Genomic DNA, 96752 nt, shown 5'->3' on the forward strand with positions numbered 1-96752 from the left:
AAGACTCTAGACTCGCCCGAAGGCCAATCAAAAGTATCTCGAACCAGAGTCCGAAAACCTAACTAAAACGCCAGCCGGAAAATAGCTGACAAAAAATCCGACACCCACACGGGGGTGTAAGCGCCGGAACCAAAAACAATTTGGCACTGACATTCATCGACACACTATTGAGTTCTCAAAGAACACACGCACCAACAATCTCATGGGATCATCCCGGTCGATCGGCTGGGCAACTTCAACAGCTTAGCTCGCCCTTGGACGCGGAACCAAATCCGTGCCTCGGTTCGAACCAGTGTGATCGTCAGGCGCTCATCGTCCCACCTCGTGTCCCTGGCCTCTCGGCCCGGGTCGGCGTCCGTGTCGCTCTGACCTGGAATAAGTTACGTGGCACCAGAATCGATGTCAAATCGCCTGGTCAAGGCCGGTTCGATGATCAGCTGACGCGCTGCACATCGGCGCCGAGGGAGCGCAGGTTCTCGACGAACTCCGGATACCCGCGATCGATGTGGAACACGTCGTGGACCTCGGTGACGCCGTCGGCGACGAGACCGGCCAGTACGAGACCCGCGCCCGCCCGAATATCGGACGACCACACCGGTGCGCTCGACAGTCGCGGTATGCCGCGCACCACCGCGTGATGCCCGTCGGTCCGGGCGTCGGCACCGAGCCGGATCATCTCCTCCACGAAGCGAAACCGCGCCTCGAAGACGTTCTCGGTAATCATCGACGTGCCGTCCGCGATAGCCGCCAGCCCGATCGCCATCGGCTGCAGATCGGTCGGGAACCCGGGGAAGGGCAGTGTCGAGAAGTTCACGGCGCGCGGACGCTCGGCCTGCAAGACCCGAAACCCGTCCGGCTCGAACGAGATTCGCGCGCCCGAGGAGCGCAGCTTGTCCAGTACCAGGGACAGGTGCTTGGGATTGATGCCGGTGACCCGAACCTCGCCGAGCGTCATGGCGGCCGCGATACCCCAGGTCGCGGCGACGATGCGATCGCCGATCACCTGATGGTCGGTGGGCGAGAGCTTGCGCACGCCGTCGATGGTCAGCACCGAGGTGCCCGCGCCGCTGATCCGCGCGCCCATCCTGGTCAGCATCGTGCAGAGGTCGACGATCTCCGGCTCCCGCGCGGCATTGTCGATGACCGTCTCCCCCTCGGCCAGCACCGCGGCCATCAGGATGTTCTCGGTCGCGCCGACCGACGGGAAGTCCAGCCGGATGCGGGCGCCCTGCAGTTCGTCGGCGCGGGCGACCAGGCAGCCGTGCTCTATTTCGCTGGTCGCCCCCAGCAGCCGCAGGCCCGTCTGGTGCATGTCCAGCGGGCGCGAGCCGATCGCGTCGCCGCCGGGCAGCGCCACCACCGCGCGCTTGCACCGGGCCATCAGCGGCCCGAGCACGCAGACCGAGGCCCGGAACTGCGTCACCGCCGGAAAATCCGCGTGGTACTTCGGCTCCGTCGGCGTGGCGATGGTCACCACGGAGCCGTCGACCACGACATCGCAGCCCAGGCCCCGCAGGACGTCGGCCATCAGCGGCACGTCGAGGATGTCCGGACAGTTCGTGATCGTCGTCGTACCCTCGGCGAGCAGCGCGGCGGCCATCAGCTTGAGCACGCTGTTCTTGGCACCGCCGACCGCCACCTCGCCGACGAGCCGACTGCCCCCGGTCACCAGAAACCGTTCACTCACGGGGGTCAGCCTAGTGGGCCCGACTCCCGATGGTGGCCAGTCCGTCCGGGCGTCGCAGTCGAGCCACCGGCGGACCCACGCGGCGCGAACCGGTGAATGCGGTGCGACCACACGGAAATTCCTTGAGTGGCAAGGGTATTGACGGACCGGCCACACCGTGAGTTCCGGAGCCTGAACTAGGACTCCGGGCCGTCGGCGGAGGCGCCGGGGCGCCAGAGCACGTCACCGTCCGGGTTGGCCACCCTGCCCAGGATGAACAGCAGATCCGACAGCCGGTTGAGGTACTTCGCGGGCAGCGCCGAGGTGTCGTCGGGATACGCCGCGACCGCCGCCCACGCCGAGCGCTCGGTGCGGCGGGCCACCGTCCGGGCGGTGTGCAGGAGCGCGGCCAGCGGCGTGCCGCCGGGCAGGATGAACGAATTCAGCGGAGCCAGCTCGGCATTGAATTCGTCGCACCATTTCTCTAGGCGGTCGATATAGGGCTGGGTGATGCGCAGCGGCGGGTGTTTCGGCTCCGCCACCACCGGGGTCGACAGGTCGGCGCCCGCATCGAACAGGTCGTTCTGCACCTGCCGCAGCACCTGCGCGATCTCCTGGCTCGGCGCCCCCAATGCGATCGCGACGCCGATCGCCGCGTTCGTCTCGTCGCAGTCGGCGTAGGCCACCAGCCGCGGGTCGGTCTTGGCCACCCGGGAGAAATCGCTCAGACCGGTGCTGCCGTCGTCGCCGGTGCGGGTATAGATCCGAGTCAGGTGCACGCTCACACATTCACCCTAGCGCCCCGACGCCTGTGGTCCCGTGGCAAGACCGGCCCCCTATTCCGGCATGCTGTTGGCCGGAATCGGGCGTCTGCGAGGTGGATTCCGGCCAAAAGCATGCCGGAAATAGGGAGGCCGCAGACGCCGGAATAACCGGGGTGGCGCAGGGTCTGAGAATACGAGTAGCGGGGTGGCTCAGGCACTAGGAACACGCGTAGCGGATGGCTCAGGCACCAAAAACACGCGTAGCAGGTGGCTCAGGCACTAAGGACACGAGAGGGGGTGGCGCGGGGCTAGGAGCCTGAGAGGCGGGGGGGTCTGCGGCGGATGCGCTCGGACGGGCGGGACTCTACCCAGGAGAGGAAGGCGGCCAAGGCGCCGCGATCCAGCGCCAGTTCGTAGCTGCCGTCGCCGTCGGACACCGCGATCACGATGATGTCGTCGGTCATGATGTCGAATTCGTCGCCGACCGGGCCGCGCCGATCCACGACCTCGATCCCCAGGCGGCGAATGGACGCGTCGGCTCCGAGTTTCAGGCTGGTCAGCTTGAAGAAAACCAGGCGGTCCTCGTCGTAGCGAATCAGGCCGTGCCGCCAGCCCTGACCGCCCTTGGCGGGCAATATGCGCAGGATCGCGGCGGTTCCGCCGCGGCGCAACATGACGAACCGATAGATGGAAATCAGCGCCAGGGCGACGAGCAGCAGCACCAGAATGAGAAGAAGCACCATCCCGGTCTGCAATCCAGGTCCGTCCCTTCACCTTTGCCCCTGTGCTGTTGCGGGTGCCGTGTCATCCCGAACAAGGTCACCGTTGGGGCGAGTCTACAAACCGTCCCGAAGCGCGGTGCGCCGGGTACACCCCGACAGCGGGCGTGGCACACAGCGTAATCGGGGGCGGGTGCGCGGGACCCGTATTCGCCGCATCCGACGGGTCGAATCCCGCTGCCCCGTGGGGTCATCCGATGCTGAACGGCGCGCCCCACACGGTGATCATGCTTTCCCCTGCCTCGGTGGCGACATCGGCCATCGTGAACGCCCGGGCCTGCGCGTATCCGCCGCAGCCGTTCACCGCGAAGGTCTCGTCGGTCCAGCGGACGCTCGCGTGCGAGCCCTTCACGGTCGGATGCCGCTTGTGGTCCTCGTTGCCGTAATCGTCCGGCTGCTCGATATCGAGCACGTACCGTGCGACGGCCTGGCCCGGCCCCAGGGTCAGCGTCTCCGTGGCGCCGATGACCGGCGGTTGCGGCGTCAGCCCACCGTTCGCACCGGCCGTGGTGCCCTGGGTATCGGTCCCTTCCGAATTCAGCGAGGCGATATCGACCTGGCATCCGACCACATATCCGGGATTCAACTGGATGCTGGCGCTGCTCGCGCCCGGTCCGGACACATCCGCCACGACGCGGCCGCTCGTCCAGACATTGCGATGCAGCGGCGTGGCGCCCATCGAGCCGCTTATCTTCGCCGACTCGTCCACGATGGACAGGGTGACCTCTGTCCCGTCGCCGAGCGTGGTGGTGATCGAACCGCCGGGCAAGGGAACGAAGGTATCGGCGTTCGCGGCGCCCGAGGAACACAGTCCTATGGCGACGGCGATCGCGGCCGCCAGTCCGGTCATCCGGCCACATCGCAAAGCAGTATCGCGGGTCATGCGTTTTCCTTTCGCATTCCGTGGCCGATGTCAGCCGATGCTGAACGGCTGTCCGTAAAGGGTGAGTTTCTGGTAGTCGGGGCCGATGACCTCGACCACCGCGAAGCTGCGGGCCTGCGCATAGCCGGCGCAGCCCTGCACATCCATCGGGACGTCCCGGTAATTCAGGTAGTACTGCCCGGACTTCTTCATATCCTTGTTGTTGATCTGCACCCACTTCACCTCGCCGGGGCTGATCGGGAACGACAGCCCGGCGGCGGCCGACGGAGTCTGCGACAGTGTCACGGCCAGCGACGGACCGAAATTCCCCAGCGCCACTTGGCATCCGACGATATAGCCGACGGTGAGTCCGGAGGAGCCGTGCGTCGACGAGTTGTTCGTCCCCGGCTCGTTCAGCGCGCCGTTGTTGGGCCCTACTTCCCCCTCCGGGGTTTCGATGTCCACCGTGACATTGCCGCTGACCCATGCCGTACGCCCGGCGCCGTTGGCTGCCAGCGACGGCGAGATAACCGCGCGCTCACCGACATTGGTGATTTTCACCCCGGGGCCCTCGATGTGCCCGTCCGGCAGCGGCACGAATGTGTCGGCACGGGCCGCACCGGGCGACCACAATCCGACCGCGGTCACGAGAATTGCCGCGGCCGCGCCGATTCGCGCGATCCAGCGCAGCCCTGCTACCTGGTACTTGTTCATCCACCCCTCGCTCATCGTGGCGAGGCCGCCCGTACTATCCGTGGCAACCACGCGTGCGCCAACCAATCGGTGCTGAGGTAATGCTGGGTACTTCAGGTGAAGCTGAAAAAGCCGAGAAAGCCGAGGAGACAAATCGGCGAGTTCGGTCACGATCGGACCGTTGCCAGATGTTAACAGCAAAGGCCCCCGGGGCAATTCCCCGGGGGCCTTCGTGAGATAATTCGGCGCGTTATCGGGCGCCCGCGGCCTCCGCCGCGCGCACCTGTCCGCGCGCCATATTCTGATCCTGCTCGGAGGCGTTCGGGTCGGCGAGCACCGACCGCGCGGCAGCGACGTCCACATCGGCGGCGAATTCCGCCGATTCGGCGAGAATCCGCACCGACGACGCGGTCACCGAAAAGAAGCCGCCGTGCACGGCGGCGACAATGCGCTCGCCCTCGGTGCTGACGATGGTCACGGTGCCGCCCTCGACCAACTGGCCGAGCAGCGGCTCGTGGCCGTGCAGAATACCGATCTGACCCTCGGTGGTCTCGGCGATGACGAGACTCGCCCGCCCCGACCACAGCCGCCGTTCGATGGCGACCAGATCAACTGACATATCGGCCATGGTGGACTACTTCCCGGCGATCTTCTTCGCGGCCGCCTCGACGTCGTCCAGGCCACCGCAGGAGTTGAACGCTTGCTCCGGCAGGTGGTCGAACTCGCCCTTGCAGACCCGGTCGAAGTCGTCGATGGTCTGCTCCAGCGGCACCACCGAACCCGGCTGACCGGTGAACTTCTCGGCCACGATGAAGTTCTGGCCGAGGAACTTCTCCAGGCGACGGGCGCGGCCGACGAGGACCTTGTCCTCCTCGGAGAGCTCGTCCATGCCGAGGATGGCGATGATGTCCTGCAGCTCCTTGTACTTCTGCAGGATCCGCTTCACCTCGTCGGCCACCGCGAAGTGCCGGTCGCCGACGATCGAGGCCTCGAGGATGCGCGAGGTCGAGGTCAGCGGGTCGACGGCGGGGTAGATGCCCTTCTGCGAAATCGGGCGCGACAGCTCGGTGGTCGCGTCCAGGTGGGCGAAGGTGGTCGCCGGCGCCGGGTCGGTGTAGTCGTCGGCGGGCACGTAGATCGCCTGCATCGAGGTGATCGAGCGGCCGCGGGTCGAGGTGATGCGCTCCTGCAGCTGACCCATCTCGTCGGCCAGGGTCGGCTGGTAACCGACGGCCGAGGGCATGCGGCCCAGCAGCGTCGACACCTCGGAACCGGCCTGGGTGAAACGGAAGATGTTGTCGATGAACAGCAGCACGTCCTGGCCCTGCACATCGCGGAAGTACTCCGCCATGGTCAGTGCGGACAGCGCCACCCGCATACGGGTGCCCGGCGGCTCGTCCATCTGGCCGAAGACGAGGGCGGTGTCCTGCAGGACGCCCATCTCTTCCATTTCCAGGTGCAGGTCGGTACCCTCACGGGTGCGCTCGCCGACGCCCGCGAAGACCGAGGTACCGGCGAACTCGCGCGCGATACGGGTGATCATCTCCTGGATCAACACGGTCTTGCCGACACCGGCACCACCGAACAGGCCGATCTTGCCGCCCTTCACGTACGGGGTGAGCAGGTCGATGACCTTGACGCCCGTCTCCAGGATCTCGGTCTTGCCCTCGAGCTGGTCGAAGGCCGGCGGCTCGCGGTGGATGCCCCACTGCTCGCCGTCGCGGCCGGTGCCCGGGGAGTCCAGGCAGTCGCCGAGGGCGTTGAAGACGTGGCCCTTGACGACGTCGCCGACCGGCACCGAGATCGGCTTGCCGGTGTCGCGCACTTCGGCGCCGCGGACCAGGCCGTCGGTCGGCTGCATCGAGATGGTGCGGACGATGTTGTCGCCCAGGTGCTGCGCCACCTCGAGGGTCAGGGTCTTGGCCACCGACGGCAGCGTGACCTCGGCGTGCAGGGCGTTGTACAGCTCGGGGATGGCGCCGCGCGGGAACTCGACGTCCACGACGGGGCCGATGACTCGGGCGACGCGGCCAGTGCCAGCGCCCGCCCGGCTAGTGTTTTCTGCAGTAACTGCTGCGGTCATTGTTTCTCTTCCTGGGCTCGGGCTTAGTCGCTAGGACTTGCTGCCAGCGCGTTTGCGCCGCCGACGATTTCGCTGATTTCCTGCGTGATGTTGGCCTGCCGGATCGAGTTCGCCTGGCGGGTCAGGGTGTTCACCAGATCCGTGGCGTTGTCGGTGGCTGCCTTCATCGCGGTGCGGCGCGCGGCCGACTCCGAGGCCGCGGCCTCCAGCAACGACGAGTAGATGCGGGTGTTCACATACTTCGGCAGCAGCGCGCCGAGCAGCGTGTCCGCATCGGGCTCGAACTCGTACTGCGCGGTCACGACCGCGTTGGGGCTATCGGACACGAAGTCCTCGCCCAGCTCGTAGTTCTCGTCGACGAAGCTGACCTGGATCGGCGCCAGCCGGCGCACCTCCGGCACCTGCGACAGCATCGACACGAACCGCGTGTAGACGATGTGGATCTCGTCCACACCCGCCATCGTGTCCGCGCCGTCGGGTGTCGGTACCTCGCCCTCGGCGCCGGCCATGAAGGCCTCCACCAGGTGGTTGCAGGCGGCCGACGCGTCGGTGTAGTGCGGCCGCTGCGAGAAACCGGCCCACGACCCGGTCGGGCGACGGTTGCGGAAGGTGTAGTACGTCAGGCCCTTGGCGCCCATCACATACAGCACCGGCTCCTTGCCCTTGGAGCGCAACGTCGTGAACAGTTCCTCGGCGCGCTTGAGCACGTTCGAGTTGTAGCCGCCGCACTGGCCGCTGTCGCTGGTGATGACCAGCACCGCGGCCCGGCTCGGATTGGGCCGCTCGGTCAGCAGCGGATGCGCGAGATTGGCCGAGGCGGCGGCCAACTCGCCGAGCACCTTGGTGATCTCCTCCGCGAACGGCTTCGCGGCGGCGACACGAGCCTGCGCTTTCGTGATGCGCGAAGTGGCGATCAGCTCCTGGGCCTTGGTGATCTTCTTGATCGAATTGACACTACGAATGCGGGAGCGCAGTTCGCGGGTGCTGGCCATACGTCACACTCCCTTCATTCTGTAGTCGACTGCGGCGCTCATCGAGTCGTTACTTCTCGACGTGCTTACGGGTGACCGACAGCGACTCGACCTCTTCGTGGTCCAGATCGCCCGCGGCGGCCTCGTTCACGACACGGCTGCCGTCGGAGGCCAGGAAGCCCTGCTTGAACTTGTCGGTCGCGGCCTTGAACTGGTCGGCCGCCTCACCCTCGACCCGCTTGCCGCCCTCGATCGCCTTGAACGCGTCGGCGGCGCTGCGGTGCAGGTCCTCCAGCAGTTCGGCGTTGAAGCGGCGCACGTCGCCGACCGGCACGGAGTCGAAGTAGCCGCCGTCGACCAGGAAGATCGACACGATCTGGTCCTCGACGGCGACCGGGCTGTACTGGGACTGCTTGAGCAGCTCCACCCAGCGGGCGCCGCGCTCCAGCTGAGCCAGCGACGCGGCGTCCAGGTCGGAGGCGAAGGCGGAGAACGCCTCCAGCTCGCGGTACTGCGCCAGCTCCAGACGCAGCGAACCGGCGACCTGCTTCATGCCCTTGGTCTGCGCGGCGCCACCGACGCGGGAGACGGAGGTACCGACGTTGATCGCCGGGCGCACACCCTTGTTGAACAGGTCGGACTCGAGGAAGACCTGGCCGTCGGTGATGGAGATGACGTTGGTCGGAATGAACGCCGAGATGTCACCGGCCTTGGTCTCGATGATCGGCAGACCGGTCATCGAGCCCGCGCCCAGCTCGTCGGACAGCTTCGCGCAGCGCTCCAGCAGGCGGGAGTGCAGGTAGAAGACGTCGCCCGGGTACGCCTCGCGGCCCGGCGGGCGGCGCAGCAGCAGCGAGATGGAGCGGTAGGCCTCGGCCTGCTTGGACAGGTCGTCGAACACGATCAGCACGTGCTTGCCCTGGTACATCCAGTGCTGGCCCAGCGCCGAACCGGTGTAGGGCGCCAGCCACTTGAAACCGGCGGAGTCCGACGCGGGCGCCGCGACGATGGTGGTGTACTCCATCGCGCCGCGCGCCTCGAGCGCGGCCTTGACGCCGGCGATGGTCGAGCCCTTCTGGCCGATGGCGACGTAGATGCAGCGCATCTGCTTGGTCGGGTCGCCCGACTCCCAGTTCGCCTTCTGGTTCAGGATGGCGTCGATGCAGACGGCGGTCTTGCCGGTCTTGCGGTCGCCGATGATCAGCTGGCGCTGGCCGCGGCCGATCGCGGTCAGCGCGTCGATGGCGGTGATGCCGGTGGCCATCGGCTCGCCGACCGGCTGGCGCTCCAGCACGGACGCGGCCTGCAGCTCCAGCGCGCGACGCTCGTCGGACTCGATCTCGCCGAGGCCGTCGATCGGCGCGCCGAGCGGGTCGATGACGCGGCCGAGGAAGTTGTCGCCGACCGGCACCGAGAGCACGTCACCGGTGCGGCGGACCTGCTGGCCCTCCTCGATGGTGTCGAACTCACCCAGGATGACCGCGCCGATCTCGGTGTCCTCGAGGTTCAGCGCGACGCCCAGCACGCCGCCCGGGAACTCGAGCAGTTCGTTGGCCATCGCCGAGGGCAGACCGCTGATGTGGGCGATGCCATCGCCGGTGTCGGTGACCACACCGACTTCCTCGATGGAGGTCTCGGGGGTGTAGCTCTGGGTGTAGCTCTCGATCGCGCTACGGATCTCATCGGGGGAGATCGTCAGCTCCGCCATGGTTCTTCCTGCTCTCGCTGTCTGGTCTGGAATGTCGGGGGTGGCGCGCCGGATTTATCCGAGGGACTGGCGCAGCCGCTGCAGTCGGCCGACGGCGCTGCCGTCGATCACGTCGTCACCGACGCGCACGACGACACCGGCCAGCAGGCTCGGGTCGATCTGCACGTGCACGGTGACCGGCTTGTCGTAGATGCGCTGCAGCGAGGCCGCCAGGTGTTCCCGCTGCTGCGGAGTCAGTTCCGACGCGGCACGCACGTGTGCCACGATCTGCTTGCGCAGCGACGCCGCCAGATCCGACAGGTGGTCGAAGACGACGCCGACGTCGCCGTGCGAGCGGCTGACCGCCTGCTCGGCCAGCTGGATCGTGATGTCCTCGACCTTGCCGGTCAGCAGTCGCCCGATCAGGCCACGCTTGTCCGCCGCAGACTTGCCGCGAGCGGCCAGAGCCTGCTCGAGGTCCGGATTGTCCTCCACGATGCGGCCGAGCCGGAACAGCTCGTCCTCGACGGCGTCGATCCGCTCGCGATCGGCCGCGGCGCGCAACAGCGCCTCCCGGCCGAGCAGAACCAGCGTGTCGACCATGTCCCGGGTGCGGGACCAGTCCTCGGCGACGGCCGTGGTCAGCACGGCCTGGGTGGCCGCGCTGATCTTGCCGCCGAATACACGTTCGGCCAGTTCGGCGCGGGCCGAACTCGACACCGACTTATCCGCGAGCGCTACACGCAGCGAACGCTGGTCGTCGAGTACGGCGACAACGGCGAACAGTTCGGAGCCCGTCGTGGCGGCGACGGAGTCGCTCCCGGTGAGAGCGGCCGAAAGAGCTTCCCGGGCACGGGAACTCGCCTCGCGGCTCGCTGCGTACATGCTTCCCACTTTCTGGTCGCTACCTTCCGACCCCGATGCCGGCCTTCTCGTCCAGCTCGGCGAGGAACCGGTCGATCGACGCGGCCTGCTTGGCCTCGTCCGACACCGACTGTCCGATAACCTTCTCGGCCAGGTCGACGGCGGTGTGGCCCAGTTCCGCCCGCAGTTCGGTCACGATCTGCTGACGCTGCGCCTCCAGCTGCGCATTGCCCGAAGCCACGATGCGGTCCGCCTCGGCCTGCGCGTCCGCGCGCATCTGCGCGAGGATCTGCTGGCCCTGGGTGCGCGCGTCTTCACGAATGCGCGCGGCCTCGAGCCGGGCCTCGGCCAGCTGCTGCTGGTACTGCTCCAGGGTCGCCTGCGCCTCGGCCTGCGCGGCCTCCGCCCTGGCGATGCCGCCCTCGATCTTGTCCGAGCGCTCGTCGAGCACCTTCATCAGGCGCGGGATGACGTACTTGTAGAAGACGAACCCGATGATGATGATGCAGACAGCCGACCAGACAATGTCGTACGGCTCCGGGATGAGAGGGTTTTTGTCCTCCGCCGCCTCTTCGGCGAGCAAATGAATCCCGTTCATGGCAATCAGAAGATGAAGCCGGCGACGAGACCGATCAGTGCCAGCGCCTCGGTGAACGCGATGCCCAGGAACATGTTGGTCCGGATGGTGCCCTGCAGCTCGGGCTGGCGGGCGAGGCCCTCGATCGCCTTACCGACGACGATGCCGACGCCGATGCCGGGGCCGATGGCGGCCAGACCGTAGCCGATCGCGCCGTAGCCCTTGACCTTCTCGGAGGTCTGGGCGAGTTCGGCGGCCACGTAGGAGAGGCTCATGAGATTTCTTTCCCTTTCTGTTGCCCACCCGCCGGGCGACGAGGTGGGGCAGTCTTGTGCGGTTGTGCGGTCAGTGCGAGTCGGCGTGCTGCGCCAGTCCGATGTACACGGCGGTGAGCAGCGCGAATACGTAGGCCTGCAGGAAGATCACCAGGATCTCGAAGAGCGTGAAGGCGAATCCACCGAGCAGCGCGAACGGGGACAGGCCCTTCATCCAGGCGGCGCCGTCGAACAGGAAGTATTGGGTCGCGCTGAAGAACAGCACCAGCATGATGTGTCCGGCCAGCATATTGGCCATGAGTCGGACGGTCAGCGTGAACGGGCGCAGGATGAACGTCGAGATGAACTCGATCGGAATCAGCAGGCCGTGCATCGCGATCGGCACATTCGGCACCACGATGCTCGAACGCATGTACTTCCAGAAGCCGTACTTCTTGATGCCCACGTAGTTGAAGGCCACGTACGCGATCGCGGCCAGCACAATCGGCATGCCGATTCGCGCGTTCGAGGAGATGTTCAGGAAGGGGATGATGCCCGAGAAGTTCAGGAACAGCACCGTGAAGAAGATCGTCGCGATGAGCGGGAAGAACTTCCGGCCGGATTCTTTACCGAGCACCTCGTCGCAGATCTGCTCCTTGACGAAGACCAGGCCCGACTCGGCGATGTTCTGCAGTCCGCGCGGCACGATCTTGGGGCTGCGGAATGCCAGCAGCATCACCGCCACCAGGACCGCCGTCATCAGGACGCGGATGAGCATCAAACGGTCGAGCTCGAAAGGCGTCCCCTCGAACAGCACAGCTGGAGGGAAGAAATCTGACAGCGACGGCGCGTGAAACTCGGCCGCCAAAGTGGTGACGCTCAGCGTTCTCTCCCGTGTTCGGGCCGCAGGACATGCTTCCGCCTGCGGTTCGATCGGACATTGACGATCTTGTGGTCGACTCAGGTCGGCTCGAGTTCGTCAGCAGCTGCGCGGGTCGGCATACCCCGCCTTGGCGTCTGTACGTCGGCGACATCGTCGACGGTGCAGAGCCGAACCCCCTCAGGTCCGGCACGGCTGTAAGCATAGCCACCCTGGCTCGATCCTTGTGAACGCCCCTGGTTTGGCTGCCTACGGTAAAGAGTTTACCAAGCTATCTACGACAACGTGTAGGGGGTGGGTTCAAACGTTGGAACGATCTTGGTCCGCGTGGTCGTCCGGCAGGTCGACCACCGGAACCCGTTGCCGCAGAAGACCGTACGTTTCCGCACCCAGCACGATCAGCAGCGCGCCCACCACGGTGAGGAACAGCGTGGTGGGGCTGTAGAAGTCGAATCGCTGCAGCACCGCGACCACGACCATCACCACCAGCAGCTTGCCCACCCAGCTCCCCAGCATCACCATGCCCTGGATGCCGGTTTCCAATTTCCCACTGAACAGCACCAGTGCCGCGGTGGTGAGAATGAAGAAACCGCCGATGGCCGACCCGATCAGCGCGCCCCACAGGCCCGGCAGCCCGGCGAAGATCGACCCCAGCACGGCGGACAGCACCACCAGCACGATCAATCCGGCGATGCCGTAGCGCAGCGCCGCGCGCAGCGGGGCGTCGGGATGGTACTCGGATGCCGTGCTCACGCGGGCCACTCTACTCGGCGCCGCCCTCGCCCCCGCGCGGTGCCCGGCGCCGTATTCCGACGGCCTCGCGCAGCGACGGCACCGCGGTCAGCACCAGCGCGCAGATCAGCCCGGCCGCGAACATCAGCACCACCGCCTGGCGATTCTCGATCAGCGAGGTCCCGACCGCACCGAAGGCCAGCACGCCGACCCACAGATAGATCGTCAGCACCACCCGGCGCTGCGAATGGCCGATCTGCAGCAGCCGGTGATGCAGATGCATTTTGTCCGGAGTGGAGAAACTCACGCCCGCCCGCACCCGGCGCACGATCGCCAATACCAGGTCCAGTACCGGAATGAACATCACGGCCCCGACCAGCAGAAGCGGCGAAAGCAGACCGACGATATCGCGCGGCCCGTACCCGTTGAGCGGAATTCGGCCCGAGGCGCCAGTGGAGATGGCCGCCAGCATCAGCCCGATCAGCATGGATCCGGAATCGCCCATGAATATGCGGGCGGGCTGGAAATTGTGCGGCAGGAATCCCAGGCAGGCGCCGGCGAGCGCGGCGGCGAGCAATGCGGGCGGATAGGTGCTGACGTCACCGCCCTGCGCGTAGAGCAGGCCCATCGAAAAGACGAATACCGCCCCGGCGCAGATCAGGCCCAGCCCGGCGGCCAGACCGTCCATGCCGTCGACGAAGTTCATCGCGTTGATCATGGTGATGGTGACGACGACCGTCACCAGGCCGCCCTGCAGCGTGTCCAGCACCACCGTGGTCTGGTTGAACGGGTTGTAGATGACGACCCAGCTCAGCCCGATCACCGCCATGACTCCGGCGGCGGTGATCTGGCCGACGAATTTGGTCAGGGCGTCCAGCCCCCACCGGTCGTCGACGATGCCGACCAGCACGATCAGCGTGGCCGCCACCAATACCGCGGGGATATCCGGCACGAAATCGAATCCCCGTCGCAGCGCGGGCAACTGGTGCGCGAACAGCACCGCGGCGAGCACGCCGATGTACATGCCGACGCCGCCCATCCGCGGGGTCGGCTTGGAGTGCACGTCCCGCTCACGGGGCACGGCCACCGCGCCGAAGGCGATGGCCAGCACCCGGATGCCACCGGTGGACAGCAGCGTCACCACCGCCGACACGAGCAGCACCAGCAGCAGCTCGCGCAGCGGAACGACCGCGCTCTGACTGAAACCCATCTAGCAGGCCGTCACCGCGCGGTCTCGGGCGTGAGCTCGTCCGGCGACAGGCCCAGCACCTCCGCCACCCGGGCCGTCGTCACCGCGCCCTCGCGCAGGATGCGCGGCGTATCGGCGGTGAGGTCGACGATGGTGGACGGCAGGCCGTGCTCGGCACTGCCCCCGTCCAGATACACCCCGACCTGATCGGCCAGCTGCGCGCGAGCCTCGTCGACCGTCGTGGCGGGCGGCTGCCCGGAGACATTGGCGCTGGAGACCGCCAGCGGGCCCACCTCGCGCAGCAACTCCAGCGCGACCGGGTGCAGCGGCATGCGCAGCATAACGGTGCCGCGGGCGTCGCCGAGATCCCACGCCAGCGAGGGCGCCTGCCGCACAACCAGACTCAGCCCGCCGGGCCAGAACGCCCGGATCAGGTCGCGCGCCTGCGACTGCACGGAGAACACGAGCCCGTCGATGGTGTTCCAGGACCCCACCAGCACCGGCACCGGCATATCGCGCCCGCGCCGCTTGGCGGCGAGCAGCGATGCGACGGCCGCCGAATCGAACGCGTCGGCGGCGAGGCCGTACACCGTATCGGTCGGAATCACGGCCAGCCGCCCGGATTTCAGGGTCGTCCGCGCGGCGGTCAGACCGGCGGCCCGCGAGTCGGGGTCGGAGCAGTCGTAGACGGTACTCACGGCAGGGAGTCTATTGAATGTGTCTCACCGCACGCCCCCCGGCGGGGTACGCACCCGCCCGAACCATCCCGGCCAGCACGAATACCGCTCCCGCACGCGCCGGAAAGCGGGGGCGGAATTCCGCCAGCGGAGGTCGGCGTCCCACTCGATAGTGGTTGCCATGACCACTTCTTCTGCGTCGACTGCCGTTGCTGTTCTCGAAGGTATGTACCGGGCCGAGGCGGAGTACCTCGCGGCCGGAGGGCCGGGTTCGGCGTCGTTCGCGACGCTGGCGCCGTACTTCGCGCCGGATGTCACGCTGTATCAGGCCGCGGCGCTGCCCTACGGCGGGATCTGGCGCGGGCATGCGGGGATGGAGCAGTTCTTCCGTGCGATGAGCGGGGTATGGGAGCGCTTCGACATGGTGGAGCAGACGTTCCTGAGCAAGGCCAGCCCGCTCGTCGTGCTGACCCACGTGCGCGCTCGCGCGCGGGCGACGGGCCGCGAGTTGGCATTCCCGATCCTGCAGACCGTCGAGATCACCGATGGTCGGATCAGCGAGGTGCGCCCGTTCTACTGGGATACCGCCGCGATCGCCGAGATCTGCCGCCTCGAAATCGCGTAGGGGCTCACTCCGCACGCCCGTGGCGGGCGGCGACGAAGCGGGGCTTGCCTGCCAGGTCGGGATGCTCGACCACGGCGATGAGTCCCGCGAGTCGGAAAAGCTCCGCGACCTGGGAACCATGGGAGTCGTCGTGTTCGACCGCCGTCACGCCGTCGGCGCGGAGCAGGCGGGCGATGGTGTCCACCATCGGGCCGATCACGTCCAGGCCGTCGCTGCCGCCGAACAGTGCGAGGTGCGGATCATGGTCGCGCACTTCGGGATCCAGCTCGGCGGAGACGGGGATGTACGGCGGGTTGGCGACCACGACGTCGACCCGACCGTCGAGTTCGGACAGGATCCGCGAATCGGTGACGTCACCGGCGTGCAGGGTGATCGGGGTGTCGCCGTCCGCGGCGCAGCGGTCGGCATTGCGCCGCGCCCAGCTCAACGCGGCCGGATCGAGTTCGACCGCGTGCACCTCGGCATCGGGGCGGGCGTGCGCGATGGCCAGCGCCAGCGCCCCCGAGCCGGTGCACAGATCGACCACGACCGGACGGTGTTCATGCCCGGCCGCCTCCAGCTGCGCCAGCGTCCAGGCGAACACCAGCTCGGTCTCGGGCCGCGGCACGAACACCCCGGGCCCGACCGCGAGGTCGATCTCCCCCATCGCCGCGCTGCCCGTGAGGTGTTGCAGCGGAACGCGTTCCGCGCGCCGCGCGACCAGCTCGCGGAACTCCCCGAGTTGCTCGGGTGTCACCATCGGGATCAACGCCAACCGCGAACGCTCGACACCGAGCACGTGCGCGGCCAGGAATTCGGCATCCACGCGCGGACTGTGCACTCCCGCTGCCCGCAGGGTCTCCGCGGCCTCGAGGATCGCGGGCCGCAACGGAACTCGGTTCACGGTCACTCGGCGGCGAGGCGGGCCGCACGGTCTGCTTCACCCAGGGCGTCCAAGAGGGCGTCCAGGTCACCATCCAGCACCGAATCCAAATTGTGAGCTTTGAAACCGATGCGATGATCGGTGATCCGGTTCTCGGGGAAGTTATAGGTGCGAATGCGTTCGGACCGATCGACCGTGCGAATCTGGCTGGCCCGCCCCGCGGCGGCCTCCGCGTCGGCCTGCTCCTCCGCCAGCGCCTGCAGCCGGGCAGCGAGCACCTGCATGGCGCGAATCTTGTTCTGCAGCTGCGAGCGTTCGTTCTGGCACGTCACCACGATGCCGGTGGGCAGATGGGTGAGGCGCACCGCCGAGTCGGTCGTGTTGACGCCCTGGCCGCCCTTGCCGGAGGACCGGTACACGTCCACGCGCAGATCGGACTCATCGATCTGCACCTGCTCGACCTCGTCCGGCTCCGGGTAGATGAGCACACCGGCCGCGGAAGTATGGATGCGCCCCTGCGATTCGGTGACCGGTACCCGCTGCACCCGGTGTACACCGCCCTCGAACTTCAGCCGCGACCACACCCCGTCGCGGGTGGGTTCGCGGCTCTTGATCGACAGCGTCGCCTCTTTGTAACCGCCGAGATCGGAGACGTTGGCGTCGAGCACCTCGACCTTCCAGCCGTGCCGCTCGGCATAGCGGAGGTACATGCGGGCCAGGTCGGAGGCGAACAGCGCCGATTCCTCGCCGCCCTCGCCGGACTTCACCTCGAGCACCACGTCGTCGGCGTCGTGCGCATCGCGCGGCGCGAGCAGGTCGGTGAGCGCCTGCTCCAGCTCGGACACCAGCTGCTCCAGATTCGGCACCTCGGCGGCGAACGAGGCGTCGTCGGCCGCCAGCTCCTGGGCGGCGGCCAGGTCGTCGCGCGCGGCCTGCAGCTTGGTGTAGGTGGACATGATGGGAGCGAGTTCGGCGAACCGCTTACCGACGCGACGGGCCTCGCCCGGACTGTTGTGCAGCGCCGGATCCGACAGCTGCATCTCCAGCCCGGCGTGCTCGGCCAAGATGTCGTCGATCGCGGACGGAGCCGTCTTATCGGCCATCGCTACTACTCCTCGCAGTTCCAAGGTCCCCAAACACGTCGACGCCCGACCTGCGGAGCAGGACGGGCGTCGGCGGGACAGTTATTTGGCGTCTTCGGATTTCTTGGCGCGCTTGCCGTAGCGGGCCTCGAAGCGGGCGACGCGGCCGCCGGTGTCCAAGATCTTCTGCTTGCCCGTGTAGAACGGGTGGCACTGGGAGCAGACCTCGACGTTGATGTGGCCCGACTCCTTGGTGCTGCGAGTCTGGAAGGTGTTGCCACAACCGCAGACGACGGTCGTGTCCACATACGTGGGGTGGATTCCTGCCTTCATGGGTGTCCTTTCGATGTGGTCGCCGGGTCGCCGTCGAAGCTCGAGGGCGTGAACCGGAACCGACTAGGCGGGATGGTCTGCCTTCTACCAGCAGACGCACCAGCGATCCAGTATGCCAGAACCGCTGACACGCTCCCAAAACGCACCCCGGGTCGGGTTTGTTCCCCCCTTGCCCCCAACTCCTTCCCCCCTGAAATTCCGGGCACGCGCCTTCGCAGCTCTCGAGCCAGGCTGAAGTCGAGTAGTCGACTACGCAGGAACACGAACACCGTTGTTCATAGAGTATCGCCAGGTGAGAAACCGTGCGATCACATGAGAGGACAGCAGTGAATCTCTACGCCGCTCGGGGGGCGACGAGGTCCGGGTCCCTGACTTCCGGGAGAGACCCGACGCGCTCGAGGCGCCGCGCGCTGCCGGGGGGTAGGCACGCGGCCCGCATTGCGGCAGGTACGGTGCTGGCCGCACTGGCACTGACAGCCGGAATCGGATGGCTGGCGGCGCCGGGCGAGCGACCACACCCCGCCGCCGCCCCACAACCCGGTACACCCGAACTCGAGTACACCGCCCACACCGTTCCGACGGGCGGCATCACCTCGGCGACCGCGCTGATCCTGGTGCTCCTGATCCTCGGCGCGACACTGATCGGGTTCGTGTTCTTCTCCCCGACAACACCGCGGCGGCCCCGCCGAAACGGAGCCGCCGTGAGGTCCCGGCCAAAAGCGTGCCGGGAATGCGATGCCTGGGCATGCCGGGAATGGGATACCTCGGCGTGCCGGGAATGCGATGCCTGGGGCGCTAGTCCTCCAGCTGGCCCGGGGCGGTCTTGGAGACCGTCATCAGGAACTCGAGGTTGTTCTTGGTCTTCTTCAACCGGTCGATCAGTAGATCGATGGCCTGATGCGAGTCCAGGCCGGACAGCACCCGGCGCAGCTTGTGAATGACCGCCGCCTCGTCCGGGTTCATCAGTAGATCGTCGCGACGCGTACCGGACGGGTTGACATCCACCGCCGGGAACACGCGCCGCTCCGCGATCTTGCGGTCCAGCTTCAGCTCGGCGTTGCCGGTGCCCTTGAACTCCTCGAAGATCACCGTGTCACCGGTCGAACCGGTCTCCACCATGGCGGTGGCGATGATCGTCAGCGAGCCGCCGTTCTCGATATTGCGCGCCGCGCCGAGGAACCGCTTGGGCGGGTACAGCGCGGTCGAGTCGATACCGCCGGAGAGGATGCGGCCCGACGCCGGGGACGAGTTGTTGTAGGCACGGCCCAGTCGGGTGATCGAGTCGAGCAGCACGACCACGTCCTGCCCCATCTCCACCAGTCGCTTGGCGCGCTCGATCGCGAGCTCGGCGACGGAGGTGTGGTCGCCCGGCGGGCGGTCGAAGGTGGAGGCGATCACCTCGCCGCGCACGGTGCGCTGCATGTCGGTGACCTCTTCCGGACGCTCGTCGACCAGCACCACCATGAGGTAGACCTCGGGGTTGTTGACCGCGATCGCGTTCGCGATGTCCTGCATGATCGTGGTCTTACCAGCCTTCGGCGGCGAGACGATCAGCGCGCGCTGGCCCTTGCCGATCGGCATGATCAGGTCGATCACGCGCGTGGTCAGCTTGTTCGGCTGGGTTTCCAGCCGCAGCCGCTGATTCGGGTACAGCGGGGTCAGCTTGTTGAAGTCCGGGCGGCGCTTGGCGCTGTCGATATCGGCGCCGTTGACGGTGTCCAGCCGCACCAGCGGATCGAACTTCTGCCGCTGATTGCTCGAATCGCCCTCGCGGGGCGCACGCACCGCACCGGTGATGGCGTCGCCGCGGCGCAGGCCGTTCTTGCGGACCAGGTTCATCGAGACGTACACGTCGTTCGGCCCGGCCAGGTAGCCGGAGGTGCGCACGAACGCGTAGTTGTCGAGCACGTCCAGGATCCCGGCCACCGGCTGCAGGACGTCGTCCTCGCGGATCTCGACATCGCGGCTCTCGCCGCCACCGCCGCCACCCTCGCGGTCGCGGCCGCGACGGCGCTCGCGGAAGCGGCGACCCCGCCGCCCGCGGCCCGACTCCTCGTCGTCGCCGCGGTTGTCACCGCGGTTGCCGTTCTGGCTGTTCTGGTTCTGGCCGCCCTGATTGCGGTCGCGGCGGCGGTCGCCCTGCTCCTGCTCCGGCTTCGCCTCGCTGTCGGGCTTCGAATCGGCGGCCTTGGCCTCGGACCCCTTGGTCTCCGCTTTGGCGTCGCCGCCCTTGGCCTCGGCCTCGGCATTCGCTGCGCCGGAACGCTGTTCGCGCCCCCGGCGCTGCCGACCCCGGCCCCGCTGGCCGCCCTCGCGGCCGCCGTCCTCGCCGGAATCCGACGCGGCGCTCTTCGATTCGGCGGGCTTGTCCGCGCCGACGCCGTCCAGCGTCTGCTGCTCGGCCGATCCCGACTTACCGCCGGATTCGGTCTTGGTGGCCTCGGCCTTCGTCGAGCCGGACTCCCCACCGGCCTTCGGCGCCTCTCCAGCCGCGGACTTCGCCTCGTCCCGGGCGTCCGCGGTCTTGGTCTCACGCGTCGGCTTTCCCGACCCGGAGGCCTGATTTTCCTTGATGGCGGCGATCAGATCGCCTTTACGCATCCCGGAAGTCCCTCGGATACCGAGTTCTCCGGCAAGCGCACGCAACTGCGGCAACAACATTCCAGTCAGCCCCGATCGTGCGACGTCGGTTTGTTCGCTCATCTTCGAAATCTGTCCGGAGTCACTTTCGCGGCCCGAGGTGCGCGCATCGGTATCCACCCCGGGGGTCGCGAGCAGGTCCGTATCTGTCACGGAGATCCTTTCCTTCCCTCGATTGCCGTGTGCTTATTCGAGGGTTCCGTACCGAAGTCCGGTCATTGCGCCGAACTCGGATGCCGTATCGCCTGCCCCGCCGGACCGGCGGCCATCAACCACCTGGTCACAGCCACCGGTTCACAAAGGTGGGAGTGATCATTCCAGTTGCTGTCCCCGACGTCCGAGACCCGGGTTCCGAGCCTGAGCAAGGAGCCTGCTGGAGCGATTGCCCTGATGAAGCACCGGCGACTGACGCGCACGATGTACGGACTCGCTCAGGATAGCTCCCACTGGTCAGCTCAGCAAGGCAGGCACGCCGTCAAACCACCCGCACGCCGTCGGAGATGGCGGGCTGCACCACGCGCAGGCCGTCCGCGGCGGCCTGTTGACGCAGCTCACCAGGGAATTCTCCGGTGTGCAGGGCCAGCACCGTCGGCCCGGCGCCCGAGACGGTGGCGGCGATTCCGGCCTCCCGCAGCCGGGCGATCCACGCCGTCGTCAGCGGCAGCGCCGACGACCGGTAACCCTGGTGCAGGCGGTCCGCCGTGGCCGGTAGCAGCAGGTCAGGACGCTGCGTCAAGGCAACTACCGCCAGCGCCGCACGGCTGGCGTTGAACGCCGCGTCACCGTGTGGAACCAGCTCGGGCAGCAGGCCGCGGGTGTGCGCGGTCGAGGAACGCTCCTCGGGAACCAGCACGGTCGCCCGCAGCGCGGTATGCGGATCCAGCCGCACCGCGCGGTAAAGGCGATGGTGGTGGTCGGACTGTCCGTTCACGCCGGTGTCCGCCGGACTACCGGTTTCGGTCCACGACACCACGATGCCGCCCAGCACGCTCGCGGCCGCGTTGTCCGGATGACCCTCGAATTCCGAAGCGAGCTGCACCAATTCGGCATCGTCACCGGCCAGCTCGGGATCGAACTCGCGGGCCAGGCCGCGGCCCGCGGCCAACCCGCCCACCACTGCCGACGCGGAGGACCCCAATCCCCGCGAATGTGGAATCACGTTGCGGCACAACACATCCAGGCCGTCGGCCCAGACGCCCGCCGATTCCAACCCCCTTTCGATCGCTCGCACCACGAGATGTGAAGGGCCCCAAGGTACATCGTTGGCACCCTCGCCCTCCACCCGGATCGTAAGCCCGGAGTCGGTCGTGCGCACCACGATCTCGTCATAAAGACCCAGGGCGATTCCGAGCGAATCGAAACCCGGGCCCAGATTCGCGCTCGACGCGGGCACCCGCGCCGTCACCGAAATACCGGCGGGCAGGGTCCGCGCCATGACCTGGCCTTCGCGCGAACTCAACTCAGGCCAGCTCGAGCTCGTGGGCGACCGCGACCGGATCGACCTGGATCGCCTGGACTTCCGGCATCCCCGACAGTGCGGTGTCGGGGTCCTTGAGGCCGTTGCCGGTCACCGTGCACACCACGGTGAGCCCGGCGTCCAGCCAGCCCTCCGCGCGGGCGGCCAGCAGACCGGCCACGCTCGCGGCCGAGGCGGGCTCGACGAACACGCCCTCGGTGCTCGCGATCAGCCGGTACGCGGCGAGGATCTCCTCGTCGGTGGCGGCCCGGAAGGCGCCGCCGGATTCCTGTTGCGCGGCCACCGCGCTGTTCCACGAGGCCGGGGCGCCGATCCGGATGGCGGTCGCGATGGTCTCCGGATTCTTCACCGGGGAGCCGCTGACCAGCGGCGCCGCCCCGGCGGCCTGCACGCCCAGCATGCGCGGGCGCACAGCGGTGACCCCGTCGGCGTGGTACTCGCTGTAGCCCTTCCAGTACGCGGTGATGTTCCCCGCGTTGCCGACCGGCAGCGCGTGCACGTCGGGGGCCCGGCCGAGGGCGTCGCAGATCTCGAACGCCGCGGTCTTCTGTCCCTCGATGCGGGCCGGGTTGACCGAGTTGACCAGGCCGACCTCGGGGAATTCCGCGGTCACCTTGCGCGCCAGCTCCAGGCAATCGTCGAAGTTGCCCTGCACCTGAATGATCTTGGCGCCCAGCATGACCGCCTGGGCCAGCTTGCCCATCGCGATCTTGCCCTGCGGGATGAGCACCGCGCAGTGCATGCCCGCTCGGGTGGCGTAGGCTGCGGCCGAGGCCGAGGTATTGCCGGTGGAGGCGCACAGCACGGCCTTCTGGCCGCGAGCCTTGGCGTCGGTCATCGCCATGGTCATGCCGCGGTCCTTGAAGGAACCGGTCGGGTTGAGTCCCTCGACCTTGAGATGGACCTCACAGCCGGTCAGCTCCGACAGGTGATGCGCGGGTACCAGCGGGGTGCCGCCCTCGAACAGCGTCACCGGCTCCCAGTCGGCGCCGACCGCGAGCCGGTCGCGATAGGCGGCGATCAATCCGGGCCAGGGAGTGTGCACAGCCGCCGGCTGCACTCCTGTACTCATTCTTCGGTGCCTTCCAATCTCAAGACGCTGGTCACGGACGTGACGGACTCCAATTCGGCGAGCGCTGCCACGGTATCGGCCAGCGCCGACTCCTCCGCGTGGTGGGTGACCACGACGAGCCGGGCGCCCTCGTCTTGTCCCTCCTGGCGGACCGTCGAGATGCTGACGCCGTGCTTCGCGAATTCGCCCGCCACCGCTTGGAGCACCCCGGTGCGGTCGGCGACTTTCAGGTTCACGTGGTAACGGGTGGGGGTGTCCCCGATCGGCGCGATCGGTAGCTCAGCATAAACCGATTCGCCCGGTGCGCGACCACCGTAGAACTTGTTCCGTGCCGCCATCACCAGATCGCCCATGACCGCGGAGGCGGTCGGCGCGCCGCCGGCGCCCTGGCCGTAGAACATCAGGCGGCCCGCGTTCTCGGCCTCCACGACCACGGCGTTGAAGGCCCCGTCGACCGCCGAGAGCGGATGCTTGCGCGGGATCAGGGCGGGGTACACCCGGACCGACACCCGCTCCTTGCCGCCCTTGTCGGGGGACGGGTCGCCGGCGATCCGCTCGCAGATTGCCAGCAGTTTGACGGTGCAACCGACAGCATCGGCGGTCTCGAGATCCTCACCGGTGATCCGGGAGATGCCCTCCCGGTAGACGTCGGCGGCGGTGACGCGGGTGTGGAAGGCCAGCGAGGCCAGGATCGCGGCCTTCGCGGCGGCGTCGTAGCCCTCCACGTCGGCGGTCGGATCGGCCTCGGCGTAGCCGAGGCGGGTGGCCTCCTTCAGCGTGAGGTCGTAGTCCGCGCCGGTCTCGTCCATCGCCGACAGGATGAAATTCGTTGTGCCGTTGACGATTCCGATGATCCGATTGACCCTGTCGCCGGACAGCGACTGGATCAGCGGGCGCACCACCGGGATCGCTCCCGCGACCGCGGCCTCGAAGTACAGGTCGGCGCGGCTGCGCTCGGCGGCCGCGGCGAGTTCGCCGGTGTAGTCGGCCAGCAGCGCCTTGTTCGCGGTGATCACGGACTTACCGGCGTTGAGCGCGGCGAGAATGAGTTTGCGGGCCGGATCGATGCCGCCCATCACCTCGACCACGAGGTCCACGTCGTCGCGGGCGACAAGGGCCTCGGCGTCGGTGGTCAGCAGTTCCTCGGGAATGCCGCGGTCGACGCCGACGCGGCGCACGGACACCCCGCGCAGCACGACCGGCGCACCCGCCCGTTCGCGCAGGTCGTCGGCGTGGTTACGCAGCATCCGGACCACCTCGGTGCCGACGTTGCCCATGCCGAGCACCGCGACGCCGATCGGATGGTCGGGTCCGAAACCTCCGGCTCGCGCCTGCCCCAGAACCTCGGTCATGCTTCCACCTCCAAGCTCAACAAGTCGCCTACCGTCTCCCGACGCAGAATCAGCCGCGCCTGCCCGTCGCGCACGGCCACCACGGCCGGACGCGTCAGCATGTTGTAGCGGCTGGACATCGAGTAGCAGTAGGCGCCCGTGGCCGCCACCGCCACCAGATCGCCCGGGCCCACGTCCGCCGGGATCCAGGTGTCGCGGATGACGATATCGCCACTCTCGCAATGCTTTCCGACGACGCGTGCGACGACCGGCGCGGCGTCGGTGGACCGCGACACCAGACGGCAGTCGTAGTCCGCCTGATACAGCGCGGGCCGGATGTTGTCGCTCATGCCGCCGTCGACGCTGACGTAGCGGCGCTGGGCCCCCGCGTCGAGGGTCACATCCTTCGTCGTGCCGACCTCGTACAGCGTTACGGTGCCCGGCCCGGCGATGGCCCGTCCCGGTTCCACCGCGATCTCCGGTGTGGCCAGTCCGATCTGGGCGGCCTCGCTCGCCACCAGATCGCGCACCTTGTCGGCGAAGTCGTCCAGCGGCGGCGGATCATCGCTGGGCAGATACGAAATACCAAGCCCGCCACCGAGATCCAGCGTGTGGATCTGCTCGGTGCGCTCGACGCCGAACTTGTCGATGGCGTCGCGCAGCAGCCGCAGCATGCGCCGGGCGGAGATCTCGAAGCCGTCGATCTCGAAGATCTGAGAGCCGATGTGGCTGTGCAGGCCGACCAGCCGCAGGTGCTGCGCCTCGAATACCCGCGTCAGTGCCTCCATGGCATCGCCGCCCGCGATCGAGAAACCGAACTTCTGATCCTCGTGCGCGGTCGAAATGTATTCGTGCGTATGGGCTTCCACGCCCACGGTGACCCGCACCAGGACATCCTGGACGATGCCCGCGCGACCGGCCACCGCCTCCAGCCGATCGATCTCGAACAGCGAGTCGACAACAACGTGACCGACCCCGGCCGCGACCGCCTCCTCCAGCTCGGGAACCGACTTGTTGTTGCCGTGCAACGCGATTCGTCGAGCCGGGAATCCGGCGTGCAGCGCCACGGCCAGCTCGCCGCCGGAGCAGACATCCAGGTACAGCCCCTCGTCGCGCACCCAGCGCGCGACCTCACCACACAGGAACGCCTTGGAGGCGTAGTGCACTCGCGCGGTGTCGCCGAAGGCACGCAGCATGTCCCGGCACCGGGACCGGAAGTCGTCCTCGTCCACCACGAACAGCGGCGTGCCGTACTGTCGCGCCAACTCGGTGACCGGCACCCCGGCCAGCCGCACCACTCCGTCGGCATCGCGAGAAGCGTTGCGCGGCCATACGTTCGCGGGCAGGTCGATCAGCTGCTTCGGATCCGCGGGGCGTTCCGGCAGATTCGGGGCGTGCGGAATCTCGGCATGCCGGGGACCGGCGGGATGCGCGCTCACGGTAGTTCCTTCCTGTCGGCTCCCCAGGCGTCCCGGCGCAGGCCGGGATCGAGTGGCGACGTCGTGCATGTAGGTGGGGCCACGGTTCTCACATGCGCTCCGGAGCCGAAACACCCAGCAGGGAAAGGCCGTTCGACAAGACCTGACGTGTCGCCCGGACCAGTTCGAGGCGCGCGGCGTGCAGCGGCGTCACCGGGTCGTCGCCCTTGGGCAGCACGCGCATATCGTCGTCGGACTGGAAGGGGTGGTACACGCCCGCCAGTTCGTCCAGGTAGCGCACGACACGGTGCGGTTCACGCATCTCGGCCGCCGTCGCCACCACCCGCGGGTACTCGCCGAGGGTCCGGATGAGATCACCCTCCCGTTCGGAGGTCATGAGGCCGAGATCCGGTGTCACCGAATCGAATCCGAACGCGGCCGAGTTCTCGATGATGCGGCAGGTGCGCGCGTGCGCGTACTGCACGTAGTAGACCGGGTTCTCGCTGCCCTGCGTCGTCCACAGGTCGAGGTCGATGTCGATGCCGGAGTTCACCGACGACCGCACCAGCGAGTACCGGGCGGCGTCGACGCCGATCGCGTCGACCAGGTCGTCCAGCGTGATCACGGTCCCGGCGCGCTTCGACATCCGGACGGCCACACCGTCTTTCACCAGATTCACCATCTGGCCGATGAGCACCTCGACGGTGTCGGGATCGTTGCCGGAGGTGGCGGCGATCGCCTTCAACCGGCCGATGTAACCGTGATGGTCGGCGCCGAGCATGTAGATGCACAGGTCGAAGCCGCGGTCGCGCTTGTTCTGGTAGTAGGCGATGTCACCGCCGACATAGGCCGCCTTGCCGTCGCTCTTGATGACGACGCGATCCTTGTCGTCGCCGTACTCGGAGCTGGCGATCCACCAGGCGCCGTCCTTCTCGTACAGGTCGCCGGAGGCCTTGAGGGCATCGACCGCCCGCTCCACCGCGCCCGACTCGAACAGCGAGCTCTCGTTGAAGTAGACGTCGAAGTCGGTGCCGAAGTCGTGCAACGTCTGCTTGATGTGCGCGAACATCAGGTCGACGCCCTGGCGCCGGAACAGTTCGTGCCGTTCGGCTTCCGGCAGTTCGGTCGCGCCGGGGTGCTCGGCGACGATCCGGGCGGCGATCTCGCCGATATAGGCGCCCGCGTACCCGTCATCGGGCGTCGGCGCGCCCGTGGCCGCGGCCACCAGCGAGTTGGCGAACCGGTCGATCTGCGCGCCGTGGTCGTTGAAGTAGTACTCGCGCGTGACGTCGCCGCCCTGCGCGGCCAGGATGCGGCCCAGGGCGTCGCCGACCGCGGCCCAGCGGGTGCCGCCGAGGTGGACCGGCCCGGTCGGGTTGGCGGACACGAACTCCAGGTTGATCTTCCGGCCCGCCAGCGTGGTAGCCGTGCCGTACGTCGCGCCCGCGGCCAGCACCTGTTCGACGATCGCGCCCTGTGCGGCGGCGGCCAGGCGGATGTTCAGAAAGCCCGGGCCCGCGACCTCCGCCGAGTCGATCCCCTCGGTCGCCGACAGCGCCTCGGCGAGCAGCCCGGCCAATTCCCGCGGGTTCAATCCCGCCTTCTTGGCCACCTGCATGGCCACGTTCGTGGCATAGTCACCGTGTTCCGGGTTGCGGGGACGCTCCACCTTGACCTCGTCGGGCAGGACCGCAGGGTCCGATCCACGTTCGACGAGCACCTTCGCCGCGGTAGCACGAAGGAGGTCCGCAAGGTCAGCTGGAGTCACGAGTCTCTATCCTATGGTCCGAGCAGGTGGGCGGCGTCAGCGGGCACCTGCCCGGCCCGGGCAGCGGGTGGCCTACGACCAGAGCCCGCCGATGGGCGGCCCGCACGACGCCTCGTGGGCGAACTGCACCGGCGTGGTCTACGCCAAGCCCATCCGCGCCGAGAACGCGGTGCACTCGCTCGAGCACGGCGCGGTGTGGATCGCCTACGACCCGGACCGGATCGACGGCGCCGCGGCCGACACGCTGAAGCGGAAGGTGCAGGGGCAGCCCGCCATGTTGATGTCGCCCTGTCCGGGCCTCGACGCGCCGATCGCCCTGCAGGCGTGGGGGCATCAGCTGAAGGTCTCGACACGGGGTTCTGCCAGGACATGTCCGTGCACCACGCCCAAGCGGTGCAGATGGCCGGGCTGGAGCTGTTCGGCGGCAGCGACGCCGACGTGCGGCGACTGGCCTACGACATCCTCACCACGCAGCAGAACCAGGCCGGTCGGATGCAGGGCTGGCTGCAGCTGTGGGACAAGCCGACGGTGAACCCGGACGGCTACATGGGCCGGATGACCGAGTCGACCGGCGGGCACGACCACGGCACGCGGCACGCGGGACCGACGCCGTCGATGCCGGGCATGGCGAGCGCACCGGAGGTGGAGCAGCTGCGCCGCTCCACCGGCCCCGCGCTCGACACACTGTTCGTCCAACTCATGCTGCGGCACCACCGGGGCGGCATCCCGATGACCGACTACGCCGCGACCCGCGCGGACACCGACGCGGTACGCTCGCTGGCCACCAGCATGGCCGCCACCCAACAGGGCGAGATACAGCTCATAACCCAAATGCTGGCCGCTCGCGGCGCCATCCCCCTCCCCCTCCGCTGACACCCCGCTCAGCCCACTTTTTGGCGCACGCGGCCGGATGCGATACGCTTTCCCGGCCCGATCGGACACGAAACCGAGAGGGTCCACCCCGCCCTCGTAGCTCAGGGGATAGAGCGTCTGCCTCCGGAGCAGAAGGCCGCAGGTTCGATTCCTGCCGAGGGCACACACTGAGAGAGCCCTGACCAGCGCAGCATCGGTCAGGGCTCCTTGCGTTTCAAGGCTCGAGCGCTTGCCCGGCGCATTCGGGGCAGAATGTCGGAGTCGCGGGAGTCCGTCGGCTCGTCCGCGAGCAATCCATCGATGAGGAGACTTCGATGCCCGCTGTGCGCCGCCGTGTGCTCGGCTCGGTAACCGCGATGCTGGCCCTGTCGCTCACCGCCGGGCCCGCGGAGGCGGCGCCCGCCTACGGAAAGTATGTCGCCCTGGGGGATTCGGCGGCAGCCGTGGGGACGCTGGACCGGCTGCGGCCGGGTAGCTCTCCGGGGTGCCTGCGGTCGCGGACAACTATCCCTCGGTGCTCGCCCGCACCCTGGGCGTCGCCGACTTCGTCGACGTCAGCTGTGCGGGTGCGCAGACCGCGCACATGGCCGCGCCGCAGCCGGTGCGGGTCGGGCCGCCCAATCCGGCCCAGTTCGAGGCACTCACCGCCGACACCGATCTGGTCACGATCACCATCGGAGCCAACGACGTCGGCGCCACGAATATCAACACCCTCACCGCGGAGCAGCTCGACACCGTACGCGGCAATGTCGGCGCGGTGCTCGACGGCATTCACGCGCGCGCACCTCGAGCCACCGTCGTCGTCACCACCTACCTGCGCTACCTGCCGCCCGGTGGCGGCTGCTACGGCCTCACCGATCACGGTGGCATACAACGGATCACCGACACCCTGCGCACGGTGGCGACGACGCACGCGGCCCGATTCGCCGACAACTTCGCCCTCACCGGGCACGACATGTGCCAGCCACCGGGCACCAACTGGGTCGAGGGCCCGTTCCCCTACACGCCCTCGGTTCCCTTGCACGCCAACACGACCGGACAGACGCACATCGCCACGGTGGTCGCCGCCGCACTGAACGGATAACCCCTGGGGGCGATGCACGCCGGGAACCGGTCATCGTCTCCGGGACGGATGACGCCGGGCCGCACGGGATCTCACGCCGGGCCGCCCGGTGCGAGCATGCGCTCGGCAAGACCGTCCACGGCGCGAACGGCGGCATCGGGGGGCGAAGCGGGTGGCCAGCTCGATGAGGGTGCCGGGGCCAGGAATCGCGCCGCCAGCCGAGAAAGCGACATCGGTATGAAGACGGCCACCTGCGGCAAGGGTCACGGAGCCGACCGGAATGCGCGGATCGGCGGGGTGCGCATTCCGGTCGAGCAGGCACTGCGCCACTCGGCGGCACGACCGGGTCCGCGCCTGCGACGCCTGCGCTCCTACCTGTTCGCGGAGCTGCGCCGCATCGGTCTGGCCGCTGTCTTGCTCGGATTCGCCCTCGTGGCAACGGTTTACGGGTCGGTGTACCTGACCGCGGGTCTCGCCGAGCTATCGGACCGCTGGATGCCGCACTGGACGTCGCCGCTGATCGCTCCTCGGCGATGCTGATGCCCGCCGGTATCGCGGCGCTCCTCGGCATGTGGCAACTGAGCCGCACGCGCCTGGCACGCACGGTGGCCGCGAAGGTCGGCACGCATCGGTAGCCGACCACGACCGCCCCCGCACCGGCTCGGACGCGGTGCGTCGTAGGCTCACCTCACCATGGATGCCTACTACCTACCCGACCCGGCGAATCCGAACCGCTTCGAATCCACGGAACTGACACGGGGGCCGTGGTCGCCCCACGCCCAGCACGCGGGCCCGCCGTCCGCGCTGCTCGCGCACGTCATCGAGCGGTGCGAGCCGCGGAACGGTTTCCGGATCGGCAGGCTGGCGGTGGAGATCCTGGGGCCGGTGCCGATCGCCGCGCTGACCGTCGACGCGAGCGTCGTGCGCTCCGGGCGCAGCGTCGAATTGATCGAAGCCACGCTGAGTTCCGAGCAAGGGCCGGTGATGAAGGCGACCGCCTGGCGGCTCCGGCAGGCGGAACCGGAACTGGACCTTCCCCAGGAGGTGTTGCCCACCGGCAACCACCCCGGACCGGAAACCGGCAGCGGCAATACGCGCTTCCCCTCCGAGCAGCCGGTCGGCTACCACACCAGCATCGACTTTCGCTTCGTCACAGGCAGTTTCACCGCGCCGGGGCCCGCGGTGTGCTGGTTTCGCCTGCGCCAGCCCGTCGTCGCCGGAACCACCCCCGGCCCGTGGGAGCGCACGCTCGCCGCGGCCGATGCGGCCAGCGGCGTGAGCGCCACATTGGACTGGGACCGTTACCTTTTCATCAACACCGACCTGACCGTCACCCTGCACCGCGAACCGGTCGGCGAATGGATCTGCCTCGACGCGATCACCTACCCCGACCGCGGTGGCATCGGGCTGGCGGAGTCGCGCATCTACGACGAGAAGGGCGCGGTCGGCCGCAGCGTCCAGACCCTGCTGCTCGCCGACCGGTAGATTCCCGAACTCGTCACTGGCCTACTCGGGCCTGGTCAAGCCCGGGACCACCAGTGATTCGTCAGTGGGTGGGAACTCCAAAGCCGGTGCGCCCGGACGGAATCCGGCCAATTGCAGCGCGAGGTGGCGGCGCCAGGCGTCCGGGGCGCGGTCGGCGGTGGCGTTGATCAGACCGCGCACCGACAGGACACAGAGGAAGAGGTCGGTGAAGGTCAGGTCTTCGCGGACCTGACCTGCCTCTCGAGCCTCGTACAACAGCGATCGGATCATCGCCCAGAATTGCGGCCTGCCGGGATCTTCATCCAAAGGATAAGTCTGCCAGAGCAATTCGCGGTCACGGTGATGCGACTGAATCTCGGCGCAGATGCTCCACAGGCAGGCCTCCAGCCCGAGCCCGGGTGGCTGCTCGGCCGCCGCGGCGGAGCCGTGGCTCGCGATATCGGCGAGGATCTCCTGCCGCAGTGTCAGCAGGAGATCCTTCTTCGTGGGGAAATGCCGATACAGGGTGCCCATGCCCAGCCCAGCCCGGCGCGCGATCTCCTCGACCCCGGCGTCGAGCCCCTGCTCCGCGTAGACCTCCCGGGCCGCCTCCAGCAGCAGCTGCCGATTGCGCAGGACGTCGCGGCGCACCGGGCGGCCACCGGGGCGCTCCGACGGTTCGGGTGGCGTCATCGTGGGCCGACTCCTTTCCTGCGGGATGGTGAGTCAACCTACGGCACCCGGGTCACCGCACGGGCAGCCGCATCGCCTCGTCGTAGCCGAGTTCCACGTCGTGGGTGATCTCGCTGCCGGACACCGCCACGCTGCTGGTCACCGAGGGGTACCCGCGTGCGACCACGACATACTCACCGGCGGGCAGATCGGGCACCAGGTAGCGCCCACCGTCGTCGGTGTGCGCGGTGGCGACCAGGGCGCCGGTCTCGTCCAGCACCGTCACCTGCGCGTTCGGCACCACGCGCCCCTCGGCCTGCACCGCTCCGGCCAGGGTCGCCATCGGATCCAGTTCCGCGTCGTAGCGCAGCGATCCACTCTCGGGCACGGTCAGGGTCGCAGCGTGCGGACGCTGGTGTTTGGCGACGACGACCACGGTGTGCGTGCCCGAGGGCACGCCGCGGCAGACATAGCCACCATCCTCGCCGGCGACCGCCGCCCCGACGACCTCCCCACGCGCGTCGGTCACAGTGACGGTCGCACCCGCCACCGGTGCCCCGCCTACCCGGCGCACCGAGCCCGACAGCTGACCGGAACTCGACAGCGTCAGGTCCACGTACCGCGGTCGCGATCCGGCACCGACATTGACCGCCACCGGCCGATGGCCGTGTGCCGACGCGATCAGCACATAGCCACCCGCAGCCGGTGCCTCGATGCGGTAACCACCGTCGGCGTCACCGGTCGCCCGCGAAACCTGATGTCCGCGTTGGTCGATCAGCGTGAGCGCCACGCCGGACACGGGCAGGCCGTTCTCGCGCCGGATGCAACCGGTGATCGACAGGACCCCGAGGTCCGACATAATGTCGTCATCGCCACCGGCACCCGGCACGGCGCGGTCATCGCCCCGCACGACAGTGGCAGCGTGGCCGGATGTCGTTGCGGCGCCCCATATCTCGGCCCCGGCCGGCGCCGCGCTCCCGGCTCGGCCGTTCGCCGGAGGCGCACCCACTCCCGCCGGGACCAGGGCGGGGCTTTCGACCTCCGTCGTAGCCTGCGGGTCGTGCGCCCGGACGGTCGGGACGATCACGGCCGCGGCCGCCGACAGGACGGCGATACCGCCCAGGAACCAGAAGACGTTCGAATACCCGGAGTCCGCGGGCAATCCGTGGTCGGTGTGCGTACCCGAAGTCAGGATGACAGAGGAGATCGCGCTGCCGATCGCGCCGCCGACCGTGCGGACGTTCGCGTTCATGCCGGTGGCCGCGCCGGTCTGGGCGGGCGGCACGGCCGCGACGATGATGGCGGGCATCGATGAGAACGCCATGCCGATCCCTACCCCGAGCAGGGCGCCCGCCACATACACCTGCCAGCTCTGGTTGTGCCCGAGCGCCAGCATCGCGAAGGCCGGGACCGTGAGAGCGGTGCCGATCAGCACGATGAACTTGGGACTGATCCGCGCGGACAGCGGCCCGATGGTGAGGCCGATGACGAACATGGCGACCGACAGCGGCAGCATGTACAGCCCGGACTGTGTGATGCTGGCGCTCAGGCCGTAGCCCGCGAGGTCTTTCGGTGTCTGCAGCAGTTGCGGCAGGAAGGTCATCATCGCGTACATGCCCGCGCCGGTCAGCACGGCCACCAGATTGGTGGTCCACACCGCCCGGACGCGCATCGTCCGCATATCGATCAGCGGTGTGCGCGATTTCACCTCGACCAGGATCCACGCGACGAGGCAGACCACCGCGAGAGCGAACAGGCCGAGCGTGATTCCCGAACCCCAGCCCCACGCGGGCCCCTTGCTCACCGCGAGCAGCAGTGCGACCAGCCAGGCCGACAGCAACAGCGCCGCGCCCCAATTGATCCGGCCCTCACTGCGCATCGGAGATTCGGGGACGAACACCACCGCGGCGACGGCGGCGATCGTCGTGATGATCATCGGCACCCAGAACAGCCAGTGATAGTCCAGGTGGTCGACGATCGGACCGGCCAGCACCAAGCCCACGCCGGAACCCACCGCGATCAGCGACGAGGCGATGCCCACCGCGCCGTGCAGCTTCCGCGCCGGGAACTCGTCGCGAATGATGCCGAACGCCAACGGGATCACGCCGCCACCCAGGCCCTGGATGACGCGCGCGACGATCATCACGCCCACCGAGTCGGTCAGCGCGGCGAGCAGCGAGCCGGCCGCCAGCGCGACCAGCGTGACGACGAGCATGCGCTCCTTACCGACCTTGTCGCCGATCCGCCCGAGGATCGGGGTGGCGACCGAGGCGGACAGCAGGTAGCCGGTCATCAACCAGGTCGCGGTGTTCTGGTCGGTGTGCAGCGCCGGTATCAGGATCGACAGGACCGGCACCACCATCGACTGCAGCAGTGCGTATGCGGATATTCCGAGCAGTAGCACCGCGAAGACGACGTTGTAGTGCGGGCGCGTTTTGACCAGTGCCATGGGTAACGGTTCCTAGCCACGAGATGAACCGGAGCAATCCTCCGGTTCAAGACCCTAACAGGAAACGGAGAAGCTTCTCCGGATCGCTACTGTGATCTCACCCTCGTCGCCGAACTCGCCAACCGTTGATGCCGCCCGATCTGCCAGCCGCTCGACGGCCGGACCGTGAACCACCACGGTGGGCCTCGAGGCACGGCGTACCAACCGGGCCTCGGCGCTCCTGTAGCCCAGAGCCGCGCCGCATCGACCACTGCCCGACATCTGCCGCTCGAGCCGCCACCGACCGAGGACGGCGTGCGCTGCGACGCGCTGGCCAATATCGCGCTGCTGCGGATTCCGCCGTCCATCGAGCGCGCGGACTGGCTGCGCCACTGGCGGGACACGCACACGGCCGTCGCCATCGAGACCCAGGCGACGTTCGGCTATGTGCAGAACACCGTCGTCGCCGCGATCACCCCGGGCCGCCGCGTCGACGCGGTGGTCGAGGAGTTGCTCCCCATGACCGCCATGACCGACCAGCACGCGTTCTGGGGCAGCGGTGGCGACGATGCGGAACTACGGCGCCGCGCGGGCCGAATGTTGGACAGCGTCAACGCCTTCGGGGCCGGCCAGGATCTCGACGTGATCCCGACCAGCCGTTATCACTACCGCCTCGGCGTCAGCCCGGTGCGCCGGTAGGGATTTCGAGCACGGCCTTGCCTGCGATCCGGCGGTCGACGAGCGCGCGGCGGGCCTCGAGCAACCGGTCCCACGTGCCGCGCCAGTCCACCTCGGCCGAAAGCCGCCCCGCCGCAGCGAAGTTCAGCAACGTAGCCAGGTCGGGCCCCACTTCGCGGACGTCACCGAAAGTACTCATCGTCTTGGCGGGGCCGACGAAGAACAGGGAGTAGGGCTCGAAGACGGCGGGATCGCCGGAGGCCCAGCCGATGTTCTGGACCGCACCCCCGGGCGCCAGCAGCTCCCAGGCGGCGGCCAGTTGCGCACCGCCCACATTGTCGAGAATCAGGTCGACCGGCCGATCGATACCGTCCAGGCCGACCACGACCTGCGCCGCACCCAGATCGGGCAGGCCCGCGCCCCGGGCGGCCGACCCCACCGACGCGATCACCTCCGCGCCGCCCAGCGCCGCCAGCTGTATCGCGTAGCGGCCGACACCGCCCGCGGCGCCCGTGATCAGCACCCGGCGGCCCAGGATGTCGCGGGACCGCAGCGTCCGCAGCGCGGTGACGCCCGCCATCGGAATCGCCGCGGCGTCACCGAGATCCACGCCGTCCGGCACGGGGGCCACCGCGGTGGTGTCCACCGCCATCCGCTCCGCCCAAGCGCCCGCACCGAACGCGGCGACCCGCGCTCCGGCCGCCGGTCCCGATCCGTCAGCGGCTGCCTGCACTACGACACCCGAGGCGTCGTAACCGTGAACGGTCCCCTCCGGTCTGCGCCCGGCGAACAGCACCTCGCCGCGATTGAGCGAAAAGTGCCGGACCTCGACCACGACCTGCCCGGGCGACGGTTCGGGCTCGGGCGCGGAGCCCAGCCGCAACGATCCCGGCGCATTCGGCTCGACTACGAGTGCACGCATGACAATGAGACCTCCTCGAACCTAAGCGGACCAATAGTCCGATTCAGCGAGAGTAGCATGATTCGGACCATCAGTCCGTTTCAGCGGAGGTGTGCATGACCGAGCAGCGCGAACGCGCCGACGCGGCCCGCAACCGGCGGTCGGTGCTGCGCGCCACCGAGCAGCTCTTGGCCGAGGGCGGCGGGGATCGGGTGTCACTGGACCGCGTCGCGGCGCTCGCCGGCGTCGGCAAGGGCACCGTGTTCCGGCGGTTCGGCAGCCGCGCCGGACTGCTACAGGCTCTGCTCGAGGAGCGGTCCCGGGAACTGCGAGAGGCGGTCACCTCGGGCCCGCCACCGCTGGGCCCGGGCGCCCCGGCCCGGGCGCGGCTACTGGCCTTTCTCGACGCCCTCGGCGCCATCGCGGAGGGCAATGCCGTCCTGCTGACGGCACACGAACAAGCCTGTGCCGCAGATAAATTCGATGACCCCAGCTACCAGTTCTGGCATCGGCACATACAGACCCTGTACACGGCGGAGCAGCCCGGGACCGATTCGGATTTCCTGGCCCACGCCCTGCTCGCCGCGTTCGACGGCGACCTGGTCCGCCACGTGACCACGCCGGAGGACCCGCGGCGGTTCACCAGGTCCATGCAGGATATGGCGGTGCGGCTGCTCGAGGCCTAGTCACCGGCACCGCGAGGCTCCTACCGCAAGCCCGCCTCGGTCGTCAGCCGGATCACCCGCTCGGCATCCAAGGTGCTCGGATCGATGCGCGGCGCCGCCAGGCTGTCCAGCGGCGGCAGCGCCGGGTTCGCGGGCACGCCGGCTCCGACCGGATATGCCCAAGAATCGCTCCGCTGCAGCACTTCCTGACCGATCCGACCGGTGACGAAGTGGACGAACCGCTGCGCGGCCGCGGACCTCTTGCTCGACTTCAGCACTCCCGCACCGGAAATCGACACGAAGGCGCCCGGATCCTGGTTCCGGAAGTAGTGCAGTGCGGTATTGCCGCTGTTCTCCCTGACCGCGGCCTGATCGCGATACCAGTCGTCGTGGGAGATGACGCCGCCGTCGACCTGACCGTTGTCGACCCGCTTCATCGCCGCGACGGCGATCCCCGATGGCACCGCGTTGTCCTTCAACCCCCGCAGCCACGCCGCGGTATCCTGCTCGCCCCGCAGCGCCAGCAGGCCGGCCACGAGCGCCTGGAAGTCCGCGCCCGAGGTCGCGATGGTCCAGCGTCCCTTCCACTGGGGTTGCTGCAGATCCAGCAGCGAGGCGGGCAGTCGGTCGGCGGGCAGCTCGGCGACGCTGTAGTCGAAAACCGTTGCGTGAGCGCCTGTTCCGATCCACCTCCCCGTCGACGAACGGTACTGTTCGGGCACCTGGGCCAGGGTGGGCGGCTCGAGATCGGCGAACAGACCGGACCTGTCGACCAGCGCCATGACCGGAGCGTTCCCGGTGAGTAGCACGTCGGCCGGGGACTCCGCGTCCTCGGCCACCACTTGGCGCGCCAGATCGATGTCGTCGCCGTTACGCAACGTGACCCTGATACCGGTCTCCCGCATGAAAGCGTCCACCCACTGCCTGGTCAGCGGCTCGTACTGAGCGTTGTAGACGAGGATCTCGTTGTCGTCGGCGGGCTCGCTCGAGCACGCGGTGGTCGCCGCCAACACTCCGAGCGCCGCGATCGCACCGGTGAGCAGTTTTCGACGGGCCGACATCATGACGGATCCTTCCGAACCACAATTCGCTGCTGTGAGGTCGGCCAACCGTACTCGGTGCGCAGTCGATCGTGGTGTGGCGCCCCGGAGGTTCGAGCCCGATTTGCCGTAATGTTCCGGCGAGACCGGCGGGTATATGACGGGAGCGCCATGACCTATCCACCCGGTGAGGAGCCGTACGAGCCACGGCCCCAGCCACAGCAATCTCACGGCTATTCGGAACAGCAGCCGCCGAGTTACTACCCGCCGGAGGGTTATCCATCGGACGAGGACGGCTGTGCGGCGCGGGTGCATGCCGCGCCACACCGCAAGCGTCACACCGCCGTGATCGTGGCCGCGGTGCTGCTGGCGATGATCGTGGCGGGCGGGGGTGCCGCGACGGCCGTGGTGCTGACCAGCCAGGGCATCGGCCCCCTCGCCTCGGACGAGAAAAAGATCGAGGTAGCGATCCGCGACTTCTACCGCACGCTGGATGCCGAAGGCGCCGATGCCGCGATGGCCAAGTCGTGCCGCCAGGACCGCGCCGAGTACGCGGAGCTGCCCGACGAGGAGCGCGCGGCGATCGGCGGCACCGCGTTCTCCGCGCACGTCGACACGATCGAGGACATCACGGTGACCGGCGACCGCGCCACCGCGCGGGTGCGCGGCACGCTGGACGTGTCGATGTCCGGCGACCAGCTCGATGGCGCCGATACCACCACCGAGCAGCTGCGCAAGGAAGACGGCGACTGGAAGGTGTGCACGGCGAAAGGCGGGTAGCGGCCCTGATACGGTCGCCGGGACAGGGTGTACCAACGGCGAGATCGCGGATGAGGGCTGGCGATGACGTGCTGCGGACCGAACCGGCGTCGCGCGCTGCGGGCCCTCGGCCTAGCCGCCGCGGTCCCGCTGCTACCGGCCCCCCGGCCGGGAACTGCTCGCGCACAGACGAATTCGATGATCGCCACCGATCTCGAGGTGGTCACGATCACCGACACGTCCGTCGTGCTGACCTGGACTACGCTGGCAGCCGATGCGGGTGGTGCCCCGGCCCCTGTGACAGCGGGCACGGAGGTCCGGCTCGCGCCGGCGGATTCGCGGGCGCCCGCGACCGCGCACTTCCCCGCCGGTTCGGAACGCACACCCTTTCACTACGCGGAGATCGACGGCCTGGAGCCGGGCCGCACCTATCGGTTCGAGGCCTGGTCGGACGGCGTGCGCGCCGTGCCCGCGCCGAACGTCGTGACCCGGATGCCCACCAGCGCCGAAAGTACCGGGGAATTCACGACTCTGGTGCCGCCGCCCGGTCGTCCGCTGCGCACCGTCGCGCTCTGCAACGACGTGCATTTCGGCGAGGAGGTGAGCGGTTTGATCGCGGCCGACCTGCCGCCGGGGGCACGGCAGGAGCCCGGGCTGGCGCCGTATCCGGAGGTGATGCTGGCCGCGCTGCTCGACGATCTGCGCCGCCCCGACCGCGGTGCCGACCAGCTGATCCTGGCCGGTGACCTGACCTCGGAGGCGACGGCCGACCAAACCCGCGGTGTCCGAACCTATTTGGACAAGTGGGGTGTTTCGGGCCGTGACTGGTTCGCCGCCCGCGGCAATCACGACCGGCCGCACACCGGCGCCGAGTACGCCGGGTGCCCGGCGGTGGCCGACGCCGACCACCACGACTGCTGGGGCGAAACCTTCACCGCCCGAGGCGATGTGATCGACCATCGGGTGGGCGGCCTGCGCCTGCTGGGCCTGGACACCACCGAGCTGGACGCCGCGGGCGGCAGGATCGACCCCGTCCAGTTCGACCGAGTGCGCGAGCTGCTGCGCTCGGATCCGGACCGCCCGACGCTGGTATTCGGCCACCATCCCGTTACCCAGGATGCGGCCGTATCCAATATCGCCGGACCGAGTTTCGTGCTGAACCGCCCCGACGCCACCCGGCTGCAGACGCTGTACCAGTCGGCTCCCGGCGTCTTCCTGCACCACAGCGGCCACACCCACCGCAACCGCCGCAGCCCCGCCGACCTCCCGCTGCACGTGGAGTTCCTGGAGGTCGCCGCGATCAAGGAATACCCCGGCGGCTACACCCTGATCCGCCTCTACGAGGGCGGATACATGGCCACCTTCTACAAGACCCGTACGGAGCCGTCCCGCCGCTGGAGCACCCGCACCCGCTCCGAATACCTGGGTCTACTCCCCGAATACACCCTGGGAACAACGTCCGACCGCAACCACGTTGTCCTACGCGACTTCTCGGGCCTGTCATAGCGAATTCCGCCCCGACCCACTCCAGACAATGCGACGCAGGAGCGGGCCGAGATCCCGTCGTCGCGGCCCTAGGGGCCGCGACGACGGGAAATTAGGGGGTGGAGCGTCTGTGTCGACGGGAAAATCAGGGGGCAGAGCGTCTGTGTCGACGAGAAATCAGGAGGCTGAGCGTCTGTGTCGACGAGAAATCAGGGGGCAGAGCGTCTGTGTCGACGAGAAATCAGGAGGCTGAGCGTCTGTGTCGACGAGAAATCAGGAGGCTGAGCGTCTGTGTCGACGAGAAATCAGGAGGCTGAGCGTCTGTGTCGACGAGAAATCAGGAGGCAGAACGTCTCTGACGACGGGAAATCAGGGGGCAGAGCGTCTCTGTTCCCTCGCAGGTCTACACGCTCCCAACCCCGGCCGCGAAGCGAGAGCCTCAGGACTACACCTGGGAGGTTTTCGGCGCGTCTCGAGTTTCGAGGGCCGCTGCGCATGCGACGAAGGAGCGAGCAGCGGCCCTCGAAACTCGAGACTCCGGGCGCCGAAAACCCGCCGGAGCGAAGCGGAGGCCAAAGACACAGAGCGAGTGGCGGGAATCGAACCCGCGTACACGGTTTTGCAGACCGCCCCCTAACCACTCAGGCACACTCGCATCGTGACCGATATTCGCGGCTGGCTCGCCGTATGCCCACTGTTGGCCTCACCGTGATCCGAACGATCGTCCGGGACAGCACCTAAACTCACGAGTATGGCTGTACCCCGCCCGCTCCCCCTGGACCCCATCGAGGAGGCCCACCGCCAGTGGACCACCCACGGCTGGGGTGAGGTCGCGGACGGGATGGCCGCCGTGACCTCGCTGGTGCGCGCGCAGCAGATCGTGATGGCGCGGGTCGACGAGGCGCTGCGGCCCTCGGGACTGACGTTCTCCCGGTACGAACTGCTGATGCTGCTGAGTTTCAGCAAGACGGGGGCGCTGCCGATGGCGATGGCCAGCGCGCGGCTGCAGGTGCATCCGACCAGCGTCACCAATACGGTCGACCGATTGGAAGCGGCCCATCTCGTCAAGCGCGTACCGCATCCCAGCGATCGCCGAGCAACCTTGATCGAGATCACCGACGCCGGTCGCGAACTGGTGGCGGAGGCTACGCGGGAACTGAACGAACGGGTCTTCGCGCTCCCGGGTCTGCCACCGGACCGGCTGCAGCAGCTGCTGCAATTGCTCGCGGAGTTCCGGCGGTCGGCGGGCGACTTCGACACGGGCGACACGCCGACCCGCTGGGCATGATGCGATAACCGTTCAGCATCCTGCCAGCGACATTCCGGCCCCCGTCTTCACATCAGCGCGCAAAAGGTCCACCATGGAGGCCATGGTGCTGGTCTTGGGGGTGTCGGCGGGCGCTGGAGGCGCACGCGCGATGCTCACTCATTCCGATCAGCCGCATCTGCCGCCCATCGACCGCTGCACGGTGCCGCGCCGGGCGGGCGGCGGCGTCGAGGAGCCGGTGTTCCAGGCGATCGCCCTGATGCGCGAGTCGGCGGCCCGCCGCGACGAGTTCATCACCGGCATCGCGGTGACCTCACGCAGCACCGTGCATGCCGACGCGATCCGCGCCACGGCCGGGCGCAGCCGCCTCACCATCGTCGACGAGCCGGTGGCACAGCTGCGCTACCTGAGATTCAGCGGGCAGTTGCCGGACGAGGGCGCCGTGGTCCTCTACGACCTGGGCGCCTCGGGCCTTACCGTCACCGGCGCCGACTGTCGCACCGACGCGATTCTAGCGGCCCGGCGCAGCACGGTGCTCGGCGGCGACAGCCACGACGCGTTGTTGCGCTGGCGGCTGGCGCACGGCGGCGTGATGATCGACAAGCCGACCAGCCGCGCGTACAAGGAGGCGCTGACCACCACCCCGGTGCTGACCACGACCGACCCATTGACGGGTACCCGAATGGTGTTCACCCGCAGCGATTTCAGCGAACTCGTGGCGGCGGGAGTCCACCATTCGGTCTCGTTCGTGCGGCAGCAGATGGAGGAGACGGGCGTTCGGGCGCAGGCGCTGGCGCTGCTGGGCGGCTGCACCCGTAATCCGGGCATCCGCGAATCGCTGGAGCAACTGCTGGGCCTGCCGGTGATCTACGACCCTGAGCCCGAATATGTTTCGGCCCGCGGTGCCGTCCTGATGGCCACTCAGATGCCCTCGGCCCGGCGCGTGCGCGGCGTCCGCTTGACCGCCCGGACACTGCGCCCGGACGGCTCGATCCCGGTCTCCCGCCGCAAGGTCGTCGCGGCCCTGGCGGTCACGGCGACACTCGGCGCAACCGTCGCAGGCCTGCTCGCCGCCGACCGCCAAACCCCACAGCCCACCACCCACGGCGTCGCCCCGTCCCCGGTAGAAGTAGCGGTCACCCCCGCAAAACCGGCCCAGCCCAGGTAATCTCACGCCCTCCGACTTCCGGCGCCCCCACGCCTCCCACTATTTTCCAGCACGCCCCGCGCCGCCCAACATTGCCAGCACGCCCCACGCACCCCAATATTTCCAGCACGCCCGCGCCCGCGATATTTCCAGCACGCCCCGCGCCCCTTATTACTTTCCGGCGTGCTTTTGGCCGGAATCAGTGATTGGTGAAGTTGGCGGCGCGCTTTTCTATGAAGGCGTTCATGCCCTCGGTTTGGTCGTCGGTGGCGAAGAGGGAGTGGAAGACTCGGCGTTCGAAGCGGAGTCCCTCGGTGAGAGTGGATTCGTAGGAGCGGTTGACCGCCTCCTTGGCGATCATCACCGAGGGCAGCGACATGGATGCGATGGTTTCGGCCACCTCGAGGGCGGTCGAGACCAGGTCGGCGGCGGGGACGATCCGGGCTACCAGGCCCGCGCGCTCGGCCTCCTCGGCATCCATACTGCGGCCGGTCAGAATCAGGTCCATCGCCTTGGCTTTGCCGACGGCGCGGGTGAGCCGCTGCGAACCGCCCATTCCCGGAATGACACCCAGCTTGATCTCGGGTTGACCGAATTTGGCGGTATCCGCGGCGATCAGGATGTCGCACATCATCGCCAGCTCGCAGCCGCCGCCGAGAGCATAACCGGAGACCGCGGCGATGATCGGCTTACGGAAGGCGGTGAGGCGATCCCACCCGGCGAAGTGGTCGGCCAGGAACATGTCCATGTAGGACTTGCTCTGCATTTCCTTGATGTCGGCCCCGGCCGCGAACGCCTTCTCCGACCCGGTGAGCACGACGGCGCCGATGTTCTCGTCGGCCTCGAGCTCGTCGAGGGCGGCGGTGATATCGGTGAGCACCTGTGAGTTCAGCGCGTTGAGGGCCTTGGGCCGGTTCAGCGTGAGGAGTGCCACGCGGCCCTTGCGCTCCAGCAAAATGGTCTCGAAGTCGGTCACAGGGTTTCCTCTCCGGATCGCTTGCGAATATCGGTCACGATAGCGGAGAAGTCCTTGTCCGCCTCGGCCTGGTTGAACCGGCTGTACAGCTCGGCGGCCAGCATGCCGATCCGCCCGTCGACGCCGTTGTCGCGCAACGCATTCGCGGCCAGGCCCAGATCCTTGGTCATCAGCGCGGTGGCGAATCCGGGCCGGTAGTCGTTGTTGGCCGGGCTGGTCGACACGGGCCCGGGGACCGGGCAGTAGGAGGTCAGTGCCCAGCACTGCCCCGAGGCCGTCGAGACGACATCGAAGAACTTCTCGTGGGTCAGGCCCAGCTTCTCGCCGAGCACGATGGCCTCGGACAGGCCGATCATGGAGATGCCCAGCATCATGTTGTTGCAGACCTTGGCGGCCTGGCCGACGCCCGCACCGCCGCAGTGCACGACCTTGCCGCCCATCACCTCGAGCAGCGGCAGGGCCGCGGCGAAGTCCTCGACCTCCCCGCCGACCATGAAGGTGAGCGTGCCCGCCGCCGCGCCCGCGACGCCGCCGGAGACCGGGGCATCCAGGGCCCGATGTCCCGCTGCCACAGCCAGTTCCGCGGCCCGCTTGGCATCGCCGACGTCGATGGTGGAGCAGTCGACGAACAGCGTGCCGGGCTTGGCGGCGGCCAGCAGGTCCGGATAGGCGTCGAGCACGATGCGGCCGTTGGGCAGCATGGTGATGACGATCTCGGCCTCGGTGGCGGCCGCGACACCGGTGTCGACGACGGTGGCGCCGTCGGCGCGAGCCTGCTCCTGCGCGGCGGGGACCGGATCGAAGGCCAGGACCTCGTACCCGGCCTTCACCAGGTTCGCGGCCATCGGCCCGCCCATGTGGCCGAGGCCGAGGAATGCGACCTTGATGCTCATCGGTTTCCTTCCGGGGCAACGAGGTTCAGTTCGTCGTCACCCAGCTCGGCGAAGTAGGCATCGACCTGTCCGGCCGATACGTCGGCGAGGGCGGCGGGTTGCCATTGCGGGTTGCGGTCCTTGTCCACCACCTGCGCGCGAATGCCCTCCACCAAGTCGTGGCTGGACAGCGAGGCCACCGAGACCCGGTACTCCTCGTTCAGCGCCTCCTCTAGATTCGCGACGGCTCCGGCGTTGCGCAGCGAGCGCAACGTAACCTTCAGCGCCACGGGAGATTTCGACAGCACCTCCGCGGCCGCCTTATTCGCCTCGGGCTCCGGGCGCGCCCGCAGCCGTGCGACGATCTCCTCGACGGTATCGGCGCTGTAGCAGGCGTCGATCCACTCCTGTTGTGCGACAAGCTCGGAGGCCGGGGCCTGTTGAGCGAACTTGGCGATCGCGACATCCGGTTCCGCGGTGCGCAGCGCCTCCAGCAAGGCCGGAATCTGATCGGAGGGCACGAAGTAGTCGGCGAATCCGGCGGCGATGGCATCGCCCGCGCTCATGCGCGCGGTGGTGAGCGCGACATGCGCGCCTATCTCGCCCGGCGTGCGCGAAAGCAGGTAGGTGCCACCGACATCCGGGATGAAGCCGATGCCGGTCTCCGGCATGCCGACCTTGGACCGCTCGGTGACGATGCGGTGACTGCCGTGCCCGGACAGCCCGACGCCCCCGCCCATCACGATGCCGTCCATCACCACCACGTAAGGCTTCGGGTAGCGGCTGATGTAGGCGTTGAGAATGTACTCGTCACGCCAGAACCGCCCGGTGGCGGAGTCCGCCGCGCGATGTGAGCCCGACTCCTCCTGCGCCGCATTGTCTTTCGCATCGTTGTAGATGGCGACGATGTCGCCGCCCGCGCACAGGCCGCGCTCGCCCGCGCCGGTCACGACCACCGCGCGCACCTCGTCGTCGTCGGCCCATTCTCGCAGGGCGGTCAGGATCGCCAGCGCCATCGGATGATTCAGCGCATTGATCGCCTTGGGCCGGTTCAGCGTGATCAGGCCGAGCCCATCGCGCTTGTCGATCAAAACCTCGTCGCTCATGCTGCTCCTACCACTGAGCGGGCCACAACCACCCGCATGATTTCGTTGGTCCCCTCGAGGATCTGGTGCACCCGCAGATCCCGGACGATCTTCTCCAGGCCGTATTCGGCCAGATAGCCGTAGCCGCCGTGCAATTGCAGCGCCTTGTTGGCGACCTCGAATCCGGCGTCGGTGGTGAAGCGCTTGGCCATCGCGCACAGCTCCACCTTGTCCTCGGCATCGGCGTCCAGCGCTGCCGCGGCCCGCCACAGCAGCGTCCGGGCGGCCTCCACCGATGTCCGCATATCCGCCAGGTCGAACTGCAGGGCCGGATTGTCCAGCAGCCGCGCGCCGAAGGCCCTGCGCTGCGCCAGATATGCCACCGACTTGTCCAGCGCGGACTGCGCGCCGCCCAGCGAACAGGCCGCGATATTGAGCCGACCGCCGTTGAGCCCGTTCATGGCGATGCGGAAGCCGTTGCCCTCGGCGCCGAGCAGGTTCGCCGCGGGCACCCGGACGTCATCGAGGATCACCTGCCGCGTGGGCTGGGCGTTCCAGCCCATCTTCTTCTCGTTGGCGCCGAAGGAGATTCCCGGAGCGTCCGCCGGGACGATGAAGGCGGAGATCCCCCGCGCCCTGTCGGCGCCGCTGCGCGCCATCACCACATAGACGTCGGTGCTGCCCGCGCCGGAGATGAATTGCTTGACGCCCGTGAGCAAGTAGTCGTCGCCGTCGCGAACGGCCTTGGTGCTCAAGGCCGCCGCGTCGGAGCCGACACCCGGTTCGGTCAGGGCGTAGCTGCCGAGCAGATCCATCGACGTCAACCCCGGCAGCCACCGATGACGCTGGGCCTCGGTGCCGTAGCTGTCGATCATCCACGCCACCATGTTGTGGATGGAGATGTACGCGGCGATGGCCGGACATCCGGTGGCCAGCTGTTCGAAGATGCGCACCGCATCCAACCGGCGCAGTCCGGACCCGCCCACGTCATCCCCGACGTAGATGCCGCCCATGCCCAGCGATCCGGCCTTGCGGACCACATCGACCGGAAAGTGCTTGTGCTCATCCCATTCCAGCGCGTTGGGGGCGAGCAGTTCGTCGGCGAAACCGCGGGCGGTCTCCGTGATCGCCTTCTCGTCATCGTCGAGTGCAAACACGGTCAGTCCATCGTCGGGATGACGAAAGCGTTGGATTTCCCGAGCCCTTTGGGCCAGCGCTGCGTCACCGTCTTGGTCTTGGTGTAGAAGCGGATGGAGTCCGGACCGTGCTGGTTGAGATCGCCGAAGCCGGAACGCTTCCAGCCGCCGAACGTGTGGTACGCGATCGGCACCGGAATCGGCACATTGATGCCGACCATGCCTACCTCGACGCGCGCCGCGAAGTCGCGGGCGGTATCGCCGTCCCGTGTGAAAATCGCTACGCCATTACCGAATTCGTGCTCGTTCGGCAGGCGCAGCGCCTCCTCGTAGTCCTTCGCGCGCACGATGGACAGCACCGGCCCGAAGATCTCCTCGCGATAGATCCGCATATCCGCGGTGACGTTGTCGAACAGCGTTGCCCCGGCGAAGAATCCGTCCTCCGCACCCTCGACGGTGACGCCCCGGCCGTCGATCACCAGTTCCGCGCCCTCATCGACGCCGACCTGGACGTAGCTGTTCACCCGGTCCACACCGTCGCGCCCGACCAGCGGGCCGAAATCGGCGCCCGGGTCGTCGGAACGACCGACATTGAGCTTGTTCACGCGCTCGACCAGCTTGGCCCGCAGTCGATCCGCGGTCTCCTCACCGACCGGGACGGCAACCGAGATGGCCATGCAGCGCTCACCGGCCGAACCGTATCCGGCGCCGATCAGCTGGTCGGCCACGTCGTCGAGATCGGCATCGGGCATGACGATCGCGTGGTTCTTGGCGCCGCCGAAGCACTGGGCGCGTTTGCCGTGCGCGGTCGCGGTCTCGTATATGTACTGCGCGATCGGCGTCGAGCCGACGAAGCCGACGGCCTTGATCCGCGGATCGGTCAGCAGCGCGTCCACGGCCACCTTGTCGCCGTTGACCACATTGAACACGCCCGCGGGCAGACCGGCCTCCAGGAACAGTTCCGCCAGCCGCAGCGGCACCGAGGGGTCGCGCTCGGAAGGCTTGAGCACGAACGCGTTTCCGCACGCCAGCGCCGGACCGGCCTTCCACAGCGGGATCATGGCCGGGAAGTTGAACGGGGTGATCCCCGCGACCACGCCGAGCGGCTGCCGCATCGAGTACACGTCGATGCCCGTGCCCGCGCTTTCTGTGTACTCGCCCTTGAGCAGATGCGGTATGCCGGTGGCGAATTCGACGACCTCGAGACCGCGCTGAATATCGCCCTTGGCGTCGGCGACGGTCTTGCCGTGCTCCGAGGACAGCAGCGCCGCAAGGGAATCCATTTCGTCCTGGACCAGGGTCAGGAACTTCATCAGGACCCGTGCCCGGCGCTGCGGGTTGAACGCCGCCCATTCCCGCTGCGCCTCGGCCGCATTCGCGACGACCGCCTCGACCTCGGCGGCGCTCGCCAGCGGCACCCGCGCCTGCACCTGCCCGGCGCTCGGGTCATAGACGTCGCCGAAGTTGCCGGAGGCGCCCGACACGTGCCGCCCGCCGATGAAGTGGGTGAGTTCCCGAACCATGCCAGTCCTGTTCTCGATGCCGTCGATGACCTGCCGCCGCACGCCGCCGAACCGGGACGTTGATACGAGGTCATCCTATAGTTGGGCGTCCAAGTATTGGTAGGCAGCCACGCCGGATGTGATTCATCCCACCACTGCCGCAGGGCTGGATATCCGGCGAACGGCGACCCGGCAGCGCATCCGTGCGGCTAGCATGAAAGATCATTTGCCAGGTAGTTTCCTGATACTCGTGGTGAGCGCGAGGAGGAACGGGAGCCATGAAGCGAACCGCACTGAAGATCGTCGCAGCACCGATCCTGCCGATGCTGGCGTTGGTGATTCCGGCCGGTCCGGCCGCGGCGGACCCGCTGCATTTCGAAACCGCCCAGGTCAATGAGGCGGGATGCTCGGGCAAGGTCGGCGCCGAGGTCTCGGCCAGCCAGGGCCAGCAGGCGGGAGAGTTCGCGAACTTCATCGACAGCTCGGCCCGCGTCACGGTGAACTTCACCCCGGACCCCGGTCCCGGCTCGATGTCCGCGGCTCCGGGCGGGAATTGCGAAATCTCCACCACCGTGACGATGCGAAACCTGGACACGGGCGCGAGCAAGACCGAGACCCGCAGCACCGAATACGACGGCCACTACGGCTGGCACGCCGCCTTCTTCACCCTCGACGGCTCAGGCCGAGTCACCGTCCAGGTCAGCACGAACCCCAACCCCTCCGAACTGACCATCGACGTACCCGCCCCACGCTGATCGAAGAGGAATCCCCTTTATCGGGATGTCAGAAGCCTGGTCAGCAGAACGGCTGCGGGCGAGGGTGAACCCCGAGCGGTGTGCGACCCTCAGCCCCGAACCGCACCGACCGGCCAAATGATCTCGACCGGTAGTCCTCTGTCGCTCGCCAGCGCGACGACGCTGCCTGTGCCGCTTCGTTCTCCGGCCTTGCCGTCCCACACTGCGATCAGCTGGTCACATGACCCTAGGACCGCTTCGTTCGCCGCCTCGTAGGCGTCCGCTCCGGCGTCGTCGAAGTCCATCACGCGCACAGTGTCGGCGCGCCGCAGCAACTCGTTGAACTGTTCGGCGTGGTCCGGCTTGACCTTGCGTTCGCGGTAGTTCCGAGAGGGCAGCACAACCTCCAGCCGTCCTCCGACATCGAGAACCGCCCGAGCGAACACCGAATCCGCGCCCCGGGCAATGCAACTCACGCCAACCAAATCAGCGGGATCGCCAGCCTCCGCCAGTTGACGGACAATCTCACCGTAGATGAGCGGCACTGTGTCAGTGGTGATGTTTCATGTGCCCGGTGACACCGATGCGCACTGTCAAACTCCTCTACGTCGCTACGACCATCGGCCGAATACGGTCGCGCAGCTCGGCAACCGCACCGACCCTCACCAACTGCTCGGTGCGGTTGTACACCTTCACCAGCTTCTTGCGCCCTCTGTCGGATCCGGTTCGCTCGACCGTATCGAGCGCGTCCAGCCCGAGACGGCGGGCCTCCTCGTACTCGCCTTCGATCATGCGGGCTTCAACGATGCCGAGCTGGTCGAGCGCCGAGCTACGCAAGCGATTCGGTCTACGCAGGGCGATCGCACGACCGATCGATTCGGCTGCCTGGCCAGCAAACGAGGGATCCCGGCGGGCGATGTCGAGCAGTCGACCGCCGATCGTCCCGGACAATTCCGCGGCATCGAAGTAGTTGATCCAGTAGGGATCTGCGTTCGGGTCTGTATCGGCGAATGCATCGAAAGCCTTGTCGCAGGCTCGGCGGAATGCCGACGGCCGCCCGAGCTTGCCGTACGCCCACGCTTCTCGCGTATGCAGCATCGCCCGCACAGTGGGGGTGGCACGGGGCCCGAACCTGTCCTGAGCCAGCCTGATCAGCTCCAGCGCGTCAACGGCACGTTCCCGTTCACCGTCGGTCTGCACCGCGGTGCCGTAATGGTCCAGCGACAGCAGTTGCCGGGCCATCCCGAGGCCGACGCCAGGCGTCGAACCACCGACCCGCGACGAGATAGAGGCAGCTCGGACGCGCGCCGGTCGAGAAGAACCCGGCAGGGAGCGCGAGAAGGGCCCGCGAACCAGATAGTGGAAGCAGCAGGTTATGTGGCTCGAGGCCGGGCGGAAGTCGCGGGTGCGGTCAGACTGAACCGGAATGCGTGCTCAAACTTCCGGCCAGCGAACGTCGCCAGAGCACCGACTCCCTGGCGGTGTGACTGTCCTCACCCTAGACTTAGTTTGACGTCCTAGTATCGGGCGCCCAAATGGACTTGCCGGAGGACACCATGGCCGATCGCACCGACCTGCACACGCCTGTTCACCCCGTGCGCTTCGTAACCTCGGCGGCGCTGTTCGACGGGCACGACGCGGCGATCAACATCATGCGGCGGATCCTGCAGTCGCAGGGTGCGGAGGTGATTCACCTAGGGCACAACCGGGCCGTGCACGAGGTGGTGGACGCGGTGCTCACCGAGGATGCCCAGGGGGTGGCGGTCAGCTCGTATCAGGGCGGGCATGTCGAATACTTCGAATATCTGGCGGCGGCGCTGCGCGAGGCAGGGGCCGAGCATGTGCGGATCTTCGGGGGCGGCGGCGGGGTGATCGTCGCCGACGAGATCGCCCGGCTCGCCGACGCCGGGGTGCGCATCTTCTCCCCCGAGGACGGGCAGCGGCTGGGGCTGCCGGGCATGATCAACGAGTTGGTCCGCGACTGTGATGTGGACCTGTCGCGGGCCCCGGCGCCGATCGAGGCGGTGCTGTCCGGCGAGCGAAAAGCCTTGGCGCGCACGCTGACCTGCCTGCAGCAGGACGCGCTGCCCGCCGCCTATCTGGACGCGATCACCGCCGCCGCGGCGGACCGGACGGTGCCCGTGCTGGGCATCACCGGCACCGGCGGATCCGGAAAGTCCTCGCTCACCGACGAACTCGTGCGCCGACTGCGCTCGGATCAACAGGACAAGCTGCGGGTGGCCATCTTGGCGGTTGATCCGACGCGGCGGCGCGGAGGTGGCGCGCTGCTGGGTGACCGGATCCGGATGAACGCCCTGGACGGCGACCACGTCTACTTCCGCTCGCTGGCGACCCGCGGCGGCCGGGAGCTGCCGACCAATATCGACGCGATGATCCTGGCGTGCAAGGCTTCCGGCTACGACCTGGTGATCCTGGAGACGCCCGGCATCGGCCAGGGCGACGCGGCCATCATCGACCATGTCGACGTGTCGCTGTACGTGATGACGCCGGAGTTCGGCGCGGCCTCGCAGCTCGAGAAGATCGACATGCTCGATTACGCGGATGTGGTGGCCATCAACAAGTTCGAGCGTCGCGGGGCGGCAGACGCGCTGCGGGACGTGTCGCGGCAGTTGGTCCGCAACCGCGAGGCCTTCGGCGCCTCGCCCGACGAGATGCCCGTCTTCGGTACCAGCGCAGCCACATTCAACGACGACGGTGTCACCGCGCTCTACCAGCAGTTGGCCGGATTGCTGGCGCGGAAGGGGTTGACGCTGGAGCCCGGCGCCCTGCCCAAGGTTGATACCAAGGTCTCGACGAGATTCGCGCAGATCATCCCGCCCGCCAGGGTGCGGTATCTGGCGGAGATCGCGGAGACGGTCCGGGACTACCACGCCGAGACCTCCGGGCAAGTCCTTGCCGCTCAACGTGTCCAACGCTTCCAGCAGGTGGTGGACGAACTCGCGGGGGTGGATTCCGGCCAAAAGCATGCCGGAAACAGGAAGGGAGCGCCTGCCGGACATAGGGAGGGAACGACCACCGGACATAGGGAGGGAACGACCACCGGAAATGGGGAGGGACCGCCCGCCGGAAATGCGGGAGGACCACTCGTGGAGGCGGCCGGAAGCGCGGGAGTGCCCGTGGAGGCGGCCGGGAAGACTGGAGGGGCGCATGCGGAAGTGAGGGCCGCTGTCACCGAGTTGCTGGAGCTGGCTCGTGCTGACCTGTCCGCCGAAAGTGCCGCGCTGCTGGAGGAGTGGCCGGGGGTGGCGGAGTCGTATCGGGGTGATGAGCAGGTCGTGAAGGTGCGGGATCGGGAAATTCGTACCAGCCTGCGGCGGACCTCGCTGTCGGGCAGCTCGATTCCGCGCGTCGCACTCCCCCGTTTCACCGATCACGGCGAGTTGCTGCGATTTCTGCGCTCGGAGAACCTTCCCGGCCGATTCCCTTTCACCGCAGGAGTATTCGCGTTCAAGCGCGACAACGAGGACCCGGCGCGCATGTTCGCCGGGGAAGGTGACCCGTTCCGCACGAACCGAAGGTTCAAGGTGCTGTCCGAGCACGCGGAGGCGAAAAGACTGTCCACCGCGTTCGATTCGGTGACCCTTTACGGTCACGACCCGGCCGAGCGTCCCGATATCTACGGCAAGGTCGGCACCTCCGGCGTCTCCATCGCCACGCTCGACGATATGAAGGCCCTCTACGACAGCTTCGATCTCGCCGCGCCCACCACCTCGGTGTCCATGACCATCAACGGACCCGCGCCGACGATTCTCGCCTTCTTCTTCAACGCCGCGATCGACCAAGCGCTGCAACGGTTCTCGGAGACCGAGGGCCGCGCGCCCACCGATGCGGAGGCCACCGAGATCCGTGCGCGGACGCTGTCCACCGTGCGCGGCACGGTACAGGCCGACATCCTCAAGGAGGACCAGGGTCAGAACACCTGCATCTTCTCCACCGAGTTCAGCCTGCGCATGATGTCGGATATCCAGGAATGGTTCGTGCGCAACGGTGTTCGCAACTTCTATTCCGTATCGATCTCCGGCTACCACATCGCCGAGGCCGGGGCCAACCCGATCAGCCAGCTGGCCTTCACCCTCGCCAACGGATTCACCTACGTGGAGGCGTATTCGGCGCGCGGCATGCACATCGACGAATTCGCGCCCAACCTCTCGTTCTTCTTCTCCAACGGCATGGATCCGGAGTACTCGGTGATCGGCCGGGTGGCCCGCCGCATCTGGGCGGTCGCCATGCGCGACAAGTACGGGGCGAGCGAGCGGTCACAGAAGCTGAAGTACCACATCCAGACCTCCGGGCGGTCGCTGCACGCACAGGAGATGAGCTTCAACGACATTCGCACCACGCTGCAGGCGCTGATCGCGCTCTACGACAACTGCAACAGCCTGCACACCAACGCCTACGACGAGGCAGTCACCACTCCCACCGAGGATTCGGTGCGCCGCGCCCTCGCCATCCAGCTGATCATCAACAAGGAGTGGGGGCTGGCGATGAACGAGAATCCGCTGCAGGGCAGCTTCATCATCGACGAACTCACCGACCTCGTGGAGGAGGCGGTGCTGAGCGAGTTCGAGCGGATCAGCGAGCGCGGCGGCGTGCTCGGCGCCATGGAGACCGGCTATCAGCGCGGGCGAATCCAGGACGAGTCGATGCTGTACGAGCAGCGCAAACACGACGGCAGTCTGCCGCTCATCGGCGTCAACACCTTCCGCAATCCGCACGAGGAGGAGAACCGGGTGCTGGAGCTGGCGCGCGGCACCGCACAGGAGAAGCGGTCGCAGTTGGAGCGCACCCGCGACTTCCAGGACCGTCACCGCGATGCGGCGCACGCCGCCCTCACCCGGCTGGAGGCGGCCGCCCGCGGCGACGACAACGTCTTCGAGGTGCTGATGGACGCCGCCCGCGTCTGCACGCTGCAGCAGATCACCGACGCCTTCTTCACCGTCGGCGGCCAGTACCGCCGCAACGTGTGAAATCCCGATCTCCCGCGACCGAGGTACGACGCATGTGACAATCGCCTGGTCGCACGGGCAGCCGAGGCGAAAGGACGGTCATGGACCTCGCGGGGATCAGCGTCGTGGATGCGCACGTCCATCAGTGGGACCCGCTGACTACGCCGCGAGACTTCAGTCTGCTCGCCAAGTTGTTCCGCTACCTCCCGGTGCCGATCGATCTCGCGGCGCGGCTGGCGCCGAGGCGCGACCGGGAGTTCGTCGGTGATCCCGAGATCTACATCCGGCCCTACCTGCCCGCCGACTACCGGGACGACCTCGGCGAGGTTCCGGTCGAGGCGCTGGTGCACGTGGAGGTCGAGTGGACGGGCAAGGCGCCGGAGGCCAAGGCCGACGAGACCCGGTGGGTGGCGAGCCTGCCGTTCGGCGTCGACACGCCCGCGCTGGGCGCGATCGTCGGCAGCGGCGACCCCGCGGCGCCCGGTTTCGCCGAACTGGTCGACGCGCATCAGTCGGCGTCGCCGCTGTTCCGGGGCATCCGGACGATGGTGGCGCACCACCCGGACCCGAGCGTGCGCTCGTTCTGCCCCATCCCCGACGCGCTGACCACGAAGGCGTTCCTGGACGGTTTCGCGGTGCTCGCCGAGCGCGGGCTGTCGTTCGAGGCGTGGGTATATTCGCAGCAGTTGCCGCAGGTCACCGCGCTGGCGCAGCGCTATCCCGAGGTCACCATCGTGCTGAACCATCTCGGAACCCCCGCCGGGATCTTCGGACCGGTCGGCAAGCACACCGGAACCCAGCCGGGCCGCCGTCGGGAGCTGTTCGTGCAGTGGCGTGACGATATCGCCACGCTCGCAACGCATCCCAATGTGGTCGCGAAGGTCACCGGGCTGGCCATGCCGGTCCTCGGACATCCGGTCCCGGTGCGCGGCACCCCGACTCCGGTGCCGACGCTGCTGGATCGCACCGGGCCGCTGCTGCACCACGCCTTCGACGTGTTCGGGGCGCAACGGTTGATCTGGGGATCGAATTTCCCTGTGGACAAACCGATTACGAGCATCTCCCACAGTGCGCGGGCGATCGCCGACGTGCTCGCGGACCGCGACGGCAGTGCCGCGGCGCTGCGGCAGGTCTTCCGCGACAATGCCCAGCGGGTGTACGGGATCGACGCCGAACCGCTCGCCTGATGAGCGCAGTCGGCGTAGCCGATCAGCCCCGCGCATGGCCGGAGCGAATGCGGGGGGTATGCCTCACTTCAGGCCCGTCGCAGGCCGAAGAACTCCAGCTCCGCGAAGACGGCGACGACGGCCGCACCGACGAGCATGAATGCGACACCCCACCCGGTCAGCGGGATCACGTCGATGAAGGCGAGCACGGTCATCGCCACGGCCGATGCCGCGTTCGCCATCGCGACCGTCGCCGCGAGCCGCCGCGGAATCTCCGCATAGCCCGCGATCAGCAGCAACGCCGCCGCCCCGCCGAGCATCGCCACTCCGAACGGGATCGACCAGGCCGTCGGCAGTCCCAGCGGATCGCGCAGCACCGGCGCCGCGGCGAGCATGACGACGCCGAACAGGCCCGTGCTCCAGCCATCGATCCGCAGCACGCTGCGCAGGTCGACGCGGGCGATGGTCGCGGTAGCTGTGGTCATATCCCTCTCCTGTCAGCCGGGCGACCCGATAGGTCGCGATACCGAGGCTGCCGCGCCCAAGGCCGATCCTCAATAACCTCCGACGTCATGGCGACCACGTTCCGGAAATGCTGCGAACCTCCCACATCATCGCGACGGCGGACGGATAGGCTGCGCGAATGACCGTGACCTTGCCGACTGCCCAGGTGGGCGCTCAGCTGCGGGAGTGGCGGCAGCGTCGGCGGCTGAGTCAGCTCGATCTGGCGTTGGCTGCGGGGACCTCGGCCCGACACGTGTCGTATGTCGAGACGGGGCGCTCGCGGCCCAGTCGCGAGATGGTGCTGCGGCTGTCGGAAACGCTGGATGTGCCACTGCGCGAACGCAATATGCTGCTGCTGGCCGGTGGGTACGCGCCCGAGTACCGGGAGAGCAGTCTGGATGACGCGCAGCTGAGTTCGGTGCGGGCGGCGCTGGACACCATGCTCGCCGCGCACGAACCGTATCCGGCGGTGGTGGTGGACCGATACTGGAATCTGGTCACCGGCAACCGCGCCATGGGCGTGCTGACGCACGGCATTCCGGGGCATCTGCTGCGGCCGGAGGCGAATGTCTATCGGCTGGTGCTGCATCCCGAAGGGCTGCTGCCCAACCTGGTGAATACGCGGCAGGTACGAAAGCTGTTCCTGGAGCGGTTGATTCGTCAGGTTCACACAACCGGCGACCCGAAACTGCGGCAGCTGTACGACGAGGTGAACGGCTACCCCGAACCTCCGGACGACACCGACGGTGAAGTGCCCCAGCCGAGTCCGTTCCAGGTCTCGCTGCGCATCCGCACCCCGATGGGCGAGCTGTCCATGTTCAGCACCATGGCCACCTTCGGCGCCCCGGCCGATGTCACCCTGTCCGAACTCGCCATCGAATTGTTCTATCCCCTGGACGATTTCACCAAGACCACATTCCACACCCTGGCCGAATCCAGGTAGTCCCCCAACATTTCCGGCACGCTTTCGGCCGGAATATCCCGGTGCGCGGTGGATCCCGGCCAAAAGCACGCCGGGAAACAAGAAATGGGGAGTGCCGCCCCCGGAAATACGAGATCAGTACCGCACCGAGTATCAGATCAGGCCACCGAGGTACGGAACCAGCACCGCACCGGTACCGAATCAAGCCGCCCAAGGTGACGGGACCAGCACCGCACCGGGTATCAGATCAAGCCGATGCCCATGAGTGTGCTTGCAAGCTGGTGACCTGGCCGATCGCGCGACTGGCGCCGCTGAGCGACACGCATCACGAGGTGATCATCGTCGGCGCCGGTTTCTCCGGCCTCGGCGCGGCGATCAGGCTGCGGGAGAACGGTTTCGAGGATTTCCTGATCGTCGACGAGGCCGACCGCGTCGGCGGGACCTGGCACTGAAACACCTATCCCGGTATCGCGGTGGATATTCCATCGTTCAGCTAACTCAAACCCATGAGCACCGCCGAGGCCGCCTGGCGCGCCGGACATTTCGATCTCGGCGACTATTCCTTCGAACGGGTGCCGGTTCAGGCCAGGAAGGAACGTGCCAGCTGATCGGACAGTTCGGCGCGCGCGGTGACCAGCGACGGGCCGTACCAGGTGAGACTGCGGCCCGACACCAGCGCCACCGCGACGCCCGGGAATGCCTCGGGCCCCTCTGTTTCGGTGAAGACGTACGGCTCGTCCGGTAGCACCGCCACGTCGATGCCGTCGCGCAACTCCTGTTCGGAGACCTTGGGATAGCGCTCGGCGCGGTCGGAGTGGACCAAGCGCAGCCCGAGCCGACGCGCGACATCGCCGGTGAACGTATCGCGGCCGACCACCATCCACGGATTGCGCCACACCGGAATCACGGCATTGCGCGCCCGCCCCGGCACAGGCTCGGCCCAGGCGTCCTCGGCAGCGGTCAGCCATTCCGGCCTGCCGGTATCGAGCGCGATATCGAACAGACGCGACATGGATTCGAATGCCTCGTCCACGGTCCGAATCCTGGTGACCCACACCGGAATCCCCGCACCACGTAGCCGGTCGACATCGATGCGCCGGTTCTCCTCCTGATTGCACACCACCAGATCCGGCGCCAGCTCGGCGATTCGCCGCACATCGGGATTCTTCGTCCCCCGCACGCGCCGCACATCCAGGTTCGGTGGATGCGTACACCACTCGGTCGCGGCCACCAGCTTCTCGGGGCAGGTCGCGGCGATCGCCTCGGTCAGCGAAGGCACCAGCGAGACCACCCGGCGCACCGGGTATTTCATCGACACCTCGGCGCCGAGATCATCCAGCGTCCGCGTCATTCCAGCACCCTCCGGCACAGGTCCCGCAATTCCTCCGGCGGCACCGTCGGGCGCATGCTCGCCGAGCCGAGTACGAGCAGATACAGGATGCGCGCTGTCGCCCGCGCGTCGGCGTCGGCGCGACCGCCCTCGATCAGCAGCGTGCGCAGGAAATCGAGGCGCGCCTTGTCGACCCGCTCCTTGGCCGCCGCGGCCAGCGGCTCATTCAGGGCCCACGCGCTGACCGCCAGTTCGATATTGGCGGGCTCGTCGCTGTCGAGCACCAGATCTACCAGGCGCTCGAGCCGGGCTCGCGGGTCGAGCCCCGCCGCGTCCGCCGCCCGGATGTAGTGCGTGGTGTGCACCGTCTCGAAGTAGTCGAGCAGCGCGGTCTTGTAGCCCTGCATGCCGTGGAAATGGTGATAGAAGGAGCCGGTGCTCAGGCCGGTGGCCGCCACCAGCCGATCGAGGGTCAGGGCCGTCGGTCCGGCCGTCCCGAGGATCGCCAGGCCCGATTCCAGCCATGAGGTCTTGCCCGCCACATCCACCAGCCTATAACATAACTTTTATTATGTTCCGGAGCATCAGCGCTCCCCTCGCTCTTCCGGAGGCAGCGATGACCACTGCGACGTCTTCTGCATCGATCACAGTCCCGCGCTGGCCGGTGGTCGCCCACACCACCGGCGCCGCGCTGATCGGCGCCATCGGGCTGGCGCACCTGCTGTTCATTCATGTCTTCGGTGGCGAGGACGGGCCCGACGAGGAGCTCATCAACGACCTGTCGGCGCGAACACCTACCCCGATGTTCGAAAATGGCAGGCAGATAACGGTTTTCGACCTGAATACCGGCTACAGCGTCGGCATGGGCATGCTGGGCGCGATGTTCGCGATTCTGACCCTCGTCGCCGCGCGCAATGCCCCGCACCTGATCGCCCGCTGGTCGCTGTTCAACTGGGCCTGCACCGCGACGGCCGCGTGCACGTGCTGGATCGCCGTGCTCTACTTCCCCGAACCCGTGATCGCCTTCTCGGCTATCGGCACGCTGTGCTTCGCGGCGGTGCTGCTCGGCGGGCCACGGTCGGCGGACTACTGGTCGAACGCGCGGTAGACGGCCCGCAACTCCCGCAGCCCGGCCTCGGCGATCGGCTCGTCCTCGGAAGTCATGCGCAACGCCCGCCGCAGCGGCATCGGGTCCAGATCGTCCACGGCGGGCCGGAATTCGGGCTCGGGCAGTCTCGGCAGCACGATATTCTCGCCGTACAGATCGTCGGAAACCGTTGTGCCGCTGTCGTTCTGCACGCCGCTGATCAAGGTGTCCAGATCGAGCCCGCGCAAGGTGAGCATGATCGAGGGCTCGGAGTCGAGCCGGTCGGCGATGATGTAACAGACCGCGGCGACGTGTTTGCACGGCCAGCCGGAATCGGGGCAGCTGCAGCCGAAGTCCAGTTCCGAGGCGGTGGTGGGCAGCAGCAGCGGGCCCAGGTCCCGCGACAGGGCGCCGGAGGCCAATTGAGCGAGCATACCCGGGGTGTCGCGAACCAGGTCGACCAACTCATCGAGGCGCTCGTCGCGAAGCTTCCGCAGCGTCAGCACCGACGTGAAGGGGCGCGGCTGGCTGCCCTGTACCTCGGCCGTCACCGTGCCGGGTTCGATCGCGTAGTTGACCACCTGGCCGGAACGCGCGTACGAGCGCCCGCGGGCCAGCCGACCGGCGTCGGCGACCTGCTCCACCGCCTCGATGAACGACCGGCCCCACCACGTGCGCGCGAACGACCCACGGCGACTGCGGGGTTCGACGCCGCCGCGCACCGGTCGCCGCTCGCCGAACTGGCTGTAATCGGTGAACGGGCTCATTCGCCCACCGCCTCGGACCCGAGCGCGAACATCCGCTGGATCTCGTCGTCGCTCAGCTCGGTGATCCAGTTCTCGCCGGTGCCGACGGTCAGATTCGCCAATTCCTGTTTGCCGCTGATCATGTCGTCGATGCGCTCCTCAATGGTGTCGACGCATACCAGCTTGCGCACCTGGACGTCGCGGCGCTGCCCGATCCGGAAGGCGCGGTCGGTGGCCTGGTTCTCCACCGCCGGGTTCCACCAGCGGTCCAGGTGCACAACGTGATTGGCGGCGGTGAGGTTCAGTCCGGTGCCACCGGCCTTGAGCGACAGCAGCATCAGCGGCGGCCCACCCTCCTCCTGGAACCCGGTGACCATGGCGTCGCGCCGCTTCTTCGAGAGACCGCCGTGCAGGAACGGGACGGGGGTGCCGAACCGCTCGGTCAGATACGGCTCGATCAGCTCCCCGAACTCGCGGAACTGGGTGAACAGCAGCGCCTTCTCGTCGTCGGCCAGCACCGCCTCGAGCACGTCCTCGACCAGCGCCAGCTTGCCGGAGCGGTGTTGCCCGCGGCGCAGCGGCGCGGACCCGTCGCTCAGGTAGTGCGCGGGGTGGTTACACACCTGCTTGAGCCGGGTCAGCGCCCCGAGCACCACGCCCTTGCGCTGAATATCCTTGGACTGCTTCAGGTTTGCCACCATATCGTCGACCACGGCCTGGTACAGCGCCGCCTGCTCCACGGTCAGGTTGGCGCGGACCGTCATCTCGATCTTCTCGGGCAGGTCCGAGATCACCGCCGGATCGGTCTTGACCCGGCGCAGCACGAACGGGGCCGTGACGGTGCGCAACCGGGTGATCGCGTTCTCGTCGTGCTCGCGCTCGATCGGCACCGCGAAGCGGGCGTGGAACTCCGAGGCCTTGCCGAGCAGGTTGGGCGCCGCGAAGTCCAGGATCGACCGCAGTTCCTCGAGCCGGTTCTCGACCGGAGTTCCGGTGAGCGCCAGGCGCTGCCGCGCCGCGACATGCCGGGCCGCTCGGGCCTGCCGAGTATTGGCGTTCTTGATGTGCTGCGCCTCGTCCAGCACCACCCGCTCCCACGTCTGGCGCTTCAGCTGCTCGACGTCACGGGCCAGCAGGGCGTAGGTGGTGATCACTACATCCGAATCCGCCACGGCCGCATCGAATTCCGCACCGGATCGGCGACCCGCCCCGTGATGCACCAGCACCCGCAGCTCGGGGGCGAAGCGCTCGGCCTCGCGCTGCCAGTTGCCGACCACCGACATGGGGCAGACCAGCAGGGTGGGCTTCGGCATGGAATCCCTTGCCGCGGTTTCTCTTTCGTGCACGAGCAGCGCCAGGATCTGAATGGTCTTGCCCAGGCCCATATCGTCGGCCAGGATGCCGCCGCAGTTGTGCCGGTTCATCGTCGCCAGCCAGGACAGGCCGCGCAGCTGGTACGGCCGCAACTCGGCCTTCAGCCCCGCCGGTGGATCAACCGGCTGCGGCCGCCGGGTGGATTCGAGAAGTTCCGCCGCCCAACCGGATACGCTCACCTCCTCGATCGGCACCTGCTTGACCTCGGAGGTCGCGATCTGGCCGAGCACCTCGGTCAGCGAAGCCACCGCATTCTCGGTGCGACCGTTCAGATAGGCCGCGGCGGCCGCCAGCACCTTGTGGTCGGCCTGCACCCACTGGCCACGCAGCCGCACCAGATCGGATTTGGCCTGCACCAGCCGCGCCATCTCGGCCGGGGTGAGCACGGTATCGCCGAGCGCCAACTCCCAGTGGTAGGACACCAGCCCGCTCAGGCCGACCGCGGTCTCGGTGGCCGCCGGACTCTGCACGTTCAGTCGCATGCTCGGCGCGACCACCCGCCACGCCCTGGGCAGCAGCACCCGCACGCCCGCCGCGCTCAGCGCGTGCACGCCGTGCGCGACCAGGTCCTGCACCACCGCGGTGGGCAGCAGGAAGTCGATGCCGCCCGGGTCTCGCGGCAGTTCTCGCAGCATCGGGTAGGCCTGCACCGCCCCGGTCACCTTCTCCGCCGCCAGTTTCAGCTGTGCCGGATCGCCGTGGATCGGAACAGGTTGCGGCGCTTCGCCTTCCGACCGCAGGCACACCTCCAGCCGCCAGAGCGAGTCGAATCCGTCCGCGCCGGATTCCGGGTCCTCGTCTGGTTCCAGCAGCCGCAGCACCAGCTCCGGTTCTCCGGCGGTGAGGCTGGTCCGCCACTCCTCCAGCGCCGCCGACACCCGGTGCGAGCCCGGCTCCAGGGGCGTGTTCGCGGCCAGGGCCGCCAGCAGCGGATGACTCTGTTCGGGGAGGTCGAGGCGGCTGCGCGCGATCGGGTCGGTCAGTTCGGCGAGCATGTCCTCCAGGACCGCGGCGGGCCGCCCCGCCACGCGCAGCGCGGGCGGCATCGCGGTGGCCAGTTCGGCCAGCCACGCCCGCTGCCGCTGCCCGCCCACCAGTCGCCAGCACACCCACCACTCGCCGTCGTCCCGGCGCACCTCGGGCACCGCCCGCCCGGCCCGCACCCACCGGTCGATCCCGCGCGCCACGTGCGCGAGAAATCGCAGGTCGGCTGCGACGGCGTGGGCGGGCAAGTCCTGCAGCAGCACCGGCACGGCGGCCATCGGCACCAGCGCATGCGCCTCGACCTCGGTCGATTCCGGCCCGTCCGGCCCCGCTACCAGTACCTGCGCCCGATGCCGGAACCGGGCGCGGGCGATGATCGCCCCCAGCGGATCCGGCAGCGGCCCGGGGGCGTTCGCACCGTCCTCCGGATGGCGCCACAGCACCAACCCGGATCCCGGTGTCCACAACCCGTGCAGCATCCGACCATCCAATCAGCTGCCCCCGACAGGTTGCACGCGGCCGGTGGGCATTACGTCCCAGCCGTCACGCAGGCCTCGCACGTGCCTTACGCCACAACGCGCGTGGGCCGAAGCGCACCCACATCGGCAACTCGATTCCGCCCCTGCGCTTTCCCGAGTCCAGGTGCAACATAGTGGCACACGCGACGTCTCCGCTGGTCACGATGGTCAGGTCGTGTGTTTCCAGGCCGACGGGGCCGACATAGCCGTCGAACCACCGGGCGAAATTGCGGCGCACCTCGCCGGTTCCGGTGAAGCGGAGCGGAGCCACCGCGTCGTAGTAGACGATGTCGGGGGAATAGAACGACATGAGCCGGTCGATATCCTTCGACCGCTGCGCCTCGGTGCGGCTCTCCAGTAGTGCCCTGATTTCGGATTCATTCGCAGTCATCGTGGCCCCGTTCGAGATTCCGGCCGCAACCGGCTGCCCGGCAACGGTCTCTGTGGTGTCGGTAATCCGACGACGCAGCAGGGACGAATGTGAGCGCCGACCGCTATACCAATTGGGCCGGAAATCGAACATACTGGGATATCCGCTGGTCACGGGCGACGAACGGAATCGGCCGTGCTTTTGCGGCGACACAACCCAATCGCATCCGCGCTAGGACCATGGTTCGGTGCCCCCGTAGCGGGGAGCGCACCGGATCGGCGCCGCAGCAGATGGCGCACGAGGAGGGCAGTGAAGATGACGATTCTGCTCCAGGCACTCGAGCAGAGTTTCACGCCGACCACGCCGTGGGAGCGGCGCAAATTCACCTTCGTCGACACCGCCAAGATCGTCGGCATGCGTCTGGACGGACAGTCCGGGGTGTGGCTGGATCTGTCGCGGCCCGGCGAATCGCAGCGGCTCGCGCGCACCGTGGATCCGCGCGACGCGATCACCTTCCTGCTCACGACGTTCGCGAAGATCGCCGAGTGCGAGGAGCGCGGCGGCTCGTGGCTGATCGGCCACGACGGCGCGCGGGTGGAGTCGATCGCGGCAACTCGCTTCCCGCCCCAGGCGGCCGAGATGCCAGCCGACGACCTGCTGGCGCGAGCCTGGTTGTAGCCCGACACACCGCGGACACACCGGTCGTTCCTCGGCTTTCCGGCCGGTTGTCGGTGCCGGGGTATAGACCTGAGACATGCAGCGGGGTGGGTGGGCGTGGTGGGGACCGATGGCGCTGGCCGTCGTGGTACTGGTCGCGGGCTGTTCGATGCTGAGCGAGGGGCCGCCCGCACCGGGCAGTCCCACTCGCGCCCAGGTGGAGGCGTTGCTCTCCGCGGCCCGGGTGATCGACAAGCGTCCGCGCCCGGGCGGTTATCAGCGCGGCTGCCGCGTCGACGAGGGCTGCGTATTCGGCCCGGCGTGGTCCGACGATTACGACGGCCGCGGCGGCCATGACGGCTGCGACACCCGCAACAACGTGCTCACCGGGCAATTGAGCGGGGTCGCCCACCGCCCCGGCACGCGCGACTGCGTCGTGATCGCGGGCATCCTGCAAGACCCCTACACAGGCAAGCGCATCGAATTCGACAAGTCCCGAGCGCGCGAGGTGCAGATCGACCACATCTATCCCTTGGCCGCCGCCTGGGATATGGGCGCCGCGAGCTGGCCCCTGCCCCAGCGCATTCGCTTCGCCAACGACATCGACTTCAACCTGCTGGCCGTCGACGGCGCGACCAACGAGGACAAGGGCGACAGCACCCCCGCCGACTGGCTACCCCCGGCCCGCGCCTACCGCTGCTTCTACGCAGGCAAATACCTCACCACCGCAACCCAATACGACCTGCCGATCACCCGCGCCGATCGCGACGCCCTGCAACGCGTCGCTCGCGGCTGCCCTTGACCGCTTGCCATGCTCGGGCAGACCGCGGCGATCAACGAGACCACGCGCTTTCTCGGCCTCGCCGCAACGGTCGACCGCCACAGCTCGTCGCACCCCTCGCATCACCTCGCACCCCTTACCGGCGTTGCGAGGAGTGCGGGAGTAGGTAAGGGGTGCGGGGAGGTTCAGCCCGTGGCGACCGGGCGCTTGGGGTCGTTGGACCATTGCGACCACGAGCCCGGGTAGAGCGTGGCGTCGATTCCGGCGACGGCCAAGGCCGCGACCTGATGTGCGGCCGTGATGCCCGACCCGCAGTAGACCGCGACCGGGCCGGAGCCGTAGTCGGCGAAACGCGCGCGCAGTTCGTCCGGCGACTTGAAAGTCCCATCGGCCGTGAGGTTTTCGGCGGTCGGCGCGCTCACCGCGCCCGGGATGTGCCCGGCCCGGGGGTCGACCGGCTCCGTCTCACCGCGGTAGCGCTCACCCGCCCTGGCATCGAGCAGCAGGCCCGACCAGGCGGCCGCGCCGTCGGCATCGGTGACCGGCATATTGCCGGGGTTGAACACGACGTCGCCGGGAGCCGGGTCGGGCTCGCTACCGGTGGTGAGCTCGCCGCTCGCGCGTTCCCATGCAGGAAGGCCGCCGTCGAGGATGCGCACATCGTTCACACCGGCCCACCGCAGCAGCCACCAGGCCCGGGCCGCGGCCATGCCGCCCGTCGCGTCGTAGACGACGACCGGTTCGCCCGCGCGAAGCCCCCAGCTGCGGGCACATTTCTGCAGGTGGGCGAGCTCCGGCAGCGGATGACGGCCGCGCGCCGGGGACGGTGGATCGGCCAGTTCGGTCTCCAGATCGACGAATACGGCCCCCGGTATGTGGCCGTCCAGATAGTGCTGCGGTCCGTCCGGATCGCCGAGCGCCCACCGCACATCCAGCACATGCACGCGGGAACCACTGTCGGACAGCACTTTCCGAAGATCTTCGGCCGATATCAACACCGCGGTCAAGCCAGCTCCTCTGTCAGATCCGTAGCCGGTACGCGAACACACCCACCCTACGACAAGCGCCGCACTGTCGATCCGAGTCCGCGCCCGAGACCCAGCCCCGAGCTTCCGTTCAGGCCGCCCGCGGTGTCCTGTGCAGCACCCATCGCACCAGCAGTCCCGCGACCAAGGCCCAGAAGGCCGCGCCGATACCCAGCAGCGCGATGCCGGAGGCCGATACCCCGAAGGTGACGGCGGCGGCGAGCCGGTGCTCCGCCGATCCCAGCGCCGCGGCCAGGGCGGCCGCCAGCGTGGCGATCAGAGCAAGGGCCGCAACGGTTTCCAGCACGCCCGGCGGCGCGGCGGCGACCAGCGCCACCAGCGCGCCCGAGGCCAGCGCGAGCACCAGATATGTCCAGCCCGCGCTGAATGCCGCGATCCAGCGCCGCCGCGGATCCGGATGCGCCTCCGGCGCCGCCGCCAGCGCGGCGCTGACCGCGGCGAGGTTGATGGCGTGCCCGCCCGCGAAGGCACCGGCGATCGTCCCGAGCCCGGTCGTGCTCATCGCCGCCCGCCACGGCACCCGGTAGCCGAACGAGTTCATCACCGCCGTCCCCGGAATGTTCTGCGCGGCCATCGTGACGATGTACAGCGGCACCGCCACGCCGATCAGCGCCTGCCAACTCCAGTGCGGCACAGTCCATTCCACCCGCGGCAGCATCGTCGCGAGGTCCAGGGGGCGGGGGGTGACGGCGATGTCGATACCGGCCCCGACCGCGGCCGTCACGAATGCCGCCAGCACCGCCCAGCGTGCCGCGAACCGCTGCAGCACCAGCCACACCACCAGCACCGGAATCACCACGGCCGGACTGGTGCTCAGCGCGTGCATGGGCGCCAGGCACAGCGGCAGGAGCACCCCCGCCAGCATCGCCTGCGCGATCTCGGCCGGAATGGCGGCGATCAGCTTGCCCAGCCGCTGCCAGAACCCGGTCAGGACGATCAGCACGCCGCTCACCGCGAAAGCCCCGACGGCCGCGGGCCAGCCACCGGCGACCGCCCCGGTGCTCGCCAGCAGCGCGGCGCCCGGAGTCGACCAGGCCAGCGTGATCGGCATCCGGTACCGGCGGCTGAGCAGCACGATCCCCACGGCCTGCGTCACGCAGACGGCCAGCAGCCCCGACGCGGCCTGGGCGGGCGTCGCCCCCATGCCTCGCAACCCGGCCAACACCACAGCGAAAGAGCTGGTGAACCCCACCAGCGCCGTCACCACCCCGGCCCCGACCGGATGCAGCGCCCCCACATCGGACTCGGCGACAACGTTCGATTCGGCATCAGCGGTGGCAGTCACGGCGCCATCGTCGCCAACCCGTACCAGTCCAGTCAGGATCCAATCCCCCGAAACTGGCCTGACTTCACCCAGCGGGTGCGGGGTTCAGCGGGGGCGGGGCGAGAGGCCGAGAGTTCGGGAGCGGGGCGAATCCGGGCGGGGGGCAACGCCGTTGGGGACCGCCAGGCGGCGCAGGAGAGGGGCCGTGCGCGGGCCGACGAGTTGGCGCATCACCAGGGCCATGTTGGTGCGCTCGACGCCCGGGATCTTCAGGATCTGACCCGCGATGCGGTAGAGATCGTCGGCGTCACGGGCCACCACGCGGACGGTGAGGTCGGTGGGGCCGGTCATGCCACAGACCTCGGTCACCTCCGGCACCTCGGCCAATTCGTCGACCACCGAATCCAGCGTGTGCTGGTCGACCACCACCGCGACGAAGGCCGCCAGCGGATATCCGAGGGCGCGCGGGTCGACGCGCCGCTCGAAGCTGGCCAGCACGCCGCCCGCCTCCCAGCGCGCCAGCCGGGCCTGAACCGTGTTGCGCGACAACCCGAGCCGGGTAGCCAGTTCCACCCCGGTGGCCCGGGGGTTGGCGATCAGCTCCAGCAACAGCCGCGCATCGGTGGCATCGACGACGGCTCCGACAGGCTCTCCACTAGACATGCAACGCAGTATGGCAGCCATCACAGTCCACACGCGAGCATTCTGCCCAACCCGCACGTCATGACCTGCGCAGGTAGCCCACTGCGGCATGACTCGACATGCCCGATGGAGCCGACAGCGCTAGCCCGGCTGACGAAGCGACGGCCCGGCAGATCGCGGATCTGATCACTCGAGGCAGTATGCAAGCGGAGACGACCCTCTACCCAAGCATTCTGCCCACTTAGCGTGTCCATACTTGCGCAAGACGCCCAATAGTGGATGCTGTGTGATATAGCACACTCTCTTACGTCGCCAGGACGGAGACCCCGGCGCAGCGACGGACAGGAGGCAAGGGTTATGGCCGACCCGATCACCTACCCGGTGCAGTTGGTCCAGCCGGACGGACGCCGCGTATTCGACCGCGAGCACGCGGCGCTGGTATCCGATGTCGGGCCCGACGAATTGCGACAGCTGTACGAGGACATGGTGGTCGCCCGCCGCATCGATGTGGAGGCGACCGCGCTGCAACGCCAGGGGCAGTTGGGCCTGTGGCCGCCGTTGCTGGGCCAGGAGGCCGCGCAGATCGGCTCGGCACACGCCCTGCACTCCGACGACTACGTGTTCTGCAGCTACCGCGAGGCCGGGGTCGCCTATTGCCGCGGCGTCGACCCGAGCCAGATCACCCGGTTGTGGCGCGGCGCCGCCCATTTCTGCTGGGATCCGGCCGAGATCAATATGACCAACCCCGCCATCGTGGTCGGCGCGCAGGGCCTGCACGCCACCGGCTACGCCTACGCCGCCCACCTGGACGGCGCCGAGATCGCGGTGCTCACCTACTTCGGCGACGGCGCCACCAGCCAGGGCGATATGGCCGAGGCGCTCGGCTTCGCCGCGTCCTGGAGCGCGCCGGTGGTGTTCTTCTGCATGAACAACCAGTGGGCCATCAGCGAGCCGGTCCGCGTGCAGAGCCCGACGCCGATCGTGCGGCGCGCCTACGGCTACGGCATCCCGGGCGTGCAGGTGGACGGCAACGACGCGCTGGCCGTGCTGGCGATGACCCGGCAGGCGGTGGCGCGCGCCCGCACCGGAGGCGGCCCGTCGTTCGTCGAGGCCATCACCTACCGGATGGGTCCGCACACCACCGCCGACGACCCCACCCGCTACCGCTCGGCAGCCGAGAACGAGGTCTGGCAGCGCCGCGACCCGATCGACCGGATGCGGCGGCTCCTGGAGCGAGAAGACCTGTGGGACAGCGATTTCGAGCGACGGGTGCAGGCCCGCTCCGACGAGGTCGGCGGGCTGCTGCGCGCCGCGACCATCGATATGCCCGATCCGGATCCAGCGCAGCTGTTCGAGCACGTCTACACCACCCGGCACCCGCTGATCGAGGAGGAAAGGCGACGATACGCCGCCTATCTCGCGGACGGCACAGCCACGGAAGGAGTCCGGTCATGATCACCACCTTCGCGGGCGCCCTCAACACCGGACTGCGCCGAGCGCTGGAGGACGATCCGAAGGTCGTGCTGATGGGTGAGGACATCGGCAGGTTGGGCGGGGTCTTCCGGGTGACCGACACGCTGCAGAAGGACTTCGGCAACAACCGCGTCATCGACACCCCGCTCGCCGAATCCGGCATCATAGGAACGGCTTTCGGCATGGCGCTGCGCGGCTATCGGCCGGTCTGCGAGATCCAGTTCGACGGCTTCGTCTATCCGGCCTTCGACCAGATCGTTTCCCAGGTCGCCAAGATTCACTACCGCACCCAGGGAAAGGTGTTCGCGCCCCTGACGATTCGCATTCCGTGCGGCGGCGGCATCGGCTCGGTGGAGCATCACTCCGAGTCGCCGGAGGCCTACTTCGCGCACACCGCAGGGCTGCGGGTGGTCGCGCCGAGCGATCCGGCCGACGCGTATCTGATGATCCGCCAGGCGATCTCGCTCGATGACCCGGTGATCTTCTTCGAGCCCAAGCGCCGCTACTGGGACAAGGCCGACGTCGACTTCGCGGCCCTCGACGACGATCCGTTCCCGCTGGACCGCGCCCGGATCCGCCGCGACGGCGACGATGCCACCGTCGTCGCCTACGGCGGCATGGTCCGCACCGCGCTGACGGCGGCGGAAATCGCGGCGGGCGAGGGGCATTCGCTGGAGGTGATCGATCTGCGCAGCCTGTCGCCGATCGACTTCGACACCGTCGAGGAGTCGGTGCGCCGCACCGGCCGCCTGATCGTCGCGCACGAGGCGCCGGTGTTCGCCGGGCTGGGCGCCGAGATCGCCGCCCGCATCGCCGAACGGTGCTTCTACTACTTGGAGGCGCCCGTTTTGCGGGTCGGTGGCTTCGACATCCCCTACCCCCCGGCTAAGCTCGAACGGCACCACCTGCCCGACCCCGACCGCATCTTGGCCGCGGTCGACCGCACGCTTGCCGCCTGACCAGCCCGTTCAGACAGAAGGTGCCCGTTGGAAGACCCGGTTGCAGCAGACGACGACCAGAACCATGTGCTGGAGTTCCGGCTCCCCGATCTCGGCGAGGGACTGACCGAGGCCGAGCTGGTCTCGTGGGCGGTGGCCGTCGGCGACCAGGTGGAGCTGAACCAGACCATCGCGGAGGTGGAGACCGCGAAGGCCCAGGTGGCGATGCCCTGCCCGTTCTCCGGCAAGGTGCTGGAGCTGCTGGCGCAGCCCGGCGACACCGTGCCGGTAGGCGCGCCGCTGATCCGGGTCGCCACCGAATTCGCGGTCACCCCCGCCGCACCCGACACGCCGTCCGCGGATCGGCAATCGGTCCTGGTCGGCTACGGGCCGGAGGGCGAGCCCACCTCGCGTCGCCTTCGCGCCGCGAATCTCACTGCGGCACAATCCGATTCCTCGGAGACTTCGACGGCGCCCGCTCCGACCTATCCCGATATGCCCGGCCGTCCCCCGGCGACTCCGGCCGCCCGCAAGCTGGCCCGTGAGCTGGGCATCAATATCGCCTTCGTCGCGGGCTCCGGCCCGGGCGGCGCGGTCACCGTCGACGATGTCCGCCATGCGGTCCCGGTCTCGCAGCCGCCCAGCCGGATTCGGCAGGACACGGATTCGGACGACGACGCGCCGCGGCCGAGCGCGCCGCCGGTGCCCACGATGCGACCCGACGGCGGCATCATCCGTTCCATCCCGTCCGCGCGCGAGACTCGCACACCGGTCACCGGCGTGCGCAAGCGCACCGCCGCGGCCATGGTGACCAGCGCCCGCACCATCCCGCAGGCCAGCGCGTTCGCCACCATGGATTTCACCGCGTCGATGGAACTGCTCGACCATCTGCGCAGCACCGATTCGTTCACGGGACTCACGCTGACGCCGCTGGCCCTGGTGGCCAAGGCGACGCTGGCCGCGATGGCCGAGTTCCCCGGCATCAACTCGGTCTGGGACGAGGAGCACAAGGAGATCGTCACCCGGCACTACGTCAATCTCGGCATCGCCGTGGCCACCGACCGCGGCCTGCTGGTCCCCACCGTCAAGGAGGCGCAGACGCTGAGCCTGCGCGAACTGTGCCGGGAGATCGGCTGGCTGGCCGACGTCGCCCGCACCGGCCGGGCGGCGCCGACGGATCTGCGCGGCGGCACGTTCACCATCAGCAATGTCGGCGTGTTCGGCGTCGATACCGGTGTGCCGCTGGTCAATCCGGGTGAGGGCGCGATCCTGTGCCTGGGCTCGATCCGCAAGCAGCCGTGGGTGTATCGCGACGAACTGGCCGTCCGCTGGGTGACGACCCTGGGGCTGAGCTTCGATCACCGCATGATCGACGGCGAACTGGGCGCCCGATTCCTGGCGACGGTGGCCTCGCTGCTCGAGGATCCGCTGACCCTACTGGGCAGGATCTGACCTACCCCACGACCAATTGCGCTGCGGCGCTGCGGATCACCTCCGGGATCTCGATCGGCTTGCGGGTCTGGTCGTCGACGTAGACGTGTACGAAGGTGCCCGTCGCGGCCAGCTCGAGGGCGTCGCCGTCCTCGCGGAAGATGGCCAGGTCGTAGGTGATGCTGGTGCGGCCGAGGCGGGCGACACGCAGGCCGACGCGCAACCGGTCCGGGAAACTGAGCGAGCCGAGGAACTGGCAGGAGGTCTGCGCGACCACCCCGATGGCGGGCAGTTCCCGGATATCGGTGCCGGTGGCGTCCATCAGCCAGCCGTTGACCGCGGTGTCGAAGTACGAGTAATAGGTCACGTTGTTGACGTGTCCGTAGTGGTCGTTGTCCGCCCACCGGGTCGGCATCGGCCAGAGCACCGGGTAGTCCTGCTGCGTCGTCACCCGGCCGACAATAGTCAGGCGCGGTGGACCGCGGCACAACGAGGCAACGACCACCTGCGGGTCAGGTCAGGAACCGGCCTGCGATGCCACGGCAGACCCCCGGTCCGCCGCCATCGAAGACATGCGATGCTCCCGGGGGCTGACACCGAAATGCCGCTTGAACGCGGTACTCAGCGCGAAGGCGCTGCCATAGCCGACGCGGCGGGCGATGGCCTCGACCGTGGCGTCCGAGTCGTGCAGCAGATCGGCGGCCAGGGCCAGGCGCCAGTCGGTGAGGAATGCCATCGGCGGTTCGCCGACCAGATCGGTGAACCGGCGGGCCAGCGCCGCCCGCGACACCCCCACCTCGGTGGCCAGCGACGCCACCGTCCACGGGTGCGCCGGATTGTGCTGCAGCAGGCGCAGGGCCTTGCCCACCAGCGGATCCGCGTAGGCGTGGTACCAGGCCGGGGCGTCGTTGCGGGAGAACCAGGCGCGCAGGGTGGCGATCAGCAACAGGTCGAGCAGGCGGTCCAGCATGGCGCCCTGCGCGGGGCGGTCCTTGGCGCTCTCCGCGACCAGCAGCTCGAGTACCGGGCTGTCGAGTTCGGCGCCGGGCAGCACGATCCGCGGGGGCAGGGCGCGCAGCAGCCGTCGGCTCGCCGCGCTCTCCTGCTCGTAGGTGCCGGTGACGAGCATGGTCGCGGCGTCGGGATCGGTCCCCCAGCCGCGCACGCCGAGACTCCATGTCTCGCAGAGCACCTCGCCCTCCGGCGTCGTGGTGATCTGACCGGGATTGATGTACACCTGCGGCTCGGTCGACGGATCGTCGGCGAAGGTGTAGTGCTCCGGACCGCGGATGATCGCCACATCGCCCTCCCGCAGCTGGCGGGGAGCGGTCGGCCCCGGCGCGGGGAATCCGGGCCCAGCCTGCTCGGCAGGCTCGGAACCGCCGCGCTGGTCGGGCACGATCCAGCCGCTGCCGCGCACCACCGCCACCACCGTCAGCGGCGACTCGTCGCGGACCCGCAGCGACCACGGCGGCTCGAGCAGCGAGCGCATCACGAAGGCGCCGCGCGCCCGCGGTCCCTCGAGCAGGCTTTCCAGCGGGTCCACCCCCAAACTCTCGCAGATGGCCCCCGCCTTCTCAAGCCCGTTTCCGGGCGCCGAAACTTGTCGGTGCCCCGGAATAGAATGAAGTCGAAACCGGTTGAAACCGGACAAGTTTCGGAACCTGGCCACCACGGCAACGGCGCCTCGGGTGGCAGGGGCAACGGGGAGCTACCGGTGCCCGGCACCGGTACCGTCGAATCAATGGCTGCTTCGACGCTCGCTCCCCCGGTCCGGATGGCACGCGCCGCGGTGTTCGCGGTGTTCGGGCTCAACGGTTTCGTGGCCTCCATGTGGGTGGTGCACATCCCGGCGATCACGGGCCGCACCGGGGTGTCCAATGCCACGCTGGGCATATTCATCCTGCTCATGGCGGTCAGTGCCATCGCCGGGATGCAGGCGGCCGGGCCGCTCGCCGACCGATTCGGCAGCCGCACACTGGTCGCCGCGGCGGCGTGTTGGCTGTCGCTGTCGATACTCGGACCCGGATTGGCGACCGGCCCGCTGCAACTCGTCGTCGCCCTGATCGTCTTCGGATTCGGCAACGGCGCCATGGACGTGTCGATGAACGCCCAGGCGGTGCTGGTCGAGCGGGAGTATCCGCGGCCGATCATGTCGGCGTTCCACGCACTGTTCTCCTGTGGCGGCCTGGCCGGATCGCTGGCCGGTGCCGCCGCCATGCACATCGGGTGGAGTCTGCTGACCACGCTCGCGATCGCCGCGGCATGCGGCCTCGCCGTCGCGGCGGCAAGTGTGCCCCGGCTACTGCCCCGGGTCGACGACCCGGCTGCCGCCGCCGTTCCGGCCGATGCCGAGACGGCCGCCGACCGGCCCGGATCGCCCACGGCGGTATCGAAGCGGCCGCGCAAGGTCTTCGCGCTGGCGGCGATCGCGTTCGCCCTGCTGATGACCGAGGGTGTCGCCAACGACTGGAGCGCGCTGCAACTGCGCGAACATCTCGGCGCGAACGAGGCCACCGCGGCGCTGGCATTCGGCGCCTTCTCCACCACGATGACCGTGGGCCGCTTCGGCGCCGACCGGGTCAGCGGCCGCTTCGGACCGGTCGCGGTGGTCCGCTGGGGTTCGGTGCTCGCCGCGGCCGGACTCGTGCTCATCATCACCTCGATGTGGATTCCGCTCACCCTGTTCGGCTGGGCGCTGCTGGGCATCGGCCTCTCCGGCGGCGTCCCCCAGATCTTCAGCGCCGCGGGCAATCTCGGCACATCCACGGCCGCGACCGACATGTCCCGGGTGTTCAGCCTCGGCTATCTCGGTTTCCTGGCCGGGCCGTCGGTGATCGGCTGGCTGTCCAAGCCCACGTCGCTGACCGCGGCACTGGTCTTCCCACTGGTCCTGGTCGTGCTGTCGGCCTGGTTCGCGCGGATCGCGGCCACCGACTAGCGCCGACCCAACCCTTATTGACCTCCAGGACAAAAATAGGTACCGTCTCCCGCATGGCCAGGCCCCGCAACTTCGAACCGGAGACGGTGCTCGATCTGGCCATGGACGCCTTCTGGACCTACGGCTACGCCAACACCTCCCCGGCACAGCTGGCCGAATGCACCGGCATCGGAAAAGGCAGCCTGTACAACACCTTCGGGAGTAAACGGGAGCTGTTCGACCGCGTGCTGGAACGCTACGACCGCATGCACACGGAACTGGCCGCCGACTTCATGTCCCGGCCCGGGACCACCCGCGAATGCCTGCGCGGATTCCTCCACCACCTCGTGGATTCCGATGCGGCCCAACCGATCCGGCGCGGCTGCCTGGCGGTGAACACCGCGACGGAGTTCGCCGCCCAGGACGCGGAGATCAGCCGCGCCCTGCGGAACATGCAGGATCACACCACCGCCGCGCTCGCCGCCCGTATCGACCGGGGCCGCCGCGACGGCGATGTCGATCGCGACACCGACCCGCAGGCGGCGGCGGAGTTCCTGATGAACACCATCGCAGGCCTGCGCGTCATGGCCAAGACCTACGACAGTCGCGCCTTACACAAGATCATCGATACCGCCCTGTCCACCCTCTGACCTCCCGCCGCCCCGGCGGCCTTCTCTCCTGCCCTAATTTTTGACCTGTAGTTCAAGAAAGGATATCCCCATGGATCTCGAACTGACCGGCAAGACCGCCCTCGTCACCGGTGCCAGTCGCGGCATCGGTCTGGCCGTCGCCGAGGAGCTGACCGCCGAGGGCGTGCGCGTCGTCGGCGCCGCGCGCACGATTTCGCCGGAGCTCGAAAAGGCCAGCGTCGCAGCGGTATCCGCCGACCTCGCCACCGCCGACGGCGCCGCCGCGGCGGTGAACGCGGCGGTGTCCGAACTGGGCGGCATCGACATCCTGGTGAACAATGTCGGCGGCGGGGACGCGGAAAGCCTGCTGCTCGGCGGATTCCTGGACATCACCGACGAACAGTGGCGAAACCTGTTCGACCTCAACCTGTTCAGTGCCGTCTGGACCACCCGGGCGGCACTGCCGAGCCTGCTGGAGCGCCGCAGCGCCATCGTGAACGTCTCCTCCATCAACTCGCGAATCCCGGCGGCGGGGCCGGTCGCCTACAGCGAGGCGAAGGCCGCGCTCACCTCGCTCGGCAAGCGGCTGAGCGAGGAGTTCGGGCCGCGGGGCCTGCGGGTCAATACGGTGTCCCCGGGCGTGGTCGGCACGCCGCTGTGGCGGGATCCGCGCGGCTTCGGCGCGAAAATCGCCGAGGCACAGGGCATCTCGCAGGAAGAGCTGCTGACGAACGCCGCCGAGCGGTTCGGTGCGACCTCCGGCCGGATCTCGGAGCCGGAAGAGATCGCGGCGCTGATCGCCTTCCTGGCGTCGCCCAGGTCCGCCAATATCCTCGGCTCCGACTACGTCATCGACGGCGGGGCGCTGAAGACCGCCTGACTCGGTCGCGAGGCGCGCGGAAATCCCCGCGCCCCGCATCGATACCGCCGATAGAGTGCGGGGATGTTCGACAACCACCGGCGCCTCGAACGCCGCATGGAGCGCATCGAGCGCAAGCTGGACGCGATCATGCGGCACCTGCAGATCGCCGATCCCCTTCCGCCGCCGCCGGTTTCACCGTCCCAGCCGGTCGTCGACGGCTTCCGCATGGCCGAGGTCGACGAATTGCTGACGCAGGGCAAGAAGATCCAGGCGATCAAGGTCTATCGCGAGTTGTACCCGGCGACGTCGCTGAAGGCGGCGAAGGACGCGGTCGAGGCCCGAGAGCGCGGATACCGCTGAGTCACCCGTCAGATGCGTTCGGTCTTGTGGAACGACAGCTCGGGCCATGGCGGGCGGCGCAGCACCGCGAGGGTGGTGAAGACGGTCGCCAGCAACCCTGTCAGGACCGCGACCAAGGCGATCCTGCTCTCGTCCACGGCGGGCTTCCACGTCACCTCGCCCTCGCGGATCACGAATATCCCGACCGGCCGCGGGGCCGGACGCAGCAGGCCGCCGGATCCGGCGACGGTGATCACCGTCGACCCGTCCGCCGTCTCGTGTGGTACCCCGTAGACTAGGGCGCTGTCGGCCGCCGGTACGGCGAACTTCTCGCGCAATGTCATTCCCGCCCCTTTCGGTTACCGCGGCGAGCCAACCCCCGACGCGGGGAATTCCATATTGGGCCAGCGTAATACGCGACCGCGACCACCCACGGTCCCCGCCTCGGGCCGTCCTGATTCCGGCATGCTTTGGCCGGAACCCCTGTTCCGGCATGGCCCCTGCCAAAAGCACGCCGGGAATGAGAAGACACACCGGACACGGCGGTACACCCGGAACGAGAAGACACACCGAAGGCGCCGGCACGCCGGGAATGAAGAGGCGCGCCGAACACAGAGACACGCCCGGAACGAGAAGGCACGCCGAACGCGGCGGCACGCCCGAATGAAGAGGGACGCCGAACGCGGAGACATGCCGGGATGAGGGGCACGCCGGGAGTCGGCATGATGGTGATCATGACCGACTTTCCCAACGGGCTACTCACGGCGGCCGAATATCAGGAGCGCCTGCAGCAGGCGGCCGACTCGATGGTCGCGGCGACGCAGACCGGGCCATTGGACGCGGTCGTTCCGGCCTGCCCGGGCTGGACGCTCCGCGATCTCGTGGTGCACCTCGGCGAGGTGCATCAGTGGGCTCGCGCGAACGTCACAGACCCTGAGAACGGGCCGCGTCACACCGCCACGCCGCCCGGTCCGGACGACGATCTGGCCGACTGGTACCGCCGCTGCTTCGACGACCTGCTGAAGGTCTTGGAATCGACCGATCCGGCGGCGCCCGCGTGGACGATGCAGCCGTCCAATCGCACGGCCGGATTCTGGTCGCGACGGCAGTGCCACGAGCTCACCATGCACGTCGTCGACGCCCGGCAGGCACAGGACGCCATCACGAACTACGACGCCGATCTCGCCGTCGACGGCCTCTCGGAGATCTTCGATGTGTGGGTCTACCGACGGCCGGCATGGCAGGTGCCGCCCGTCGATCTCGCTGCGCCGGTTGCGGTTTCGTGCACCGACCGGGACGCTCGCTGGATCCTGGCGCCGACCGGATCGTCCGAGCCGCCGGAGTACGAGGCGTTCGGCCCCGCACCGACCGGCGCCCTGCCCGCGGTGGCGGCCGAACTCCGCGGCACCGCGGAGGAACTGCTGCTCATGTTCTGGGGTCGCGCGGACTTGTCCACGGTGACGATCGACGGCGATGCCGAACCCGTGCGCCGCCTGCTGGCCTCGCGCATCACGCCCTGACGCGCGGCGGCCCGCACCCCGGTGGGGAGTGCGGGCCGCCCGCGAAACCGCTTACAGCGCTTTGAGTTCCTCGGTCACCGCGCCGACGGACTTCTTCGCGTCGCCGAACAGCATCGAGGTGTGATCGGCGTAGAACAGCGGGTTGTCGATGCCCGCGAAGCCGGAGTTCATCGAGCGCTTCAGCACGATCACGCTGTGCGCCTGGTCGACATTGAGCACCGGCATGCCGTAGATGGGACTCGAGGAGTCCTCGCGGGCGGCCGGGTTGGTGACGTCGTTGGCGCCGATCACCAAAGCCACGTCGGTGCGCCCGAATTCGCCGTTGATGTCGTCCATTTCCTTGAGCGCGTCGTAGGACACCTCGGCCTCGGCCAGCAGCACGTTCATATGCCCGGGCATGCGGCCCGCGACCGGATGGATGGCGTACTTGACCTCGACGCCCTTGGCCTCCAACAGGTTCGCCATCTCCTTGACCGCGTGCTGGGCCTGGGCGACGGCCATGCCGTAGCCCGGGACGACGATGACCTGGTTGGCGTAGGCCATCTGGATCGCGGCGTCGGCCGCGCTGGTCGCCTTGGCCTGCTTCTGCTCGCCGCCCCCGGCGCCAGGAACCGTTCCGCCACCGCCGAATCCGCCCGCGACGATCGCCGGAATGGACCGGTTCATCGCCTTGGCCATCAGGTTGGTCAGGATGGAACCGGAGGCGCCGACGATCATGCCCGCCACGATCATCGCGGTGTTGTTCAGCGCCAGACCGGCTGCCGCGGCGGACAATCCGGTCAGCGCGTTGAGCAGCGAGATGACCACCGGCATATCGGCGCCGCCGATGGGCAGCACCACCATCAGCCCGAGCACCGCGGCCAGCACCAACAGCAGCACCATCCACCAGCCCGGCACCCCGTCACCGGCGGCGCCGACGCCGATCACGACCGCCGCGGCGATGGATCCGGCCAGCAGCAGCAAGTTCAAGGGCTGCTGCAGTTTTCCGACGCCGATCGGGCGGCCGGGCAGGATCTCCTGCAGCTTGCCGAAGGCGATCAGCGAGCCCCAGAACGACACCGAGCCGATGATCGCCGCGAACAGCGAGCCGACCACGATATGCACCGTCGGCTCCTCGTGAATCCGCGAGAAGCCCTGCGTATTCAGGAATTCCGACCACGCGATGAGGGCGACCGTGCCGCCGCCGACGCCATTGAACGCGGCCACCAGCTGCGGCATCGCGGTCATCTTGGTGAACTTCGCGGGCGGAACGCCCAGCGCCACACCGACAACCAGACCGGCGATGATCAGGATCCAGTTGCTGGTGTCGCGCACGGCGATGAGGGTCGCGATCACCGCGATGCCCATGCCGACCGCGGCGATCCAGTTGCCGCGCACGGCCGTCTTCGGGCCCGTCAGGCCCATCAGGCCGTAGATGAACAGCGCGAAGGAGACGATGTAGAGAATATTGACCAGGTTGTCCATGGGTTACTTCCCCGCCTTCTCGACCGCGCTGGGCTTCTTGCCCTTGAACATGCCCAGCATCCGGTCCGTCACCACGAAACCGCCGATGACATTGAGGGTTCCGAAGACGACGGCGACGAACAGAATGAGCTGCGTCGCGATCGACGGATCCTCGATGCGGCCCAGCGTCACCAGCGCGCCCAGCACCACGATGCCGTGAATGGCGTTGGTGCCCGACATGAGCGGGGTGTGCAGGGTGTTGGGCACCTTCGAGATGACGGCGAAGCCGACGAAGCCGGACAGCACCAGAATCGCGATATTGGCAAGCAGTTCGGTGTACATCAGCTCTGCTCCTTCTCCGCCGCGTCCTCGGGGTCGCGGGTGACGCACGAATCCGCCAGCACCTGATCGGCGAAATCGGGGGCGAACGCGCCGTCGGTCACCATCAGATCCAGCAGGGCGGCAATGTTTTTCGAGTACAGCTCCGACGCGTGCTCGGGCATGGTCGCGGGCAGGTTCAGCGGCGACGCGATCGTGACCTCGTGCTTCACGACGGTCTTGCCCGGTTCGGTCAGCTCGCAGTTGCCGCCGGTCTCACCGGCCAGGTCCACGATCACGCTGCCCGGCTTCATGCCCTCCACCGCGGCGGCCGTCACCAGCCGCGGCGCGGGGCGCCCGGGTACCAGCGCGGTCGTGATCACCACGTCGAAACCCTTGATGGCGTCCTCCAAAGCCTGCTGCTGCTGGGCTTTTTCGTCATCGGTGAGCTCGCGCGCGTACCCGCCCTCACCGGCGGCATCGATGCCCAGATCCAGCCACTGCGCGCCCACCGACCGCACCTGATCGGCCACCTCCGGGCGCACGTCGTAGCCGGTGGTGCGCCCGCCCAGCCGCTTGGCCGTGGCCAGCGCCTGCAGACCGGCCACGCCGACGCCGAGCACCAGCACCGTCGCCGGCTTCACCGTGCCCGCGGCCGTGGTCAGCATCGGGAAGAACCGCGTGGACTCCGACGCCGCCAGCAGCACCGCCTTGTATCCGGCCACATTCGCCTGCGACGACAGCGCGTCCATCACCTGCGCCCGCGAGATGCGCGGAATCGACTCGACCGCGAACGCTTGGACACCCGCGTCTTTCAGCGCGCCGATCTTGTTGTCGGCATTGCGGGGCGCGAGGAACCCGATCAGCGTCTGGCCCTTCGACAGCTTCGCGATCTCGGCGTCGCTGGGCGGCGCGACCTTCACGACCACGTCCGCCGACCACGGATCGCCCAGGGTGGCGCCCGCCTCGACATAGGCCTCGTCGGGAATCAGCGCGCCCAGCCCGGCCTCGGACTCGACGATCACCCGCACACCCCGCTCGGACAGGGTGGGAATGATCTTCGGCACCAACGCGACGCGTCGTTCGCCGGCGTTGGTCTCGCGCACGACTCCGACAGACGTCCCGCGCGGCGCGTCCGCGTCTGCGCTCTGCGTTGTCTCCACTGGTCAACTTCCTTACTCGTGGTGGCAGCTGGCCCCCATATCCATGGTGGGCCGCTGTAACCGGTCCGGCGATCCCTAACTTACTTTGCAGTAGGTTTGTGCGAATCCTGGCAACTGTACCTGGCCAGCCGTGAGCGAGCGCAGCGAGTGAACCGAGGACACAGTGCGCCCACGCTGACGGCGGAGCCGAGCGCCAGCGAGGCGCAGCCGTGAGCGTAGCGGAGATCAACGTCACATGGCCCGGTGAAAATTCCTGCTGCGCGGCAGGGGTATCACCGATTCCTCGTACGCCGTAATGTCTGCCCCGTGAGTGGCTGCAGCTTCTGCGGGATCGTCGCGGGTACCGCACCCGCGACCAAGGTCTACGAAGACGAGACCCTGTGCGCGTTCCTCGACATCCGGCCGATCACCCGCGGGCACACCCTGGTGATCCCCAAGCAGCACGCCACCGACCTGGACGATCTCGATCACGAGCTGGGCGCGCGGATCTTCGGCCTGGGCCATCGCCTCGCCAAGGCGCTGCGGCGCAGCGATCTCGGCGCCGACGGCGCGAATCTGGTGCTCAACGACGGGAAGTCGGCCTTCCAGACCGTCCACCACGTGCACCTGCACGTGGTGCCGCGGCAGCGCGGCGATCTGTTCACCTTCGCCCGTGGTTTCGTCCTGCGCCGTCCGCACGACACCGCCACCACCGCGGCGGCCATCCGCGCCGGGTTGGACCGGCTCGAGGACGAGGAGCGGGAGTCACGCGCATGAGTACACCGTCGTTCGACCGCGCCACGCTCACCAGGGCGCTGTCCGATCAGTGGTACCAGCTCGCGCGGCTGCGCGGCGGGCGGAACACCGCCGACGCGCACGGCGGCGAGTTCGCGATCACCGGCGATACGGAGCTGGGCGACCGCCTGGTCCGCAACCTGGCCTTCACCATCTGAGACCGATGCGACTGTTCCTGTCCAGCTACCGTTTCGGCGCACACTACGACCGGCTCGCCGGACTGATCGGCACGCCGGGCCGGGTCGCCGTGATCCCGAACGCCTGCGATGCCTGGCCCGCGGTGTGGCAGGGCGCGGTAACCAGCGACCTGACCCCCTTGCGCCGGTTGGGATTTCGACCCGAAGTGCTCGACCTGCGCGACTACATCGGCCGCACGGCGGAATTGGAGCGCGCCCTGCGGAGCTTCCCCCTGCTGTGGGTGCGCGGCGGCAACACCTTCGTGCTGCGCGCCCAATTCGCCCGCAGCGAAGCGGATCTCGTCCTCGGCAAGCTGCTGTCCGAGGACGCGCTGGCCTACGCCGGATACAGCGCGGGAGCCTGCCTGCTCACCCCAGACTTGCACGGCATCGAGCAAGTCGACGACCCAGCCGAGGTCCGCCCCGCCTGCGGCGTCGAACCCCGCTGGGACGGACTGGATTTGGTCGACCACCGCATCGTCCCGCACGTGAACTCCCCGGACACCGACCCGACCGGCGACTGCGCCCGACTCGCCGAACGCTTCCGCACCGAAGGCGTACCGCACTGGGCCCTCACCGATAACGACGCGGTCGTGGTCAACGGAAACCGGGTCGACGTACTGACCTCCACGGCGTGACAACCCTCGCACACATGCCGGAAATGGTCTACAGGTACAGCCCCGTACCGTGTTCCGGGCGTTCGCTGGCGACGGCGTGCAGGTCGCGTTCGCGCATGACCAGGTACGCCTGGCCCTGGACCTCGACCTCGAATTGGTCATCGGCACTGAACAACACGCGGTCGCCGACGCCGACGCTGCGCACGTGCGATCCCACACCGCACACCTCACCCCAGGAGAGGCGCTTGGCCACCTGGGCGGTGGCCGGAATCAGAATGCCGCCGCTGCTGCGGCGCTCCCCGGGCTCCTCGGAGATGCGAACCATCACCCGGTCGTGCAGCATCTGGATCTCCAGCTTGGCGTCGGACACCGGGGCAGCGTACTCCGCGGCGGTTCCGTGCCCTCGGGGAGACGGGTCTAGTTTCGAGGGTGTGGACATCAACGGCCTCGCCGCACTGCTACCGGGCAACACGGTGGTCACCGACCCGGATATTCTCGCCGGTTACCGCCAGGACCGGGCCCTGGACCCCGACGCCGGGACGGCGCTGGCGCTGGTGCGGCCCGCTACGACCGAGCAGGTCTCGATCATCCTGAAGTGGGCCGATCACCACCGGGTCGCGGTCGTGCCGCGCGGGGCAGGCACCGGACTGTCCGGCGGGGCCACCGCGCAGCCCGGCGCGCTGCTGTTGAGCACCGAGCGCATGCGCGAGATCACCGTCGACCCCGTGACCCGCACCGCCGTCGTGCAGCCGGGACTGTTGAACGCCGAGGTCAAGCGTGCCGTGGCCGAGCACGGGCTGTGGTATCCGCCGGATCCGTCGTCGTTCGAGATCTGCTCGATCGGCGGCAACGCGGCCACCAACGCCGGCGGGCTGTGCTGCGTGAAGTACGGCGTCACCACCGATTACGTGCTCGGCATGCAGGTGGTGCTGGCCGACGGCACCGCGGTGCGCCTCGGCGGGCCGCGGCTGAAGGACTCCGCCGGACTGTCGCTGACCAAGCTCTTCGTCGGCAGCGAGGGCACTCTCGGCGTCATCACCGAACTCACGCTGCGACTGCTGCCCGCGCAGCCGCCGCAGAGCACCGTGGTCGCCACGTTCACCACGCTCACCGCCGCCACCGAGGCGATCCTGGCCGTCACCGCGCGGCTGCGGCCCTCGATGCTGGAGTTCATGGACGCGGTGGCGATAAATGCCGTCGAGGACGAACTGCGGATGGGCCTGGACCGCTCGGCGGCGGGCCTGCTGGTGGCCCGATCGGACGCGCCGGGAGAGTACGCCGCCGAGGAGGCCGCCGCCATCGTCGCCGCCTGCGAATCCGCCGGGGCGGCAGAGGTTTTCAGCACCGAGGATCCCGAGGAGGGCGAGGCCTTCGCCGCGGCCCGGCGGTTCGCGATCCCCGCCGTGGAGCGCAAGGGCACGCTGCTGCTCGAGGACGTCGGGGTGCCGCTGCCGCGCCTGGGCGAACTGGTCACCGGCATCGCCGAGATCGCCGCGCGCCGCGACGTCCTGGTCTCGGTGATCGCGCACGCCGGGGACGGCAACACTCACCCGCTGATCGTGCACGACCCGACCGACGCCGACGAGACCGCCCGCGCCCAGCGGGCGTTCGGCGAGATCATGGACCTGGCCATCGCGCTGGGCGGCACCATCACCGGCGAGCACGGCGTGGGCCGCCTCAAGAAGGCCTGGCTCCCCGATCAGCTGGGCCCGGACGTGATGGCGCTGACCCGGCGCGTCAAGGACGCGCTCGACCCGCACGGCATCCTCAATCCCGGCGCGGTGCTGTAGGAACGCCGTGGTGTAGGAACAAGGAACAACGGACGCCATCGAGGAGTTTCACCGCACATGACGACCAGGCTCGAGCACAATGTCGCCGACACCCGCTACGAGATCTACCTAGACGACACCCTCGCCGGGTACGCCGACTACGCCGACCGCGTCGACGGCGACCGGCAGATCCGCGATATCCAGCACACGCTGACATTCCCGGAGTTCCGCGGCCGCGGCGTCGCCGCGCAGCTGGTCGAGTTCGCGCTGCGGGACGCCCGCGCCGCGGGCTTCGCCATCGTTCCCACCTGCTGGTATGTCGAGAAGTTCATCGGCGAGCATCGCGAGTACGCCGACCTGGTGGCCTAGTTGCGAACGGCCCGGCGCCTCTGCGCCGGGCTGTCGCGTCGCCACACCAGAAACTGCCGATCGGTGACGCTGCCCATCGCCTCGATCACCTTGGCATTGTCGAAACCCGGCAGTCGCTGCAAACGGAGCAGGAATGCGGTATCGGCCGCCGAATGCGGGACGACACAGCCGTTTCCCTTCGCGCCGATCAGCACGAAGAACACGTCATCGGCGAACGGACCATCCGCGGTGGTGATGATCCGGACCTCCGAAAGATCGTGCCACGCAACCTCTTCGATCCGTCCGTTGTCCAACGTACGCCGGACGAATCTGTCGTTGATCTCGACTCCGGCCATGCATCAATAGTGCTCCGTGCACGCCTGGTTCGATAGCCCCAATTCGCCCGATTGCGACTGAAAGCACAAATGCAAGAACGGTCTGATCGGTCGAATAAATTCACCGAAGAATTGCGCGGGCCATGACCAGCTTCTGGATCTGATTGGTGCCCTCGTAGATCTGCGTGATCTTGGCGTCGCGCATCATTCGCTCGACCGGGAAGTCGGTGGTGTACCCGGCGCCGCCGAACAGCTGCACCGCGTTGGTGGTGACCTCCATCGCCACATCCGAGGCGAAGCACTTCGAGGCCGCCGAGATGAACCCGAGGTTCTGCTCGCCCCGCTCGGCGCGCGCGGCGGAGGTGTAGACCATCAGGCGCGCGGCCTCCACCTTCATCGCCATATCGGCGAGCATGAACTGCGTGTTCTGGAAATCGGCGATGGCCTTGCCGAACTGCTTGCGGTCCTTGGTGTAGGCGATCGCGGCGTCCAGCGCGCCCTGCGCGATGCCGACGGCCTGTGCGCCGATGGTCGGGCGGGTGTGGTCGAGGGTCTGCAGCGCGGTCTTGAAGCCGGTGCCCGGCTCGCCGACGATGCGGTCGCCCGGTACCCGGCAGTTCTCGAAGTACAGCTCCGCGGTGGGCGATCCCTTGATGCCGAGCTTGTGCTCGAGCGGGCCGACCACGAAGCCCTCGTCGTCTTTGTGCACCAGAAACGCCGAGATGCCGTTGGCGCCCTTCTCCGCATCGGTCACCGCCATCACGGTGTACCAGGAGGACTTGCCGCCGTTGGTGATCCAGCACTTGGAGCCGTTGAGAACCCAGCCGTCGCCGTCCTGCTTGGCCCGGGTGCGCATGCTCGCGGCGTCGGAACCGGCCTCGCGCTCGGACAGCGCGTAGGAGGCCATGTCACCGTTGGCGATATCCGGCAGCACCTGCTGCTTGAGCTCCTCCGACCCGTTGAGGATCAGGCCCATGGTGCCGAGTTTGTTCACGGCCGGGATCAGCGACGACGAGCCGCACACCCGGGCGACCTCCTCGATCACGATGCAGGTCGCCACCGAATCCGCGCCCTGGCCGCCGTAGGCCTCGGGGACGTGCACGGCGTTGAAACCGGCGGCGTTGAGCGCGTCGAGCGCCTCCTGCGGGAACCGGGAGTGCTCGTCGACGTCCTTGGCGTGCGGTGCGATCTCCTTCTCCGCCAGGCCGCGAATGGCCGCGCGCAACTCGTTGTGGATGTCGTCGAGTTCGAACAGGTCGAAGTCGGGGTTTCCCGCCATGGGTGCGCTCCTGGTCGTCGGGGTGTGTCGCCGGAATCCGCGAATCTCCAGCGCATCGGCACTCAGTGCCAGTCTGAATCGAGTATAGGGCCCAACATCGCGGCCACGTGCATGGATGTTCTCTATTTCACGTGGCACCGAGTGTCACGGTGTCCGTGTTTCCTGCTCGCTCAGATTACCGAGCCGACGCGCGACCAGGTCAGCGACCTGTCGCGGCGGCATGTCTCGCGGGAACACCGCGACCACCATCTCCGCGCCGTCACCCGCGCGTCCCCCGCGGGGAATCGTCGCCAACGCCGCCCGCAGATCCGCGGCACTGGCATCCGGGCGGGCGTGTCGGGCGGCCCGCGAGCCCGCCTCGGGCGTCGCGCGCACCATCCGCCGCAGCAGATAGTTGTGCGTCGCGGTGACCGCGGCCGTGAACTGGATCAGCGCCAGATCCCCCGCCTCGGGCAGCCGGAACCGCAGGTAGTCGGTGAACAGCCGCTCGTAGCGGAACACCGTCACGATCTCGCGATCGCGCAGCGCCGGTACCTGCCGCACCACCCGGTACCGCCGCGCCGCCAGCTCCCGGGTCTGCGTGAACCGCTCGAACACCCCTACCACGGCCTCGCATACCGCGTCCCACGGATCTTCCTGTGCCGCATCGAGATACGCCTGCGCCCGGGCCAACTGCTCCTCGTGGTCGGCGAAGACCACGTCCTCCTTGGAGCGGAACTGCCGAAAGAAGGTGCGGCGCGAGATCCCCGCGGTCTCGGCGATCTCGTCGACCGTCGTTGCCTCGTAACCCTTTTCGGCAAACAACCGCAGTGCGTGATCGACCACCGTGAGCCGGAACCGCGTATCCCCGGAGCTACTCATCGCACCCGGCCGCCCGCTCAGCCCAACAGCCGGGTGCGTAGCGCGTCGTCCTTCTCCAGCACCATCTTCTCCAGACCAGCCTGGAATTGCTCCATGCGAGAACGTAATTCGGGTTCGGCGGCGGCGAGGATGCGCACCGCGAGCAGCCCGGCGTTGCGCGCGCCGCCGATGGATACGGTGGCCACCGGCACCCCGGCGGGCATCTGCACGATGGACAGCAGCGAATCCATCCCGTCCAGATACTTCAGCGGCACCGGGACGCCGATCACCGGCAGCGCGGTCGCCGAGGCCACCATGCCGGGCAGGTGGGCGGCGCCACCGGCGCCCGCGATGATCACCCGGATCCCCCGGTCGGCGGCGGTACGGGCGTAATCGAGCATGCGCTGCGGGGTGCGATGCGCCGACACCACCCCGACCTCGAAGCGAATCCCGAACTCCGCCAGCGCCTGCGCGGCCGCCTCCATCGTCGGCCAGTCGGAATCGCTGCCCATGATCAGGCCGACGCGCGCCCCGTCGCCCGCGAGCAGGCCTGCCTCGTCATTCCCCATGGGGGTCCCATCCGTCGGTCCATTCCGCGTGCGACATCCACCGTGCCGCGCGCTCCGCCTTCTCGCGCACCACCGCCACCTCGTCGCCGAGGATGTTGATGTGGCCGATCTTGCGGTTCGGGCGCTCGCCCTTGCCGTACAGGTGTACCCGCGCCTCGGGCATGCGCGCGAACAGGTGGTGCAGCCGCTCGTCCATCGCCATGGCGGGCGCCTCGGGCGCGCCCAAGATATTGGCCATCACCGTCACCGGCGCCAGCGCGGCCGTACCGCCGAGCGGATAGTCCAGCACCGCGCGCAGATGCTGCTCGAACTGGCCGGTCACCGCGCCGTCCATACTCCAGTGCCCGGAGTTGTGCGGGCGCATCGCCAGCTCGTTCACCAGCAGTTCGCCGGTGCGGGTCTCGAACAGCTCCACCGCCATCGCGCCGGTGGCGCCGAGTTCGGCGGCGAGCCGCAGCGCCAGCGCCGAGGCCGCGGCCGCCGATTGCTCCGGCAGTTCGGGCGCGGGCGCGATCACCACCGCGCACTGCCCGTCGCGCTGCACGGTCTCCACCACCGGCCACGCCGCCGCCTGGCCGAACGGCGAGCGCGCCACCATCGCCGACAGCTCCCGCTTCAGCTCGACCCGCTGCTCGGCCAGCAGCTCGACACCGTGCGCCAGCTGGTCGTCCACGATCCGCTCGGCCTCGGCCGCCGATCCGGGCATCCATACGCCGCGCCCGTCGTAGCCGCCGCGCACCGCCTTCACCACGCAGGGCCAGCCGTGCGCGTCGCCGAAAGCGACCGCGTCCCGGGCGGATTCGACCCGGGTGAAGTCCGGAACCGGAACCCCCAGCTCCCGCAGCCGCCGCCGCATGGCCAGCTTGTCCTGCGCGAAGATCAGGGCCTCCGGCGGCGGCTGCACGCTCACGCCCTCGGCGACCAGCGCCCGCAGATGCTCGGTCGGCACGTGCTCGTGGTCGAAGGTCAGCGCGTGCGAGCCGACGGCGGCCCTGCGCAGGGCGGCCAGATCGGTGTGCGACCCCAGCACGATGTCGGGGGTGACCTGGGCGGCGGGGTCGTCGGGCCGCTCGGCGAGCACCCGGAGCCGCTGGCCGAGGGCGATGGCCGCCTGCTGGGTCATGCGCGCCAGCTGCCCACCGCCGATCATGGCAACGGTCGGCATCATGGCCGCATCGAAGGGACGGGAGCCCGGGACGGTGTGCTCGTTCACGGCCCTCCATGGTGTCATGGCACCGGTCACGCAAGTGCGTGCGGGTTGGTTGCCCGGAAATCGAGGCACGTAGACTCGATCCGTGTCATTCGTCGACAGCGTGGTCAGCGTCCTACCCAAAACGCTTCGAGACCTCGCCTACCGCCATCACGAGCTGATCAAGTTCGCGATTGTCGGAGCCACCACGTTCGTCATCGACAGTGGCATTTTCTACATCCTGAAACTGACGGTGCTGTCGCCGAAGCCGGTGACCGCCAAGATCATTTCCGGCGTGATCGCGGTGATCGCCTCCTACATTCTCAACCGGGAATGGTCGTTCAAGGGGCGCGGCGGTCGCGAGAAGCATCACGAGGCGCTGCTGTTCTTCGCGGTCAGCGGCATCGGCGTGGTGCTCAGCTTCCTGCCGCTGTGGGCGTCGCGGTACGTGTTGCACCTGCAGGTGCCGCATATCAGCCTGACGGTCGAGAACATCACCGACTTCATCAGCGCTTTTATCATCGGCAACCTGCTGCAGATGATGTTCCGCTTCTGGGCCATGCGCCGCTGGGTGTTCCCGAACGAAATCGACACGCTGGTAGAGGAATTCGAGGAACTGTACGAAGAGGAAGAACAGCTCGGGCACAGCTGATTGCTCAGCGCGGTTCCGCTACCGCGGCGGCGGCATTTTCCGCGCGCGCGCCCGTCGGCTTTCCGACGAATACCGCGAACAGGGCCGGGCGCCGCCGCTGCAGTTCCAGGCGGCCGCCGTCGGCCTCGATCAGGGCGCGGGCCAGCGCCAGGCCCACGCCGGTGGAACCGGCTCCGGAGAATCCGCGATCGAAGATGTGCGGCGCCAGCTCATCGCTGACGCCGTCGCCCTCGTCGGCCACCTCCACCGCCACCAGCGGCTCGCGGTCCGGTCCGCCGTAGACCGTGCGGACCGACACCGTGCAGTCGCCGCCGCCGTGCATGAGGGCGTTGTCCACCAGCACCGCCACGGCCTCGCGCAGTCGCGAACCGGTCACCGGCGCGGTCAGCATCGGATCGCCCGACAGAATCAACCGGCGCCCGGCCTCGCTGAACGGATGCCGCCATTCCGCCACCACGCCGCGCAGCTCCGCCACCACCGGCACCGGCTCCCGGTCGTCGGCGTCCTCGTCCCGGGAGGCGCGCACCAGGTCGTCGATGGCGGCGGTGAGCCGGTCGACCTGCGCCATCGCCTCCTCGGCCTCGTGCACCACATCCGGGTCGTCGTGCACCGACAGCTCGTCCAAGCGCAGCCGCACCGCCGTCAGGCGGCTGCGCAGCTGGTGCGAGACGTCGGCCACCAGGGCGTGCTCGCGCTGCAGCCGTCCGGCGATCTCGACGGCGGCCGAATCCAACACATCCGAAACCCGATCCAGTTCGGTGATGCCGTGCCGCCGCGCGTCCAGCCGGAAATCGCCGGTCGCCAATCGGGCGGCGCGGGCCGCCACATCGCGCAGCGGATCGGCCACCCGGCGCGCGGTCACCACCGCCACCGCGGCACCCGCGGCCAGTGAAGCCAGGGCGACCAGCGCCACCGCGCCCACGGCCTGCCGCTGCATCGAATGCATCGGCGCCGCCGGCACCTCCAGTCGCAGCGAGCCCGACGTACCCATCGACAACGACTCCACCACCGGATCGTCCACTTGCGCGACGCCCACGTCCACCCGCATCGCCGCGTCCTCCGGCGTGGGATAGACGATGGTCAGCCGTCCGCCCGGCGGGATCAGCGGACGCACCGAACGCAGATCCAGCGTGCCGTGCACCTGACCGTCGTCGCGCTCCTGGGCGACGATCTCCACGGCCATCCGGTCCAGCCGGGCGCGCAGGTCACCGCGGGTGATATCGGCCACCCACTGCCAGGCGGTGAAGCCCAGCGGGATACCCAGCACCACCGTGGTAAGGGTCAGCGCGGCCAGCATCGACAGCAGAATTCGGCGCCGCATGTGCTCCTCAGCCCACTAGTCGGTGTTGAACCGGAAACCGACGCCCCGGACGGTCACGATCCGGCGCTCGGCCACCGGGCCCTCGTCACCGATCTTGCGGCGCAGCCAGGACATGTGCATATCGAGCGTCTTGGAGCCACGCAGATCCGCGTCGCCCCACACCTCGCGCAGGATCGTCTCGCGCGGCACCACCTGGCCCGCCCGATCGATCAGCACCTTGAGCAGCTCGTACTCCTTGTTGGCCAGATTCACCTCATGGCCGTTGACCAGCACCCGGCGCGCCTGCGGCTCCAGCCGGATCCCACCGACCTCGACCGCGTCGTCACCGATGCCGCTGCGCCGCAACAGCGCCCGCACCCGGGCCAACAACTCCGCCAGCCGGAAGGGCTTACCCACATAATCGTCGGCGCCCGCGTCCAGACCGACGACGAAATCGACCTCGTCGGTGCGGGCCGTGAGCATCAGCACCGCCAGTTCGGCGCCGCGCGCCCGCACCTGGCGGCACACCTCCAGACCGTCCATGCCGGGCAGGCCCAGGTCCAGAATCAGCAGGTCGTACCCGCCGTCGAGGGCTCGCTGCAGCACTCCCGGACCGAAACTCTCCACGGTCACCGAATAGCCCTCGCGCCCCAGCGCCCGCGACAGTGGGGCTGCGATGGCCTCGTCGTCTTCGGCCAGCAGTACGGCGGTCACGCTCCAAGATTACGCACTTGCGCGAATTGTCTGTATCAATGTGGCGCGACCGACCGGAACGCCGTCACCGGTGGCCGGGCGCGTCGTAGTGGCCCTGGGCACGGCGCGGATCGTAGGGCGGGCTGTGCGGGTTGTCGAAGACCTCGTGGTAAAGCATGGCGTGGACCTGCTGAACCTGCGGGATGTCGTCGTACTCCAAGGGGTCGCCGGAGGCCGCGTCGATGATCAGGGTGCCGGTGCCCAGCATCCGGTCGGTCAGGCCGTGCCGGAACTGGATATTGGCGACGCGGTTGAGCGGAATGTCGATGCCGGTGTGCGTGAGCACACCCTCGCGCACCAGCACGCGACGGTCGGTCACGATGAAATGCGTTGACTGCCAACGCAATACGGGAGCCGCGGTACGCCACAGCACCAGCGCCACCCAGACCGCGACGACGGCGATGAGCGCCGCGCTGCGCGGGGTCCCCTCCGTGTTGCGCCATGCGAATCCCCCGGCGAATCCGGCGAGCGCGGTCGCCAGGATGAAAATGACCGCCGGCCAGAAAAGCATCTTCCAATGCGGATGGCGGTGCAGCAGCAACCGCTCGTCCGGCGCGAGCAGCTCCTCCGGATAACCCATACGCGAACCCTACCGCGTGAAGATGCCAGAATGCCTGACAGCGAACGCCGTTGTGCTGCACAATCGCGACTGCTCTTCTCGCATCACCGAAGTTCTTCCCGCTTCACCGAAGTCCGACCGAGATCTTCCACGTTGATTTGCGATAGCGGAGGCGTGCGTGACCAAGGAACTGACTCAGCTGGAAATCCTGACCGAGCTCGAGCCGGTGGCCGAGCAGAACCTCAACCGGCACCTGTCGATGGCCAAGGACTGGCATCCGCACGACTACGTGCCGTGGGACCAGGGTCGCAACTTCGCCGCGATGGGCGGCGTGGACTGGGACCCGTCGCAGTCCACGCTGAGCGAGGTCGCGAAGATCGCGATGATCACGAACCTGCTGACCGAGGACAACCTGCCCTCCTACCACCGCGAGATCGCCGAGAACTTCTCCCAGGACGGCGCCTGGGGCACCTGGGTCGGACGCTGGACCGCCGAGGAGAACCGCCACGGCATCGTCATGCGCGACTACCTGGTGGTCACCCGCGGCGTCGACCCGGTCGCCCTCGAGGAAGCCCGGATGATCCACATGACCAACGGCGCCCACTCGCCCGACGATTGGGGCGGCTTCCTGGAGAACGTCGCCTACGTGACGTTCCAGGAGCTGGCCACCCGTGTCTCGCACCGCAACACCGGCAAGGTCTGCGACGACCCGATCGCCGACCGCATGCTGCAGCGCGTCGCCGCCGACGAGAACCTGCACATGATCTTCTACCGAACCCTGTGCGGCGCCGGTATCGATCTGGTTCCGGACCAGGCGATCGAGGCAATCGCCAAGGTGCTCACCAACTTCACGATGCCCGGCTACGGCATGCCCAACTTCCGCCGCAACGGTGTCATGATGGCCAAGCACGGCATCTACGACCTGCGCCAGCACCTGGAGGAGGTCGTCCAGCCCGTACTGAAGAACTGGAACATCTTCGAGCGCAACGATTTCGGCCCTCGCGGCGAACGAGCCCGCGAACAACTGGCCGCCCACTTGGAAAAACTGAGCCAAGACGTCCTGAAGTTCGAGGAACAGCGCGACAAGCTCCTGGCCCGCGAACGCGCCCGCGAAATGGCCACGGTATAGCCCCCAACCCCGCAGCCACCATCACCCCGAAGACTACCAACCTCGTCACCCCGGCAGCGGGCCAACCAGCGTCACCCCGGCAGCAGCCAACCAGCGTCACCCTGGCAGCCGCAGCCCCTCGATATCCCGGCATGCTTTTCGCCGGGATCAGGGCTGCGGCCGCAAGTGCGTGACATCCCCGGCCGCCACCGCTCGGCCGCCGATCAGCAATCGGCCGTGATCGTCGACGTCGGTGGCGACCCCGGTCAGCACCTCGCCGCCCGGCAGTTCCGCGCGGACCTCGGTGCCGAGGGTGGCGCAGCGCTTGCGGTACTCCCCGGCCAGACCGCTGATAGCCCAATTGGCCGTGCGCCATTCGGTGAAATGCCGGGCGAACTCGCGCAGCAGGGACTCGACCAGCGCGGTGCGGTCGACATCTGCGGCACCGGCCAGGGTCAGCGAGATCGCGTGCGGGACAGGCAGTTCGTCCTCGGCGAGGCTGACGTTCAGGCCCACCCCGACGACCACCGCCGGTACGCCCGCGCCCGAGGCGACCTCGGCCAGGATGCCCGCCACCTTGCGGCCGCCGATGAGAACATCGTTGGGCCACTTCAGGTTCGCGTTCACACCGGTGGTGGCGCGGACCGCGTCCACCACCGCCACGCCGGTCAGCAGCGGCAGCCAGCCCAGCACCGCCGGGTCGATGCCGCGCAACCACACCAGCAGCGACATCGAGATCTGGGCACGCGGCGGGCTCGACCACGCGCGCTCGTGCCGACCGCGGCCGTGCTCCTGGGCCTCGGCGACGAGCACCCGCCCGTCGGAGTCCGGATCTCCCGCGCGCTCGATCAGGTCGGCATTGGTGGAGCCGGTCGACTCCACGACGTCGATCCCGGAGAAGAACGACAGGTCCGGAAGTTCCGCGACACGGCGCCGCAGCAGTTCCGCATCCAAGGGTGGCCTCTGCACACCCGAAGGCTACTACCGCGTTCGAGCGGCGCCGCATCCGACGGACGCGACGCCGCTCGACTCGTCGTTCACCCGACGAGGCAATACCCGATGCGTGCCGGAAGGGACATGGCATCCTCCTCCAGTCGATCGCGGTCGGTGGTCTCCCGCCATTCCTCCGGGTCGACCACGGTCGGCTTCGGCTCCCGCACCGGCCTGGTCCACACGGCCACGGCGGCTCTTTCAGCGACGGTCCTACTCCATTCCCACATGACGCGCCTCCCCTGCGCTCGATCACCGGAACTCCACGGTAGCGTCCGCCCCCTGTGCGGAGATAGCGATTTTCCTGTGCGGACACCGTGAATCCCGGTCACACCGCCGAAGAAGCGTGTGATGTGCTGTGGCGGAGGACTATTCGCCGCCCACCGGCCGCAGCCCGAGCGCACCGGCCACGAACCGGCGCACGGCATGCTGCCCGGATTCCAGTGCGGCGTCGTAGCTCTCGCGGGACCAGCCCGAAATATCCGCCGTGCCATCGGCATTCGGCGTGACCACGATCTCGGCGACCATTTCCGCCGTCGTCGGTTCGCACACCGCCCAGGAATAGCGGGTCTGCTCCTCCCACTCCCGGGCGCGGCGCACTACGTAGTCCGGGTCGGTGATACCGCCGTCGGCCAGGGCGGGACGATCATCGATGCGATCGTCGGCGCGCAGCGCGCGCAGATACCAGCCTCCGGCGTTGATCTCGATCGGCTCCATCAGCGACCCCGCCGCCGGTCGCGCCGCTCACGCGCCTGCTGCTTCAGCTCGCGGCGCTGAAACTTCAGCTCGCGGCGATGTTGCTCCATCTCGAAGTGCCGACCGAACTCCCGATGGTGCTGATCGATCTCGTCGCGATGCTGCTCGATCGCGCGGCGATGCTGATCATGATCGTGCCGCCGCCGCGCACCGACGAAGGCGCCCACGGCCGGAATCAACAGGAACCACAGCCAGGTGTGCGTGGTGGCGAACAGCACCAGCGCCAGGATCACGACCAAGCCCATCACGGGCCCGCGGAGCTCGGGCCTCCCGTCGCGCCCGGACGGCTCCGGGACCGGCTCGGGCTGCTCCGCGGCGGGCTCCGGCAGGTCCACGAACACGGGCGCCAGATCCCCGCGGGTCACCGCCGCCGCCACCGTGCCGCTGCGCTCGTCGAATTCGGCCACCGACAGCCGCCCGGCCGCGAAATGATCCGACAGTCGCCGCATGGCCTCTTCGCGCTCCGCGGTGCCGATGCGGATATCGGGAGAGTCAGCCATGACACGAGATTAGCGCCCGGCGCCGCTGTCTCGCAGCCCACACTGGTCCCGCCCGGCGACGCCGGTTTAGGGTCGAACCAGGTTCCGGCAGCGCGGCCTCGCCGATATTCCCATCGCCGGGGCCGCCGCTCGCCGTCGTGTGCTCGCGCGGGTGGTACATCTATGGGCCGTTCCGATCCGAGTGCGAACCGGAGCGCACAGCACACCCGCACGGAGGCGTTGAGAGTGGCACGGAAGTTCGGCAAGTACCGGCTCGAGCGACAGATCGGGCGGGGCGCGGTGGGCGAGGTGTGGCTGGCCCGCGATACGGCCGCCGAGCGCTCGGTGGCGCTGAAGATCCTCACGATCTCCGCGGCCGAGGACCCGAGCTACCGGCGGCGGTTCGAGCGGGAGGCGCGCGTCGGTGCGGGCCTGGACAATCCGCACATCGTGCCGATCCACGGCTTCGGCGAGCAGGACGGGCGACTGTACCTGGACATGGCCTATGTCCCGGGCATCGACCTGGCGGCTCGGCTGCGGGCCGGTGCCATCGGACTGCCCGAGGCCGTCGACATCGTCTCCCAGATCGCCACGGCGCTCGATGCCGCGCACGCGGCCGGGTTGATCCATCGGGATGTGAAGCCCGCCAACATCATCGTGCACGCCAGCGGCTTCGCCTATCTCATCGACTTCGGCATCGCGCGGGCCCCGAACCAGACCACCATCACCGCAACGGGTTTCACGGTGGGGACGCTGGCGTACATGGCCCCCGAGCGGTTCACCGGAGACGCCGACGCCCGCTCCGACATCTATTCGCTGGCCTGCGTGCTCTTCGAATGTCTCACCGCGCAGCGGCCGTTCGGCGATACCGACCCGGCTCAGCAGTTGCACGGGCACCTGCGCGAGGAGCCGCCACGCCCCTCCGCGGGCAACCCCGCGATCCCCGTGGCGCTGGATGCGGTCATCGCCCGCGGCATGGCCAAGGAGCCCGCCGACCGATACGGCACGGCGGGCGAGTTGGCCGCCGCGGCCCGCGCCGCCGTCGGCATGCCGCACCCGGTACCCCGCACCCCACCGGTCCTCGAGCCGGAAGACCAGCAGACCCGCCAGCTTTCGGGCCACACGCCCTGGCCCACGGCCGCATCACCGACGGCCGCCGCCGATCCAGGACTCGCCGCATCCCCCGAGCACCCCGGCGTGCAGGCCTATCCACCCGCCCCACCGCAACCTACCCGCGCCCTACCGGAAATCGCTGCCGCACAGGCAAGCTCATCCGAACAGACCCGAGCACTCCCCGGTTCCACTGCGGCACAATCGAATTCATCTGCCCAGCCGACACCCACCCGGTTCCTCCCCGGTCAGGCGCCGCCACCTCGGCCGACGCTGGTCGCCACGCAGCTCGGCGGTCAGCTCCCCGCGGAGCCGCCGGTGCGGCAGCAACCGCCGCGGGGTGGGCGCTCGATCGTCAAGACGGCCACGATCCTGGTCGGGGTCGGCGTCGTGGGATTGGCCGCCATCGCCGCGTGCACCGCGTTCCTGACCGAAGGCGGTGGGAGCCAGCCGAATCAGCGCAGCACCGTCACCGCCACCACGAACAACGTGCCGAACACCCGGCCGCAGACCACACCGAGTCCGCAGCAGCAGACCGGAAACAACTGGCCGCCACCGGGCTGGACGGCCCCCTTCCCCACCCAGACCTTCCAGATCCCCTTCCCCACCCAAACCTTCCAAATCCCATTCCCGACCTTCGAAATCCCCGGCTTCCCACCCCCGACCCCTCAGTAGCGCCCCCGGGCACACAAACCAGCAACACACCAACGCTTCCCGCACCCCCTGCACGTTCGCGCACCCCGTGCATGCGCTGCACTCGGTGCGCGAACCAACGCGGGGTGCGCGAACCTGCACGCCCGCGCTCTCGCACCCGCGCACGTCGGACCACACCACACACCCACGCACCCCGCCTTGATTCACGCACTCGCTACAACACATGCACGGGGTGCGCGGGCGAGTACGGGGTGCGCGAATGTGTGGGCTTGCGACGTGCAGGCGCGGGTGCGAGGTAGCCCCAGGGGGCGGAGGGCTGGGACGGCGAAAGCCCGCCGGCTCGGAGGGGAGCGGGCGGGCTTTGCGGAAAGCCTTGCGGGCTACTTGATTTCGGCGAGCACGGTGCCCTGGGTGATGGCTGCGCCCGCCTCTATCGACAGGCCGGTGACGACACCGGCCTTGTGCGCGTTGACGGGGTTCTCCATCTTCATGGCCTCGAGCACCACGATCAGGTCGCCCGCCTCGACGGTCTGGCCCTCCTCGACGGCGACCTTCACCACGGTGCCCTGCATCGGCGCGGTCACCGAGTCACCGGACGCCGCCGCCCCGCCGGTGCCGCCCCGCTTGCGCGGCTTGGGCTTCTTGCGGATGACGCCCGCGCCGTTGCCCGCTGCCCCGGCCGCACCCGCGCCGACGGTGAACTGCCCGGGCAGCGACACCTCTAGCCGACGTCCGCCGACCTCGACCACCACCGTCTGCCGCGCGGCCTCGTCGTCCTCCTCGATCGGCTGCGCGCCGGTGTAGGGCTGGATCGGGTTGTCCCAGTCGTTCTCGATCCACTTGGTGTAGACGTCGAACTTGGTGCCGTCGCCGACGAACGCCGGGTTCTCCACGATGTGGCGGTGGAACGGGATCACCGTCGCCAGGCCCTCGACCTCGTACTCGGCCAGCGCGCGCCGCGCCCGTTCCAGGGCCTGGGTGCGGTTCTCGCCGGTAACGATCAGCTTGGCCAGCATCGAGTCGAACTGCCCACCGATCACACTTCCTTGCACCACACCGGAATCCATC

The 96752-nt window shown here is 68.4% G+C and carries 99 protein-coding genes, 2 tRNA genes and 2 pseudogenes; 37 read left to right on the plus strand and 66 right to left on the minus strand.

Features of this window, described 5'->3' with window-relative positions; all coding sequences use genetic code 11:
* Positions 1–433: 433 nt before the first annotated feature.
* The 16 genes from murA to ACYVLQ_RS12455 form a co-directional block, all read right to left on the minus strand.
* Positions 434–1687: a UDP-N-acetylglucosamine 1-carboxyvinyltransferase gene (murA, locus tag ACYVLQ_RS12380; RefSeq protein ID WP_460697577.1), complete on the minus strand. Its 1254-nt coding sequence runs from the start codon at positions 1685–1687 to the stop codon at positions 434–436.
* Between the two features lie 176 nt (positions 1688–1863).
* Positions 1864–2451: a cob(I)yrinic acid a,c-diamide adenosyltransferase gene (locus tag ACYVLQ_RS12385; RefSeq protein ID WP_460697578.1), complete on the minus strand. Its 588-nt coding sequence runs from the start codon at positions 2449–2451 to the stop codon at positions 1864–1866.
* 287 nt (positions 2452–2738) lie between these two features.
* Positions 2739–3173 carry a DUF2550 domain-containing protein gene (locus tag ACYVLQ_RS12390; RefSeq protein WP_460697666.1) on the minus strand — a complete coding sequence of 145 codons (435 nt, stop codon included), beginning with the start codon at positions 3171–3173 and terminating at the stop codon, positions 2739–2741.
* Positions 3174–3399: 226 nt separating this feature from the next.
* Positions 3400–4059, minus strand: a complete 660-nt coding sequence (locus tag ACYVLQ_RS12395; protein WP_460697579.1) for an MspA family porin — start codon at positions 4057–4059, stop codon at positions 3400–3402.
* Between the two features lie 63 nt (positions 4060–4122).
* Positions 4123–4935 (minus strand): MspA family porin, encoded by an 813-nt coding sequence (locus ACYVLQ_RS12400; RefSeq protein ID WP_460697580.1) that lies wholly within the window; start codon positions 4933–4935, stop codon positions 4123–4125.
* Between the two features lie 79 nt (positions 4936–5014).
* Positions 5015–5392: a F0F1 ATP synthase subunit epsilon gene (locus ACYVLQ_RS12405; RefSeq protein WP_460697581.1), complete on the minus strand. Its 378-nt coding sequence runs from the start codon at positions 5390–5392 to the stop codon at positions 5015–5017.
* Between the two features lie 6 nt (positions 5393–5398).
* The gene (atpD, locus tag ACYVLQ_RS12410; protein ID WP_460697582.1) at positions 5399–6847 is read right to left on the minus strand and encodes a F0F1 ATP synthase subunit beta; all 1449 of its coding nucleotides are present in this window, start codon (positions 6845–6847) and stop codon (positions 5399–5401) included.
* 23 nt (positions 6848–6870) lie between these two features.
* Entirely contained in the window at positions 6871–7839 is a 969-nt protein-coding gene (locus ACYVLQ_RS12415) for a F0F1 ATP synthase subunit gamma (RefSeq protein ID WP_460697583.1), read from the minus strand.
* A gap of 49 nt (positions 7840–7888) precedes the next feature.
* A complete protein-coding gene (gene atpA, locus ACYVLQ_RS12420; RefSeq protein WP_460697584.1) occupies positions 7889–9526 on the minus strand; it encodes a F0F1 ATP synthase subunit alpha in 1638 nt (545 codons plus the stop codon).
* 54 nt (positions 9527–9580) lie between these two features.
* Positions 9581–10390, minus strand: a complete 810-nt coding sequence (locus ACYVLQ_RS12425) for a F0F1 ATP synthase subunit delta (RefSeq protein ID WP_460697585.1) — start codon at positions 10388–10390, stop codon at positions 9581–9583.
* Between the two features lie 19 nt (positions 10391–10409).
* Positions 10410–10967 (minus strand): F0F1 ATP synthase subunit B, encoded by a 558-nt coding sequence (locus tag ACYVLQ_RS12430; protein ID WP_460697586.1) that lies wholly within the window; start codon positions 10965–10967, stop codon positions 10410–10412.
* 5 nt (positions 10968–10972) lie between these two features.
* Complete coding sequence (locus ACYVLQ_RS12435) at positions 10973–11221, minus strand: ATP synthase F0 subunit C (RefSeq protein ID WP_068028989.1); 249 nt, start codon at positions 11219–11221, stop codon at positions 10973–10975.
* A 70-nt stretch (positions 11222–11291) separates the two neighbouring features.
* The gene (gene atpB / locus ACYVLQ_RS12440) at positions 11292–12017 is read right to left on the minus strand and encodes a F0F1 ATP synthase subunit A (RefSeq protein WP_068028986.1); all 726 of its coding nucleotides are present in this window, start codon (positions 12015–12017) and stop codon (positions 11292–11294) included.
* Positions 12018–12380: 363 nt separating this feature from the next.
* Positions 12381–12833: a hypothetical protein gene (locus tag ACYVLQ_RS12445; RefSeq protein WP_460697587.1), complete on the minus strand. Its 453-nt coding sequence runs from the start codon at positions 12831–12833 to the stop codon at positions 12381–12383.
* A 10-nt stretch (positions 12834–12843) separates the two neighbouring features.
* Positions 12844–14022 (minus strand): MraY family glycosyltransferase, encoded by a 1179-nt coding sequence (locus ACYVLQ_RS12450; protein ID WP_460697588.1) that lies wholly within the window; start codon positions 14020–14022, stop codon positions 12844–12846.
* Between the two features lie 11 nt (positions 14023–14033).
* Positions 14034–14699 (minus strand): L-threonylcarbamoyladenylate synthase, encoded by a 666-nt coding sequence (locus ACYVLQ_RS12455; RefSeq protein WP_460697589.1) that lies wholly within the window; start codon positions 14697–14699, stop codon positions 14034–14036.
* A gap of 160 nt (positions 14700–14859) precedes the next feature.
* Here ACYVLQ_RS12455 and ACYVLQ_RS12460 point away from each other — a divergent pair, with 160 nt between their 5' ends.
* Positions 14860–15303, plus strand: a complete 444-nt coding sequence (locus ACYVLQ_RS12460; RefSeq protein ID WP_460697590.1) for a nuclear transport factor 2 family protein — start codon at positions 14860–14862, stop codon at positions 15301–15303.
* A gap of 4 nt (positions 15304–15307) precedes the next feature.
* Here ACYVLQ_RS12460 and prmC read toward each other — a convergent pair whose 3' ends face one another.
* The 9 genes from prmC to argS form a co-directional block, all read right to left on the minus strand.
* Positions 15308–16186 carry a peptide chain release factor N(5)-glutamine methyltransferase gene (prmC, locus tag ACYVLQ_RS12465; RefSeq protein WP_460697591.1) on the minus strand — a complete coding sequence of 293 codons (879 nt, stop codon included), beginning with the start codon at positions 16184–16186 and terminating at the stop codon, positions 15308–15310.
* Positions 16187–16188: 2 nt separating this feature from the next.
* A complete protein-coding gene (prfA, locus tag ACYVLQ_RS12470; protein WP_460697592.1) occupies positions 16189–17268 on the minus strand; it encodes a peptide chain release factor 1 in 1080 nt (359 codons plus the stop codon).
* Between the two features lie 81 nt (positions 17269–17349).
* On the minus strand, positions 17350–17580 hold the full coding sequence (gene rpmE / locus ACYVLQ_RS12475) for a 50S ribosomal protein L31 (RefSeq protein ID WP_460697593.1): 231 nt from the start codon (positions 17578–17580) through the stop codon (positions 17350–17352).
* A 795-nt stretch (positions 17581–18375) separates the two neighbouring features.
* Positions 18376–20373 (minus strand): transcription termination factor Rho, encoded by a 1998-nt coding sequence (rho, locus tag ACYVLQ_RS12480; protein WP_460697594.1) that lies wholly within the window; start codon positions 20371–20373, stop codon positions 18376–18378.
* A 322-nt stretch (positions 20374–20695) separates the two neighbouring features.
* The gene (gene thrB, locus ACYVLQ_RS12485) at positions 20696–21655 is read right to left on the minus strand and encodes a homoserine kinase (protein WP_460697667.1); all 960 of its coding nucleotides are present in this window, start codon (positions 21653–21655) and stop codon (positions 20696–20698) included.
* A 25-nt stretch (positions 21656–21680) separates the two neighbouring features.
* Positions 21681–22769 carry a threonine synthase gene (gene thrC, locus ACYVLQ_RS12490; RefSeq protein WP_460697595.1) on the minus strand — a complete coding sequence of 363 codons (1089 nt, stop codon included), beginning with the start codon at positions 22767–22769 and terminating at the stop codon, positions 21681–21683.
* Entirely contained in the window at positions 22766–24121 is a 1356-nt protein-coding gene (locus tag ACYVLQ_RS12495) for a homoserine dehydrogenase (protein WP_460697596.1), read from the minus strand. Before ACYVLQ_RS12495 ends, thrC begins: the two co-directional genes overlap by 4 nt.
* The gene (gene lysA / locus ACYVLQ_RS12500) at positions 24118–25539 is read right to left on the minus strand and encodes a diaminopimelate decarboxylase (RefSeq protein ID WP_460697597.1); all 1422 of its coding nucleotides are present in this window, start codon (positions 25537–25539) and stop codon (positions 24118–24120) included. Before lysA ends, ACYVLQ_RS12495 begins: the two co-directional genes overlap by 4 nt.
* An 88-nt stretch (positions 25540–25627) precedes the next feature.
* Positions 25628–27286, minus strand: coding sequence for an arginine--tRNA ligase (gene argS / locus ACYVLQ_RS12505; RefSeq protein WP_460697598.1), 1659 nt, complete (start codon positions 27284–27286; stop codon positions 25628–25630).
* A 55-nt stretch (positions 27287–27341) separates the two neighbouring features.
* Between argS and ACYVLQ_RS12510 the strand changes: the two are divergent.
* The 6 genes and pseudogenes from ACYVLQ_RS12510 to ACYVLQ_RS12535 form a co-directional block, all read left to right on the plus strand.
* Positions 27342–27633: pseudogene (locus tag ACYVLQ_RS12510) on the plus strand (DUF3105 domain-containing protein); the annotation flags it as partial.
* A 22-nt stretch (positions 27634–27655) separates the two neighbouring features.
* Complete coding sequence (locus tag ACYVLQ_RS12515) at positions 27656–28159, plus strand: DUF305 domain-containing protein (RefSeq protein WP_460697668.1); 504 nt, start codon at positions 27656–27658, stop codon at positions 28157–28159.
* 90 nt (positions 28160–28249) lie between these two features.
* Positions 28250–28322 (plus strand) — tRNA-Arg (locus ACYVLQ_RS12520).
* A 321-nt stretch (positions 28323–28643) separates the two neighbouring features.
* Positions 28644–29243 (plus strand): SGNH/GDSL hydrolase family protein, encoded by a 600-nt coding sequence (locus ACYVLQ_RS12525; RefSeq protein ID WP_460697599.1) that lies wholly within the window; start codon positions 28644–28646, stop codon positions 29241–29243.
* Positions 29244–29459: 216 nt separating this feature from the next.
* Positions 29460–29762: a phage holin family protein gene (locus ACYVLQ_RS12530; RefSeq protein ID WP_460697600.1), complete on the plus strand. Its 303-nt coding sequence runs from the start codon at positions 29460–29462 to the stop codon at positions 29760–29762.
* Between the two features lie 153 nt (positions 29763–29915).
* Positions 29916–30707, plus strand: a complete 792-nt coding sequence (locus ACYVLQ_RS12535) for a thioesterase family protein (RefSeq protein WP_460697601.1) — start codon at positions 29916–29918, stop codon at positions 30705–30707.
* Positions 30708–30728: 21 nt separating this feature from the next.
* Here the strand turns inward: ACYVLQ_RS12535 and ACYVLQ_RS12540 are convergent, their stop codons facing one another.
* Together ACYVLQ_RS12540 and ACYVLQ_RS12545 are read right to left on the minus strand one after the other, a co-directional pair.
* Positions 30729–31379, minus strand: a complete 651-nt coding sequence (locus tag ACYVLQ_RS12540) for a TetR/AcrR family transcriptional regulator (protein WP_460697602.1) — start codon at positions 31377–31379, stop codon at positions 30729–30731.
* Between the two features lie 52 nt (positions 31380–31431).
* Positions 31432–33807, minus strand: coding sequence for an MFS transporter (locus tag ACYVLQ_RS12545; protein WP_460697603.1), 2376 nt, complete (start codon positions 33805–33807; stop codon positions 31432–31434).
* Between the two features lie 165 nt (positions 33808–33972).
* Between ACYVLQ_RS12545 and ACYVLQ_RS12550 the strand changes: the two genes are divergently transcribed.
* Positions 33973–34485 carry a hypothetical protein gene (locus tag ACYVLQ_RS12550; RefSeq protein WP_460697604.1) on the plus strand — a complete coding sequence of 171 codons (513 nt, stop codon included), beginning with the start codon at positions 33973–33975 and terminating at the stop codon, positions 34483–34485.
* Here ACYVLQ_RS12550 and ACYVLQ_RS12555 read toward each other — a convergent pair.
* Positions 34466–35386, minus strand: a complete 921-nt coding sequence (locus ACYVLQ_RS12555) for a zinc-binding dehydrogenase (protein WP_460697605.1) — start codon at positions 35384–35386, stop codon at positions 34466–34468. The genes ACYVLQ_RS12550 and ACYVLQ_RS12555 overlap by 20 nt on opposite strands.
* Before the next feature lie 95 nt (positions 35387–35481).
* On the opposite strand from ACYVLQ_RS12555, the gene ACYVLQ_RS12560 reads away from it, so the two are divergent.
* The gene (locus ACYVLQ_RS12560; RefSeq protein WP_460697606.1) at positions 35482–36051 is read left to right on the plus strand and encodes a TetR/AcrR family transcriptional regulator; all 570 of its coding nucleotides are present in this window, start codon (positions 35482–35484) and stop codon (positions 36049–36051) included.
* Positions 36052–36071: 20 nt separating this feature from the next.
* Here the strand turns inward: ACYVLQ_RS12560 and ACYVLQ_RS12565 are convergent, their stop codons facing one another.
* Positions 36072–37091, minus strand: coding sequence for an extracellular solute-binding protein (locus ACYVLQ_RS12565; RefSeq protein WP_460697669.1), 1020 nt, complete (start codon positions 37089–37091; stop codon positions 36072–36074).
* A gap of 150 nt (positions 37092–37241) precedes the next feature.
* On the opposite strand from ACYVLQ_RS12565, the gene ACYVLQ_RS12570 reads away from it, so the two are divergent.
* Both ACYVLQ_RS12570 and ACYVLQ_RS12575 read left to right on the plus strand, forming a co-directional pair.
* On the plus strand, positions 37242–37850 hold the full coding sequence (locus ACYVLQ_RS12570; RefSeq protein WP_460697607.1) for a nuclear transport factor 2 family protein: 609 nt from the start codon (positions 37242–37244) through the stop codon (positions 37848–37850).
* A 177-nt stretch (positions 37851–38027) separates the two neighbouring features.
* Entirely contained in the window at positions 38028–39335 is a 1308-nt protein-coding gene (locus ACYVLQ_RS12575) for a metallophosphoesterase (RefSeq protein ID WP_460697608.1), read from the plus strand.
* Between the two features lie 563 nt (positions 39336–39898).
* Here the strand turns inward: ACYVLQ_RS12575 and ACYVLQ_RS12580 are convergent.
* A tRNA-Cys gene (locus ACYVLQ_RS12580) sits at positions 39899–39969 on the minus strand.
* 96 nt (positions 39970–40065) lie between these two features.
* Between ACYVLQ_RS12580 and ACYVLQ_RS12585 the strand changes: the two genes are divergently transcribed.
* Complete coding sequence (locus ACYVLQ_RS12585; protein WP_460697609.1) at positions 40066–40602, plus strand: MarR family winged helix-turn-helix transcriptional regulator; 537 nt, start codon at positions 40066–40068, stop codon at positions 40600–40602.
* Positions 40603–40684: 82 nt separating this feature from the next.
* On the plus strand, positions 40685–41749 hold the full coding sequence (locus tag ACYVLQ_RS12590; protein ID WP_460697610.1) for an Hsp70 family protein: 1065 nt from the start codon (positions 40685–40687) through the stop codon (positions 41747–41749).
* Positions 41750–41927: 178 nt separating this feature from the next.
* Here ACYVLQ_RS12590 and ACYVLQ_RS12595 read toward each other — a convergent pair whose 3' ends face one another.
* Genes ACYVLQ_RS12595 through ACYVLQ_RS12615 form a run of 5 tightly spaced genes read right to left on the minus strand, consistent with a single transcriptional unit; the run spans position 41928 to position 47320 of the window.
* The gene (locus tag ACYVLQ_RS12595) at positions 41928–42704 is read right to left on the minus strand and encodes an enoyl-CoA hydratase (protein WP_460697611.1); all 777 of its coding nucleotides are present in this window, start codon (positions 42702–42704) and stop codon (positions 41928–41930) included.
* Positions 42701–43597, minus strand: coding sequence for a 3-hydroxyisobutyrate dehydrogenase (mmsB, locus tag ACYVLQ_RS12600; RefSeq protein WP_460697612.1), 897 nt, complete (start codon positions 43595–43597; stop codon positions 42701–42703). Before mmsB ends, ACYVLQ_RS12595 begins: the two co-directional genes overlap by 4 nt.
* Positions 43594–44682 (minus strand): enoyl-CoA hydratase/isomerase family protein, encoded by a 1089-nt coding sequence (locus ACYVLQ_RS12605; RefSeq protein WP_460697613.1) that lies wholly within the window; start codon positions 44680–44682, stop codon positions 43594–43596. The genes mmsB and ACYVLQ_RS12605 overlap by 4 nt, the downstream gene beginning before the upstream one ends.
* Positions 44679–45818: an acyl-CoA dehydrogenase family protein gene (locus ACYVLQ_RS12610; protein WP_460697614.1), complete on the minus strand. Its 1140-nt coding sequence runs from the start codon at positions 45816–45818 to the stop codon at positions 44679–44681. The genes ACYVLQ_RS12605 and ACYVLQ_RS12610 overlap by 4 nt, the downstream gene beginning before the upstream one ends.
* Positions 45819–45820: 2 nt before the next feature.
* Positions 45821–47320: a CoA-acylating methylmalonate-semialdehyde dehydrogenase gene (locus ACYVLQ_RS12615; RefSeq protein WP_460697670.1), complete on the minus strand. Its 1500-nt coding sequence runs from the start codon at positions 47318–47320 to the stop codon at positions 45821–45823.
* A 257-nt stretch (positions 47321–47577) separates the two neighbouring features.
* On the opposite strand from ACYVLQ_RS12615, the gene ACYVLQ_RS12620 reads away from it, so the two are divergent.
* On the plus strand, positions 47578–48054 hold the full coding sequence (locus ACYVLQ_RS12620) for a hypothetical protein (protein WP_460697615.1): 477 nt from the start codon (positions 47578–47580) through the stop codon (positions 48052–48054).
* An 89-nt stretch (positions 48055–48143) separates the two neighbouring features.
* Here ACYVLQ_RS12620 and ACYVLQ_RS12625 read toward each other — a convergent pair whose 3' ends face one another.
* Positions 48144–48578 carry a hypothetical protein gene (locus ACYVLQ_RS12625; protein ID WP_460697616.1) on the minus strand — a complete coding sequence of 145 codons (435 nt, stop codon included), beginning with the start codon at positions 48576–48578 and terminating at the stop codon, positions 48144–48146.
* 58 nt (positions 48579–48636) lie between these two features.
* Complete coding sequence (locus tag ACYVLQ_RS12630) at positions 48637–49233, minus strand: hypothetical protein (RefSeq protein WP_460697617.1); 597 nt, start codon at positions 49231–49233, stop codon at positions 48637–48639.
* A gap of 356 nt (positions 49234–49589) precedes the next feature.
* On the opposite strand from ACYVLQ_RS12630, the gene ACYVLQ_RS12635 reads away from it, so the two are divergent.
* Positions 49590–53021, plus strand: a complete 3432-nt coding sequence (locus ACYVLQ_RS12635; protein WP_460697618.1) for a methylmalonyl-CoA mutase family protein — start codon at positions 49590–49592, stop codon at positions 53019–53021.
* An 80-nt stretch (positions 53022–53101) separates the two neighbouring features.
* Positions 53102–54187: an amidohydrolase family protein gene (locus ACYVLQ_RS12640; protein WP_460697619.1), complete on the plus strand. Its 1086-nt coding sequence runs from the start codon at positions 53102–53104 to the stop codon at positions 54185–54187.
* Positions 54188–54255: 68 nt separating this feature from the next.
* On the opposite strand, the gene ACYVLQ_RS12645 is transcribed toward ACYVLQ_RS12640, so the two are convergent.
* Positions 54256–54651 (minus strand): hypothetical protein, encoded by a 396-nt coding sequence (locus ACYVLQ_RS12645; protein WP_460697620.1) that lies wholly within the window; start codon positions 54649–54651, stop codon positions 54256–54258.
* 158 nt (positions 54652–54809) lie between these two features.
* On the opposite strand from ACYVLQ_RS12645, the gene ACYVLQ_RS12650 reads away from it, so the two are divergent.
* Both ACYVLQ_RS12650 and ACYVLQ_RS12655 read left to right on the plus strand, forming a co-directional pair.
* Positions 54810–55613, plus strand: coding sequence for a helix-turn-helix domain-containing protein (locus ACYVLQ_RS12650; protein WP_460697621.1), 804 nt, complete (start codon positions 54810–54812; stop codon positions 55611–55613).
* 281 nt (positions 55614–55894) lie between these two features.
* A pseudogene (locus ACYVLQ_RS12655) lies at positions 55895–56041 on the plus strand (NAD(P)-binding protein); the annotation flags it as partial.
* A 131-nt stretch (positions 56042–56172) separates the two neighbouring features.
* On the opposite strand, the gene ACYVLQ_RS12660 reads toward ACYVLQ_RS12655, so the two are convergent.
* A complete protein-coding gene (locus tag ACYVLQ_RS12660; RefSeq protein WP_460697622.1) occupies positions 56173–56943 on the minus strand; it encodes a helical backbone metal receptor in 771 nt (256 codons plus the stop codon).
* A complete protein-coding gene (locus ACYVLQ_RS12665; RefSeq protein WP_460697623.1) occupies positions 56940–57464 on the minus strand; it encodes a TetR/AcrR family transcriptional regulator in 525 nt (174 codons plus the stop codon). The genes ACYVLQ_RS12660 and ACYVLQ_RS12665 overlap by 4 nt, the downstream gene beginning before the upstream one ends.
* Positions 57465–57538: 74 nt before the next feature.
* On the opposite strand from ACYVLQ_RS12665, the gene ACYVLQ_RS12670 reads away from it, so the two are divergent.
* Positions 57539–58030, plus strand: coding sequence for an LIC_13387 family protein (locus tag ACYVLQ_RS12670; protein WP_460697624.1), 492 nt, complete (start codon positions 57539–57541; stop codon positions 58028–58030).
* On the opposite strand, the gene ACYVLQ_RS12675 is transcribed toward ACYVLQ_RS12670, so the two are convergent.
* The 3 genes from ACYVLQ_RS12675 to ACYVLQ_RS12685 form a co-directional block, all read right to left on the minus strand.
* Entirely contained in the window at positions 58009–58776 is a 768-nt protein-coding gene (locus ACYVLQ_RS12675) for an SWIM zinc finger family protein (protein WP_460697625.1), read from the minus strand. The two genes, ACYVLQ_RS12670 and ACYVLQ_RS12675, sit on opposite strands and share 22 nt — an antisense overlap.
* Positions 58773–61592 carry a DEAD/DEAH box helicase gene (locus tag ACYVLQ_RS12680; protein ID WP_460697626.1) on the minus strand — a complete coding sequence of 940 codons (2820 nt, stop codon included), beginning with the start codon at positions 61590–61592 and terminating at the stop codon, positions 58773–58775. Before ACYVLQ_RS12680 ends, ACYVLQ_RS12675 begins: the two co-directional genes overlap by 4 nt.
* Before the next feature lie 64 nt (positions 61593–61656).
* Positions 61657–62022: a YybH family protein gene (locus ACYVLQ_RS12685; protein ID WP_460697627.1), complete on the minus strand. Its 366-nt coding sequence runs from the start codon at positions 62020–62022 to the stop codon at positions 61657–61659.
* Between the two features lie 294 nt (positions 62023–62316).
* Between ACYVLQ_RS12685 and ACYVLQ_RS12690 the strand changes: the two genes are divergently transcribed.
* A complete protein-coding gene (locus ACYVLQ_RS12690) occupies positions 62317–62679 on the plus strand; it encodes a hypothetical protein (RefSeq protein WP_460697628.1) in 363 nt (120 codons plus the stop codon).
* A 76-nt stretch (positions 62680–62755) separates the two neighbouring features.
* A complete protein-coding gene (locus tag ACYVLQ_RS12695; RefSeq protein ID WP_460697629.1) occupies positions 62756–63460 on the plus strand; it encodes an HNH endonuclease family protein in 705 nt (234 codons plus the stop codon).
* Positions 63461–63624: 164 nt separating this feature from the next.
* On the opposite strand, the gene ACYVLQ_RS12700 is transcribed toward ACYVLQ_RS12695, so the two are convergent.
* The 3 genes from ACYVLQ_RS12700 to ACYVLQ_RS12710 all read right to left on the minus strand — a co-directional run bounded on the left by ACYVLQ_RS12700 (position 63625) and on the right by ACYVLQ_RS12710 (position 66412).
* Complete coding sequence (locus ACYVLQ_RS12700) at positions 63625–64437, minus strand: sulfurtransferase (protein ID WP_460697671.1); 813 nt, start codon at positions 64435–64437, stop codon at positions 63625–63627.
* 118 nt (positions 64438–64555) lie between these two features.
* A complete protein-coding gene (locus tag ACYVLQ_RS12705; protein ID WP_460697630.1) occupies positions 64556–65770 on the minus strand; it encodes a benzoate/H(+) symporter BenE family transporter in 1215 nt (404 codons plus the stop codon).
* An 84-nt stretch (positions 65771–65854) separates the two neighbouring features.
* On the minus strand, positions 65855–66412 hold the full coding sequence (locus ACYVLQ_RS12710) for an Lrp/AsnC family transcriptional regulator (protein ID WP_460697631.1): 558 nt from the start codon (positions 66410–66412) through the stop codon (positions 65855–65857).
* A gap of 336 nt (positions 66413–66748) precedes the next feature.
* Between ACYVLQ_RS12710 and pdhA the strand changes: the two genes are divergently transcribed.
* The 3 genes from pdhA to ACYVLQ_RS12725 are packed head-to-tail and all read left to right on the plus strand — an operon-like array spanning position 66749 to position 70254.
* Complete coding sequence (gene pdhA, locus ACYVLQ_RS12715; RefSeq protein ID WP_460697632.1) at positions 66749–67846, plus strand: pyruvate dehydrogenase (acetyl-transferring) E1 component subunit alpha; 1098 nt, start codon at positions 66749–66751, stop codon at positions 67844–67846.
* The gene (locus tag ACYVLQ_RS12720; RefSeq protein ID WP_460697633.1) at positions 67843–68823 is read left to right on the plus strand and encodes an alpha-ketoacid dehydrogenase subunit beta; all 981 of its coding nucleotides are present in this window, start codon (positions 67843–67845) and stop codon (positions 68821–68823) included. The genes pdhA and ACYVLQ_RS12720 overlap by 4 nt, the downstream gene beginning before the upstream one ends.
* A 27-nt stretch (positions 68824–68850) precedes the next feature.
* The gene (locus ACYVLQ_RS12725; RefSeq protein WP_460697634.1) at positions 68851–70254 is read left to right on the plus strand and encodes a dihydrolipoamide acetyltransferase family protein; all 1404 of its coding nucleotides are present in this window, start codon (positions 68851–68853) and stop codon (positions 70252–70254) included.
* Position 70255: 1 nt separating this feature from the next.
* Here the strand turns inward: ACYVLQ_RS12725 and ACYVLQ_RS12730 are convergent, their stop codons facing one another.
* Positions 70256–70648, minus strand: a complete 393-nt coding sequence (locus tag ACYVLQ_RS12730) for an acyl-CoA thioesterase (RefSeq protein WP_460697672.1) — start codon at positions 70646–70648, stop codon at positions 70256–70258.
* Positions 70649–70750: 102 nt separating this feature from the next.
* Positions 70751–71779 carry an AraC family transcriptional regulator gene (locus tag ACYVLQ_RS12735; protein WP_460697635.1) on the minus strand — a complete coding sequence of 343 codons (1029 nt, stop codon included), beginning with the start codon at positions 71777–71779 and terminating at the stop codon, positions 70751–70753.
* Between the two features lie 198 nt (positions 71780–71977).
* Between ACYVLQ_RS12735 and ACYVLQ_RS12740 the strand changes: the two genes are divergently transcribed.
* The 4 genes from ACYVLQ_RS12740 to ACYVLQ_RS12755 all read left to right on the plus strand — a co-directional run bounded on the left by ACYVLQ_RS12740 (position 71978) and on the right by ACYVLQ_RS12755 (position 75004).
* Positions 71978–73174, plus strand: coding sequence for an MFS transporter (locus ACYVLQ_RS12740; protein ID WP_460697636.1), 1197 nt, complete (start codon positions 71978–71980; stop codon positions 73172–73174).
* 53 nt (positions 73175–73227) lie between these two features.
* Positions 73228–73803, plus strand: a complete 576-nt coding sequence (locus ACYVLQ_RS12745; RefSeq protein ID WP_460697637.1) for a TetR/AcrR family transcriptional regulator — start codon at positions 73228–73230, stop codon at positions 73801–73803.
* Between the two features lie 70 nt (positions 73804–73873).
* Positions 73874–74662 (plus strand): oxidoreductase, encoded by a 789-nt coding sequence (locus ACYVLQ_RS12750; protein ID WP_460697638.1) that lies wholly within the window; start codon positions 73874–73876, stop codon positions 74660–74662.
* A gap of 63 nt (positions 74663–74725) precedes the next feature.
* On the plus strand, positions 74726–75004 hold the full coding sequence (locus ACYVLQ_RS12755) for a hypothetical protein (protein ID WP_460697639.1): 279 nt from the start codon (positions 74726–74728) through the stop codon (positions 75002–75004).
* 8 nt (positions 75005–75012) lie between these two features.
* Here ACYVLQ_RS12755 and ACYVLQ_RS12760 read toward each other — a convergent pair whose 3' ends face one another.
* Positions 75013–75327, minus strand: a complete 315-nt coding sequence (locus ACYVLQ_RS12760) for a hypothetical protein (protein WP_460697640.1) — start codon at positions 75325–75327, stop codon at positions 75013–75015.
* A gap of 390 nt (positions 75328–75717) precedes the next feature.
* On the opposite strand from ACYVLQ_RS12760, the gene ACYVLQ_RS12765 reads away from it, so the two are divergent.
* Positions 75718–76503, plus strand: a complete 786-nt coding sequence (locus ACYVLQ_RS12765; protein ID WP_460697641.1) for a maleylpyruvate isomerase family mycothiol-dependent enzyme — start codon at positions 75718–75720, stop codon at positions 76501–76503.
* Between the two features lie 51 nt (positions 76504–76554).
* On the opposite strand, the gene ACYVLQ_RS12770 is transcribed toward ACYVLQ_RS12765, so the two are convergent.
* The 3 genes from ACYVLQ_RS12770 to ACYVLQ_RS12780 are packed head-to-tail and all read right to left on the minus strand — an operon-like array spanning position 76555 to position 79427.
* A complete protein-coding gene (locus tag ACYVLQ_RS12770; protein ID WP_460697642.1) occupies positions 76555–77967 on the minus strand; it encodes an NAD(P)(+) transhydrogenase (Re/Si-specific) subunit beta in 1413 nt (470 codons plus the stop codon).
* A gap of 3 nt (positions 77968–77970) precedes the next feature.
* The gene (locus tag ACYVLQ_RS12775; RefSeq protein ID WP_460697643.1) at positions 77971–78288 is read right to left on the minus strand and encodes an NAD(P) transhydrogenase subunit alpha part 2; all 318 of its coding nucleotides are present in this window, start codon (positions 78286–78288) and stop codon (positions 77971–77973) included.
* Entirely contained in the window at positions 78288–79427 is a 1140-nt protein-coding gene (locus tag ACYVLQ_RS12780) for a Re/Si-specific NAD(P)(+) transhydrogenase subunit alpha (protein ID WP_460697644.1), read from the minus strand. Before ACYVLQ_RS12780 ends, ACYVLQ_RS12775 begins: the two co-directional genes overlap by 1 nt.
* A 306-nt stretch (positions 79428–79733) precedes the next feature.
* On the opposite strand from ACYVLQ_RS12780, the gene ACYVLQ_RS12785 reads away from it, so the two are divergent.
* Genes ACYVLQ_RS12785 through ACYVLQ_RS12795 form a run of 3 tightly spaced genes read left to right on the plus strand, consistent with a single transcriptional unit; the run spans position 79734 to position 81015 of the window.
* The gene (locus tag ACYVLQ_RS12785; RefSeq protein ID WP_460697645.1) at positions 79734–80183 is read left to right on the plus strand and encodes an HIT domain-containing protein; all 450 of its coding nucleotides are present in this window, start codon (positions 79734–79736) and stop codon (positions 80181–80183) included.
* Positions 80180–80359: a hypothetical protein gene (locus ACYVLQ_RS12790; protein WP_460697646.1), complete on the plus strand. Its 180-nt coding sequence runs from the start codon at positions 80180–80182 to the stop codon at positions 80357–80359. Before ACYVLQ_RS12785 ends, ACYVLQ_RS12790 begins: the two co-directional genes overlap by 4 nt.
* 5 nt (positions 80360–80364) lie before the next feature.
* Positions 80365–81015 (plus strand): Type 1 glutamine amidotransferase-like domain-containing protein, encoded by a 651-nt coding sequence (locus tag ACYVLQ_RS12795; protein ID WP_460697647.1) that lies wholly within the window; start codon positions 80365–80367, stop codon positions 81013–81015.
* Between the two features lie 28 nt (positions 81016–81043).
* On the opposite strand, the gene ACYVLQ_RS12800 is transcribed toward ACYVLQ_RS12795, so the two are convergent.
* A complete protein-coding gene (locus ACYVLQ_RS12800; RefSeq protein ID WP_460697648.1) occupies positions 81044–81364 on the minus strand; it encodes a GroES family chaperonin in 321 nt (106 codons plus the stop codon).
* 61 nt (positions 81365–81425) lie between these two features.
* Here ACYVLQ_RS12800 and ACYVLQ_RS12805 point away from each other — a divergent pair, with 61 nt between their 5' ends.
* Together ACYVLQ_RS12805 and ACYVLQ_RS12810 are read left to right on the plus strand one after the other, a co-directional pair.
* Positions 81426–82784: an FAD-binding oxidoreductase gene (locus ACYVLQ_RS12805; protein ID WP_460697649.1), complete on the plus strand. Its 1359-nt coding sequence runs from the start codon at positions 81426–81428 to the stop codon at positions 82782–82784.
* A 57-nt stretch (positions 82785–82841) separates the two neighbouring features.
* Complete coding sequence (locus ACYVLQ_RS12810) at positions 82842–83132, plus strand: GNAT family N-acetyltransferase (protein ID WP_460697650.1); 291 nt, start codon at positions 82842–82844, stop codon at positions 83130–83132.
* On the opposite strand, the gene ACYVLQ_RS12815 is transcribed toward ACYVLQ_RS12810, so the two are convergent.
* The 5 genes from ACYVLQ_RS12815 to ACYVLQ_RS12835 all read right to left on the minus strand — a co-directional run bounded on the left by ACYVLQ_RS12815 (position 83129) and on the right by ACYVLQ_RS12835 (position 87365).
* Positions 83129–83467: a hypothetical protein gene (locus ACYVLQ_RS12815; RefSeq protein WP_460697651.1), complete on the minus strand. Its 339-nt coding sequence runs from the start codon at positions 83465–83467 to the stop codon at positions 83129–83131. The genes ACYVLQ_RS12810 and ACYVLQ_RS12815 overlap by 4 nt on opposite strands.
* Before the next feature lie 100 nt (positions 83468–83567).
* Entirely contained in the window at positions 83568–84725 is a 1158-nt protein-coding gene (locus ACYVLQ_RS12820; RefSeq protein WP_460697652.1) for an acyl-CoA dehydrogenase, read from the minus strand.
* A gap of 144 nt (positions 84726–84869) precedes the next feature.
* Complete coding sequence (locus ACYVLQ_RS12825) at positions 84870–85586, minus strand: TetR family transcriptional regulator (RefSeq protein ID WP_460697653.1); 717 nt, start codon at positions 85584–85586, stop codon at positions 84870–84872.
* 17 nt (positions 85587–85603) lie between these two features.
* A complete protein-coding gene (purE, locus tag ACYVLQ_RS12830; protein ID WP_460697654.1) occupies positions 85604–86134 on the minus strand; it encodes a 5-(carboxyamino)imidazole ribonucleotide mutase in 531 nt (176 codons plus the stop codon).
* On the minus strand, positions 86124–87365 hold the full coding sequence (locus tag ACYVLQ_RS12835) for a 5-(carboxyamino)imidazole ribonucleotide synthase (RefSeq protein ID WP_460697655.1): 1242 nt from the start codon (positions 87363–87365) through the stop codon (positions 86124–86126). Before ACYVLQ_RS12835 ends, purE begins: the two co-directional genes overlap by 11 nt.
* 64 nt (positions 87366–87429) lie before the next feature.
* On the opposite strand from ACYVLQ_RS12835, the gene ACYVLQ_RS12840 reads away from it, so the two are divergent.
* Entirely contained in the window at positions 87430–87975 is a 546-nt protein-coding gene (locus ACYVLQ_RS12840; RefSeq protein ID WP_460697656.1) for a GtrA family protein, read from the plus strand.
* Positions 87976–87979: 4 nt separating this feature from the next.
* On the opposite strand, the gene ACYVLQ_RS12845 is transcribed toward ACYVLQ_RS12840, so the two are convergent.
* The 3 genes from ACYVLQ_RS12845 to ACYVLQ_RS12855 all read right to left on the minus strand — a co-directional run bounded on the left by ACYVLQ_RS12845 (position 87980) and on the right by ACYVLQ_RS12855 (position 90608).
* Positions 87980–89296: a sensor histidine kinase gene (locus tag ACYVLQ_RS12845; RefSeq protein WP_460697657.1), complete on the minus strand. Its 1317-nt coding sequence runs from the start codon at positions 89294–89296 to the stop codon at positions 87980–87982.
* Between the two features lie 15 nt (positions 89297–89311).
* A complete protein-coding gene (locus tag ACYVLQ_RS12850; protein ID WP_068014424.1) occupies positions 89312–89989 on the minus strand; it encodes a response regulator transcription factor in 678 nt (225 codons plus the stop codon).
* Between the two features lie 64 nt (positions 89990–90053).
* Positions 90054–90608: a PH domain-containing protein gene (locus ACYVLQ_RS12855; protein ID WP_460697658.1), complete on the minus strand. Its 555-nt coding sequence runs from the start codon at positions 90606–90608 to the stop codon at positions 90054–90056.
* Between the two features lie 157 nt (positions 90609–90765).
* Here ACYVLQ_RS12855 and ACYVLQ_RS12860 point away from each other — a divergent pair, with 157 nt between their 5' ends.
* Positions 90766–91716: an acyl-ACP desaturase gene (locus ACYVLQ_RS12860; RefSeq protein ID WP_460697659.1), complete on the plus strand. Its 951-nt coding sequence runs from the start codon at positions 90766–90768 to the stop codon at positions 91714–91716.
* Between the two features lie 147 nt (positions 91717–91863).
* Here ACYVLQ_RS12860 and ACYVLQ_RS12865 read toward each other — a convergent pair whose 3' ends face one another.
* From ACYVLQ_RS12865 to ACYVLQ_RS12880, 4 genes are all read right to left on the minus strand, one after another.
* Positions 91864–92664: a biotin--[acetyl-CoA-carboxylase] ligase gene (locus ACYVLQ_RS12865; RefSeq protein ID WP_460697660.1), complete on the minus strand. Its 801-nt coding sequence runs from the start codon at positions 92662–92664 to the stop codon at positions 91864–91866.
* Positions 92665–92732: 68 nt separating this feature from the next.
* On the minus strand, positions 92733–92876 hold the full coding sequence (locus ACYVLQ_RS12870; protein WP_460697661.1) for a hypothetical protein: 144 nt from the start codon (positions 92874–92876) through the stop codon (positions 92733–92735).
* 178 nt (positions 92877–93054) lie between these two features.
* Positions 93055–93402: a hypothetical protein gene (locus ACYVLQ_RS12875; protein WP_460697662.1), complete on the minus strand. Its 348-nt coding sequence runs from the start codon at positions 93400–93402 to the stop codon at positions 93055–93057.
* Positions 93402–93941, minus strand: coding sequence for a DUF1707 SHOCT-like domain-containing protein (locus tag ACYVLQ_RS12880; RefSeq protein ID WP_460697663.1), 540 nt, complete (start codon positions 93939–93941; stop codon positions 93402–93404). The genes ACYVLQ_RS12875 and ACYVLQ_RS12880 overlap by 1 nt, the downstream gene beginning before the upstream one ends.
* 225 nt (positions 93942–94166) lie before the next feature.
* Here ACYVLQ_RS12880 and ACYVLQ_RS12885 point away from each other — a divergent pair, with 225 nt between their 5' ends.
* Positions 94167–95705 (plus strand): serine/threonine-protein kinase, encoded by a 1539-nt coding sequence (locus ACYVLQ_RS12885; protein WP_460697664.1) that lies wholly within the window; start codon positions 94167–94169, stop codon positions 95703–95705.
* 359 nt (positions 95706–96064) lie between these two features.
* Here the strand turns inward: ACYVLQ_RS12885 and ACYVLQ_RS12890 are convergent.
* On the minus strand, positions 96065–96752 hold a 688-nt coding region (locus tag ACYVLQ_RS12890; RefSeq protein WP_460697665.1), incomplete at its 5' end, for a biotin/lipoyl-containing protein.

This window comes from Nocardia thraciensis, from assembly GCF_054782435.1.

Bases quoted from the DNA above. Each gene is read 5' to 3' on its own strand.
- ACYVLQ_RS12390 (WP_460697666.1), bottom strand. From the start codon at position 3,173: ATGGTGCTTCTTCTCATTCTGGTGCTGCTGCTCGTCGCCCTGGCGCTG.
- ACYVLQ_RS12395 (WP_460697579.1), bottom strand. From the start codon at position 4,059: ATGACCGGACTGGCGGCCGCGATCGCCGTCGCCATAGGACTGTGTTCC.
- ACYVLQ_RS12405 (WP_460697581.1), bottom strand. From the start codon at position 5,392: ATGGCCGATATGTCAGTTGATCTGGTCGCCATCGAACGGCGGCTGTGG.
- atpD (WP_460697582.1), bottom strand. From the start codon at position 6,847: ATGACCGCAGCAGTTACTGCAGAAAACACTAGCCGGGCGGGCGCTGGC.
- ACYVLQ_RS12415 (WP_460697583.1), bottom strand. From the start codon at position 7,839: ATGGCCAGCACCCGCGAACTGCGCTCCCGCATTCGTAGTGTCAATTCG.
- atpA (WP_460697584.1), bottom strand. From the start codon at position 9,526: ATGGCGGAGCTGACGATCTCCCCCGATGAGATCCGTAGCGCGATCGAG.
- ACYVLQ_RS12425 (WP_460697585.1), bottom strand. From the start codon at position 10,390: ATGTACGCAGCGAGCCGCGAGGCGAGTTCCCGTGCCCGGGAAGCTCTT.
- ACYVLQ_RS12430 (WP_460697586.1), bottom strand. From the start codon at position 10,967: ATGAACGGGATTCATTTGCTCGCCGAAGAGGCGGCGGAGGACAAAAAC.
- ACYVLQ_RS12435 (WP_068028989.1), bottom strand. From the start codon at position 11,221: ATGAGCCTCTCCTACGTGGCCGCCGAACTCGCCCAGACCTCCGAGAAG.
- ACYVLQ_RS12450 (WP_460697588.1), bottom strand. From the start codon at position 14,022: ATGGGTTTCAGTCAGAGCGCGGTCGTTCCGCTGCGCGAGCTGCTGCTG.
- ACYVLQ_RS12460 (WP_460697590.1), top strand. From the start codon at position 14,860: ATGACCACTTCTTCTGCGTCGACTGCCGTTGCTGTTCTCGAAGGTATG.
- prfA (WP_460697592.1), bottom strand. From the start codon at position 17,268: ATGGCCGATAAGACGGCTCCGTCCGCGATCGACGACATCTTGGCCGAG.
- rpmE (WP_460697593.1), bottom strand. From the start codon at position 17,580: ATGAAGGCAGGAATCCACCCCACGTATGTGGACACGACCGTCGTCTGC.
- thrB (WP_460697667.1), bottom strand. From the start codon at position 21,655: ATGGCGCGGACCCTGCCCGCCGGTATTTCGGTGACGGCGCGGGTGCCC.
- thrC (WP_460697595.1), bottom strand. From the start codon at position 22,769: ATGAGTACAGGAGTGCAGCCGGCGGCTGTGCACACTCCCTGGCCCGGA.
- ACYVLQ_RS12495 (WP_460697596.1), bottom strand. From the start codon at position 24,121: ATGACCGAGGTTCTGGGGCAGGCGCGAGCCGGAGGTTTCGGACCCGAC.
- ACYVLQ_RS12515 (WP_460697668.1), top strand. From the start codon at position 27,656: ATGTCCGTGCACCACGCCCAAGCGGTGCAGATGGCCGGGCTGGAGCTG.
- ACYVLQ_RS12530 (WP_460697600.1), top strand. From the start codon at position 29,460: ATGAAGACGGCCACCTGCGGCAAGGGTCACGGAGCCGACCGGAATGCG.
- ACYVLQ_RS12535 (WP_460697601.1), top strand. From the start codon at position 29,916: ATGGATGCCTACTACCTACCCGACCCGGCGAATCCGAACCGCTTCGAA.
- ACYVLQ_RS12540 (WP_460697602.1), bottom strand. From the start codon at position 31,379: ATGACGCCACCCGAACCGTCGGAGCGCCCCGGTGGCCGCCCGGTGCGC.
- ACYVLQ_RS12545 (WP_460697603.1), bottom strand. From the start codon at position 33,807: ATGGCACTGGTCAAAACGCGCCCGCACTACAACGTCGTCTTCGCGGTG.
- ACYVLQ_RS12555 (WP_460697605.1), bottom strand. From the start codon at position 35,386: ATGCGTGCACTCGTAGTCGAGCCGAATGCGCCGGGATCGTTGCGGCTG.
- ACYVLQ_RS12560 (WP_460697606.1), top strand. From the start codon at position 35,482: ATGACCGAGCAGCGCGAACGCGCCGACGCGGCCCGCAACCGGCGGTCG.
- ACYVLQ_RS12565 (WP_460697669.1), bottom strand. From the start codon at position 37,091: ATGTCGGCCCGTCGAAAACTGCTCACCGGTGCGATCGCGGCGCTCGGA.
- ACYVLQ_RS12570 (WP_460697607.1), top strand. From the start codon at position 37,242: ATGACCTATCCACCCGGTGAGGAGCCGTACGAGCCACGGCCCCAGCCA.
- ACYVLQ_RS12575 (WP_460697608.1), top strand. From the start codon at position 38,028: ATGATCGCCACCGATCTCGAGGTGGTCACGATCACCGACACGTCCGTC.
- ACYVLQ_RS12585 (WP_460697609.1), top strand. From the start codon at position 40,066: ATGGCTGTACCCCGCCCGCTCCCCCTGGACCCCATCGAGGAGGCCCAC.
- ACYVLQ_RS12590 (WP_460697610.1), top strand. From the start codon at position 40,685: ATGGTGCTGGTCTTGGGGGTGTCGGCGGGCGCTGGAGGCGCACGCGCG.
- mmsB (WP_460697612.1), bottom strand. From the start codon at position 43,597: ATGAGCATCAAGGTCGCATTCCTCGGCCTCGGCCACATGGGCGGGCCG.
- ACYVLQ_RS12605 (WP_460697613.1), bottom strand. From the start codon at position 44,682: ATGAGCGACGAGGTTTTGATCGACAAGCGCGATGGGCTCGGCCTGATC.
- ACYVLQ_RS12615 (WP_460697670.1), bottom strand. From the start codon at position 47,320: ATGGTTCGGGAACTCACCCACTTCATCGGCGGGCGGCACGTGTCGGGC.
- ACYVLQ_RS12620 (WP_460697615.1), top strand. From the start codon at position 47,578: ATGAAGCGAACCGCACTGAAGATCGTCGCAGCACCGATCCTGCCGATG.
- ACYVLQ_RS12635 (WP_460697618.1), top strand. From the start codon at position 49,590: ATGGCCGATCGCACCGACCTGCACACGCCTGTTCACCCCGTGCGCTTC.
- ACYVLQ_RS12640 (WP_460697619.1), top strand. From the start codon at position 53,102: ATGGACCTCGCGGGGATCAGCGTCGTGGATGCGCACGTCCATCAGTGG.
- ACYVLQ_RS12645 (WP_460697620.1), bottom strand. From the start codon at position 54,651: ATGACCACAGCTACCGCGACCATCGCCCGCGTCGACCTGCGCAGCGTG.
- ACYVLQ_RS12650 (WP_460697621.1), top strand. From the start codon at position 54,810: ATGACCGTGACCTTGCCGACTGCCCAGGTGGGCGCTCAGCTGCGGGAG.
- ACYVLQ_RS12660 (WP_460697622.1), bottom strand. From the start codon at position 56,943: ATGACGCGGACGCTGGATGATCTCGGCGCCGAGGTGTCGATGAAATAC.
- ACYVLQ_RS12670 (WP_460697624.1), top strand. From the start codon at position 57,539: ATGACCACTGCGACGTCTTCTGCATCGATCACAGTCCCGCGCTGGCCG.
- ACYVLQ_RS12675 (WP_460697625.1), bottom strand. From the start codon at position 58,776: ATGAGCCCGTTCACCGATTACAGCCAGTTCGGCGAGCGGCGACCGGTG.
- ACYVLQ_RS12680 (WP_460697626.1), bottom strand. From the start codon at position 61,592: ATGCTGCACGGGTTGTGGACACCGGGATCCGGGTTGGTGCTGTGGCGC.
- ACYVLQ_RS12685 (WP_460697627.1), bottom strand. From the start codon at position 62,022: ATGACTGCGAATGAATCCGAAATCAGGGCACTACTGGAGAGCCGCACC.
- ACYVLQ_RS12690 (WP_460697628.1), top strand. From the start codon at position 62,317: ATGACGATTCTGCTCCAGGCACTCGAGCAGAGTTTCACGCCGACCACG.
- ACYVLQ_RS12695 (WP_460697629.1), top strand. From the start codon at position 62,756: ATGCAGCGGGGTGGGTGGGCGTGGTGGGGACCGATGGCGCTGGCCGTC.
- ACYVLQ_RS12710 (WP_460697631.1), bottom strand. From the start codon at position 66,412: ATGTCTAGTGGAGAGCCTGTCGGAGCCGTCGTCGATGCCACCGATGCG.
- pdhA (WP_460697632.1), top strand. From the start codon at position 66,749: ATGGCCGACCCGATCACCTACCCGGTGCAGTTGGTCCAGCCGGACGGA.
- ACYVLQ_RS12720 (WP_460697633.1), top strand. From the start codon at position 67,843: ATGATCACCACCTTCGCGGGCGCCCTCAACACCGGACTGCGCCGAGCG.
- ACYVLQ_RS12730 (WP_460697672.1), bottom strand. From the start codon at position 70,648: ATGCCGACCCGGTGGGCGGACAACGACCACTACGGACACGTCAACAAC.
- ACYVLQ_RS12740 (WP_460697636.1), top strand. From the start codon at position 71,978: ATGGCTGCTTCGACGCTCGCTCCCCCGGTCCGGATGGCACGCGCCGCG.
- ACYVLQ_RS12745 (WP_460697637.1), top strand. From the start codon at position 73,228: ATGGCCAGGCCCCGCAACTTCGAACCGGAGACGGTGCTCGATCTGGCC.
- ACYVLQ_RS12750 (WP_460697638.1), top strand. From the start codon at position 73,874: ATGGATCTCGAACTGACCGGCAAGACCGCCCTCGTCACCGGTGCCAGT.
- ACYVLQ_RS12755 (WP_460697639.1), top strand. From the start codon at position 74,726: ATGTTCGACAACCACCGGCGCCTCGAACGCCGCATGGAGCGCATCGAG.
- ACYVLQ_RS12760 (WP_460697640.1), bottom strand. From the start codon at position 75,327: ATGACATTGCGCGAGAAGTTCGCCGTACCGGCGGCCGACAGCGCCCTA.
- ACYVLQ_RS12765 (WP_460697641.1), top strand. From the start codon at position 75,718: ATGACCGACTTTCCCAACGGGCTACTCACGGCGGCCGAATATCAGGAG.
- ACYVLQ_RS12770 (WP_460697642.1), bottom strand. From the start codon at position 77,967: ATGGACAACCTGGTCAATATTCTCTACATCGTCTCCTTCGCGCTGTTC.
- ACYVLQ_RS12775 (WP_460697643.1), bottom strand. From the start codon at position 78,288: ATGTACACCGAACTGCTTGCCAATATCGCGATTCTGGTGCTGTCCGGC.
- ACYVLQ_RS12790 (WP_460697646.1), top strand. From the start codon at position 80,180: ATGAGTACACCGTCGTTCGACCGCGCCACGCTCACCAGGGCGCTGTCC.
- ACYVLQ_RS12795 (WP_460697647.1), top strand. From the start codon at position 80,365: ATGCGACTGTTCCTGTCCAGCTACCGTTTCGGCGCACACTACGACCGG.
- ACYVLQ_RS12810 (WP_460697650.1), top strand. From the start codon at position 82,842: ATGACGACCAGGCTCGAGCACAATGTCGCCGACACCCGCTACGAGATC.
- ACYVLQ_RS12815 (WP_460697651.1), bottom strand. From the start codon at position 83,467: ATGGCCGGAGTCGAGATCAACGACAGATTCGTCCGGCGTACGTTGGAC.
- ACYVLQ_RS12820 (WP_460697652.1), bottom strand. From the start codon at position 84,725: ATGGCGGGAAACCCCGACTTCGACCTGTTCGAACTCGACGACATCCAC.
- ACYVLQ_RS12825 (WP_460697653.1), bottom strand. From the start codon at position 85,586: ATGAGTAGCTCCGGGGATACGCGGTTCCGGCTCACGGTGGTCGATCAC.
- purE (WP_460697654.1), bottom strand. From the start codon at position 86,134: ATGGGGAATGACGAGGCAGGCCTGCTCGCGGGCGACGGGGCGCGCGTC.
- ACYVLQ_RS12835 (WP_460697655.1), bottom strand. From the start codon at position 87,365: ATGACACCATGGAGGGCCGTGAACGAGCACACCGTCCCGGGCTCCCGT.
- ACYVLQ_RS12845 (WP_460697657.1), bottom strand. From the start codon at position 89,296: ATGCGGCGCCGAATTCTGCTGTCGATGCTGGCCGCGCTGACCCTTACC.
- ACYVLQ_RS12855 (WP_460697658.1), bottom strand. From the start codon at position 90,608: ATGGGTTATCCGGAGGAGCTGCTCGCGCCGGACGAGCGGTTGCTGCTG.
- ACYVLQ_RS12875 (WP_460697662.1), bottom strand. From the start codon at position 93,402: ATGGAGCCGATCGAGATCAACGCCGGAGGCTGGTATCTGCGCGCGCTG.
- ACYVLQ_RS12880 (WP_460697663.1), bottom strand. From the start codon at position 93,941: ATGGCTGACTCTCCCGATATCCGCATCGGCACCGCGGAGCGCGAAGAG.